Origin of the sequence: Nesterenkonia cremea (assembly GCF_014642675.1) — a bacterium.
GTDB classification, from domain to species: Bacteria; Actinomycetota; Actinomycetes; order Actinomycetales; family Micrococcaceae; genus Nesterenkonia; species Nesterenkonia cremea.
Genome location: NZ_BMIS01000013.1, coordinates 1 through 83,360 on the forward strand (window position 1 = coordinate 1; position 83,360 = coordinate 83,360).

The 83,360-nt window shown below is 64.9% G+C and carries 76 protein-coding genes and 1 pseudogene; 28 read left to right on the top strand and 49 right to left on the bottom strand.

The window, feature by feature from the left end; translation table 11 throughout:
• Positions 1–248 precede the first annotated feature (248 nt).
• The gene (locus tag IEW85_RS11930; RefSeq protein WP_188686021.1) at positions 249–1,211 is read right to left on the bottom strand and encodes a hypothetical protein; all 963 of its coding nucleotides are present in this window, start codon (positions 1,209–1,211) and stop codon (positions 249–251) included.
• Between the two features lie 243 nt (positions 1,212–1,454).
• The gene (locus tag IEW85_RS11935; RefSeq protein WP_308420889.1) at positions 1,455–2,060 is read right to left on the bottom strand and encodes a CGNR zinc finger domain-containing protein; all 606 of its coding nucleotides are present in this window, start codon (positions 2,058–2,060) and stop codon (positions 1,455–1,457) included.
• Positions 2,061–2,201: 141 nt separating this feature from the next.
• Between IEW85_RS11935 and IEW85_RS11940 the strand changes: the two genes are divergently transcribed.
• The 5 genes and pseudogenes from IEW85_RS11940 to IEW85_RS11960 all read left to right on the top strand — a co-directional run bounded on the left by IEW85_RS11940 (position 2,202) and on the right by IEW85_RS11960 (position 6,759).
• Positions 2,202–2,828, top strand: a complete 627-nt coding sequence (locus IEW85_RS11940) for a LysE family translocator (RefSeq protein ID WP_188686025.1) — start codon at positions 2,202–2,204, stop codon at positions 2,826–2,828.
• Positions 2,829–3,228: 400 nt separating this feature from the next.
• Entirely contained in the window at positions 3,229–4,632 is a 1,404-nt protein-coding gene (locus tag IEW85_RS11945) for an IS30 family transposase (protein ID WP_229659001.1), read from the top strand.
• 27 nt (positions 4,633–4,659) lie between these two features.
• A pseudogene (locus IEW85_RS11950) lies at positions 4,660–5,517 on the top strand (IS110 family RNA-guided transposase); the annotation flags it as partial.
• A 61-nt stretch (positions 5,518–5,578) separates the two neighbouring features.
• Entirely contained in the window at positions 5,579–5,794 is a 216-nt protein-coding gene (locus tag IEW85_RS14745; protein WP_373286568.1) for an integrase core domain-containing protein, read from the top strand.
• A 46-nt stretch (positions 5,795–5,840) separates the two neighbouring features.
• Positions 5,841–6,759 (top strand): IS5 family transposase gene (locus IEW85_RS11960; RefSeq protein WP_188686027.1). Its coding sequence is split into 2 segments (ribosomal slippage): positions 5,841–6,191 and positions 6,193–6,759, totalling 918 coding nucleotides; the frame shifts between segments, so codons are not numbered across the junction.
• A 35-nt stretch (positions 6,760–6,794) separates the two neighbouring features.
• Here the strand turns inward: IEW85_RS11960 and IEW85_RS14750 are convergent.
• The 11 genes from IEW85_RS14750 to IEW85_RS12015 all read right to left on the bottom strand — a co-directional run bounded on the left by IEW85_RS14750 (position 6,795) and on the right by IEW85_RS12015 (position 17,576).
• Complete coding sequence (locus IEW85_RS14750; protein ID WP_373286565.1) at positions 6,795–8,042, bottom strand: NAD(P)/FAD-dependent oxidoreductase; 1,248 nt, start codon at positions 8,040–8,042, stop codon at positions 6,795–6,797.
• Positions 8,032–8,226: a ferredoxin gene (locus IEW85_RS11970; RefSeq protein WP_188686031.1), complete on the bottom strand. Its 195-nt coding sequence runs from the start codon at positions 8,224–8,226 to the stop codon at positions 8,032–8,034. The genes IEW85_RS14750 and IEW85_RS11970 overlap by 11 nt, the downstream gene beginning before the upstream one ends.
• An 11-nt stretch (positions 8,227–8,237) precedes the next feature.
• Complete coding sequence (locus IEW85_RS11975; RefSeq protein ID WP_188686033.1) at positions 8,238–9,452, bottom strand: cytochrome P450; 1,215 nt, start codon at positions 9,450–9,452, stop codon at positions 8,238–8,240.
• A 68-nt stretch (positions 9,453–9,520) separates the two neighbouring features.
• Entirely contained in the window at positions 9,521–10,795 is a 1,275-nt protein-coding gene (locus tag IEW85_RS11980) for a diaminobutyrate--2-oxoglutarate transaminase (protein ID WP_188686034.1), read from the bottom strand.
• 27 nt (positions 10,796–10,822) lie between these two features.
• Positions 10,823–11,071, bottom strand: coding sequence for an acyl carrier protein (locus IEW85_RS11985; RefSeq protein WP_188686036.1), 249 nt, complete (start codon positions 11,069–11,071; stop codon positions 10,823–10,825).
• Positions 11,072–11,075: 4 nt separating this feature from the next.
• Entirely contained in the window at positions 11,076–12,515 is a 1,440-nt protein-coding gene (locus IEW85_RS11990) for a class I adenylate-forming enzyme family protein (RefSeq protein ID WP_188686038.1), read from the bottom strand.
• Positions 12,516–12,908: 393 nt separating this feature from the next.
• A complete protein-coding gene (locus IEW85_RS14755; RefSeq protein ID WP_373286566.1) occupies positions 12,909–13,310 on the bottom strand; it encodes a holo-ACP synthase in 402 nt (133 codons plus the stop codon).
• A complete protein-coding gene (locus tag IEW85_RS12000) occupies positions 13,282–14,433 on the bottom strand; it encodes a type III PLP-dependent enzyme domain-containing protein (protein WP_188686045.1) in 1,152 nt (383 codons plus the stop codon). The genes IEW85_RS14755 and IEW85_RS12000 overlap by 29 nt, the downstream gene beginning before the upstream one ends.
• A 32-nt stretch (positions 14,434–14,465) precedes the next feature.
• Positions 14,466–14,951, bottom strand: coding sequence for a diaminobutyrate acetyltransferase (gene ectA, locus IEW85_RS12005; RefSeq protein ID WP_188686046.1), 486 nt, complete (start codon positions 14,949–14,951; stop codon positions 14,466–14,468).
• Between the two features lie 733 nt (positions 14,952–15,684).
• The gene (locus IEW85_RS12010) at positions 15,685–16,575 is read right to left on the bottom strand and encodes an ABC transporter permease (protein WP_188686047.1); all 891 of its coding nucleotides are present in this window, start codon (positions 16,573–16,575) and stop codon (positions 15,685–15,687) included.
• Positions 16,572–17,576, bottom strand: coding sequence for an ATP-binding cassette domain-containing protein (locus tag IEW85_RS12015; protein ID WP_188686056.1), 1,005 nt, complete (start codon positions 17,574–17,576; stop codon positions 16,572–16,574). The genes IEW85_RS12010 and IEW85_RS12015 overlap by 4 nt, the downstream gene beginning before the upstream one ends.
• A 107-nt stretch (positions 17,577–17,683) precedes the next feature.
• Between IEW85_RS12015 and IEW85_RS12020 the strand changes: the two genes are divergently transcribed.
• The gene (locus IEW85_RS12020) at positions 17,684–19,327 is read left to right on the top strand and encodes an amidohydrolase family protein (RefSeq protein WP_188686058.1); all 1,644 of its coding nucleotides are present in this window, start codon (positions 17,684–17,686) and stop codon (positions 19,325–19,327) included.
• Positions 19,328–19,372: 45 nt separating this feature from the next.
• Here the strand turns inward: IEW85_RS12020 and IEW85_RS12025 are convergent, their stop codons facing one another.
• Entirely contained in the window at positions 19,373–20,212 is an 840-nt protein-coding gene (locus IEW85_RS12025; protein WP_188686061.1) for an SDR family NAD(P)-dependent oxidoreductase, read from the bottom strand.
• Between the two features lie 160 nt (positions 20,213–20,372).
• On the opposite strand from IEW85_RS12025, the gene IEW85_RS12030 reads away from it, so the two are divergent.
• Complete coding sequence (locus IEW85_RS12030) at positions 20,373–21,653, top strand: acyl-CoA dehydrogenase family protein (RefSeq protein ID WP_188686063.1); 1,281 nt, start codon at positions 20,373–20,375, stop codon at positions 21,651–21,653.
• 2 nt (positions 21,654–21,655) lie between these two features.
• Here the strand turns inward: IEW85_RS12030 and IEW85_RS12035 are convergent, their stop codons facing one another.
• Both IEW85_RS12035 and dnaG read right to left on the bottom strand, forming a co-directional pair.
• On the bottom strand, positions 21,656–24,352 hold the full coding sequence (locus tag IEW85_RS12035) for a phosphoenolpyruvate carboxylase (protein ID WP_188686065.1): 2,697 nt from the start codon (positions 24,350–24,352) through the stop codon (positions 21,656–21,658).
• A 196-nt stretch (positions 24,353–24,548) separates the two neighbouring features.
• Positions 24,549–26,498, bottom strand: coding sequence for a DNA primase (dnaG, locus tag IEW85_RS12040; RefSeq protein WP_188686067.1), 1,950 nt, complete (start codon positions 26,496–26,498; stop codon positions 24,549–24,551).
• Positions 26,499–26,617: 119 nt separating this feature from the next.
• Between dnaG and IEW85_RS12045 the strand changes: the two genes are divergently transcribed.
• Entirely contained in the window at positions 26,618–27,181 is a 564-nt protein-coding gene (locus IEW85_RS12045) for an aminoacyl-tRNA deacylase (RefSeq protein WP_229659002.1), read from the top strand.
• A 7-nt stretch (positions 27,182–27,188) separates the two neighbouring features.
• Here IEW85_RS12045 and IEW85_RS12050 read toward each other — a convergent pair whose 3' ends face one another.
• The 11 genes from IEW85_RS12050 to IEW85_RS12100 all read right to left on the bottom strand — a co-directional run bounded on the left by IEW85_RS12050 (position 27,189) and on the right by IEW85_RS12100 (position 38,606).
• Positions 27,189–27,803 carry a rhodanese-like domain-containing protein gene (locus IEW85_RS12050; RefSeq protein WP_188686074.1) on the bottom strand — a complete coding sequence of 205 codons (615 nt, stop codon included), beginning with the start codon at positions 27,801–27,803 and terminating at the stop codon, positions 27,189–27,191.
• Between the two features lie 194 nt (positions 27,804–27,997).
• Positions 27,998–29,320 (bottom strand): deoxyguanosinetriphosphate triphosphohydrolase, encoded by a 1,323-nt coding sequence (locus IEW85_RS12055; RefSeq protein ID WP_188686076.1) that lies wholly within the window; start codon positions 29,318–29,320, stop codon positions 27,998–28,000.
• A 49-nt stretch (positions 29,321–29,369) separates the two neighbouring features.
• Positions 29,370–30,521: a tRNA dihydrouridine synthase DusB gene (gene dusB, locus IEW85_RS12060; protein WP_188686183.1), complete on the bottom strand. Its 1,152-nt coding sequence runs from the start codon at positions 30,519–30,521 to the stop codon at positions 29,370–29,372.
• 171 nt (positions 30,522–30,692) lie between these two features.
• The gene (gene eno, locus IEW85_RS12065) at positions 30,693–31,973 is read right to left on the bottom strand and encodes a phosphopyruvate hydratase (RefSeq protein ID WP_188686078.1); all 1,281 of its coding nucleotides are present in this window, start codon (positions 31,971–31,973) and stop codon (positions 30,693–30,695) included.
• 72 nt (positions 31,974–32,045) lie between these two features.
• Positions 32,046–32,474, bottom strand: a complete 429-nt coding sequence (locus IEW85_RS12070) for a MazG nucleotide pyrophosphohydrolase domain-containing protein (RefSeq protein ID WP_188686079.1) — start codon at positions 32,472–32,474, stop codon at positions 32,046–32,048.
• Between the two features lie 15 nt (positions 32,475–32,489).
• Positions 32,490–33,659: an adenosine deaminase gene (locus tag IEW85_RS12075; RefSeq protein WP_188686081.1), complete on the bottom strand. Its 1,170-nt coding sequence runs from the start codon at positions 33,657–33,659 to the stop codon at positions 32,490–32,492.
• A gap of 9 nt (positions 33,660–33,668) precedes the next feature.
• Positions 33,669–34,409: a DedA family protein gene (locus IEW85_RS12080; protein WP_188686083.1), complete on the bottom strand. Its 741-nt coding sequence runs from the start codon at positions 34,407–34,409 to the stop codon at positions 33,669–33,671.
• Between the two features lie 22 nt (positions 34,410–34,431).
• Positions 34,432–35,784: a thymidine phosphorylase gene (locus tag IEW85_RS12085; protein ID WP_188686086.1), complete on the bottom strand. Its 1,353-nt coding sequence runs from the start codon at positions 35,782–35,784 to the stop codon at positions 34,432–34,434.
• Positions 35,785–35,792: 8 nt separating this feature from the next.
• Positions 35,793–36,266, bottom strand: a complete 474-nt coding sequence (locus IEW85_RS12090; protein ID WP_188686089.1) for a cytidine deaminase — start codon at positions 36,264–36,266, stop codon at positions 35,793–35,795.
• A complete protein-coding gene (locus IEW85_RS12095; protein ID WP_188686091.1) occupies positions 36,263–37,507 on the bottom strand; it encodes an amidohydrolase in 1,245 nt (414 codons plus the stop codon). The genes IEW85_RS12090 and IEW85_RS12095 overlap by 4 nt, the downstream gene beginning before the upstream one ends.
• Positions 37,497–38,606 carry a mannose-1-phosphate guanylyltransferase gene (locus IEW85_RS12100; protein WP_229659003.1) on the bottom strand — a complete coding sequence of 370 codons (1,110 nt, stop codon included), beginning with the start codon at positions 38,604–38,606 and terminating at the stop codon, positions 37,497–37,499. Before IEW85_RS12100 ends, IEW85_RS12095 begins: the two co-directional genes overlap by 11 nt.
• 389 nt (positions 38,607–38,995) lie before the next feature.
• On the opposite strand from IEW85_RS12100, the gene sdhC reads away from it, so the two are divergent.
• The 6 genes from sdhC (at position 38,996) to IEW85_RS12130 (ending at position 43,607) form a co-directional block, all read left to right on the top strand.
• Entirely contained in the window at positions 38,996–39,331 is a 336-nt protein-coding gene (gene sdhC / locus IEW85_RS12105; RefSeq protein ID WP_229659009.1) for a succinate dehydrogenase, cytochrome b556 subunit, read from the top strand.
• 7 nt (positions 39,332–39,338) lie between these two features.
• On the top strand, positions 39,339–39,845 hold the full coding sequence (locus tag IEW85_RS12110; RefSeq protein WP_188686097.1) for a succinate dehydrogenase hydrophobic membrane anchor subunit: 507 nt from the start codon (positions 39,339–39,341) through the stop codon (positions 39,843–39,845).
• Between the two features lie 57 nt (positions 39,846–39,902).
• Positions 39,903–41,690 (top strand): succinate dehydrogenase flavoprotein subunit, encoded by a 1,788-nt coding sequence (gene sdhA / locus IEW85_RS12115; protein ID WP_188686099.1) that lies wholly within the window; start codon positions 39,903–39,905, stop codon positions 41,688–41,690.
• Positions 41,690–42,481, top strand: coding sequence for a succinate dehydrogenase iron-sulfur subunit (locus IEW85_RS12120; RefSeq protein WP_188686101.1), 792 nt, complete (start codon positions 41,690–41,692; stop codon positions 42,479–42,481). The genes sdhA and IEW85_RS12120 overlap by 1 nt, the downstream gene beginning before the upstream one ends.
• 101 nt (positions 42,482–42,582) lie before the next feature.
• Entirely contained in the window at positions 42,583–43,443 is an 861-nt protein-coding gene (locus tag IEW85_RS12125; RefSeq protein WP_188686104.1) for a hypothetical protein, read from the top strand.
• A complete protein-coding gene (locus IEW85_RS12130; protein WP_188686106.1) occupies positions 43,419–43,607 on the top strand; it encodes a hypothetical protein in 189 nt (62 codons plus the stop codon). Before IEW85_RS12125 ends, IEW85_RS12130 begins: the two co-directional genes overlap by 25 nt.
• 34 nt (positions 43,608–43,641) lie before the next feature.
• On the opposite strand, the gene IEW85_RS12135 is transcribed toward IEW85_RS12130, so the two are convergent.
• The 5 genes from IEW85_RS12135 to IEW85_RS12155 all read right to left on the bottom strand — a co-directional run bounded on the left by IEW85_RS12135 (position 43,642) and on the right by IEW85_RS12155 (position 47,856).
• Complete coding sequence (locus IEW85_RS12135) at positions 43,642–43,917, bottom strand: Lrp/AsnC family transcriptional regulator (RefSeq protein WP_188686108.1); 276 nt, start codon at positions 43,915–43,917, stop codon at positions 43,642–43,644.
• A gap of 72 nt (positions 43,918–43,989) precedes the next feature.
• Entirely contained in the window at positions 43,990–45,111 is a 1,122-nt protein-coding gene (locus IEW85_RS12140; RefSeq protein ID WP_188686110.1) for a YihY/virulence factor BrkB family protein, read from the bottom strand.
• A gap of 8 nt (positions 45,112–45,119) precedes the next feature.
• Positions 45,120–46,154, bottom strand: coding sequence for a tryptophan--tRNA ligase (gene trpS, locus IEW85_RS12145; RefSeq protein WP_188686112.1), 1,035 nt, complete (start codon positions 46,152–46,154; stop codon positions 45,120–45,122).
• Between the two features lie 194 nt (positions 46,155–46,348).
• Positions 46,349–47,242 carry an exodeoxyribonuclease III gene (locus IEW85_RS12150; RefSeq protein WP_188686114.1) on the bottom strand — a complete coding sequence of 298 codons (894 nt, stop codon included), beginning with the start codon at positions 47,240–47,242 and terminating at the stop codon, positions 46,349–46,351.
• Positions 47,243–47,277: 35 nt separating this feature from the next.
• Positions 47,278–47,856: a phage holin family protein gene (locus IEW85_RS12155; protein WP_188686116.1), complete on the bottom strand. Its 579-nt coding sequence runs from the start codon at positions 47,854–47,856 to the stop codon at positions 47,278–47,280.
• A 110-nt stretch (positions 47,857–47,966) separates the two neighbouring features.
• Here IEW85_RS12155 and IEW85_RS12160 point away from each other — a divergent pair, with 110 nt between their 5' ends.
• Positions 47,967–48,308 carry a hypothetical protein gene (locus IEW85_RS12160; protein ID WP_188686118.1) on the top strand — a complete coding sequence of 114 codons (342 nt, stop codon included), beginning with the start codon at positions 47,967–47,969 and terminating at the stop codon, positions 48,306–48,308.
• A 19-nt stretch (positions 48,309–48,327) separates the two neighbouring features.
• On the opposite strand, the gene IEW85_RS12165 is transcribed toward IEW85_RS12160, so the two are convergent.
• The gene (locus tag IEW85_RS12165; protein WP_188686120.1) at positions 48,328–49,776 is read right to left on the bottom strand and encodes an MFS transporter; all 1,449 of its coding nucleotides are present in this window, start codon (positions 49,774–49,776) and stop codon (positions 48,328–48,330) included.
• A 207-nt stretch (positions 49,777–49,983) separates the two neighbouring features.
• Here IEW85_RS12165 and IEW85_RS12170 point away from each other — a divergent pair, with 207 nt between their 5' ends.
• Positions 49,984–50,985 (top strand): hypothetical protein, encoded by a 1,002-nt coding sequence (locus IEW85_RS12170; RefSeq protein WP_188686121.1) that lies wholly within the window; start codon positions 49,984–49,986, stop codon positions 50,983–50,985.
• Between the two features lie 70 nt (positions 50,986–51,055).
• Here IEW85_RS12170 and IEW85_RS12175 read toward each other — a convergent pair whose 3' ends face one another.
• Both IEW85_RS12175 and IEW85_RS12180 read right to left on the bottom strand, forming a co-directional pair.
• Entirely contained in the window at positions 51,056–52,084 is a 1,029-nt protein-coding gene (locus tag IEW85_RS12175; protein WP_188686123.1) for an LLM class flavin-dependent oxidoreductase, read from the bottom strand.
• 69 nt (positions 52,085–52,153) lie between these two features.
• Positions 52,154–53,104: a PaaX family transcriptional regulator gene (locus IEW85_RS12180; RefSeq protein WP_188686125.1), complete on the bottom strand. Its 951-nt coding sequence runs from the start codon at positions 53,102–53,104 to the stop codon at positions 52,154–52,156.
• A 243-nt stretch (positions 53,105–53,347) separates the two neighbouring features.
• Here IEW85_RS12180 and IEW85_RS12185 point away from each other — a divergent pair, with 243 nt between their 5' ends.
• From IEW85_RS12185 to IEW85_RS12225, 9 genes are all read left to right on the top strand, one after another.
• The gene (locus tag IEW85_RS12185) at positions 53,348–54,517 is read left to right on the top strand and encodes an ABC transporter ATP-binding protein (protein WP_188686127.1); all 1,170 of its coding nucleotides are present in this window, start codon (positions 53,348–53,350) and stop codon (positions 54,515–54,517) included.
• Positions 54,514–56,310, top strand: coding sequence for an ABC transporter permease (locus tag IEW85_RS12190; protein WP_188686130.1), 1,797 nt, complete (start codon positions 54,514–54,516; stop codon positions 56,308–56,310). Before IEW85_RS12185 ends, IEW85_RS12190 begins: the two co-directional genes overlap by 4 nt.
• Positions 56,307–57,335, top strand: coding sequence for an ABC transporter substrate-binding protein (locus tag IEW85_RS12195; RefSeq protein WP_188686131.1), 1,029 nt, complete (start codon positions 56,307–56,309; stop codon positions 57,333–57,335). The genes IEW85_RS12190 and IEW85_RS12195 overlap by 4 nt, the downstream gene beginning before the upstream one ends.
• Complete coding sequence (locus IEW85_RS12200; RefSeq protein WP_188686134.1) at positions 57,335–58,540, top strand: cytochrome P450; 1,206 nt, start codon at positions 57,335–57,337, stop codon at positions 58,538–58,540. The genes IEW85_RS12195 and IEW85_RS12200 overlap by 1 nt, the downstream gene beginning before the upstream one ends.
• 19 nt (positions 58,541–58,559) lie before the next feature.
• Positions 58,560–59,765 carry a cytochrome P450 gene (locus tag IEW85_RS12205; protein WP_188686135.1) on the top strand — a complete coding sequence of 402 codons (1,206 nt, stop codon included), beginning with the start codon at positions 58,560–58,562 and terminating at the stop codon, positions 59,763–59,765.
• Positions 59,766–59,792: 27 nt separating this feature from the next.
• The gene (locus IEW85_RS12210; RefSeq protein WP_188686137.1) at positions 59,793–61,178 is read left to right on the top strand and encodes a serine hydrolase; all 1,386 of its coding nucleotides are present in this window, start codon (positions 59,793–59,795) and stop codon (positions 61,176–61,178) included.
• Between the two features lie 117 nt (positions 61,179–61,295).
• Positions 61,296–62,021 (top strand): ABC transporter ATP-binding protein, encoded by a 726-nt coding sequence (locus tag IEW85_RS12215; RefSeq protein ID WP_188686139.1) that lies wholly within the window; start codon positions 61,296–61,298, stop codon positions 62,019–62,021.
• Positions 62,018–63,328, top strand: a complete 1,311-nt coding sequence (locus IEW85_RS12220) for an ABC transporter permease (RefSeq protein ID WP_188686141.1) — start codon at positions 62,018–62,020, stop codon at positions 63,326–63,328. The genes IEW85_RS12215 and IEW85_RS12220 overlap by 4 nt, the downstream gene beginning before the upstream one ends.
• Before the next feature lie 109 nt (positions 63,329–63,437).
• Complete coding sequence (locus tag IEW85_RS12225) at positions 63,438–64,064, top strand: hypothetical protein (protein WP_188686143.1); 627 nt, start codon at positions 63,438–63,440, stop codon at positions 64,062–64,064.
• An 84-nt stretch (positions 64,065–64,148) separates the two neighbouring features.
• On the opposite strand, the gene IEW85_RS12230 is transcribed toward IEW85_RS12225, so the two are convergent.
• The 13 genes from IEW85_RS12230 to IEW85_RS12290 all read right to left on the bottom strand — a co-directional run bounded on the left by IEW85_RS12230 (position 64,149) and on the right by IEW85_RS12290 (position 79,191).
• Positions 64,149–65,060 carry a bifunctional methylenetetrahydrofolate dehydrogenase/methenyltetrahydrofolate cyclohydrolase gene (locus tag IEW85_RS12230; RefSeq protein ID WP_188686144.1) on the bottom strand — a complete coding sequence of 304 codons (912 nt, stop codon included), beginning with the start codon at positions 65,058–65,060 and terminating at the stop codon, positions 64,149–64,151.
• 3 nt (positions 65,061–65,063) lie between these two features.
• Positions 65,064–66,338: a serine hydroxymethyltransferase gene (gene glyA / locus IEW85_RS12235; RefSeq protein ID WP_373286567.1), complete on the bottom strand. Its 1,275-nt coding sequence runs from the start codon at positions 66,336–66,338 to the stop codon at positions 65,064–65,066.
• Between the two features lie 197 nt (positions 66,339–66,535).
• The gene (locus IEW85_RS12240; RefSeq protein ID WP_188686148.1) at positions 66,536–67,996 is read right to left on the bottom strand and encodes a catalase; all 1,461 of its coding nucleotides are present in this window, start codon (positions 67,994–67,996) and stop codon (positions 66,536–66,538) included.
• Between the two features lie 38 nt (positions 67,997–68,034).
• The gene (locus tag IEW85_RS12245) at positions 68,035–68,466 is read right to left on the bottom strand and encodes a Fur family transcriptional regulator (protein WP_188686150.1); all 432 of its coding nucleotides are present in this window, start codon (positions 68,464–68,466) and stop codon (positions 68,035–68,037) included.
• Between the two features lie 200 nt (positions 68,467–68,666).
• Positions 68,667–69,017 (bottom strand): hypothetical protein, encoded by a 351-nt coding sequence (locus tag IEW85_RS12250; RefSeq protein ID WP_188686152.1) that lies wholly within the window; start codon positions 69,015–69,017, stop codon positions 68,667–68,669.
• Positions 69,018–69,354: 337 nt separating this feature from the next.
• On the bottom strand, positions 69,355–69,603 hold the full coding sequence (locus tag IEW85_RS12255; protein WP_188686154.1) for a hypothetical protein: 249 nt from the start codon (positions 69,601–69,603) through the stop codon (positions 69,355–69,357).
• A gap of 178 nt (positions 69,604–69,781) precedes the next feature.
• On the bottom strand, positions 69,782–72,385 hold the full coding sequence (locus tag IEW85_RS12260; RefSeq protein ID WP_188686156.1) for an MMPL family transporter: 2,604 nt from the start codon (positions 72,383–72,385) through the stop codon (positions 69,782–69,784).
• 35 nt (positions 72,386–72,420) lie between these two features.
• Positions 72,421–73,482 carry a hypothetical protein gene (locus IEW85_RS12265; protein WP_188686159.1) on the bottom strand — a complete coding sequence of 354 codons (1,062 nt, stop codon included), beginning with the start codon at positions 73,480–73,482 and terminating at the stop codon, positions 72,421–72,423.
• A 25-nt stretch (positions 73,483–73,507) separates the two neighbouring features.
• Positions 73,508–74,443, bottom strand: coding sequence for a hypothetical protein (locus IEW85_RS12270; protein ID WP_229659004.1), 936 nt, complete (start codon positions 74,441–74,443; stop codon positions 73,508–73,510).
• A gap of 75 nt (positions 74,444–74,518) precedes the next feature.
• Complete coding sequence (locus tag IEW85_RS12275; protein WP_188686163.1) at positions 74,519–76,210, bottom strand: alpha-amylase family protein; 1,692 nt, start codon at positions 76,208–76,210, stop codon at positions 74,519–74,521.
• Positions 76,210–77,175 (bottom strand): TIGR03885 family FMN-dependent LLM class oxidoreductase, encoded by a 966-nt coding sequence (locus IEW85_RS12280; RefSeq protein ID WP_188686164.1) that lies wholly within the window; start codon positions 77,173–77,175, stop codon positions 76,210–76,212. Before IEW85_RS12280 ends, IEW85_RS12275 begins: the two co-directional genes overlap by 1 nt.
• 115 nt (positions 77,176–77,290) lie before the next feature.
• A complete protein-coding gene (locus tag IEW85_RS12285; RefSeq protein WP_229659005.1) occupies positions 77,291–77,995 on the bottom strand; it encodes a response regulator in 705 nt (234 codons plus the stop codon).
• Positions 77,992–79,191: a sensor histidine kinase gene (locus IEW85_RS12290; RefSeq protein ID WP_188686166.1), complete on the bottom strand. Its 1,200-nt coding sequence runs from the start codon at positions 79,189–79,191 to the stop codon at positions 77,992–77,994. The genes IEW85_RS12285 and IEW85_RS12290 overlap by 4 nt, the downstream gene beginning before the upstream one ends.
• A 110-nt stretch (positions 79,192–79,301) precedes the next feature.
• Here IEW85_RS12290 and IEW85_RS12295 point away from each other — a divergent pair, with 110 nt between their 5' ends.
• Complete coding sequence (locus IEW85_RS12295) at positions 79,302–80,048, top strand: ABC transporter ATP-binding protein (RefSeq protein WP_188686168.1); 747 nt, start codon at positions 79,302–79,304, stop codon at positions 80,046–80,048.
• Positions 80,048–80,833, top strand: coding sequence for an ABC transporter permease (locus IEW85_RS12300; RefSeq protein ID WP_188686170.1), 786 nt, complete (start codon positions 80,048–80,050; stop codon positions 80,831–80,833). The genes IEW85_RS12295 and IEW85_RS12300 overlap by 1 nt, the downstream gene beginning before the upstream one ends.
• 71 nt (positions 80,834–80,904) lie before the next feature.
• Here IEW85_RS12300 and IEW85_RS12305 read toward each other — a convergent pair whose 3' ends face one another.
• A complete protein-coding gene (locus IEW85_RS12305) occupies positions 80,905–81,783 on the bottom strand; it encodes an EamA family transporter (RefSeq protein ID WP_188686171.1) in 879 nt (292 codons plus the stop codon).
• Positions 81,784–81,892: 109 nt separating this feature from the next.
• Here IEW85_RS12305 and IEW85_RS12310 point away from each other — a divergent pair, with 109 nt between their 5' ends.
• Complete coding sequence (locus IEW85_RS12310) at positions 81,893–82,810, top strand: LysR family transcriptional regulator (protein WP_268234681.1); 918 nt, start codon at positions 81,893–81,895, stop codon at positions 82,808–82,810.
• Positions 82,811–83,360 lie beyond the last annotated feature (550 nt).

Sequence of the window (83,360 nt, forward strand, 5' to 3'; positions counted from 1 at the left end):
ACCGGCCGCGGGTTCCGCAACCAGAAGAACTATCAATCACGTATCCTAGGCACCAGCGTCAGGCAGACACGCCGACGCCGCAGGATCCCCCACCAACAAGGGCTCCACGCTCAACGTTGAATAGCCACTTAACGCGGGAAGCACATAACGCTGGGACAGCACTATCACGTCGCCACATAGAATTGAGGCCACTGTAGCTCAAGGCCGATACAGTCTCGAACGACACCAGCCACACATCTAATTCCCACCTACCCCAAGAGGCGTCGGACCGTTTCGCCACCAACACGACGCGTTGTCGTGTCATAAGTGGATTCCATGCGCCGTTGCACGGCTCTCGCTACCTGCTCCGCCCTCAGGCCAAATGTAGAGTCATGACGCAACATGAACGGAATAGCCGTGCCCAGCAAGTACCTCAGGTACGCCTCGTTCTCAGTCCACAAGTCAGCCAAAAACTCCTCAGCAGTACGACGCAAGAGGACTGATCCAGGCAATGAGAAATCGCTCGAAACCCCAACATCACGGTTATACGTAGGGAAAGCCCAACGCTCGACCATGCTCAGGAGCCTGTTTCCCTGAAGCTCATGATGGTAGCGCTGCACGGCCTCCTCATCACCAGTATGCAGAATGTGCCCCATAATCAGGCTTCTATGCGACATCGCCATTCTGCGACCGGGAGATTCCTCAAAAGGAGGGTGAATCCAGTGCCCCGAAGATCGCGCAACATGATGGACAAGAGTGGCATGAGCGATCATGGAATTCTGAGAATTCAGGTTAACTTCCAGAATCCTCGCCATGTTCTCAGCCTTCTCCAATAGAGGAACTGTTTTCGCGAAAATACCGCCCTCGCTTGAAGGGCGCCAAATCACCGCCAACACCTCGTCAGGTCTTCGAGACCAGAACCGAGCCAGATGCTTTGAAGTCTCCTGAAGAGCGCCATTAGCAACGTGATAAGTGGCGGCCAATGCATTCGCCAGCAACTGTTCAGGCACCTGCTCGACAGTGAGCAGCCGATGAAATGACGACAGATCTACAGTTAGACCCACTGACTCTAGGCTTTCGACCAAACTACGGCGCCGCCTACGCAGGGCATTCGATACCACGAAATCTCCCACACCGGGCAATGAGGCGATCAGGCATCGCAAGGTTTTTCCCTTGATTCGATCTGCCCAATCCTCGGCATTCCAGAGTCGACTGACGGTACTCTCTTCCACACCAGCCATAAAGGCAACGTCAGCAGGAGACCACCCAGAGCCTCTAGCCAAGTCCCCCAGGGTCACGACACCACTCGATTCACTCGCAGGGGTCGTGAGAGCAATTCGGTTCACTGCAACCTCCACTCATTTCGTGCTTCCATGCCCAAGAAGAAGCGCAGCCACCGGGAACGAACGTTCGAGGCAACAAGCGCAGGCCACTTGAAACGATCGACTGTCACCAGCAGAGAACATCGCCAACATTCAATTGCGTTGAGCGCGTTTATTAGCCAGGAAACGCGCCTTCTTCTCTCGATTTCCGCAAGTGTTCATATCGCACCAGCGTCGTGTGCGATTGCGGCTCGTATCGAAGAAAGCAGCTTGACATGTCTGAGACGCACATAGGGCTAGACGTCCCCCACGCTCCCCTGACAAAACGGACACTGTGTTCATACAGATAACCGCAAGGGCATCACTAACTGATTCAGTATGGAGCCTCCATCTCATCGTTCCCGCCGAAGTCAACTCAGGGGACGCAGATCCGGATTCACTGCACTGATTGATAAGCAGCAGCTCCTCGAGCGGCAACGCGTCATTGGCCGCAACAGCCGTTGCTACGAGATGTATCGACTCCCTCAGGTCACGCGACACCTCGAGCTCAGTCTCCGAACAGGAGGCAACTTGTAAATCATGAACACGAAACCAGTCTACTAGCCGCTGAGGAGTGGGAACGCGCTCAATCGCGTCGCCATATCGCTCCGACAACGTGGCAGTGAAACTGGTCATCAGAACGTTCCCAAGTCGAAATTCCGGGTACTGCTCAGAGTCCATGGAACCACCGTAGCCGGTTGCCCCCCAGGTGGCAACCATGCTAGACAGGGAACCACCTACAACGGTTCCCGTGCATGGTCACTGACAGGCCGATGCTGGAACGAGCCGGCTCCGCTCATGCCAGTGCGCGGACAGCAGGCGACACCCCGAACCACGCAAACTGATGGGACAGGTGGCACGATGCTTGACTTTACGGTCCTTCCGCAGTTCATTGCGGTAATCATGCTCTTCCTACTCCCTCCGGGGCAGGACATGGCCTACATGGTGGCCGTGGGCTTTCAAGGAGGAAGACTCGCTGCAGTGCGCGCCATCCTAGGAATCGGAACAGGCATGAGCGTGTACGCCACGGGGGTATCCCTAGGGCTGGGCGCGGTCGTGGAATCAAATCCGATGATCCTTGATGCAGTACGCATCTTGGGGGCGGCATACCTGGCATGGCTTGCTCATCAAAGCATCAAGCACGCACGAAGCGCCGTACACGGTCAGACTGTGGAGGCCAGCGGAAACTGGTACCTTAAAGGTACAGTAATCAGCATCACTAACCCTAAGATTATACTTTTCTATCTCGCCGTACTTCCACAATTCCTGGGCAGCGCCTCCAACAGCATGGCCCAAATGTTCATGCTCGGCGCCGTCAATGTCATGTCCGAAGTTCTACTCTATGGAACTCTAGGGCTTCTGGCGGGCTCCCTTCACAGTAAATTCACGAACTCAAGCAAGGCGCCAATCGTCCTCAACATAATTGCCGGATCCGTATATTTGTTGCTCGCAATCATAATCGTCGTAAATCTAATACTGTCTCGTTGAGGCACTCTTCGCCGAGACGTCCTTAAGCGTGATTTGCAGTACCTATATTAGGCGGAGCAGACTATGAGTAGGACTGGGGCGATGCATATTCCGAAGTTCATGGATGATATGGATGATGCGAATCACCGTAGAAGTTGAGGTTGCTTTCGGTGCCCGACTGCGGGGCCCATATCGCGGAGTTTGTCTATACCGCCTTCGTCACGGACGCTTACAGCCGTCGGATCGTCGGATGGGCCACCCACTCGACGATGACCACTGAGGCCCTCTCGCTGGAAGCTCTGGAGCATGCCCTGGCTACCGCCAAGCACCAGGATGATGCCCAGCTGGTGCATCATTCGGGCAGAGGCTCGCAGCCCGGATTCAACTGGTCATCGCAACATCTACTCAGGGAGGTGTTGTTATGGGTCGGCCAAAGGGATATACGACCTTCTATACCGGGCGCCCGGCGTTGCGGTCCCCGGGGCATCCTGGAGTCAGCCACAAGCGGTGGCGGCAACAGCGGTTCTGGGAAGCGATCGCCCGGGGCCATAGTAGCTACGGTGCAGCCGATGATGCGGGCGTGTCTACTGCGGTGGGGTCGCGGTGGTTCCGCGAAGCTGGCGGCATGAGACCATCGACCCTGGCCAGTGAGCCCTCGTCGCATTTCCTATCGTTTAGCGAACGTGAAGAGATCGCTTTGCTCAGGGCCCAAGAGCACGGGGTCCGTGAGATCGCTCGTCGCCTCCAACGCTCAGCTTCAACGATCTCCAGGGAACTCCGCCGTAATGCGGCGACCCGCAGTGGGCAATTCGAGTACCGGGCCTCCACAGCCCAGTGGCATGCCGAACGTAGCGCCAAACGTCCCAAGGCTGCGAAGCTGGTCCAGAATGAATCGCTACGTGATTATGTCCAGCAACGGCTTGCCGGAGAAGTCACCGACGAATATGGACAGCAGCTTGGACCCGAGGTTGACAGTTTCAACGGCCGACGTCACGGACCTCGCAAAGATCGCCGATGGGCTTCCTCCTGGAGTCCGGAGCAGATTTCGCAGCGGCTGATGCTGGACTTCCCTGATGATGAGGAGATGCGCATCTCACACGAAGCCATCTATCAAGCCCTCTATATCCAGGGCCGTGGTGCGCTCAAGCGTGAGCTGATCGCCTGCCTGCGTACCGGACGGGCACTGAGAACTCCTCGTGAGCGTGCTCGGCAACGTGGGAAGAAGTTCGTCACCGAGGATGTGAAGATCTCCCAGCGACCGGCAGAAGCTGCGGATCGTGCTGTTCCTGGCCACTGGGAGGGCGACCTCATCCTCGGCTCCGGCAGTTCTGCAATCGGCACACTGGTCGAACGCAGCACCCGATTCACCATGTTGCTTCACCTGCCCAGGCTGAAGGGCTACGGAGAGAAGTTGAACCAGAAGAACGGTCCGGCGTTCGCCGGCCATGGGGCAGTCGCGGTGAATAGTGCCATTACGGCTCAGATCACTCACCTACCAGAGCACCTGCGGAAGTCCTTGGCGTGGGATCAGGGCGCGGAGATGGCAAAACATGCCGAGCTGAAGCTGGCCATCGGGATGCCGATCTATTTCTGCGATCCCAGCAGCCCCTGGCAGCGGGGCAGCAACGAAAACACCAACGGCCTACTGCGTCAGTACTTCCCTAAAGGCACGGACCTCTCTCGCTATGACTTCAATGCACTCCAGGCAGTAGCCCAGACGCTGAACTCCCGGCCACGAAAAGCACTTAGCTGGAAGACTCCTGCTGAAGTCTTCCAAGAACATCTAGACTCGATCACGATCACAAGCGTTGCGACAACCGATTGAATTCACCGAGTCTCCAAGAATCCCAGTGCGGTTCAGATCGCAGCATCTGATGAGCAGGTCGCCGAGCTGGCGGTACTGACCGGGTTCGATGATGACCTACTGGCCCAGACCACCGCCGCCAGGAACCGGCTGCGCGGGCTGCTGACCCAGATCCACCCCGGCCTGGAACGGGTCATCGGGCCACGGCTGCATCACTACGGGGCCCTGGATGTGCTGAGCAGGTGGCCTACTCCGCAGCGGATCAAAGACGCCGGCCGAGGCCATGTGCGCAACCGCATCACCAAACACAACCCACGGTTGGCTGAGCCACTCACTGAGGAGATCTTCGTCGCCTTGGCCGCACAGACTGTGGTAGTTCCCGGCACCGAGGCGGCAGCAACCATCGTGCCGATCATCGCCGGACAGCTGAAGGACCTGTACTCACAGCGCCAGCAGGTCCTGGCCCAGGTCGATGCCCTGGTGGAGGCCCACCCTCTTCGCCAGGTCCTGACCTCGATGCCCGGAATCGGGGTCAGGACCGCCGCCAGAATCCTCACCGAAGTCGTGGGTAAGGACTTCAAGACCGCAGGCCATCTGGCTTCCTATGCGGGGATCGCGCCGACCACTAGGCGTTCCGGGACCTCGATCAGAGGTGAATTCGCCAACCGCGGCGGCAACAAGAGATTGAAATCATCGTTGTTCAACAGCGCCTTCGCAGCCCTGCACCACCGCCCATCCAGGGCTCACTACGACAAGAAGCGCGCCGAAGGAAAGACCCATAAACAGGCCGTCATCGCCCTAGCCCGCAGACGCCTGGATACCCTCTACGCGATGCTGCGTGATGGGACCTTCTACCAAGACCCAGAGACCATCAGAAGCGGAACCGGCCACACCCTAGCGGCTTGACGAAAACCATAGAGGCACCCCGGCGAGATCCACAGTCGACATTTATAGGAATATCAATGCTCTGGCCGACAGCACCAATGGTCTGTATAAGACCGAGCTGATCTACTCCCAGCCGGCCTGGGTTTTGTTGACGGAGGTGGACTGCGCCACATTGAACTGGGCCCACTGGCGGAACACTGCCAGGCTGCACGAGAACCTCGGGCAACAGCCCACGGCAGAAGTTGAGAACGCCTCCTATGAACAGCGAACCGAGTCCGCACCGAAATCTCGGGACTAGGGCATGTCTGACAAATATGTAGCGCCCGTCCTGCGAGACTGAGCAGATGTCGAGGTTCCAGCTGCTCTCCGATGCCCAGTGGTCGATGATTGCCGACATGCTGCCCCGCCCCACGGGCCGCAAGGGCAGGCCCTTCGCTGATGCGCGGACCATGGTCGAGGCGATCATCTACCGGTATCGGACCGGCATCGCCTGGCGCGATCTGCCCGAGGTCTTCGGTCCCTGGCAGACGGTCTGGACCTGGCACCGGCGCATGGCCGCCGAGGGCACCTGGGATCGGGTGCTGGAGCGGCTGACCGCCGCAGTCGACGAGGCCGGACAGATCGACTGGACGGTCTCGGTGGATTCGACGATCGCTCGTGCCCATCAGCACGCGACCAACGTCAGCCGCCACACAGGGGGCTGGATCGAATTACACGAATCCGCAGACCCAACCCCAGAACCAGCCGGTTCCAGAACCGCCTGATCATGCCCTGGGCCGCTCGCGCGGCGGGCTCTCGACGAAGATCCACCAGCTCGTCGACGGCCGCGGACTGCCGCTGGTGGTGCTGCTGAGTCCCGGTCAGGCCGGCGACTCGCCGATGCTTCTGCCGCTGCTGCAACAGCTGAAGGTCGGCCGCCGCCTCGGGCGGCCGCGGACCCGGCCGGATGGACTCTGCGGGGACAAGGCCTACTCCTCGCGGGCGATCCGTAAGCACCTACGCGCCAGGGGCATCATGGCCCATATCCCCGAGCCCGAGGATCAGAAGGGCCATCGCCTCCGGCGCGGATCAGCTGGCGGCCGGCCACCGAACTTCGACCCGGGCGCCTATCGCGGCCGCAATGTCGTCGAACGCCGCTACTGCCACATCAAGCAGTGGCGCGGGATCGCGACTCGCTATGACAAGCACGCGTTGACCTACCGGGCCGCGGTGGTACTCAACGCGGTGATCGCGTGGACCGCACATTTGTCAGACATGCCCTAGACCCAGGACGGTCCAAGAGCACGATCACGAGCAAGTTACCGGCACTTTTGTTGAAGAGCAGCTGCCTCTTTCTGAAAACGTTGCGTCAGTTCGCCACCAGGGGCGACACACACCACACCCACAAGCTCGCACGACGCGTAGAACCTCATCAGTACGCCACTCTCAAGGTCATCGACGTCGCCAACCGCGACCTCTGATGTGTCCGAAGAAGCAACATTCCCCATAGTCTGCACGCGGAGGCCAAACACCTCAGTCGTAGCCAAGTGAATATGCGATAAACTCTTACGTCTAGCACGGCCCCCCAAGAAATCCACCACCGATGAACCAGCTGCGTCCCCGCTCGTCACGGCGCTCCCCCACAGTTCCGCACGCGAAGTAGCCCTTTTCGCACACGCACAGGAATATCGCGCCACATCGCCTGCTGCGAAAACACCCTCATACGCCCTACAACGGAGATCGCCGTCCACAAGCACACCATCTGACACATCGATCCCGTTGCCACTCAGCCATTCAACGTTGGGCACACTTCCGATCGCTTCCAGCATCAGAGCACGCTCACGAACACCAGAACCGCTCCCGGTCATCGCCGCAGGAGCCACACGGTCAGAGCAACTGTCAACCAGTGATTCCACATCGCGGAAGCTAACGCCGTAAGCGCGCATCCTCTCTCTTATCGACGCAGCAAGACGTTCACCCACGACCCTCCGCAGAGGTGCACCCGATCGACTCTCGACCATACTCACTTCGCAGCCAAAAGCAATCGCCAAGGAGGCCATCTCACACGCGATAAAACCGTTCCCCCGCACCACAACCCTTCGGCCCTTACGGAGCGCGTGATGCAGGGCAGCCGCATCACCGACATCGCGTAAAACCCGGTGCTCGTGCCGCCCACATCGCGTCGCTGCAAAACCACTCTCTCGTGGCCGAACACCAGATGCGATAACCAGGACGTCATACTCGAGACGCTCACCCGAGTCCAAGCACAACTCGCGCCCAGACAAGTGTGCCGAGAGAACACGCCGCCCCAATCGCCACTGTAGGCGTGAGTCTGTCAAATTCGGTACCGACAGTTGCGCCGCCAGGTCAGCTGTCCCCTCGTCGAGGTCCAGTAGGATTCCTTTCGACAAACCCGGACGACTGTATGTAGGATACAGTTCCTCTCCGATAACAACAACCTCAACATTATCGTAGGATCTCAATATTTGACGTGCTGCCCGGTATCCAGAAATTCCACTTCCCACAATGCAAACGCGAGGACAGTCACGGACAAATTCATTCATCATCAACGACGGTTATGGCCTGCATCGGGCACGCATCCATCGCGTCTTCCACGTCGTCCAAAAAATCCCGAGTGAATTCCGAGCGGTAGCTCAACCGGCCCTCTTCGTCGAACCAAAAATGGCCTGGAGCTGAGATGGCGCACTGACCGTGGTTCTGACATTTACTCATATTTACATCGATTCTCATGCATACACTCCTTACTCGACCGAATTCCTGCGCTCAAACGTAATCGGCATATATGAAGCTCCTGTGTTACCCGAGTCAGGCAGCCAATCAGTGTCCGCACCAACACGGACATTCGTAATGCGTCCCGCGAGAGCAGCCAATGCGACACCGATATCCGTACGCGCAACAAAGTGACCTAAACAATGATGGACACCACCTCCGAAGGCAAAGTGCGGAGATCGTTCAGCGTCCAAATCGATATCGCAGGGATTATTAAACTCGGCAGGATCTGTTCCCCCGGTCAAAGTATAAAGATGAACGGTGGTACCCTCCTCGATCCATCGCTCTCTGTGCTGAAACGACTCCGTTGCCTCTCGCGTCACCCATCTACCAATCGGATTCACTCGCAGCGCCTCTTCAACTGCACGTTCCGCGTAATGATACGGATGGCGTGCCAGCTTGTCCCATTGATCAGGCTGTTTCTGAAAGGAGTCGATAGACAGCGACAACTGGTGTCGCGTGGTGTCGATGCCAGCAAAGATTAGGAGAATGACAATATTGACTAGCTCCTGTCTCGACAGAGAACGATCGTCCTCACGATTCGCTCCCAGAAGAGTGCCAAGCAAATCGTCCGTAGGAGCAGCCTCACGTTCCGTGATCAGCCCTTCCGCATAAACAGTCAGTTCATTTACGGCAGCGTCAATGCTAGCAATATGGTCACCAACGTGCACTCCAAGTCCCAGCCCAATAGTCGATGCAAGCTCCTGAATATGATGCCAGTCTGACTCGTCAATACCCAGCATCATGCAGAGAATTCTAGTGGCGTACGGTGACGCGAATTCACTGGCAAAATCAACTTCACCGCGGTGAATCCAACTGCCGATAAGCTCGCGAGCCAGTTCTTCAAATTTCGGCTCCATGGCCCGCACTTTTCGTCGCGAGAACGCAGGATTGACCAAGCGGCGAATCCTATGATGATCGTCTCCTTCTAGAACGAGAAGGTTCTGACTCCACCACTCATGAAATTGGCCGCTTGACACACCATGCTGCCTAGGCCATTTCGCCGACCCCTGGCCCATGTATGGAGAATGCAATAGATGAGTATTGTCCTCATAAGAGAGGACTGCGATACCCCAATCTGTCTCTGCGTACCAGTGAGCGTCACGAGCTTCTCGGACTTCCTTAGAATTCATGCGAAACTCTTCGGATGCGATATCCAGTTTGACGGGTGTTCCCAGTTTACTCATGTGACTTCTCCCTCCATACCAGGTATTCAAGCTTGATGACCTTTTGCGCACAGCTCCATCCTCACGAGCTAGAACGCTGTACTCTCACGGCAAACGCGCAAAATTACGTCCGCGATAGCAGTAACTCCCTTATTTAGGTCTTCGGACTCCATGGTTAGCGCCGGCAGCAATTTCAATACCTGACCACGATCGCCCGCAGTTTCCACGAGGATTCCCGCGGCGAACAGTTCACTTGCCACCCATGCAGTCACGTCTGCGGCGCCAAGGTCGATGCCCAGCAACTGTCCTTTTCCACGAACTTGAAAGCGGTCCGCGATTCCCGAGTCCACGAGAATGTTCGTCACCAAGTCCTCGCGATCCCTCGTTCGCTGGGCAAGAACGTCATCAGACCAGTACTTTCTGAGGCAAGCCGTCGCAGTGACAAAAGCCGCGTTATTACCACGAAACGTTCCGTTGTGCTGACCGTCTTGCAAGTCATAGGCCGGGTCCACCAGTAAGATCGACAGAGGGAGCCCGATGCCACTCAACGATTTCGATAGTGTCACCATGTCGGGGCGCAGATCATAGTGCTCAAATGAGAAAAATCGCCCGGTTCGTCCACATCCGGTCTGGATCTCGTCGACGATCAAAGGTACCCCATAGCGGTGACAAATCAACTCAACACCCTGGGCCCATTCTCGGGAGGCAACGTGCACGCCACCTTCACCTTGCACGAGCTCCATCACCACACAAGCAGGCCGTTCCGACTCTGGGCATTCTAAGAAATGAGCGCGCTCCAACCAGTCGAGCGCCTCCCCTGGCTCCTGAGATGGGCTATCAAAAGGAACTAGGGTGGCATCGGTGAGAGGTACACCTGCAGCCGATCGCTTGGCACCGTTAGATGATAGAGCGAGGCTGCCAAGGCTCACTCCGTGGAAACCTCCAGTGAACGCGAGTGCGCGAGTTCGCCCAGTGGCGAGACGGGCACACTTGAGGGCAGCTTCGATGGCGTTGGTACCTGTAGGGCCAGTAAACATCGCGCGATAACCAGCCAGGTCACGAGGACCCAGCACTAAGTCGTACAACTCTCTAAGAAATTCCAAACGAGCATCTGTCTGCATGTCCAGGGACTGCAAGATTCCGTCCTCAGACAGGTAGTCCACGAGCGCCCTCTGCGCGCAAGGATCGTTGTGCCCGTAGTTGAGTGATCCCGCGCCTGAGAAGAAGTCGAGGTACTCGCGTTCATTCGACCAAATCCGGGAACCACGGGCACGACTGAACACCGCTGGCCACTCTCGGGAGTATGACCGTACTTCCGATTCGTTCAGATGCCCGACATCAACGGGCGCCGATGTAGCTGTCATACTTATCCTCCATCCTCGGGCACTACTTCAGACCCTCACGGGAATCGATCTGTTCAGGAACTCGATGAAGGAACCAACTGTTTGGAAGTCATCGATTTCGAGATCATTTGGATCGACTTCAAGGGCACTGTGATCCTCAATTTCCATGAGCACTTCCAGAGAACTTGTTGAGTCCAGTCCGATGTCGTCAATGAGTCGTGCATCATTTTCGAACGGAAACTCTTCATTTCCTGTGACGGCGACGATCGCGTCCCAGAGCAGCTGACGATTGTTCACTTTTTTACATCCTTTCGAGTTCGTTGATATCGACTTTACCGTTTTCAGTCAAAGGAAGACTGTCCATCCGTTTAATGGTCGCCGGGATAGCGTAAGCGTCCAGTTGTCCCCGCATCGCATCCTTGACCTCGTCAATTGTCGATCGGCCTTCATAAAACAACGCATAGCGACTCGTGTCTGATGGCGGCACGACCGCCGCGCTGTCGACATTCGGAGCGCTGTAGGCCGCAGCCAAAACTTCATCAGCGCTAACTCGATAGCCCTGAACCTTAAACTGTCCATCGGATCGGCCGCGACAGTGCAGATAGCCATCGTCATCAATCCAACCAATGTCACCTGTGCGCAGAAGCACGCGATCACCGAGGGCCACAAAGCGTTCCGCCGTGAGCTCCGGCTGTCGGTGATATCCGTTCATCACGTGGGGACCCTCAATACAGATCTCGCCACTTTCACCGTTGCTGACGACCTCAAGACTCTCTGGAACTCGGATCGTGACAGCAGTTCCCGTTAGAGGACGTCCGACTGCCTCCAGGCGCTCGTAGGACTCTCCCTCGGGCATAATGGCGACACGCTTGCATTCGGTGAGGCCGTACATCACACGTAGGTCCACGGCGCCTCCCCAACTCCGCTCGATCGCCAGCCGAGTCTCCGCGTTCATAGCCGCCCCAGTAGTTGAAATCTGTCGAACACGGTGCGAGCGGAGTCCCCGCTTGATCAAGCGAACCAGCTTTTCCGCGGCGGGCGGAACCATCGGGAGAATCGTTGCGCCAGTCCGCTCGAGCAAGTCAGACAAGCCCATGGAGGACTCCAGCTCAGTGGCAAAGTAGAGCGAAGCGCCATTGCGAGCAGCCAGAAAGACCTGATAGAGCCCAAAGTCGAAAAATATGGGCAGGGCCGTCACTACCACGTCACTCGGTCGGTACTGCAGCGCCTCATCGATCGCCTGAACCGCAAACGTCACGCTCTTCCGAGAACACACCACCGCCTTCGGCATACCCGTGCTCCCCGAGGTATAGATCAGGCAAGCGACGTCTGCCGGGTCGCCAACGGTCGTCCATGGCTCCGACGCACATTCGATTGACTCGAGGCTCGGGCGGACCGCCCGGTTTCCTGGAAGGCCCCGTTCCACTACACGATCTCGCACCAACAGGTCAGATCCTGAATCCTCACACAAATAGTGAAAACGCGCCTCAGGTGTGGACCCACTGATAGGGACGAATGGCTTACGAATACTTAGGCAAGCCAAGACGGCGACTCCCGCACTGATGCTATCGGCCTGGATCATGCACGGACGATCTGGCGTCGCCACCTCCCGCATGCGATCAGCCAGCTCTTGCGCCGCCTCAAATACTTCTCTGTATGTGTGTGACTCCGTTGCATTGCTGAGAAACACCTTGTCAGGATTGGCCTGAGAGGCCACCAACAGCGAATCGTACAGATCCATCACGCACGTCCTCGTACTCTCTGAGCTGCGCCCATGGGAATGACAACTTTTGCGCGTGCCGACGCCACGACTTCACCGACTTGATCCCAAGCGATCGCAGCGGACTCCCGACTCTCATCCGACACGAGGTACCCCTGGCGTCTGGCGACGACATCGTAGGTTCGCGACAGCCGCGTACGATCGACCCGGTGGCAATGAACTGCCAAGAAGTCGCCTGGATGGATCTGCTCTCTGAAGTCGACCCCTTCATAAGCTGCAAGCAGACCCTCATCGCCATCATCTCTGCAAGTCACAAAAGTTATAGCATCGCCAAATAGACGCAGAACGAACGCACCGTCGACCAGGTCGTTTGCATAGTGGACTTCGCGACTGCTCACACGTACCATAAGGACCTTATCCGAATTCATTCGCCTTCCTCTCCAATGCCACAGCAAGAGCAAACCCATCCGAGTGTGATATCGCTATCCAGAAACTGCGTCCTTGATACTCGGCAAACGGTTTGCCTTCAGATGTCCAATGCAACTGGACGTCATTCGGTCGGATACGCTGCCTAAATCCACGACCAATCGACTTCATTACAGCCTCCTTGGCGCAGATCGCTCCAGATATGCTTTCACTCCTATTCGCACGTGTGGATATATAGTCAAGCTCACTGGGACGGAACCAGAAAGACGTAAACCAGCGCCGTTTTACCATTCTGTCCACTCGAGCGACCGATATAATGTCGATTCCCAGCATCACTCCTCCATCACCGTTGTAGTAGAGATCAAACCACCACTTCGGTTGGGTAGTCATGCCCCAGGAACGAGTGAGGTGAGGCGCTCGGCCCGTAAGCCCCAACGTTGTCAAGCACGACCAGATCGCCGCGCTTTGGGACCATAGACCACTGAACGTCCTTAAGCAGTACATCGTCTGGTGTACACAGCGGGCCTGTCACAGTCACTGGTTGATCCCCGGCTTCGAGCTTCGCCGTGCTATCACCATCGAAACGCACGCACCAACTTGGGAAATTTCTCTTCCCTATCCCCCCGACGCCAATCGCGGCCATATTTAGGTTAGTTCCACCGTCGCATACACAAAATCGTGTTCCGTACGAGGTTTTCGTGGTAAGCACTTGAAGTACGAGACGTCCGCACTCCGCAGTAAGATAGCGGCCTGATTCAAACGCCAGTTCGGCTTTGGGGAACCATGCTCTGGCCTGTTTGATGCAGTCAATAATTCCTGTCTTCAGTAGATTGAGATCAAGGTCGCTTTCAACTCCAAAGTAGGGAATGCCAAATCCGCCACCCATATCGAGCATCCGCAGCTCGAGATCAGTCTCCCGTTGAATCTCTCTGGCGTCTTCGAGTATACTCTTTGTATTCTGGACCAGGTCGGAGGCCTCTAGGAATCGTGTACCCAAGTAATAATGCAGGCCCACTACGTCTAATCCTAGCTTCCTCGCCCGGCCAACGAAGTTTCCAACTTGCGCTCTTTCAACTCCGAACTGCTTGGGCTTTCCCCCGCTCATAGTCAGCTTCCCGCCACTCGCCTCGAAGTCTGGGTTCACACGAAGCAGGATCTCGCGCACCGTAGTCTGTTCACTCAGCAGCTGCAGTTCATCCTCACTGTCCACAACGAAGTATTGAATCCCCACCTCGGAAGCGCGACGCAGTTCTTCAACCGTCTTTCCGGGACCAATAAAGATGATGTCAGTTGGGCTATAGCCAGCTTCAAGCGCGCGCTCCAACTCTCCCTTAGAGGCTACCTCGACCCTGCATCCAGCTTTTCTCAGCGTCTCCACCACGTGTTTATTCGGGTTAGCTTTAAGCGAATAGTAGAGTGCCGCTCCGCCAAGCGCGTCCTGCAGAGAAACTGCCTGTGATTGCAGGACTTTCGTGTCGTATATGTAGAGAGGAGTGCCATATTTCCTCACCATGTCCTCAATGTGTCTGGGATCGCGATGTGGGTTCATACAATTGGGCCTAGTCTGATCAACTTTTCATCGTGTTCAAGTTGATGGAAGTCGGCTGCATCGAAGAGGATGCTTTGTTCGCTTTCCACCCCGAGCGATCGGGCCAACAGTCTGAACTGCATCGCAATCGCGCGGTTCTCAGGGTCAATCGTTGCTTCTACGTAGTTCAAGTTCGTAGTCATCTGCACAGAATTGATGAGCTGCTCGAGCAGCTTCAGGCCGAGATTTGTTACACCGTGGTTGAGGGTCGTCGCTGTTTGCCAAAGGAACAGCGTGTCGGGTGCGCCCGGTCGGATATATCCGGTGACAAATCCAGCGAGTTCGTTGTCTACATCCACGACCATGCTCGTAGTTTCAAAGTCGCGAAAGAAGATCGCATAGTAATACCAGCTGTTGTCATCGAGCATATGTGTCTCTGCCACCAGTTGGTGCACTGCTGAAGCGTCGTGCACGCTCGGCGTTCGGTAATGCACTTCGGGCATTTTTGTTCACCTCCTACTTGCTTTTGTTTGCCAGCACATCTTCATGGATCGATTGGCCGACAGGGATTTGGCCTACAGGAGTGACTCTATGTTGCGGTTTTGTATTAGCGCGATACCTCTTTTGTTCAGCGCAAGACTCTTGCATGAGCGCATTCGCGCTTGACACTCGATGTCGATATGGCCAGGATGCGCCTTTCGCCAGAATGCGGTCCGTCCAAAGACTCGCGATCTAACTCCTACTCAATCACCGTCTCGCCTATTCCTCGTCGCATTGTCTACATGGTATACATTGAATTCTCCTTATATTTAGTCCGTCGGGTCCATGTCAGGCTTACTAGCCAACTGTTCGTCACATGGCGTGGCACCCATGACTGCGCTCCGCTCACCCCACTTCAAGAGACCTCTCTGCACCGTCAGCTCCATGTTCTGGCACCTGGTGCCGCAGGCATTCTTTACTGCTTACCTCGGAGGCGGTTATTGTCGTCTTAGATCGCGGTGCCGTACTGAACCGCGCGCGTCAATGTCACACAGGCAGAGCGTCACCCCCTCTCAGAACCGCCGGCAGTTCCGCTACCCCTTCACCATCAAGTTCATCAAGTAACCCCTTCCCCTGCCCCGCAGGACAGGTGATCGGTTTAGCGGACACAGAAGAGGGCGGCTCCTCTGACCTTCTCGGTCAGAGGAGCCGCCCTCTTCTGTGCCTGGGGCACCGCCGGAGCAGCGCCGCAGAACCTCAGCTCTTGCGGTTGTAGAGCACCATGGAGATCGGAGCGAAGATCACCACGAGAGCCACGCAGTAGATCATGACCGTGAAGACGCTGGTGACGTCGTAGACCCCGTCCATCAGCTCGCGGATGGCAGTGACCACCACGGAGACCGGGTTGTGGTCCACCACGTTCTGCAGCCAGTCCGGCATGGTCTCCGTGGGGACGAAGATGTTCGAGGCGAAGGTCAGCGGCATCATGATCGTCATGGACACACCCATCACCGCCTCCTCGGTGGGCAGCAGCAGGGAGATGGTGGTCCACACCCAGGAGAGGCAGAAGCTGAAGATCAGCAGCAGGAGGAATCCTGCGGCCGCTCCGCCCAGCCCGCCCTCGGGGCGGAAGCCCACCAGGAAGCCCACACCCAGGATGATCGCCCCGGCCAGGGCGTAGCGCACCTGGTCTCCCAGCAGCGCGCCCACCAGCTGCGCCGGCCGCCAGGTGGGCAGGGAGCGGAAACGATCGAAGATGCCCTTGGAGATGTCCTTGTTCAGGGTCATCCCGGTGTACATCGTGATCATGATCAGCGTCTGCACGAAGATTCCGGGGATGAAGAACTGGACGTATTCGCTGATGGCCACCCCACCGGTCTGGCCGGTGCCGGAGACCACCGCACCCATCGCTCCGCCGAAGATGTAGGTGAACATCACCGTCATGATGATCGGGAAGATCGTCACGTCGAAGAGCTGGGTGGGGATGTGCTTGATCTTCAGCATCGCCCGCCAGCCGAAGGTGAGCGATGCGCTCACCGGATTGGACGGCGTCGGGCGCTCCTCCTCGCTCAGCAGGACGCCGAGCACCTTCTGGGATTCTGAGGCGGTGGAGCCGAGGCCCGCCTGCTGTGTGGTCTGGGCGCTCATGCGGAGGCCTCCTCGGTCTCGTAGTCGGCAGCCTCGTCCTGGGCCGCCTCATCCTCTGTGGGCTTGCCGGTCAGGGCGAGGAAGACCTCGTCCAGGCTCGGCTGACCCAGGGCAAAGGTCTCGACGCCGATGCCGGCCTCCTCCAGGGCGGCCAGTCCGGCGGAGGCACCTTCGGCGGCACCCAGCCGGGCACTCAGTGCGGCGGTGTCCTTCTCGCGGGTGAACTCGGTGTTCAGCGCAGTGCGCAGAACCTCGGCGGCCTCCTCGCGGTCGGCCGGGTTGATGACGCGCACCTTCAGCGCGCCGGAACCCACCTGGGCCTTGAGCTGGCCCGGTGTGCCCTCGGCGATGACCCGGCCGTGGTCGATCACGGCCAGGCGGTCGGCCAGCTGGTCGGCCTCCTCCAGGTACTGAGTGGTCAGCAGGATGGTGGTGCCGCCGTCCACCAGGGTCCGGATGATGTCCCAGACCTGGTTGCGGGAGCGCGGGTCGATGCCGGTGGTGGGCTCGTCCAGGAACATCAGCTCCGGTGTCACGATCAGCGACCCGGCGATGTCCAGGCGGCGGCGCATACCGCCGGAGAACTTCTTGACCTGGCGGTCGGCCGCCTCGGAGAGCCCGAAGGCCTCCAACAGATCCAGGCCGCGACGCCGGGCCGCCGCCTTGGAGAAGCCGAGCAGCCGGCCCAGCAGGATCAAGTTCTCGATGCCGGTCAGATCCTCATCCAGGGACGCGAACTGGCCGGTCAGCGCGATCTTCTCGCGGATGGTCTTGGGCTCGGCGAAGACGTCGTGGCCCAGCACTCGGGCCTCACCCGCATCCGGGCGCAGCAGGGTGGCGAGCATGCGGATCGCGGTGGTCTTGCCGGCACCGTTGGGGCCCAGCACACCGTAGATCCCGCCGCGCGGGATGGTCAGGTCGACGCCGTCCACCGCGACGTTGTCCCCGAAGGTCTTGACCAAGCCACGCGTCTCGATGGCAGGAGCAGGTGAAGGATTCATGCTGTCAAGGATAATGCGCCTGCAACACTTCTTCGCCCTCGGCTGAACAGAGTTCCCCGTTGAGTCATCTGGCTCTGCGATCTCAGCCCATCCATAGAGTGGCCGCCATGGAACAGAACCCCACCTCACCCGCATCTGAGAACGCCGAAAGCGCCTCTTCTCCGCAGCCTCGCAGCCGAGTCGACCGCCGCTCCTTCCTGCTGGGCGGACTGAGCGCAGCCGGCGTCGCCGCCCTGGGCGTGGGCGGATACGCCGCCGTCCGCAGCCGCAGCGAGGACCCGGCCGCCTACGCCGAGGAGTTCGCCGAAGGCCGGGCGGTGCTCTTCCGCAACGCCACCGTGGTCACCGGGGACGATGATCTGGGAACCCTCTACGAGACCGACGTCCTGGTGGACGACGGAGTCATCCAGGACGTGGGGCATGAGCTGTCCCGTCCTGACGACGCCGCCGTGATCGAGGCCGGCGGTGCGGTGCTGATGGCAGGGATGATCGACACCCACCGGCACATGTGGCAGTCCGTGCTGCGCGGCGTGGGCGGAGATTGGACCATCAGCAACTACTTCCAGTGGATCTACGAGGAGTGGGGCGAGCTGTGGCGCCCCGAGGACGTCTACGCCGGCAACTACCTCTCCATGGTCGAGGCGATCGACTCCGGAGTGACCACCTCTCTGGACTGGTCCCATGGCCTGCGCTCCCCCGATCACGCCGATGCCGCAGTGGACGCCCTGGTGGCCTCCCGCGGACGAGCACGCCTGGCCTACGGGAACATCTTCGACCTTCCGCAGAACTGGGTCCCCGGCGGCGATGTCCAGCGGCTGCTGGATGAACGCTTCCCCGCCGCCTTCGACTCCGTGGACGATCTGGTCACCATGCAGCTGGCCTGGGACGGCGGCGGCGAGGACCCAGAGTTCCCCGAGCGCCCGGCCTGGGAGTTCGCCCAGGAGCACGGTCTGCCGGTCACCCTGCACGCCGGGGTCTGGGGATATCCGCTGGACATCGCCATCCAGAACATCAGCGAGAACGGCTTCCTGCACCCCACCAACACCTACGTCCACGCCGCCTCCCTGCAGACCAGCACCTATGAGCTGATCGCTGAGTCCGGCGGAGACGTCTCCATCTCAGCGGAGTCCGAGCTCAACGCCGGTCAGGGCTACCCGCCCACCGGGCAGGTCCGCGAGCACGGCATTCCGATCTCGCTGTCCATGGACACCTCACTGTGGTGGAGCGGGGACATGTTCGCCGCGATGCGGGCCACGCTCAATGCCGACCGCGGACTGGACCACATGAATGCCCATGAACAGGACAGGACTGTGCTCAACAATGAGCTGCGCACCGCAGATGTGCTTCGCTACGCCACCCAGGGCGGCGCCGATGCCCTGGAGATGGGTTCGGACCTGGGATCCATAACCCCGGGGAAGGTGGCAGACCTGGTCCTGCTCCGGGCAGACACTGCCTCGATGCTCCCGGTGAACGATCCCACCCACCACATCGTCTTCCAAGCCGGCCGGGCCGAGGTGGATTCGGTGATGATCGGTGGGCGCATGATGAAGCATGCCGGACGCCTGATCCCGGCCGCCCTCGGCCTGGAGGAGGACGGCGACGACGATGCCGACGCGGTCCTGGAGCACGCCCGCAGCCTGGCCGAGGACTCACGGGACCACCTGCGGGAGCAGATCGGCGAGGAAGCCTGGGAGGGGGCGGTGAACCCGCCGGAGTATGAGACGGAGGAGGCCGATCACTCCATGGAGTGACTGTCCCGGCCTGGCACACGCTGCGCCTGAGCAGCGCCGATGCGGCTATTTCGGGTCCAACCGAACGGACCCGTCCAGCCGGATGGTCTCCCCGTTGAGCATGGGATTCTCCAGGATCTGCAGCACGGTCCGGGCATAGTCCTCCGGCCTGCCCAGCCGCGCAGGGTGCAGAGTCTTGGCCCGCAGGGAATCCCGGGCGGCCTCCGGCAGACCGTCCATCATGGGGGTCTCGAAGAGCCCCGGGGCGATGGTCATCACCCGGATGCTGTGCCGGGCGAGCTCGCGGGCCGCCGGCAGGGTCAGCGAGGCCACCGCGCCCTTGGAGGCGGAGTAGGAGATCTGGCCGATCTGCCCGTCGAAGGCCGCCACAGAGGCCGTGTTGATCAGCACCCCGCGGTCGCCTCCCTCGCCGCCGAGGGGCTGGTTCTGGGTCATCGCCTCCGCCGCTGCGGTCATCAGGTTCACCGTGCCGCCGGTGTTCACCGCCAGGACCTTCATGAACTGTTCAGCAGGCAGCGCCCCTTCTCTGCCCAGCAGCTTGCCGGGAGTGGCGATGCCGGCGCAGCTGACGGCCGCGCGCAGCGGCGCCTGGGACTGGGCCTGCTCCACCGCACTGCGGAGGACCTGAGGGTCGGTGACGTCGCCGGGGTGGAAGGTGGCCCGCTCCCCCAATGCGGCCACAGCCGCGGCACGGGGGGACTCGGGAACGGCTGCGCCACCGGAACCACCTGTGTCAGCTGAGCCGTCGCTGCCACCGGAGCCGCCGGCGTCGGGAAGGTCCACGACCACCACATGGGCGCCGGCCTCGATCAGGGCGGCCGCCGTGGCATGCCCCAGACCAGAGGCCCCTCCCGTGACGACGGCGCTGGCAGTGCTCAGATCCATAAGCTGCTCCTCCTGATACGTGACTGACCTCACGTCAGACTATAGGGGCTGCGGCCTGCTTGACAGGGCAGTCTCGCGCTCATCCCTGACCCCAAGCTTCTGTGATTCATGTCACTATAGACGCAGAGAACAGATCCGCGGCAGCAGGAGGCAGCCAGATATGACCACGCCGACCACACCGGGGTACTCCGCGACGCCGGGCCCTGCAACTGGGGACCGGGCAGCTGGAGACCGGGCAGCTTCAGACCGCTGGCTCCCAGACCAGGCGATCGCCGATCAGCTGCACAGCAGCGATGAGCACCCGGATCTGCTGGATCTCGCCCGACACCTCGACGAGGGCGAGCGCCGCCGACTGCAGGCCATCGAAGAGGTGGCCCAGCAGCGCATCCGCCCGAAATGCATCGAGCCGTGGAACCGTGAGGAGCTGCCGCGGAAGCTGATCGCCGAGCTGGGTCGGCTCGGCCTGGGTGAGATCTCCGTGGACGGCTCCTCCGCCCTGTTCCAAGGGCTGGCCCATGCCGCCCTGGCCCGTGCGGACCTCTCACTGTCCACACTGATCGGTATCCATAACGAACTGCTGGTGGGGCTGATCGACAGCCTGGGATCGCCGCAGCAGCGCGGGACCTGGCTGCCGGAGCTGCGGTCGCTGAGAACCCTGGGGGCCTTCTGCCTGACCGAGCCGGATCACGGATCCGACATCGCCCGAGGGCTGGCCACCACTGCCACGCTGAAGGCAGGCCGATGGCATATCCGCGGGCAGAAGCGGTGGATCGGGATGGGTGCCGTGGCCGACCTCGCCCTGATCTGGGCGCGGGACACCTCCGATGACCAGATCAAGGGCTTCCTGGTGCCCACCGACGTGCCCGGCTACCGGGCCGAGGGCATCACGCAGAAGACCGGGCTGCGGATCATGCAGAACGCCGAGATCCAGCTGGACCTCCACGTGCCGGAATCCTCGCAGTTGGCCGGTGCCACCAGTTTCTCCGCCGTCCATGCCGCCCTGCGGGACTCCCGTGCCTGGGTGGGCTGGCAGGCCGTGGGGGCGCAGCAGTCGCTCTTCGACATCGCTCGCAGCTATGCCGCCGGGCGCGACCAGTTCGGCCGGCCCATCGGCTCCTTCCAGCTGGTGCAGTCCGCCCTGGCCCAGGTGGCTGGGAACATGGGCGTCTCCACCGCGTTCATGGGCGAGGTGACCCGGCTCCAGGCCGAAGACCGGCTGACCATGCTGCGCGCCAGCCTGGCGAAGTCCACGCTGACCCGTCTGGCCCGAGAATCCGCCGCCGTCGCCCGGGAGATCCTGGGCGGCAACGGGATCCTCAGCAGCCATGAGATCGCCAAAGTGGCCGCAGACATAGAGGCCGTCCACGCCTATGAGGGCAGCTATGGCATCAACCTGCTGATCGCCGGACGTGAGATCACCGGGATCTCAGCCTTCGGCTGAGCTCAGCCGGTGTTCTGCAGGCCGGCGGCAACACCCTTGAGCGAGATGAGCAGGAGGTTGCGTGCGTCGTCGAGGGTCTTCTCCTCGGCCGTGTCACCGGAGCGCAGCGTGCGCAGGGCACGCAGCTGGATCAGTGAGAGCGCATCCACATAGGGGTTGCGCAGCTGGACCGCACGGCCCAGCACACGGTGCTCCTCCAGCAGGCGCTGCTGGTCGGTGATGAGCAGAACCCACTTGGTGGTCACGTCCAGCTCCTCCAGCACCAGAGCCGAGAGATCCTCGCGGTCACCCAGGGCCAGGTAGCGCTCGGCGATGCGCCGGTCGGTCTTGGCCAGGGACATCTCGATGTTATCGATCAGCGCGCGGAACAGCGGCCATTCGGCGTAGGCCGAGCGCAGCAGCTCCACATCATCGATGGACTCCAGCGCGGTGCCCAGGCCGTACCAGCCGGTCAGGTTGATCCGCGCCTGCCCCCAGGCGAAGTTCCACGGAATGGCGCGCAGATCCTCCAGGGACTCCACGGAGAGGCCACGCTTGGCCGGACGGGAGCCGATGACCAGCAGACCCACCTCGTCCTGCGGGGTGACCTGGGCGAACCACGGAGCGAAGCCGTCGGCGCCGACCAGACCGTGGAATCGCTCACGGGAGACCTCGTCCATAGTCTGAGCCAGATCGGCGAAGCGCCGGGCGGCCTCCGCATTGCGCTTCTCTGTGGAGGGGGCCGAGGCCATCAGCGTGGCCGCAACCACCTGCTCGATGTGGCGCAGGGCGATCTCCGGGTTGCCGTAGCGGGCGGAGATGACTTCGCCCTGCTCGGTGACTTTGAAACGCAGGTCCACCGAATGCGGCGGCTGAGCCATGATGGCGCGGTTGGCCGGTCCGCCGCCGCGGCCCAGAGCACCGCCGCGGCCGTGGAACTGGGTCAAGGTGATGTCGTTCTCGATGGCCCAGGCGGCGATCTTCTCCTGCGCCTCATACAGGGCCAAGGTGGCGGCCACCGGGCCGACGTCCTTGGAGGAGTCGGAGTAGCCGAGCATGACCTCCATGCGGCGCCCGGTCTGCTCCAGACGGGCCTGCAGATGCGGGTTCTGCAGGATCTCATCCAGAATGCGCGGGGCGTTCTGCAGATCGTCGTAGGTCTCGAACAGCGGGATCACATCCAGCACCGGGACGTTCTCCGGTCCGCCGAGCGCCTTCTCCGCCAGGGTGTAGACATCGGCCAGGTTCTGCGCGGACTGGGTGAAGGAGACGATATAGCGGCGTGCGGCATCCATGCCGTAGCGCTGCTGGACCGAGGCGATGGCCCGGAAGGTCTCCAGGACCTCCTCCCCCGGCACGGCCATCTTCTTGCCGGAGGCCTCATAGCCCTGCGGGTCCTCCAGCCATTCCAAAGTCTGGCTGTGCACGGCCGAGTGCTGCCGAACCTCGAGCTCCGCCAAGTGGAAGCCGAAGGTCTCCACCTGCCAGATCAGCTCCTGCAGATCGCCGTAGGCAGCACGCTGGGCCCCTCCCTCGGACAGAGAGGTCTGGACGACCTTCAGATCATCGATGAGCTCCTGCGGGACGGAGTAGGCCAGGTCGGCGTCGCGCTGGCGGGTGGCCTCCACACGGCCGGCGATGGCGAGCATCACCTGGCGGTGCGGCTCGCCCGGGGAGTGCTCTGCCGCCGTCGTCGTCAGCTCTTCGGAGAGCTGCTTATAGCGGTTCCACAGCGTGGTCAGCTTCTCGTTCGGCGGGGTGTAACGCTCATCGAGGGTCAGCGAGAGTCCCACGTTGCGGGAGCGGGACTCCAGCTCGGAGAGCACGCGGTCGGCGGCCTGGGCCACGGCCTGACGGGTGATGGAGGCGGTGACGTTGGGGTTGCCGTCGCGGTCGCCGGCGATCCAGGATCCCAGGCGGATGAAGGCCGGAGCCTTGGGCGCGCCCGCGCCGCTGTCCTCGCCCTGCAGCCAGTCATCCATGCGGCGGTAGGCCTGGGTGAAGGTCTTGGAGAAGGAGTTGTCGAAGTGGCCCAGGGCGGTGCGCACCTCATCCAGCGGCGAGGGGCTGGAGACGCGCAGCTGGGCAGTGCGCCACATGTTGTCGATCTCTTCGAGCATCTCCCGGCGGTTCTTGGCCCGAGCACCGGTGCCCATCCGGGGGTCGTCCCGCTCGTCGAGCAGCTCGCCGATGCGCCGGACCGAGGCGGTGATGGCGTTGCGCCGCGCCTCGGTGGGGTGGGCGGTGAGCACCGGCTGGAACCGCAGCTCCTTGAGGCGGCGCTCGGCCTCGCGCTGACCGACCTCCTCAGAGAGGTGGGCGAGCGCCGAGGCGACCGAGTCGGACGGCTTCTGTTCGGTCAGCGGCACCTCGCCGTCGCGGGAGCGCAGCGTGCGCACCCGGTGCTGCTCCTCAGCGAGGTTGGCCAGCAGGAAGTAGCAGGTGAAGGCGCGGGCGACTTCGCGGGCTCGGTAGGCGGAGAAGGAGTCGACCAGCTCCTCCGCTGCGGCCAGCGCGTCGCCGTCGGGATCATCCAGCGCCGAGATGGTCAGCTCGCGCAGCTTCTCCACGTCCTGGAGCAGGCCCTCCGAGCCGTACTCGTTGAGCACCTGGCCCAGCAGCTCGCCGAGGAGCCCGACGTCGTGCCGCATCTCCTCAGGGATCTCGTGCATCGCAGCAGAGCGGGTGTGTGAGCCGGTGACGGCAGCTTCATGGGTCATGCGATTCTCCTCCACAGAACAAGATGCTCATGAGGCCCTCGCGTGACCCCATCGTCACGCCTTGTCGACCTCACAGACTACCAAGGTCCGCGCGGCAGCGAGTGATCCGCGTCATGGAAGACCGCTCTGTGGACACCGGGGCGGGTATTCCGGGCGGCCCTGCGGCCGGTGCGGCGGGCGGTCATGCGGCCGGTGATCACTCGTCTCCGCGCAGCGCCCGACGCCGGCTCTCCAGCTCCATCAGCTCGGCGTTCAGCGCGCGGTGCTCCTCCGGGTTCTCCGCCGGATTCATCCGCTGCAGGCGCCCGATGAGATTGGCCTTCTGATGGGTGATCTTCAGCTCCACCAGCCGGTTGAGGATGGACTGGCAGTAGTTCTCCAAGTCCTCCTCGGTACGGGTGGGCAACGTGGTGACCGCCAGCTCGGAGACCAGCGAACGGATGGGCTCAGGCACCTCGTCCCGGACGTTCTGCACCCAGTTCCGCGGGTCCGAGGCCTGGGCCGCGGCCACCCGGATGCCGTCGTGGATGGCCTGATGCGCCGGGGCGGTGAAGCGGACGGTGAAGATCTCCTCCCACTGCTCAGCGGTCAGCCGCGTGGGGTGCTGGAGGATGACCTCCAGCGCCTGGCGCTCCATCATGACCGCCGGGTCCCGGGTGTCGGGCCGTTGGAACTGCGGCATGGCGGGCATCCCCGGATCGGCCAGATCGCCGGGGGGCCCCTGACCGCCCGGGCCGGGCTGGAAGCCGCCCTGATCATGGGGCGGGGGATCCCCCTGGCGGCTGGGCCGGGAGTCGGGCTCGGAGCCGGGCTGGAGGCCGCGGCGTCGGGCGGATTCCACCGCACGGACGACGTCGTCCATCTCCGCACCCAGCCAGCCGGCCAGCTCCCGGGTGTAGGCCGGGCGCAGAGCTGGGTCCTTGATGCCGCCGACGATGGGAGCGGTGGCGCGCAGCGCCTGGACCCGGCCTTCGATGGTGTTGAGGTCGAAGTCCTTGAGCTTGGCGCGGATGGCGAATTCGAACAGCGGCGTCTTGGAGCCGATCAGCTCCTTGACCGCTTCGTCCCCGCGGTGCTGGCGCACATCGCAGGGGTCCATACCCGCGGGGCCCACCGCGATGAAGGTCTTGGCGAGGAACATATGGTCCTCTTTGAAGGCTTTGAGGGCGGCCTGCTGACCGGCGTCGTCGCCGTCGAAGGTGAAGATCACCTCTCCCCCGCCGCCGTCGTCGGAGAGCAGGCGCCGGGCCACCTTCACGTGCCCCTCGCCGAAGGCGGTGCCGCAGGTGGCCACCGCGGTCTCCACCCCGGCCACATGGCAGGCCATGACGTCGGTGTAGCCCTCCACCACCACCAGCTGGCGCTGCTTAGCGATGTTCCGCTTGGCGTGCTCGATCCCGTAGAGGACCTGGGACTTCTTATAGACCTGGGTCTCCGGGGAATTCAGGTACTTGGGGCCCTTGTCATCCTCGTAGAGGCGCCGGCCGCCGAAGCCCACGGTGTTGCCGGTCATATCTCGGATGGGCCACATGAGCCGGCCGCGGAAGCGGTCGTAGATGCCGCGGCTGCCCTCGGAGAACATGCCGGTCAGCTTGAGCTCGTCGTCGCGGAAGCCCTTGGTGCGCAGGTGCTTGAGCAGGTTGTCCCAGCCCTTGGGCGCGTAGCCGACGTCGAACTTCTCGGCATGCTCGCGGGTGAAGCCGCGGTCCTGGAGGAACTCACGGGCGGTCTGCGCCTCCGGGGAGAGCAGGGCGGAGCGGTAGAACTCATCGGCGATCTTATGGGCATCCAGCATGCGCTGACGCCGCCCGATCTCTTCCTTGTCCGGGCCCTTGCCGCCGTCCTCGTAGCGCAGTTCGATGCCGTACTTTCCGGCCAGGCGTTCCACCGTCTCCTGAAAGCTGGTGTGGTCCATGGCCATCAGAAAGGCGATGACGTCGCCGGACTCCCCGCAGCCGAAGCAGTGATAGGTGCCCACCTGCGGGCGGATGTGGAAGCTGGGGGTGCGCTCGTCGTGGAAGGGGCAGAGCCCCTTCCAGCTGCCGATGCCGGCGCCCTTGAGGGTGACGTACTGCTCGACGACTTCACGCAGATCCGCACGTTCGCGTACGGCGTCGATGTCTTCGCGCTTGATCAGTCCTGCCACAGGACAACTCTAGCCACTCTGGGCAAATCTGCGGTCAGATTCTCCACAGGTCCGCCCATCCGTCGGACCCGGCCGGCGCTCTGGGGAATCCCGGTGACCCCATCCGGGTTGACCCGGACATGGACACGATGGACATCGAGCACACCGGCCCTGCTGACGTCGAGCTCTCCCAGGCGGACCGCGCCTCAGTGCAGCGGCTGACCGCCGACTCCGCCGCCCGCGGGGTGGAGCTGACGCTCGTGGCCCGCGGCGAGGCCCGGTCCTTGGAGGAGGCCGCGGCGAACATCGGGGTCGAGCCCCGGGAGATCGTCAAGACCCTGGTCGCCAAGACCAAGGTCTCCCAGACCGCCCGCGAGCACAGCTATGTGCTGGTCCTCATCCCCGGGGACCGTCAGGTGGACTGGGCCAAGCTGCGGCGGCTGGCCGGGATGAAGAAGATGTCCATGACCTCGCCCGAGGAGGCGGTGGAGGCCACCGGGTATCGGCCCGGCACCATCACGCCCTTCGGCGCGGAGACCGCCGAAGGCATCCGCTGGCGCGTCTATGCGGATGAGTCGATCACCGGGCGCATCGCCATGGGCGCCGGCGCCCACGGGCTGAGCCTCTTCGTAGACTCGGAGGCACTCTTCACCGCCTACGACGTCGTCACCGGCAACATCTCGAAAGACCCGCAGGAGGCCTGAGCGGCCCTCACCGGTCCTGGGGCGGGTCCTCCAGCTGAGCGAGCACGTCCTCGATCCGAACCGGCCCCTCGGGGTCCTGATTCCATGGCATCCGAGCCAGCACCTGGGCCATTCCACAGGTGTTCGAGGCGGCCGAATAGATCAGGCCCGAGGCGATCGCCCCAGAGATCACGCGTGCCTTCGGGCTGAGGAGACGCCCGCCGAGCAGCCCGACGAGCACCAGCGACCCAGCCGCCATGCGCACCTGCCGCTCCATGGCCCACGGGCCCTCGCCCCTCTGGACCGCAGCGTCGCCGACGGCCGCACGGTAGCCGTTCAGCCCGCCGTCGAGCACCCTGGCCTCCGTGAGGCCCGCACCGGCGAGCAGCTCCCGCGCCTGCCGAGATCGTGGGCCGGACTGGCACAGCACCACCACGGGGCGATCTGCGTCGGCGAGCGCGTCCGCGAGCCGCTGAGTCTCACCCCGGACGAGCTCCTCGGGCACGAGGACGGATCCGGTCAGGTGCGCGCCACGGTGCTCCGCGGGCGTACGTACGTCGAGCAGCACCGGCGCCACGGCACCGTTGAGCAGCTCACGGAGCTCGTCGACGCTGATGGTGGTCTCGGGGTTCTGAGCGGTCATCCGGGCCTCCAGCGTGCAGGGGTCATCCGGGCCTCCAGCGTGCAGGGGTCGTCGCGGGTCACGGTGCGGTGCCAGGCCCCTGTCTCGGAACCGGCCCGATCTCGCAGGTTCCAGTCTAGTGGACCTCCCCGGCGAATCCCACCTGGGTTTATCCTCCGCCCGCGGCGCCACCTGAGCCTGCGGGTCGGCGATCCTCAGCCGAAGAGCCGGTTGGTGAACGGCTTGCCCTGCACCAGGGCGTAGTACCACTCCAGAGCGGCTCCGTCGGTCAGGGAGGCGATCTGATCGACGATCACCCGACGGCGGGCAGCGTCGTCGGAGGCGTCCCGCCAGTCCTGCTTGAACATGGGCTCCAAGTAGCGGTCCTCGGTCTCGGAGAGCAGCTGCACCAGCCCCTCGAGGACCTCCCGCTGCCGCAGGTACACCGGCTTCTGCTGGTCCGAGGTCATGATGTAGGCCGCCGCCAGTCCCTTCATCGCGGAGATCTCCATCACGGTGTCCTCCGGAACCATCAGGTCGGCCTCATGACGGACCAGCGAATGGTCCCCATGGGCCTCTCGGGTGGCGGAGTAGATCGCTCCGCAGAACCGACCGATCAGCTCGCTGGTCATGTTCTTCAGCGCGGCCAGGGAGCGGCGCGACCCATCAGACTCCCGCACCCAGCCGTCCATGGCTGAGAGCCTGTCGAAGGCCTCCTCGATGCGGTCCTCGTCGGTCCCCGGCAGATACCACTCGCGGGTCACCTGCACCACGCGCTTGCGCTGCAGCGGCACCTCCAGGAAGCGCAGCTGGAATTGGCCGGAGAAGATGCCGTCCTCCACATCGTGCACGGAATAGGCGATGTCATCGGCGGCGTCCATCACCTGGGCCTCCATCGACTTCCGTCGCCCCTCCACGCCCTGGCGGATCCAGGCGAACACGTCGACGTCGTCCTCATAGGCGCCGAACTTCTGGCTGCGGGTGCCATCGGGCTTCACCGGCGCCTCGTGCTGGCGCCACGGGTACTTCACCGCGGCGTCCAGGGAGGCCCGGGTGAGGTTCAGCCCGGCGGAGCGGCCGTCGGGGTGGAACCGTTTGGTCTCCAGGCGCGTCAGCAGGCGCAGGGTCTGGGCGTTGCCTTCGAACCCTCCGGCCTCGCCCATCAGCTCATTGAGGACGTTCTCTCCGTTGTGGCCGAAGGGCGGGTGCCCGAGGTCATGGGAGAGGCAGGCGGCGTCTACGACGTCGGGATCGCAGCCGAGCATGCGGCCCAGATCCCGCCCTACCTGAGCGACCTCCAAGGAGTGCGTGAGCCGGGTGCGGGCGAAGTCGTCGGCGTCGGGCGAGACCACCTGGGTCTTGGCCCCGAGCCGGCGCAGCGCCGAGGAATGCAGCAGCCGCGCCCGGTCCCGCTCGAAGGAGGACCGGTAGACGGACTTGCCGTGCTCAGGGAGCCAGCGCTCCTCATCGGCCTCGGTGTATCCGGGCTTGAGGGCCGCGTAGTCCCCCTCCAAGCGCTCGACGTCCTCTATGCTCACCGTTCCAGCCTATCGGAGACATGGCGGTGCGCCGCATGAGCAGGCCGATTCAGCCTCCGGAGGTGTCCACCTCGGCGGCTTTGATCATCTCTCGCTGCTCCTCGTTGAGCTCCTGGGACTCCAGCCAGTCCTCCGGCAGGTGGACCTTCTTGGGGGAGCCGGCCCGGCCGCGCGGCCCTTCGGCAGGCTCGCCCGGGTAGCCGATGGACTGGTCCAGCTGGCCCAGCAGGTCCTCCAGCTGGGCCAGGGTCTCCACGGTGACAAGCTGGGAGCGCAGAGCCCCGCCGATCGGATAGCCCTTGAAGTACCAGGCCACATGCTTGCGGATGTCCTGCATGGCCTTGCGCTCGTCGCCGTCGAAGTAGGGGATGAGCATCTGGGCATGGGTCAGCAGGGTCCGGATCACCATGGGAAGATCCGGGCGATGGCGCTCCTGCCGGCCTTCGAAGGCCGCCTGGAGGTCCCCGAAGAGCCAGGGTCGGCCCTGGCAGCCACGGCCGACGACGACGCCGTCGACGCCGGTCTGCTCCACCATGCGCACCGCATCCTCGGCGGACCAGATGTCGCCGTTGCCCAGCACCGGGATGTCCGGCAGAGACTCCCGCAGCGCGGCGATGGCTGACCAGTCGGCCTGGCCTGAGTAGTGCTGCCGGGTGGTACGGCCGTGCAGCGCAACAGCGGCCACCCCGGAGTCGCGGGCGACCTTGCCGGCCTCGATGAAGGTCAGGTGGTCCTCGTCGATGCCTTTGCGCATCTTCACGGTCACCGGGATGTTGTTCTTCGAGGCCTCACGCACAGCGGTGGACACGATGGATTCGAAGAGCCGGATCTTCCAGGGCAGCGCCGATCCCCCGCCCTTGCGGGTGACCTTGGGGACGGGGCAGCCGAAGTTCAGATCGATGTGGTCCGCACGGTCCTCCTCGACCATCATGCGGACGGCATGGCCGGTGGTGACCGGGTCCACGGAGTAGAGCTGCACCGAGCGCGGGACCTCGTCCGGCTCGTGCTTGATGATCCGCAGGCTCTCGGGGCGGCGTTCGACCAGCGCCCGGGCGGTGACCATCTCATTGACGTAGAGACCACCGCCGTACTCGCGGCAGAGGCGGCGGAAGGCAGTGTTGGTGATGCCAGCCATGGGGGCCAGCACCACCGGGGTGTCCACGGTGATGGGGCCCAGCTTCAGGGCTGGAAGCAGAGACATGCCCGGCTCAGCGGACTCAGAAAGCGTAGTGGTCACGCTTCCATTGTCCACCTGAGGCCGGGCACGTTCCAGCTGAGGCCGCTGCTGCGGCGGTTCAGTCGTCGCGCAGGTGTCGGAAAGGGGCCGGTTCGCGGCTCATTCCGACACCTGCGCGACAGTCGAACGGACTGGTCAGGCGCGGAAGCGCGGGAAGGCGCTCGCTCCAGCGTAGGCTGCGGCGTCGCCGAGCTCCTCCTCGATGCGCAGCAGCTGGTTGTACTTCGCCACGCGTTCGGAACGTGCCGGTGCACCGGTCTTGATCTGGCCGGCGTTGGTGGCCACGGCGATGTCTGAGATGGTGGTGTCCTCGGTCTCGCCGGAGCGGTGGGAGATCATCGTGGTGTAACGGCTGCGCTGCGCCAGAGAGATCGCGTCGAAGGTCTCGGTCAGGGAGCCGATCTGGTTGACCTTCACCAGCAGCGAGTTGGCGGTGTCGTTGTCGATGCCCTTGCCCAGACGGTCCGGGTTGGTGACGAACAGGTCGTCGCCGACCAGCTGGACCTTGTCGCCGATGGTCTCGGTGAGGGTCTTCCAGCCGGCCCAGTCGTCCTCGTCCAGCGGGTCCTCGATGGAGACCAGCGGGTAGGCCTCCACGAGCTCCTTGTAGTAGGCGCTCATCTGCTCAGGGGACTTCTTCTCGCCCTCGAAGGTGTAGGCGCCCTCGGAGTAGAACTCGGTGGCGGCGACGTCCAGCGCCAGCGCCACGTCCTTGCCCGGGGTGTAGCCGGCGCGCTTGATGGCCTCGGTGATGAGGTCCAGCGCCTCACGGTTGGAGGTCAGGTTCGGCGCGAAGCCGCCCTCATCGCCCAGGCCGGTGGCCAGGCCCTTCTCCTTCAGCAGGGACTTCAGCGCGTGGTAGACCTCGACGCCGGCGCGCAGCGCCTCGGAGAAGGTGGCCGCACCGATGGGCGCGATCATGAACTCCTGGATGTCCACGTTGGAGTCTGCGTGGGAGCCGCCGTTGAGGATGTTCATCATCGGCACCGGCAGCAGGTGGGCGTTGGGGCCGCCCAGGTACTTGTACAGGGACAGGTCCGAGGCGTCGGCTGCGGCCTTGGCCACGGCCAGGGAGACGCCGAGGATGGCGTTGGCACCCAGGGAGCCCTTGTTCTCGGTGCCGTCGAGGTCCAGCAGGATCTGGTCGATCACGCGCTGCTCAGTGGCGTCCTGGCCCTCCAGGGCGGGGGCGATGACGTCGTTGACGGCGGAGACCGCACCGGTCACGCCCTTGCCCAGGTAGCGGCCCTTATCGCCGTCGCGGCGCTCCACGGCCTCGAAGGCACCCGTGGAGGCGCCGGAGGGCACTGCGGCCTGGCCGAAGCTGCCGTCGTCGAGGAGGACGTCCACCTCCACGGTGGGGTTGCCGCGGGAATCGAGGATCTCGCGGCCGTACACACTGGCGATCAGAGACATTGATGCTCCTTATGTCATGGATAGATGAAGAGTCCCCGTTGACTTAGGCACCAGCCTAGTCGACGGAATGGGTCAGGACCGGCCCTGCTCACCCGCAGCTTCCTCAGACTTCTCCTGCTGTTTGATCCGCTGCCAGGCGGCGTCGATCTCCTCCAGGCTGGCCTGGGTGGGCGAGAGCTCGCCCTCAGAGGTGAAGACGTGCGGGCTGCGGCGGATCAGTTTGGCGGTGATGGCCTCGGCCACCCCGCCGAAGTCGAAGTCTCCGCGCTCGGAGGCGATCTGGGCGTGCAGCACGATCTGCAGCAGCAGATCCCCCAGCTCGCGGCGCAGCGGGTCGCCGAGGACGCCGGCGTCGATCTCCTCGATGACCTCCTGGGACTCCTCCGCCAAGTAGGGGGTCAGCGCCTCATGGGTGAGCTCCGCGGTCCACGGGCAGTGTTCGCGCAACGAGGCGATGACCCACTGCAGCTTGGCGAAGGGATCCTCAGGGGGTGTGGTCATCTCAGGCTTTCGTGCTCAGGCGTTCCAGGCCTCGAGGATCACCCCGGCCAGCGCTTCGCGCTCCTCGTAGCCGAGGAAGGAGGACTCCAGGGCGTTGATCTGGAAGTCGGCCAGCTCGGCCAGACCGTAGTCGAAGGTGACCGCGATCTGGGCCAGCTCATAGGACAAAGTGACGCCGGAGACCAGACGGTTGTCGGTGTTCACCCCGATGTTGAAGCCCAGCTGATAGAGCATGTCGAAGGGGTGGTCGGCCAGTGCCGCTCTGCCGCCCTCGGAGAAGCCGTCGGCGGCACCGGTCTGGAGGTTCGACGTCGGGCTGGCCTCCAGGTGGATCTGCCGGTCGCGGACCCAGCGGGCCACCGGACCGAGCTCCACCTCCACCAGCTCCTCCTCGCCGTCCTCGGCAGTCTTGCTGCGCGAGGACTCACCCACGGTGACGGTGATGTCCTCGGCCACGCGGATGCCGTGGCCCAGGCGCTGGGCGCGGCCGGAGACCAGGGCGTCGCGGACGGATTCGACGCCGTCGGCCTCACCGGCGTGCACTGTGGCCGGCAGCATCTCCTCGGCCAGGCGGGTGAAGGCGCCGGCGAACTTGGACGGCGGGAAGCCTGCCTCGGGGCCGGCGATGTCGAAGCCGAGCACGCCCTTGTCGCGGTGGCGCAGGGCGACCTCGACGACCTCATCGGCGCGGTCGGACTGGCGCATCGCGGAGATCAGCTGACCGACCACGATGATCCCGTCCTGGGCCTCCACGGAGGACATGCCCTCTTCCAGGCCTGTCTGGACGGCCTCCACGGCCTCATCCAGGCTCAGGCCCTCGGCCTGGTGCTGCTCGGGGGCCCAGCGGACCTCGGCGTAGACGATGCCGTCGGCGGCCAGGTCCTCCACGTATTCCTTGGCCACGCGGCGCAGGTTCGCGGCGGTCTGCATGACCGCAGTGGTGTGGGCGAAAGCCTCCAAGTACTTCTCCAGGGAGCCGGAGTTCGCATTGCGGCTGAAGGTCTCGGCCAGCTCATCGGGATCCTGGGTGGGCAGCTCGTGGCCGATCTCAGCGGCGAGCTCCACCAGAGTGGCGGGGCGAAGGGATCCGTCCAGGTGATCGTGGAGGGAGACCTTGGGGAGGTTACGGAGCTGCTCTTCGATCTTTGCGGCAGCGGTACGATCTTCGGCTTCGATAGAAGTCATGCCCCCAGCCTAATCGTTCTCCTCGTCCGTGCGCCGCTTTCTCCTCAGATGGATGGGCGCAGGCAGGTCGATGGCTGCGGTGTCCTGGTAGCCGGCCGGGTCCAGCGGAACGCCCTTGCGGTCCAGCCAGCGGGCAAGCAGGGTGAAGAGCCGCTCGCAGAGCAGACCGATCACCAGGGCCATGGCGATCCCCAGAGCCATGGCGATCAGCGTGCTGTCGAAGATGGCCTCTCCGGCGATCCCCAGGCCGATCAGCCAGGCCGCCCAGACGAAGGAGGCGGCGGCGTCGATCAGCAGGAAGCGGGGCAGCGAGTATCCGGTGGAGCCGGCCACGAAGTTGATGGCCACTCGGGCGCCGGGGATGAACCGGCCCACGAAGATCACCATGACACCGCGCTTATCCAGCTCGTGGCGGGCCCACATGAGCGTCTTGAGCATCGTGGGCCGCCGCATCCACCGGAAGCGGCCCTGACCCTCCAGCATGCCGCGCCCGATGACGGCGCCCAGCCGGTAGGCGGTGAGGTCGCCGAGCACGGCGGCGGTTCCGGCCACCAACACCACCCAGGGCCACCAGGGGGTTCCGGGCTCCCCCTGGACCGAGCCCAGGGTGATGACCAGGGAGTCGGAGGGAAGCGGCGGGAAGAACCCGTTGACCGTGACGAATCCGAACAGCGCCAGCAGCGTCCACCAGCCGGAGGCGACGTCCACCACCAGCTCCTGGAGCGCGTCGGAGTAATCGATCAGCCGCATGGGTCTCCCGCCGCTGGGCGCCTCAGAGGTCCTGAGCGGTGATGCGTCCCTGCAGCAGAGGCGGCAGCTCAGCGGGACCGCCGGAGACGTCCACGTCCACGGAACCCTCCAGAGCCTCCTCGGCCCGGGCGATCCGTTCCTCGTCGTCGGTGAGCAGGGTGAACAGCGGCTGTCCCTCAGCGATCTGGTCACCCGGCTTGGCGTGCATGCGCACACCGGCTCCCGCCTGCACGGCGTCCTCCTTGCGGGCGCGTCCGGCACCCAGGCGCCAGGCGGCCAGTCCCACAGCCATGGCGTCCATGCGGGTCATGGTGCCGGAGGCGCCGGCGGTGATGGTGTGTGAGTGGGCGGCCTGCGGGAACGCTGCCTGCGGATCCCCGCCCTGGGCCGCGATCATCTGGTTCCAGGAGTCCATGGCACGGCCGTTGCGCAGGTTCTCTGCCGGGTCCACACCGGTGATCCCGACGCCGGCGAGCATCTCGCGCGCCAGCTCCACCGTGAGCTCCACGACGTCGGCGGGGCCGCCTCCGGCCAACACCTCCAGGGACTCTTCGACCTCGATGCCGTTGCCGGCGGTCAGACCCAGCGGGGTTTCCATGGAGGTGATCAGCGCTGTGGTGTTGACCCCGGCGTCGGTGCCCAGGGCCACCATGGTGCGAGCGAGCTCCTCGGAGTCCTCGCCGGTCTTCATGAAGGCGCCGGAGCCGGTCTTCACGTCCAGGACCAGGGCGTCGGTGCCCTCGGCGATCTTCTTGGACATGATGGATGAGGCGATCAGCGGGATGGCCTCCACCGTGCCGGTGACGTCGCGCAGGGCGTAGAGCTTCTTATCGGCCGGGGCCAGGCCGGCTCCGGCCGCACAGATCACTGCGGAGATGGAGTCCAGCTGGGCGAGCATCTCCTCGTTCGACAGCGAGGCCCGCCAGCCGGGGATGGCCTCGAGCTTGTCCAGGGTGCCACCGGTATGGCCGAGCCCGCGGCCGGAGAGCTGCGGGACAGGCACGCCGCAGCTGGCCACCAGTGGGGCCAGCGGAAGGGTGATCTTGTCCCCCACGCCGCCGGTGGAGTGCTTATCAGCGGTCAGGCGGCGTTCGCCGTCGGCGGTCTTCAGCGAGCTGAAGTCCATGGTCTCGCCGGAGGCGATCATCGCAGCGGTCCACCGGCTGATCTCCTCACGACTCATCCCACGCAGCAGGATGGCCATGGCCATGGCCGACATCTGCTCATCGGCCACATAGCCGTCGGTGTAGGCGGCGATCATCCAGTCGATCTCGACCTCGCTGAGCCGGCCGCCGTCGCGCTTGGTGCGGATGAGGTCGGTGGCGCTGAAGGCTCCGGGGTCGAAGGCGGTGCCGGAGAGGGAAGACGGGGGCATGGAGGCTCTCACTTCTCGAGGTCGCGGGGGCCGAAGGCTTCGGGCAGGAAGTCGTCCATGCTCATCACGCCCTGGGCGGTGAGGATGAACATGGTCTCGGCACGGAATTCGTTGAGCAGCTGACGGCAGCGGCCGCAGGCGGTGATGTACTCGCCCTCGCCGTTGACGCAGGTGAACGCGACGATCTTACCGCCGCCGCTCATCTGCAGCTGACCCACCATGGTGCACTCTGCGCAGAGCCCGACGCCGTAGGAGGCGTTCTCCACGTTGCAGCCGGAGACCACGCTGCCGTTGTCCAGCAGGGCCGCGGCACCCACCGGGTACTTGGAGTAGGGAACATAGGCCTTGGTCATGGCGATGCGCGCCTGGGTGGTCAGCTCCTCCCAGTCCACATCCTCAGGGATCCGAGGGACCAGGCCGATGGCTCCGGTCAGGCTCAGCCCGGCGGTGTCCGGTCCGGTGGAAGAGGTCTCTTCACTCATGCATCCATCCTAGAACGTAGGGCCACGGCCGCCATCACCTTGACTCCGACGCCGATGGCCCGCTCATCGGGAGCGTAGTCGCCGCGGTGCAGGTCGAAGGAGGGGCCGTCGGGAGTGCGGGTTCCCAGACGGAACATGGATCCGGGGATCTCCTGGGTCATCCAGGCGAAGTCCTCCCCGCCCATGGACTGTTCGGCCAGGGTCAGGCATCCCGAGCCCAGGATCTCCTTGGCCGCACTGTCCACGCGGGTGGTCTCGGTCTCGTCGTTGATGACCGGGGGCACGCCGCGGACGTGTTCGAGCTGGACGTCCGCCCCGTAGGAGTTGGCGGCCTGCTCCACGATGGGCGCCAGCACTCCCCCGGCGTCCTTCCAGGCATCGGCGTCCAGAATCCGCATGGTGCCGGCCAGCGTGCCGGTGGCGGGGATGGCGTTGGCGGCGTTGCCGGCGCGAATGGTGCCCCAGACCAGGGAGACGCCGCTGCGCACGTCGATCCGGCGGGCCAGCACGGCGGGGACGGTGGTGGCCAGGTGTCCCAGGGCACCCACCACGTCTTCGGTCAGATGGGGCCGGGAGGTGTGGCCGCCTCGGCCGCTGACGTCGATCCGCACCAGGTCGGAGGCAGAGGTGATCGCGCCGATGCGGGTGCCGATCGATCCCACGGTGAGCTTGGGGTCGCAGTGCAGCGCGAAGATGCGCGGCAGCGGCTTGAGCAGCCCCTGGGCGACGACCTCTTCGGCGCCGCCGGGCATGGTCTCCTCCGCGGGCTGGAAGATCACCCGGTAGCGGTTCTCCAGTCCGATCTCACGGTGCAGCCGGCTCAGCGTCAGCGCGATGCCCATCATGACCGTGGTGTGGATGTCGTGGCCGCAGGCGTGGGCCACGCCGGGGTTCTGCGAGGCGTAGGGCAGCTCGGTGACCTCGTCCAGGGGCAACGCGTCGATGTCGCCGCGGAAGCCTGCGGCGAACTCGGCGTCCTCCGGGCCGATGTCCACGTAGAGCCCGGTGGTCTCCGGCAGGGTCTGGGGCTCCAGGCCGGCCTCCTGGAGCCAGCCCACCAGGCGGCGGGTGGTGTCCTCCTCCTGGAAGGACAGCTCCGGGTTCTGGTGCAGCTCGCGGCGGACCTCCACCAGGCGCTCGTCCAGCTCCTCCACGACGCCGGCGGCTCGGCTGATCAGCGCCTCCCCCGAGTGCGCCGTCTCAGACCAGGCCGCCTCGGACTCAGTGACATCAGAGGACATCGGAGTCTCCCTTCTCCTTGAGCGCCTCCACCGCCTGCTTCACGGACTGGGCGTGGTCGGTGGTGGTGACCAGCAGGGCGTCGTCGGTGTCCACCACCACGATGTCCTTGATCCCGATCAGCGCAACCACGCGGTCGGTCTCCGAGACCACCACTCCGGACGAAGCGTCGGAATAGACCCGCGAGGAGTCGCCCAGCACCGTCATGTGGTCCTCGTCCTCGGCCGGGTTCAGCCGGGCGATGGCGGCGAAGTCTCCCACGTCGTCCCAGGTGAAGTACCCAGGGATGACGGCCACATCGCCGGCCGCGGCGGCGGGCTCGGCCACGGCATAGTCGATGGCGGTCTTGGGCAGCGTCGGCCAGATCCGCTCCATGACCTCCTCCTGCTGATCAGTGCCCCAGGCGGCGGCGATCTCGGTGAGTCCGGCGTGCAGCTCGGGCTCATTGGCCTTCAGATGCTTCAGCAGCAGGGCCACCGGGGCGACGAACATGCCGGCGTTCCAGAGGTAGGAGCCGCTGTCCACATACTCCTGGGCCTTGGCCTCACCGGGCTTCTCCACGAACTCGGCCACCTCGCGGGCGCTGGGTGCGCCCTCGACGCTCAGCGCCTGACCCTCACGGATATAGCCGAAGCCGGTGGACGGCGTCGTGGGCCTGATGCCGATGGTGACGATCCTGCCGGCGGCCGCGGTGACCGCTGCCTCCTTCACGGCCTCCTGGAAGACGTCCACCGGGGCGATGACCTGGTCGGCGGCGAAGGACCCCATGATGATCGCGGGGTCGCGGCGGTGCAGGATGGCAGCGGCCAGGCCGATGGCGGCCGCCGAGTCCTTGGGCGAGGGCTCAAGCACCAGGTCGGAACCGTCGAGCTCGGGGATCTGCTCCCGGACCGCATCCCGGTGGGACTCCCCGGTCACCACCATCACCCGGCTGCCGGTCAGCGGGGCCAGCCGTTCGAAGGTCCCGCGGATCAGAGTGGTCCCGGCTCCGGTGAGGTCGTGGAGGAACTTGGGCGCATTGGCGCGCGAGAGCGGCCAGAGCCTGGTTCCGACCCCACCGGCGGGGATGACGGTGTAGAAGTTCTGGAGCGCTTGAGTCACTCCACCAGGGTACGGCAGGGCCTGCGGAGCTGACATCGGAGAAGAGCTTTTCCATGTTTCACATTCATTGCGATTTTCTACCGCTTGTAGAAAAACTTCGCCGCTGTGCGTCGTTTCGGCCCTGGACGCACCTTGTGCCTACCATGATCCGCGCAACAACGCGTCCGGGGCAGCAGCGCGGTCCACGTCACAGACGGCGGTGCCTTACCCTGGTATGAGATCGCACTCGCACCGGCGTCACACGCCCGCACCGCCGAACGCGATCGACTACGCACCCAAGACAAGGCGGCGCGGAACGCCATGCGACGATGCAGGGAGGTTTGTACACAGTGACGCAGACAAAGAGCGCCCCGACCGGCCGGGGCACCCTCTACAGAGGCCGCGAAGGAATGTGGTCCTGGGTGGGGCACCGGATCACCGGAGTCGGCATCTTCTTCTTCCTTCTGGTCCACGTACTCGACACTTCACTCGTGCGCGTGTCCCCAGATGCCTACGACGCCGTCATCGGCGCGTATAAGCACCCGATCATGATCGTCGGCGAGATCGGCCTGGTGGGCGCCATCGTCTTCCACGCCTTCAACGGGCTGCGGATCATCCTGGTGGACTTCTGGAAGCAGGGCACCCGCTACCACCGCCAGATGCTCTGGGCCGTGCTGGCCCTGTGGTTCGTGACCATGGCCGCATTCAGCGTCCGCCACCTGATGCTCTTCGTCCAGGGAGGATGACCGAATCATGACGACGACGAACTCTGACTCACTCCTCCCCGCGCAGGGCATCGAGGCTCCCCGCTCCGGCCGCATCGATCCCAAGTACCTGCGGAACAAGAGCTCCAACGGCAGCTTCGAGATGGCCGCATGGGTCTTCATGCGCGTCTCCGGCCTGGCCCTGGTGGTGCTGATCTTCGTCCACCTCTGGGTGAACCTGATGGTCGGCGACGGAATCCACCAGATCGACTTCGGCTTCGTGGCCGGCAAGTGGGCCAACCCCGTCTGGCAGTTCTGGGACCTGACCATGCTGTGGCTGGCCATGCTGCACGGCACCAACGGCATGCGCACGATCATCAACGACTACGCGGAGAAGGACTCCAGCCGTCTGTGGCTGAAGTCCATCCTGTACGTCAGCTCCACGGTGATCATCATCCTGGGCACCATGGTGATCTTCACCTTCGAGCCCTGCCTGGTGAACAACGAGACCGGCGAGCTGTTCGACTCCGTGCCGGCGTTCTGCCACGATCTCTGATCTCGGCGCCGGCACCCCTTCTTCACCGCACTGACTGACAGAAAGAGCCCCAAGTTCATGCAGGTTCATAAGTACGACGTGCTCATCGTCGGCGCCGGCGGCGCAGGTATGCGCGCCGCCATCGAATCCGGCCAGCGTGCGCACACCGCAGTGCTGACCAAGCTCTACCCCACCCGGTCCCACACCGGTGCCGCCCAGGGCGGCATGTGCGCCGCACTGGCCAACGTGGAAGAGGACAACTGGGAGTGGCACACCTTCGACACCGTCAAGGGCGGCGACTACCTCGTCGACCAGGACGCGGCCGAGGTCATGGCGAAGGAAGCCATCGACGCCGTCCTCGACCTGGAGAAGATGGGTCTGCCCTTCAACCGCACTCCTGAGGGCAAGATCGACCAGCGCCGCTTCGGCGGCCACACCCGTGACCACGGCAAGGCCGCAGTCCGCCGTGCCTGCTATGCCGCGGACCGCACCGGTCACATGATCCTGCAGACCCTCTACCAGAACTGCGTCAAGCACAACGTCGAGTTCTTCAACGAGTACTACGTGCTGGACCTGCTGACGGTGGACGAAGAGGTCACCGCCGAGGACGGCACCACCTACACCCAGAAGAAGACCGCAGGTGTGGTCTCCTACGATCTGGCCAACGGTGAGATCCACGTCTTCCAGGCCAAGTCGGTGGTCTTCGCCTCCGGCGGTCTGGGCAAGATCTTCAAGACCACCTCCAACGCGCACACCCTGACCGGCGACGGCATGGCCATCGCCTACCGCCGGGGCATCCCGCTGGAAGACATGGAGTTCGTCCAGTTCCACCCCACCGGTCTGGCCGGCCTGGGCATCCTGCTCTCCGAGGCGGCCCGCGGTGAGGGCGGCATCCTCCGCAACTCGGAGGGTGAGCGCTTCATGGAGCGCTATGCGCCCACCATCAAGGATCTCGCCCCGCGTGACATCGTGGCCCGCTCTATGGCGAACGAGGTCCGTGAGGGCCGCGGCTGCGGTCCGAACAAGGACTACGTGCTGCTGGACCTGACCCACCTGGAGCCCGAGCACATCGATGCCAAGCTCCCGGACATCACCGAGTTCGCCCGCACCTACCTGGGTGTGGAGCCCTACACCGAGCCGGTGCCGGTCTTCCCGACCTGCCACTACGCGATGGGCGGCATCCCGACCAACGTCGAGGCTGAGGTCCTCCAGGACAACGACACTGTGGTCCCGGGCCTCTACGCCGCCGGCGAGGTCGCCTGCGTGTCCGTCCACGGCTCCAACCGCCTGGGCACCAACTCCCTGCTGGACATCAACGTCTTCGGCAAGCGCGCCGGCATCGCCGCCGCCGAGTACGCCAACTCTGCCGAGTTCGTGGAGCTGCCGGAGAACCCGGCCGCCTACACCGAGCAGCTGCTCAACGTGGTCCGCGACGGCCAGGGCGGCGAGCGGGTCGCAACCCTGCGTGCCGAGCTGCAGGAGACCATGGACGCCAACATGCAGGTGTTCCGCTCCGAGCAGACCATCAAGGAGGCGCTGGCCAAGATCGAAGAGCTGCGCCAGCGCTACCAGAACGTGCAGATCCAGGACAAGGGCAAGCGCTTCAACCTCGACCTGCTCGAGGCTGTGGAGCTCGGCTTCCTGCTGGACATGGCCGAGGTCATGACCGTGGCTGCGCTGCACCGTCAGGAGTCCCGCGGCGGTCACTACCGCGAGGACTTCCCGGACCGCGACGACGACAACTTCATGCTGCACTCGATGCTCTTCAACGACCCCGAGGCCGAGACCGAAGGCACCAAGGGCATCCGCTTCGAGACCAAACCGGTCGTCTTCACCCGCTACGAGCCGATGGAGCGTAAGTACTGATGAGCACCCCCACCCAAGAAGTCGCAGAACCTGCCTCCAAGATCGATCTGGCCGAGGCCGGCGGTTCCGGCGGTGAGATCCCCAGCTTCGACATCACACTGAAGGTCCGCCGCTACGATCCCGAGCGCGCCGAGGACGCCTGGTGGGATGAGTGGACTCTCACCATGTACGGCACCGACCGTGTGCTGGACGCCCTGCACAAGGTCAAGTGGGAGATCGACGGATCCCTGACCTTCCGCCGCTCCTGCGCCCACGGCATCTGCGGATCCGATGCGATGCGCATCAACGGCCGCAACCGCCTGGCCTGCAAGGCGCTGCTGAAGGACCTGGACACCTCCAAGACCATCACGGTGGAGGCCATCAAGGGTCTTCCCATCGAGAAGGACCTGATCGTGGACATGGAGCCGTTCTTCCAGTCCTACCGCGAGATCATGCCTTTCCTGGTGAACAACTCCCCCGAGCCGACTGCTGAGCGTCACCAATCCCCGGAGGACCGCGAGCGGTTCGATGACACCACCAAGTGCATCCTGTGTGCTGCCTGCACCAGCTCCTGCCCGGTGTTCTGGACCGACGGCCAGTACTTCGGCCCCGCAGCGATCGTGAACGCACACCGCTTCATCTTCGACTCCCGGGACGACGCCGGCGATATGCGCCTGGAGGTCCTCAACGACCGTGAGGGAGTGTGGCGCTGCCGCACCACCTTCAACTGCTCGGACGCATGCCCCCGCGGCATCGAGGTCACCAAGGCCATCCAGGAGGTCAAGACGGCTATCCTGACCCGCAGCCTCTGAGCGGCTGACCGGCCTCACCGCGCAGGCTGAGGGCCCCTGGGACTGTTCCCAGGGGCCCTCAGCTGTATGTTTCTCAATCACTCGTCCGGCAGAGGGGAACCATGGATCACTTCGACAGTCCCGCCTTCACCCGTGCCGCCGCACATCTGGCAGAGCTCGGCGTCAATTCCACCAGCTGGACCAACATCGTGGTGGCGGCAGAAGCACTGGAGCGGGGCCTGACAGTCCGCCGCTCCCGCACTCAGCCGCGCATGGTGATCGAGCACCGAGGCACGGTGAAGACGTGGGCGGGAGGAAGCACCAGCCACAACGCGGATCTCGCTGAGCGGATCGCCGCACAGAAGGACGTCGCCTCCCGGTTGCTGCGCAACCAACGCATCGGAGCTCCGGAGAACTCCATCTTCGGTCCCGAAGAGACCTCCCGAGCCTGGTCATGGTCCGAGCCTTTCGAACGCACTGTGATCAAACCGGCCAACGGAAAGCAGGGACGCGAAGTCCACGTCGGTCTGGAGACCGAGGAGCAGTTCCGTGAGGCCTTCCGTCGCGTCGGCTCAGTGACCGAACGGGTGTTGGTCGAAGAGTTCCGTCCGGGAGTGGAACACCGCTGCCTGATCGTGGACGGAGTCCTGCAGGCCGCCACTCTGCGACGACCAGGCAGCGTGCTCGGCGACGGCCGCTCAACGGTGGAGCAGCTGGTAGCGGCCAAGAACGCCTCCCGCGGCCGCTATCACCGCAAGCTCCCGCTGGACGAACAGGTCGACGCACATCTGGCACGCGCCCAGCACACCGCAGAGACACTGTGCCGACGGAGGGCGAACGCGTCTTCCTCCACGCGGTCTCGAACATACGGACCGGTGGCGACGCCATCGATGCCACTGATCACGTCAGCGCTGAGGAGCGCGCCGCAATCGAGAAGGCGGCGCGCGCGCTGCCGGGGATGCGCATCGGCGGCCTCGATGTGATCCTCCCCCGCAGGGAGGGCGACCATCAGGAGCCCTCCGTCATCGAGCTCAACGCCAGCCCGGGCATCGCGATGCACCATTTCCCCTGGGAGGGCACGCCCCGCCCGGTGGCAGCGGCGGTGCTGGACTCGTTCTTCCCCGGTACGGCCCCCAGCATCATCTAGCGGCAGCCCTTGGCGGCGCCGCTGGCGGCCTCCCCTACTCGCCCAAGGCGAAGCCTGCTTCCAGATCCTGGGAGGAGTAGGTGCGGAACGCGACCATGGTCTCGGTCTCGTAGATGGTGGCCACTTTGGCGATCTTGGCAGGGATGACCTCGCTGAGGTCCTCAAAGTCCACGGTCTTCACTGTGGCCACCAGGTCCCACTTCCCGGTGACCGAATAGACGGCGTCGACCTCTTCGATATCCGCGATCAGCTGCGCCGATTCGGGAATCTTATGCGGCTCGGTCTTCATCATGACCAATGCTGTGACCATTATGGCTGCTCACCTCTCTGCAGGCTTCCGAAGGGACAGCAGGTGCTGTTCCCTACGAGCCTAGTCGAGAACTCATCTCTGCCGAGTGGGGCCCTTGCGGCGGGCGTGGTCAGAAGCTGCCACGGCGCCCCATGAGGCCGCCACGAGGTAGACCAGGCCGAAGAGATAGAAGTAGAAGAAGGCGCCCAGCACGGCGCCGAAACCGCTGAGCAGCGGGTTCGGGCTGTCGGCGAAGTTGGTGAGCAGCTGAGAGGCGAACAGTCTCAGGACCGAGGACCCGACGCCGGCGATCAGAGCAGCCTGCCACAGGGCGCTCATCGGGATCACCAGCCGGGAGGCCAGGCGCATCAGCAGCACGGCCACCACCATGTCCAGGCCGAAGGAGATGACCAGGGAGGCGAACCACGTCATCCGCGCCACGATTCCCCCGGAGTCCCACTCGAGGAGGTCGAAGATCTCCTCGATGAAGGCGTGGCTGGCGAAGCCCAGAAGCGCCGAGGTCAGGGCCACCACCCCCAGCAGGGCCAGGATGCCGAGGTCCCTCACCTTCACCGCGATGATGTTCTCCGCCATCAGCGGCCGCTCCCAGATGCTGCGCATGCCCGAGCGCAGGCCATGGAGCCAGCTCAACGAGGTGAAGACCGCCAGGAGGACGGCGATGGTCAGCGAGATGCTGAACCCACCCACGTTGAAGAGAGCGTGGACCTCCTCATCGCTGATCAGCCCGTTCTCTCCGAGCAGGCCGGGCAGGGCGTTGTTGACCGCACGGATGATCACATCCTGCAGATCAGGGTTATTCCCGATGACGATTCCCGCCACGGAGAATCCGGCCCAGAGCAGAGCGGCCGCGGAGAAGAACATCATGTAGGCCGCCCCGGCAGCCATGACGGTGCCGTAGCGGAAGAAGAACAGGTTGACCGCCCGGACCGGCCGAGTCCGGTCCGCCCGGGCCAGCGCCCATCCGACCAGCGCCAGCGCCACAGCTGAAGCGCCGGCACGGTCGCGTCTGCGCCGCCCGAACTCCATCCGAGCCTGCAGCTCGGCCTGCATGAGCGTCTCGGCGTGCAGAGGGTTCGTCCTCTGCACGGTCTCCTGCGAATCGTCGATCTTCTCGATCCGCGATTTGGCAGCGTCTACCAGGGCGTTGTGGTGACCGGTCCGCGGCCGCAGCCGACTGGGATTGGTCTGTGGCACTGCTGGGCCTAGGACTCCGCCGGCAGGAAGCCGATCTTGTCGTAGGCCTGAGCCAGCGTCTCAGAGGCCACAGACCGTGCCTTGGCCGCGCCTTTGGCCAGCAGGGCGTCCAGCTCTGCAGGATCACCGAGCAGCTCTTCGGCCCGGTCCCGGACCGGACCCAGCTTGGCCACGACGACGTCGGCCAGGTCGACCTTCAGGTGCCCGTACATCGTGCCCTCGTACTCGGCCACCAGCTCATCGATGGTCTTGCCGCTGAGCACCGAGTAGATGCTCAGCAGGTTGGAGACCCCGGGTTTGGCCTCACGGTCGAAGCGAATCTCACTGCCGTCGTCGGTGACCGCAGACTTGATCTTCTTGGCGATCTTCTTATCGGTGTCCAGGATGTTGAGCAGACCGTTGGGCGACTCTGCAGACTTCGACATCTTGGCCGTCGGGTTCTGCAGATCGTAGATCCGGGCACCCTCGGCCGGGATGTAGGGCGCAGGCACGCGGAAGGTCTCGCCGTAGCGGTGGTTGAACCGTTGGGCGAGGGTGCGGGTCAGCTCCACATGCTGCTTCTGGTCCTCTCCCACCGGGACGCCGTGGGGCTGGTAGAGCAGGATGTCAGCAGCCTGGAGCATCGGGTAGGTGAACAGCCCGACGCCGGCCGCATCGGCTCCCTGCTTGGCCGACTTGTCTTTGAACTGGGTCATCCGGGAGGCCTCGCCCATCCCGGTGCTGCAGATCATCAACCAGGCCAGCTGGGCGTGCTCGGGCACATGGGACTGGACGAACAGCGTGGAGCGCTCCGGGTCGATCCCGCCGGCGATGTACTGAGCGGCAGTGCGACGGACTCGCTCGCGCAGCTCCTCCGGGGGCTGGGCCACGGTGATCGCGTGCATATCCGGGATGAAGAAGAACGTGTCATAGCGCTCCTGCATCTCGACCCAGTTGACGAGCGCGCCGAGGTAGTTGCCCAGGTGGAGGGAATCAGCCGACGGCTGCATCCCGGAGAGTACGCGCTCGGTCACAGTTCGTCTCCTCAGTCTCGTCATAGCCATGGAGCGGGGCGGGGCAGACCTGCACCCGCACGCGGGAGTATCGCTGTCAGACTACCAATCCGCGCGTTCTGAGCGAATTTCGGCTCCACAGTCCTGCGGCTCGCAGAGAGCCCCGCGAGGAATTCACCTCGCGGGGCTCTCCGACGAGAGTCTCAGCCCGGCCTCTGTGCAGGGCCGCGGCGGAGCTCAGCGCATCACGGCAGGCGGTAGTCCACCATCAGCGGCGCGTGATCGGACCAGCGCAGCGAGTAGTCCAGCGCACGGTCGACCTTCGCGTTGGAGGCCAGCTCGGCCAGCATCGGAGTGGCCATCTGGTAATCGATGCGCCATCCGGTGTCATTGTCGAAGGCCTTACCGCGGTAGGACCACCAGGTGTAGGGACCCTCGACCTCACCGGCCATGGAGCGGGCGACGTCCACGTAGCCGGTCTCGCCGAAGTACTGGTCGAAGTAGGCGCGCTCCTCGGGCAGGAAGCCGGAGTTCTTCCTATTGCCCTTCCAATTCTTGATGTCCAGCTCGGTGTGGCCGACGTTGAGGTCGCCCATGACCAGCACGTGGTCGGCGTGCTCGGCCAGCTTGGGCAGGTACTCGAGCATGTACTGCAGGAAGCGCATCTTGTGCTCCTGCTTCTCGGTGCCCACCTCGCCGGAGTGGACGTAGACGCTGACCACGGTCAGCGTGCTGCCGTCACCGAGCTCGTAGTCAGCCTCGATCCAGCGGCCGTCGTCCTCCGGGTGACCCTCGCCGATCCCGGTCCGGGTGGCCACCGGGGCCTGGGTGGAGATGATGGCTACGCCGGCGCGGCCCTTCTGGGCGGCCTCATGCTCATGGATGTGCCAGGTCTTGCCGGTGGGCTCGGCCATGTCCTGGACCAGCTTGGTGAGGGTGGCGCCGTCGGCGCGCACCTCCTGCAGCGCGAGGATGTCGATCTCGCGGGAGGCCAGCCACTCCCCCATCCCCTTGCGGTGGGCGGCGCGGATGCCGTTGACGTTGACGCTCCCGATCCGGGTCAGGCCCTCACCCTTGGGGTCGACGATCCGGTGAGGGAACTCGCCGAAGGGGTTCTCCTCAGTGGTGGCCTCTGTCATGGATGCACTCTCTCCTGAAGTAGTCACGGGTGTGGTCAGCGGACGACGTCGCCCTCGATGGTCTCACCGCCGGCGTCGCCGTCGTCGCCGCTCTTCTTCTCGCTGCGGCCCACCAGGTCGGCCAGCATGTCGCGGCCGTTGGTGGCGGTGATCTCCATCGTGTCCAGTGCGCGCTCGATCATCTCCATATCGGCCTCGGCGCCCTTCTCGAGCTCCTGGGTGATGACCCGCTTCTGGACCTGGACGATCTTGAAGGAGTGGTCCAGCTTCATGTTCCGGGCGTGGGCGTCCTCGTCCACCACGGCTGCGGCGCCGGACTGACCGGCGCGGTGGGCGGCGACGTCGGCGCGGGCCGAGTCGAGGGTCTGCCCGACCTTCTGTGAGGCCCGGCGGACGGTGACCACCAGCACGGCGGCCAGCAGCAGCCAGCCGGCCGAGATGACCACGATGATCCATCCGATGATGTCGTTCTGGTTGGCCGCGAAGATCAGCGCCACCAGCAGCACGGTGATCATCACCGCGAAGGTGATCCCGGAGGTGCGGCGGCCGAAATTCCGCACCGCGTGGTCAGCGCGGGAGGCGCCCGTCGGAGGCAGAGAAGACTGGGAACTCATACCCCAGATTATCCCCGGCCACGCGCTCGGAACGCTAATCGGACTCCCGCCGCGGGCCGGTCAGGCATAGGCTGGTGCGCGGACCAGATCCGTTTCATCAGGAGGACCCCATGACAGAGCTGCCCGAGGGCATCGCAGGAGCCGAACAGGCCCAGCGCACCACCATGATGCGCCGCTACACCACTGACCCGGAGCTGCTCGACGAGTTCGTCCAGTTCCTGCGCAGCGAGGTCTTCCCCGCCCGCGAGGCGCGCGGCTTCACCGTGGAGTCGGTGTGGCTCTCCGCGGAGAAGGACGAGCTGACCTGGTTCGTCAGCCGCCCGGGCAGCCGCGAGGAGTTCGAGCAGGCGGAGAAGGAGTGGGAGGAGTCCGAGGAGCGCGCCCGCATCTTCGCCGGCCGCCCTGCCTTCGTCCTGGGCAAGGACATCCGCCCGGTGACCCGCCTGCGCTGAGGCAGGACCGTACGCCTGCTCAGGCGGCGGCCTCCGCTCTGCGCGCCCTCCGGGCCGCGAAGACGGCGGCCGCCACTGAGCTGACCATGAACACGGCGATTCCCAGTGCGCCGACCACCAGTCCGTCCTGGTGCTCTCCGTGGGCGCTGACGGTGAAGTAGATGCCGGTGATCAGGGCGACGCCCACCGCGGTGCACACACGCTGCGCCGTCTGGGCCACTCCCCCGGCGGCCCCAGCCATGCGCTCGGGCACATCCTGCATGGACAGGGTCTGAGCGCTCGGGATGATCAGCGCCTGGGAGAGCCCGACGACGGCGACGGCTGCGGTCAGCAGCCACAGCGAGCCGTAGTCGGTGCTCATCAGGGCGGCCGCACCGGCAACGGCCAGCATGGCGACCACGGAGAGCACCGTGCCCCACACCAGCAGCTGGGTGCCGCGTTCGGCCACGCGCTTGCCCACTGAGGCGGAGAGCAGCATGACCATCAGGGCGCTGGGCAGGGTCACGAGTCCGGCGATGAGCGCGCCCTCGCCGAGCCCCTGCTGGACGTAGACGGCCACGATGGCCCAGATCGCGGGCATACCGGTGAAGTAGAGGCCCAGCACCAGAGAGTTCAGCGTGTAGCTGGGCACGGTGAACAGCGCCAGGTTCACCATGGGCGCACCGGCATGGCGTTGCCCCAGCCGCTTCTCCCAGAGCACCCACCCCAGCAGCACTGCCGCACCGAGAACACCCAGGGCTGCGCCGAAGAGGCTGCGGAACTGGATGAAGGGCAGCATGATCAGCACGACCGCGGCCGAGAGCAGCAGCACACCCACCGGGTCCAGACGGTGGATGCCGCGCAGCCCGGAGCCGGAGGCGGCCGCCGTGTCCTGCGCCTGCGGGCCGGCGTCGTCGTCCTCCGGGCGCGGAAGCCACAGCATGGCGAAGAGCAGCGCGGCCGCGGTGACCGGAACGTTGATCAGGAAGGTCAGGCGCCAGCCGATCTCCGGGCTGGTGGTGTCGATGATCAGACCGCCCAGCGCCGGTCCTGCCGCAACGGCCAGACCGATCACCGTGGACATCAGGCCATAGGCTCGGCCCCGCTCGGATCCGGTGAAGAGCCGCTGGATCATGCCGATGATCTGCGGGGTCAGGATGCCCGCGCCGATGCCCATCAGGACACGGGCGATGTTCAGCAGCAGCGGATCCGGAGCCAGTGCGGTCAGCAGCGAGGCCAGGCCGAAGAAGATCACCCCGAGCAGGAAGAATCGACGCCGGCCCCAGACGTCGCCGGCGCGGCCTGCGGGCACCAGGGCCACGCCGAAGGCCAGCGCATAGCCGGAGAGCACCCACTGCAGATCCGAGTCGGAGGCTCCGAGGCCGGCCTCGATGGCGGGGAGCGCCACGTTGACGATGCTGATGCTCAGCAGCGCCGCGAAGAGCGGCAGGAACATGGCAGCCATCATCCGGCGGGGGTGGGAGGTCATGCGGCCATGCTATGCCGTGGTCTGCGGGGCATGCTCACACTGCCTCGCCGCGCAGCGCAGTCTCGGCGCGGCGCCACAGTCATCACGATTCGATGAACATTCCTCCCGGCAGGTCCCGCAGGAGCGCTGGCCTCAGGTGCTCTGGATAGGGTGCTCATAGAACTCGCACCCGTTCCGGCGAGCAGATTTCGCGCTAAGGAGAGACCTATGTCCGATCAGGACCAGACCATCGACATGCTGACTACTGAGGGCCCCGCTGCGCGCAGCCTGCTGCGCCCGCGCCTGATGAAGGCGGCCGGCGTCGGCATGGCCGGTCTGCTTGCCCTGAGCGCCTGCGCCTCTGTCGAGGGAGGCGACGACGCCGACGACGACAGCCAGGATCAGACTGAGGCTGCTGGCGAAGAGGCCAGCGAGGAGGAGGCCCCCGAGGAGGTCGAGGCGCCCGCCCTGGAGGAGATCCATGAGGACATCTTCGCCTCCATGCAGAGCGCGGAGAGCGTCACGATGGTGGCTGAGGGCGACGCGATGGGTGCTGACCTCGGCGACTTCGCTGAGGAATTCGGCGACGATGAGGAAGACGTCGACATGCAGCAGATTTCGCTCGCCGTTTCGGGCGCTGTCGACGGCTCAGCCTCCGAAGTTCAGTTCGACATCGCCGGCCAGCAGATGACGTTCCTCCAGAATGACGAGGGAACCTTCATGGACGGCCAGAGCACGGTCTTCTTCCTCGAACAGGGGCTCCCTGACGAGTTCCGCGACGCCATCGACATGGACGGCGTCTATGACGATCTGGAAGACAGCTGGGTCGACATGAGCGACGAGATGAACGAGCCGGACTCTGACTTCGCGATCGATGAGATCCTCTCCAGCATGGAGGAGGACTTCTCAGAGGCCGATGAGGACAGCATCTTCCCCTGGCCCGACGGCGAATTCCCTGAGGGAGAGGCTGAGGAGCGCGAGGGCGAAGACGTGTGGGTCTACTCCGATGAGGGTGAAGGCGAGATGGTCATCACCGCCGACGAAGACGCTCCGCGAATCCTCACCGTGGACGGTGAGGACGAAGACGGCAACCCCATCATGGTGACCTTCCGCGATTGGGATCAGGCTCAATATGAAGAGGGCCAACCTGACGGGGATGTGATCACCGAGTCCGACTTCGAGGACATCCTGATCGAACACGCCGACGAGGAGCTGGTCGAACAGATGTGAGGCAGTCCGCAGGGCGAGGAGCGGGCGGCCCAGGCCGCGGCAGGAGACGATCCCCTGCCACGGCCGCCGTCTACTTCCAGCCCAGCGGCTTGGCCACGTGCTCGATGATGTTCTCCAGCAGCCGGGCGTTGTAGTCCACGCCCAGCTGGTTGGGCACCGTGACCAGCAGGGTGTCCGCCTCCTGGACGGCTGTGTCCGTGGCCAGCTCCTCCACCAGCTCATCAGGCTCGGCGGTGTAGGAGCGGCCGAAGACCGCCCGGGTCTTCTCATCGATCATCCCGAACTGGTCCTGGCTGTCCCGCTGCCCCAGGAAGTAGGCACGGTCCTGGTCCGAGACGATCGGGATGATGGAGCGGCTCACCGAGACGCGCGGGGTGAAGCCGTGGTCGTGGTTGTTCCACTCCTGGCGGAACTTCTGGATCTGCTTGGTCTGCTGGATGTGAAGCGGCTCCCCGGACTCGTCGTCCTTGAGCGTGGAGCTCATCAGGTTCATGCCCTTCTGCGCCGCCCACTCGGCGGTGGCGTCGGAGCCGGCGCCCCACCAGATGCGCTCGCGCAGACCCTGCGAGTAGGGTTCCACCCGCAGCATGCCGGGCGGGTTGGGGAACATCGGCCGCGGGTTCGGCTCGGCGAAGCCCTGACCGGTGAGCACCTGCAGAGCGATCTCGGTGTGCCGGCGCGCCATATCGGCGTCGCGCTCTCCCTCAGCCGGGTGGAAGCCGAAGTATTTATAGCCCTCCACCACCTGTTCCGGCGAGCCCCGGGAGATGCCCAGCTGCAGCCGACCCTCGGAGATCAGATCCGCGGAGGCCGCATCCTCGGCGAAGCGCATGGGCGGCTCGTAGCGCATATCGATCACGCCGGTGCCGATCTCGATGCTGGAGGTCTTCGCGCCCGCTGCGGCCAGCAACGGGTAGGGCGAGCCCAGCTGACGGGCGAAGTGGTGCACTCGGAAGTAGGCGCCGTCGACTCCCAGCTCCTCGGCCGCGACGGCGAGATCGATGCTCTGCAGCAGCGCGTCCTGACCCGATCGCGTACCCGAACGGGGCGAGGGGGTCCAGTGGCCGAAGGACAGGAAGCCGATCTTCTTAGCGCTCATACCGGAGCAAACCCTGCACGGGCTCCAGTCATTCCACGACGCTGGAAGATCCCGACGCCGCCGGAGCGCTCAGTACCGCTGGTAGGCGGGCACACCGCTCACCGTGATGACCTCCGGCACCTGTTCCGGGATGCGGTGGCTTCGGACATCGTCCAGATGCTCTGCCGAATGACGCTCCACCACAGCACGGACGAAGGAGACTGCCAGCGGCTCCAGCTTGGCATAGAGCTTGCGGAAGCATGCGGCCGCTCGCTGCCGAGGCCAGTCTGCCGGCAGGAGATCCAGCGGCAGGCCCGGGTCCATCCGGGGGAACCAACGCCAGACGTTGATCAGCTGGGTGCGCAGCACCAAGGCCTCAGCAGCCGTCACCCGCCCGGAATCCACGGCGGCCAGCGCCTCCTCGACCTGGTCTAGGAATGCCTCATAGCGGCTCCGGATCAGCGGCACCGACCATGCGTCGGTGGGCAGTCCATGAGTGCGGCCCACACCATGGGCCGTCGCTTCGAAGACCGTGGCCGCGTCGATCTCCAACGAGCGCAGCAGCCCAGCGACGCCCTCCCGTGCCGCCTGCGGGGACACCCAGACTCCGTCGTAGAGCGGGGCAAACCCCATCCAGCTCAGGCCCTTGTGCAGCTTGAGCCGGCGGGGGCGCTGGGCCTCCGGCACGGAGAACACCACGGTGGTCCAGATGAACGGATCCGGACCAGGGACGCGCCCGAACCTGGCCATGCTGTTGAACCCCTGCAGCACCCGCCCTCGCGCTCCGTCGGCGAAGGAGTAGAAGGTCCTCCGGCCCTCCCGATGCTGCTCCAGACGTCCGCGCCGACAGATTCGGCTCAGCAGGGTGCGCGTCCCGGAGCCTGGCACACCGAACTCCTCCATGAGCTCGACCAGCGCCCCCGAAGGCGCCCGAGCGCCGAGCTCCACCCAGTACTCCGCCATCAGGGTGACCAACATCTGCCGGGGGCGGGGCCCCTCAGCGACCTCGGTCCGCAGATCCTCCAGGAACTCTCTGGTCACATCGTCCTCTCCGACTTCTCCGCTGTCTCATCTGTCTGCAGTGGCCGTAAGGAACTAAAGTCAGTCATCCTTCGGCGCTGTACCTGGCCACCACAGTAGTCGCAGATCCCTTCTGCGAGCGCGATTCTCCTTCAATGGATGTCAAAAACTTGACGACCGACACCAGAGTGACAATAATCACAGCCACGATGTGATGTAAATCTCATTGATATCCATAGTCTGCTGATCAGTGGTGGAGGACCGATGCAGCACGCAGTCCAGATCGAAGGTCTGACCAAGGAGTTCACCCGGCGCGACGGCACCCGCATCCGCGCCATCGACGACGCCGCGATCACGATCGACCCCGGCGAATTCATCGTCCTGCTGGGCCCCAGCGGCTGCGGGAAGACCACCCTGCTGCGCACCATCGCCGGACTGGAGAACCCGGACAGCGGCCGGATCAGCATCGACGGCCGCGACGTCTTCGCCTCACACAACCGCACTCTGGTCCCGCCCGAGCAGCGCGACCTGAGCATGATGTTCCAGTCCTATGCCCTCTGGCCCCACATGACGGTGCGCAACAACGTGCGCTACCCGCTGGAGACCCGGCGGCGGCCCCGGATCGCGCGGAAGGAGATGGACCGCCGCGCGCTCGAAGCGCTGGAGACTGTGGGCATCGGCGAGCTCAGCGGGCAGTACCCCGGACAGCTCAGCGGCGGCCAGCAGCAGCGCACCGCCCTGGCTCGGGCCCTGGTCAACGGCTCTCCGGTCATCCTCTTCGACGAGCCGCTCTCCAACGTCGACGCCCAAGTGCGCGAGCAGCTCCGAGCAGAGCTCCTGGCCACCCAGCGTCGCCTGGGATTCACCGCCATCTTCGTCACCCACGATCAGAACGAGGCCATGGAGCTGGCCACCCGCATCGCTGTGCTGGACCAGGGCAAGGTCCAACAGGTGGGAACACCGGCCGAGATCTACCGCAACCCGGCCACCGCCTATGTGGCCACCTTCATCGGCACCACCAACGAGATCAGCGGAACCTGGGACCCATCACAATCCGGCTTCAGCACCGACGCCGGGCCGATCCGCAGCAGCTCCCTCACTCCGGAGACGGCGAGCGCCCGTATCCTGTGGCGCCCCGAGGACGGCAAGCTGGAGTCGAGCCGGCCCAGCGGACCGAACACCTTCGAGGTGACCGTCACCAAGACATTGTTCCTGGGGCTCCACACCGAGTACGTGGTCCGCTGGGGCAAGGCCTCCGCTCGGATCTGGAGCTCCGAGCACCACCGCTTCTGCCCCGGCGATCAGGCCTGGCTCTCCGTCTCCCCGGAGGACGTGATGGTCTTCCCCGGTGACGGCGCCCAGCCGACTGAGGCGGAAGCCGCTGAGGATACTCCCCCACAGAGCTCCGCTGTGCTGAGCGAGGCGGCAGGATGACCGCCACACAGACCCCACCACCGACCCGCCCGCCCCGCGGCCCGGTGCCCAAGCCCCGGCTGAGCCGGATGCCCCGCAAGCCGTCATCCTTCGACACTCTGACCCTGGTGCTGGCCTTCACCCTGATCGCCATCGTCTGCCTGCCGCTGCTCCAGGTGGTCATCGGCATGGTGTGGAAGGACGGGGAGTTCACCTTCGAGGCCATCGAACGGACTCTGGCGCTGCCCGACCTCTGGACCCTGATCTGGAACACCTTGGTCCTGGTCATCGCCTCCAGCGTCTGTGCAGTGGTGATCGGCTTCCTGCTGGCCTGGGTCAATCAGCGCACCGACGCCCGCTGGGGCCTGCTCAACGACATCCTCCCCTACCTGCCGTTCCTGCTGCCGCCGGTGGCCGGAGCCGTGGGGTGGATCATGCTGCTCTCACCGACCTCGGGACTGCTCAACGTATGGATCCGGGACGCCCTCTCGCTGTTCGGGGTGGACCTGGCCACCGGCCCCTTCGACATCCACACGTGGTACGGGCTGATCCTGGTCTACACGGTCTATGCCGTGCCCTATACCTACCTGAACATCTCGGCCGCCTTGGAGTCCTTCGACTCGAGCCTGGAGGAAGCCTCCCGGCTCAGCGGCGCGGGCTATCTGCGCACACTGCGCCGGGTGACCCTGCCCGCCCTGGCCCCGTCGGTGGGTGCGGGCTTCCTGCTGAGCACCTGGTTCGGCTTCGGGATGTTCTCCATCGCGGCGATCATCGGAACTCCCGCACAGATCGATGTCATCGCCGTGCGGATCGTGAACCTGCTGACCTTCAGCTATCCGCCGGATGAGGACCTGGCCATCGGACTGAGCGCCATCGTGATGGTCTTCGTGGGGCTCTCCTACTACATCCAGTTCAGGATCCTGCGCTCAGCCCGGTTCGGAAGCATCAGCGGCAAGAGCACCCAGCACAACATCATCCGCCTGGGGCCCTGGCGCCCGGTGGTCCGCGGGCTGGTCCTGATCTATGTGCTCGGCTCCACCGTCCTGCCCATGATCGGACTGTTCCTGGTGGCCCTCAACGGCTATTGGACGCCGAACATCGACTGGGGCGGACTCAGCCTGGATGCCTTCCGCAGCACCCTGATCCATGATCCGAGCGCCCGTGAGGCCCTGTTCAACAGCCTGGGTCTGGGCATCGTCGGCGGCTTCATCGGCATCCTGGCCGCCTCCTTCGTCTCCCTCTACGTCCAACGACGCCGCACCGCTCTGGGCGCCGGCATCGATGCGGCCATCAAGATGCCCGCCTCCATCTCCAACATGGTCATCGCAGTCGGCATCCTCCTGCTGCTCGGCGGGGATCCCTTCAACCTCGGCGGCACCTGGCTGATCCTGCTGATCGGCTACCTGGCCCTCTACCTGCCGCAGGCCTCCATCGCCTCCGACGCCGCAGTGGCGGTGGTGGGCAAAGATCTGGGTGAGGCCTCCACCGTCTCCGGAGCCCGGGACTGGAAGACCTTCCTGCGCATCTATGCCCCACTCATGCTGCCCGGACTCATCGGCGCCTGGGCGCTGCTGTTCATCAGGATCGTCGGCGATCTGACCGCTTCGGCCATCCTCTCCGGCACCGAGAACGTGGTGTTGGGCTTCCGCATCCTCGAAGTCTTCAACGGCGGCTCCTACGCCGAGCTCGCCGCGCTCTCCTCCACCCTCGTCCTGATCACCGGAACAGTGCTGCTGTTCGTGATCATCCTGTCCAAACGTTTCGGAGTGGCCAAGACCCAGTCCGCTCCCCGCACCAGAAAGGCTCGACGATGACCACCAGACAGAAGCTCATCCCCGCTGCGGCCGCTGCGGCCCTGCTCCTCTCCGCCTGCGGCGGAGACTCAGGCGCCGGGGCCGGCCAGGGAACCGGCGACCACAGCCCCGAGGTCGAGGAGCTGATCGCCGAAGCCCAGGAAGGCGACCCTGTGGTCTTCTACAGCATGATCGACGAATCGGCGCTGCGGACCATCACCGAAGAGTTCACCGAGCTCTACGGCGTGGAGGTCCGCCCGGTGCGCCTGGTCACCAGCGATCTGCAGCAGCGCTACTCCACCGAGACCGACGACGGCACCGCAGTCGCCGACATCATCCTGACCACCCACTCCCCCTTCTTCACCGAAGCCCTGGACAGCGGCTGGCTGGCCTCCATGGATGACGTGGAGATCCCCACAGTGGATGAGGAGCTGCCCGAAGAGTACTGGGCCGACGACGGCGAGATCCCGATCGCCTCCCTGGTGCCCACCACTGCTGTGGTCAACACCGATGAGCTCTCCGGAGGCTTGGAGACCTGGGAAGACTACGCGGATCCGCAGCATACCGGCAGCCTGCTGCTGGCCGAACCTGACTCCTCACCCGCCAACGCCGCCTTCTGGAGCCTCATGCGCGAGGAGTACGGCGACGATTTCTTGGAGGCCATCGCGGCCAACGATCCCCGCTGGTCCGACAGCGCAGTCCCGGTCACCCAGGCGGTGGCCGCCGGAGAGAGCGTACTGGGCCATCCGGGAGTCAGCGCTATCATCGACAACCTCACCGCCGAGGGCGCACCGATCGAGGAGGTGGAGCTCACTCCGACCACCGGACCTGAGGCCGGAATCGGGATCTCCGCCGATTCCCCGAACCAGGCCGGTGCGCTGCTGCTCGCCGCCTTCCTGCTCAGCGCCGAGGGGAATGAGCTGCTCAACGATGTCACCTCCGCCATCTCTCCCTATGACGAGGAGGCGGGGGAAGGCTTCACCCGCACCGAAGACATCTCCGATGTCGACAATGACGAGATCCGCGACCTGTTGGGACTGAACTGATGGCTGATCTGACCGATGAACTCGAGGCACGCAGCAGGCACGACTTCGACCCGCAGGCGCCGGAGACCTTCGACAGCGCCCACCGGGAGCTGGGAGAGGTCCGCTCCCGGTGCCCTGTGGCCCGTAGCCAGGAGTTCGGCGGGTTCTGGGCCATGCTGGGCTACCAGGAGCTGGTGGAGGTGATCACCGATATCGATCGGTTCACCACCACCAAGCAGAACGCCGTTCCGGCCTTCTCCTTCACCGGCGTCCGCCCGCCGCTGCACCTGGATCCTCCGGAGCATATGGCCTACCGCCGGGTGATCAACAGATTCTTCACTCCCCCGAAGATGCGCGCCATGGAGCCCAAGGTCCGGCAGTGCTCCACGGAGCTGCTGGAGCCGCTCATCGCTCGGGGCGACGCCGACGTCGCCGTGGAGTATGCGCAGAAGCTGCCGGCTCATGTCTTCGCCGAGTTCTTCAACCTGTCGGTGGAGACCAGCACGGAGATCAAGGCGGTCAGCGGTCGCTACGTGGATGCCATCCAGGTGCTCGACCATGACACGGTGAAGTCGCTGAGCGGTCGCCTCTATGAGATCGCCCAAGACATCATCGATGCCCGAGCAGACGGCAGCTACAGTCCCGAGGAGGACCTCACCGCGGCCCTGCTGGAGGCCGAATACGAAGGCGAACCTCTGCCGGCTCCCATGATCCTGGGCTGTGTGCGCCAGCTGATCGTCACCGGGATGGTGGCGCCCTCGGTGTTCATCGGCAATATGTTCGTCCACCTCTCCCGGGACCCCGAGCTGCAGGAGCTGCTGCGCCGTGAGCCGGAGAGGATCCCGGCCGCCGTGGAGGAGTTCCTGCGGCTCTACAGCCCCTATCGAGGCATGGCGCGCACCGCCCGCGAGGATACCGAGGTGGGCGGACAGCCGATCCGTAAGGACGATCCGATCGCCCTGGTCTACACCGCAGCCAATCGTGACCCCCGTGTCTTCGAGGACCCCGACAACTTCCGGCTGGACCGGCCCAACATCAGCGATCACATCAGCTTCGGACGCGGAACTCACAGCTGCCCAGGTGCCCCGCTGGCCCGCCTGATGATGCGGATCACCTTGGAGGAGGCGCTCTCGCGCTCCGAATTCGCACTGACCGGGAACCCCGGCATGGCCATGTGGGCCGAATGGGGCACGAACTCGGTTCCGTTGGAATTCATCGCCCTGTGAGTCCGAGGAGGAAGCACCGATGACCCGCAGCATCCCCGCGGACTTCTCCCTGCAGGGAGACGACCATCCCGACGCCGTCCACGCTGTCTATGACCGGCTACGGGAACAGTGCCCCGTGGCCTATACCGAGGACATCGGCGGCTATTGGACCTTCACCCGGTATGAGGACATCCGAGAGGCGGCAGGCGACGCCGACACCTTCATCTCCTCGGTCAGGGCTGTGGTCCCCAGCGATCCCCGGGGGATCCGTCGGCCGCCGTTGAACTTCGACGCACCCCGGCACACTCCGTTCCGGCGGGCTCTGACCCGGACCCTCTCGGCCCGCCGGACCCAGGAGCTGGTCGGCCTGCTCTCCCCGGTGGCCGAGGATCTCTTCTCCGAATTCGCACGAGGCGGCGGCGGGGACATCTCGCGCAGCTTCGGGACGATGCTGCCTGCCCGGGCCGCCTGCCTGTGGTTGGGCTTGGAGGAGGAGCGCGGCGCTTGGCTGGCCCAGACCGCCACCGAATGGGTGGATGCCTGGCGGCGGCAGGACGGCGAGGAGGTCACCCGACACAGCGAGAGGATGTACGAGGTGGCCTGGTGGCTGCTGCGGGACCGCCGGGAGAACCCACGTGATCCGCGGCGGGACCCAGCCTCCTCCCTGCTCACCGAGCACGGTGAGGACGGGCCCCTGGCCGATGAGCTGATCGTCGGTGCCCTCCGGCAGTCCCTGGTGGTGGGGATGGTGGCCCCGCCCATCCTGATCGGCTCCATGGCCGCCCACCTGGCGGAGCACCCCGAGCTCGCAGAGATCCTGATGGCGGAGCCTGACCGCAGGGAGGCGGCAGTTGAGGAGTTCATCCGGCTCTTCGCCCCCTACCGAGGCTTCGCCCGGACCGTCAGCTGCCCGGTCAGTCTGCACGGCCGCAGGATCGAACCCGAGGAGCCGGTGACCATGTCCTATGCCGCGGCGAACCGTGACCCACGGGTCTTCCCCGATCCCCACCGCTTTGACCTCGACCGCCCCAATGCCGCCGATCATCTGGGCTTCGGCCGCGGCCGCCACCAATGTGTGGGCATGCATCTGGCCCGCGGGATCATCAGACTCTCCTTGGACGTCATCCTGGACTCCGGGTTCCGACTCCACCTGGTCGAGCAGCCGCGTCCCACACGCATGCCGGAGCTCGGATTCCAAGAGGTTCATCTGCGTCTGGAACCGATCTCTTCTGAGGATCCCACCTGATCCGGCTCATGAGGCAGAATTGCTGGCATGCGTGATTCTGTCCGTACGCTCGGCGTGGCCGGCGTCGCCGTCCTTCTGCTGACCTCGTGTGCGCCCGGTGACCAGGGCCAGCCGCCCGAAGAGCAGCCCACTGTGATGAACGGGGCCGGCCAAACAGAGGAGGACGCAGAGTTCCCTGAATCCGCGTCCGGTCAGGTCGCCGGCGACATTCTGGAGATCCTCAACTCGGGGGAAGACACCGCTGAGCGGGATTGGGAGGACCGGCTCTCCGAATCCTCTGCCGAGCTGCTCTCCGCCGCGGAGCTCGCTGATGTTCTCAACACGCAGATCCGCCCGGCGGGCCCGTGGACCACGGTGGAGCACGAGGATTTCGACGATGCTTCGATCAGCACCTTGCAGTCCCCGCAGGGCCAGGAGCTGGAGATGCATCTCGCTTTGGACGAGGACGGACTGATCGAGACGCTGTTCTTCGCCGAGCCGCGGGAACCTGTGGAACCCGCTGAGGGCTTCGAAGAGGTGGATGAGCGGCTCACCGAGCTCCCTGGAGAGGTCCATGCCGTCGTGGTCGAGGACGGGGAGACCCTCGTGGAGGTCTACGACGGCGAACCCGCGCCCCTGGCCTCCGTGGCCAAGCTCTACGTGGCCCTTGCTCTGGCGGATGCGGTGAAAGCCGGCGAGGTCAGCTGGGACGACACTCTGGAGGTCACCGAGGATCTGCGCAGCCTCCCCTCCGGCACGCTTCAGGATCAGCCCGCCGGCTATGAGACCACTGTCTTCGACGTGGCACAGCGGATGATCCAGATCAGCGACAACACCGGAACCGACATGCTCATCGACCTGCTCGGCCGTGATGCCGTGGAACAGGCCGTGGCGGACTCCGGCCACCACAATCCCGCGCTGATGGACCCCTTCCCCACCACCCGCGAGATGTTCCAGCTGCGGTGGGGCTTCCCAGAGCTCGGGGAGGACTGGAAGGAAGGCGACGCCGAGGCCCGCAGCGAGATCCTCGAGGAGATCGGTGAGGAGGACCTGGAGATCACCGACGACGACGTCGAGGCCGATGACGTGGACTTCGACATCGACTGGTATGCCACCCCGGATGATCTGATCAGCCTCTATGAGCAGCTCTTCGAGGCCATGGAGGAGCATGAGGAGCTCGAGGCGGTCCTGGCCAGCAACCCCGGCCTGACCTTCGGCGAGTTCTCCCCCGAGGACCTCTGGTGGGACACTCTGGCCTTCAAAGGAGGCAGCCTCCCCGGAGTGCTCAACGGCGCCTGGCAGGCCGAGAGCGAAGACGGCACCGTCCGCACCGTCATCCTGCTGACCCAGCACGAGGATGCCGAGGAGCTCGCCGAGCAGGCCGAGGAGATCTTCTCGCTGGCCGAGGACGCCCTCACCCTCGAATCCCCCTGAGGCACCGCCCGAGCGGACACCCTCTCCCCTGGGGTGACCCTGAATCAACCCTGAACTCTCCCGGAATCATCCCTCCGGCCGATGTGCTCAGGCCCCTCCTCCGTAAGAATGAGTGGCATGACATCATCAGCACCTGTTCTTGAGACAGAGAACCTGGTGAAGGTCTACGGCAAGGGAGCGTCACGCTTCGATGCCCTCAAAGGCCTCACCTTCGAAATAGCCCACGGCGAATCCGTCGCCATCGTCGGAAAGTCCGGCTCCGGCAAGTCCACCCTCATGCATCTGCTCGCCCTGCTGGACCAGCCCACCTCCGGTGTTGTTGCTCTGGAGGGCGATCCGATCACCGACCTGAAGCCCAAGCAGATCTCCGCCCTGCGCAACGACACCTTCGGCTTCATCTTCCAGCAGTTCTTCCTCAACCCCAATCAGACGGTTCTGGAGAACGTGACCCTGCCGCTGAAGATCGCAGGTGTCTCCAAGTCCGAGCGCAACCGCCGCGGCATGGAGGTCCTGGAGCAGCTGGAGATGGACTCCAAGGCAAAGAACAAGGCCACCGACCTCTCCGGCGGCCAGAAGCAGCGTGTGTGCATCGCCCGGGCCCTGATCAACAAGCCCTCGGCGCTCTTCGCCGATGAGCCCACCGGCAACTTGGACTCCAACACCTCCGAGATCGTCGAGGACATCCTCTTCGGCCTGCACCGCGACCACGGCATCACCCTGGTGGTCGTCACCCACGACGAGGACCTCGCCGCACGCTGCCAGCGCCGCCTGATCATGCAGGACGGCGAGATCGTCCGTGAGGAGCACGGTGTCCAGTCGACCGACCAGGGGGTCACCGCATGAAATCCTTGGATGTCACACGCACTGCACTGGGCAACACCCTGCGGTCGAAGATGAGGACCTTCCTCACCGTCATCGCCATCGTCATCGGTGCCTTCACCCTGGCGGTCACCTCCGGTCTGGCGGCCGGCGTGAACCAGACCATCGAGGACATGGTCGAGGGTTACGGCGGTCAGGACGAGCTCTATGTCATGACTGCCGACACCATGGGCCAGGGCGAGGACACCGGCCCCGGTCCCCAAGAGTATGACCCCGACGAGGCCGCCTCCCAGTCGGAGTTCGGCCAGTCCATGCTCAGCGATGACGACATCGAGACCATCGAGGGTCTCGACCACGTCACCCAGGTGGACCCGATCTTCTTCGTCTCCCCGGACTACCTGGAGACCCCCGACGGCGAGCAGTACATGCTCAACGACCTGGGCACCCCCGCCGATGCCCAGGCCATGGAGCTGGTGGCCGGCGAGACCCCGGAGCGCGAGGCCATGGAGATCACCGTCCCCGAGTCCTGGCTGGCCGTCTTCGACGAGTCCACCGACGACGCCGAGCAGGCGGATCCGCAGACCGCCATCGGAGAGACCATCGAGGTGGGCATCTCCGATATGGCCTATGAACAGCACACCGTCGAGGCCGAGATCGTGGGTGTCTCCGCCCCGAACCTGGCCGGCATCGGCGGGGATCCCATGCCCTCGCATGCGGTCAACGATGAGCTCTACGAGATCCAGAGCTCGGGCCTCGACGTGGACCAGCCCGACACCTACGTCCAGGCCGCGGCCACCATCGAGGACTTCTCCGCCAACGAGGACTCGGTGAAAGAGGCCCTCCAGGAGGAGGGGCTGGTCGGCATGAGCGTGGAAGACCTCATGGGCATGGTCCAGACCGTCATCGACGCCATCGCCTGGGTCCTCTACGGCTTCGCCTTCATCGCCCTGCTGGCGGCATCCTTCGGCATCGTCAACACGCTGCTGATGTCCGTCCAGGAGCGCACCCGAGAGATCGGCCTGATGAAGGCGCTGGGCATGTCCAGCGGCCGCGTCTTCGGCCTGTTCTCCATGGAGGCGGTGATGATCGGCCTGCTCGGCTCGATCATCGGCGTCGGAGGCGGTGTCCTCACCGGCGTGGTGGCCAACGCTCTGCTGACCGGAAGCGGCGGCCCACTGGGCGAGATCGGTGGGCTCTCCCTCTATGCGGTCAGCCCCACGGCCATCCTGAGCATCACCGCGCTCATCATGGCCATCGCGTTCCTGGCCGGCACCCTTCCTGCCGCCCGAGCCGCGAAGAAGGATCCCATCGAGGCGCTGCGCCACGAGTGATCCGCACACTCCCTGTGCCGCCGAAGGGTCTGCCCCTTCGGCGGCTCAGGCACGTACTATGCAGAGACTAGGACCTGTCACCTCGTCCCAGGAGAAACGGAGAGAGATCATGACGAACTCGCCCTACGGAGCACCGGACCCCAACAACCCCGGACAGCAGCCGCCCAACTGGGGAGCCCAGGCGCCCCAGGCCGGCGGCTCCAAGTTCGGAACCAACCCCTATGACCCGGCCACGGCAGGGGCCACGATGCCCAAGCCGGCCAAGCAGGCCCTGCTGGAGAAGCTGACGCTGATCTCCATGGCCCTGTCCCTGGTCTCCACTCTGGCTTACAGCGCCGTCATGGCCGGCGATGACTTTGCCGACTTCATGCGAGACAGCTACGCCGAGGCGGGCCTGCCCGCCGAGGACGTCGAGTCCATGGTCGACATGATGAGTGGAGCAGCCATCGGTGGTGCCGTCTTCGGTGTGGTCATCACGGTGGGCCTCTACCTGCTGGTCTACTTCCCGCTGACCAAGGGCAAGTCCTGGGCCCGCGTACTGGGCCTGGTGTTCGCGTTCATAGGCGTGGCCGGCGCGCTTCTGTCGTTGGTCTCCAGCGGCGCATTCATGTTCGGCAGCGCCGTCGGAATCCTCGGCGCCGTCGCCTACCTGGCCTACGCCGTGGTCACCGTGTACTGGATCGTCACTGCCTTCAACCAGGATGTGCGCAACTACCTGGAACAGCAGAGCGCCTGACCCTCACACGCTTCAGACAGTTCCGCCCCGGGAGGTAATCCTCCCGGGGCGGAACTGTATCCAAAGCCTTCAGACCGCTGGCGCTCAGACCCCTGCTGCCAGGGCCCGCGCCTGCTGTTCAGCAGACTGGACCACGTTGGCCAGCAGCTCCACGCGGGTCATCGGACCCACTCCCCCGGGGTTCGGGGAGTACCAGGAGGCCACATCCTCGATGCCGGGGGCGACGTCGCCGTGGATCGTCGCCTTGCCGGTCTCCGGGTCCACCTCACGGGTCACACCCACATCCAGCACCACGGCTCCGGGCTTGAGGTCCTTGGGATCCACCACATGCTTCACGCCGGCGGCGGCCACCACCACATCGGCTTGGGCCAGATGCCCGGCGGTGTCCTTGGTCCCGGTGTGGCACAGGGTCACCGTGGCGTTTATCTGCTTGCGGGTCAGCAGCAGACCGATCGGCCGACCGATGGTCACGCCGCGTCCCACCACGACCACATGCTTACCGTTGAGGTCCAGACCGTAGTGGTCCAGCAGGTCGATGCAGCCCTTGGGCGTGCACGGCAGCGGCGTGGTGATCTCACCGTTGACGGTGGCCACCAGCCGGCCCAGGTTCATCGGGTGCAGGCCGTCTGCATCCTTCTCCGGTGCGATCGCCTCCAGCACCGTGTTGGTGTCCAGATGCTTGGGCAGGGGCAGCTGCACGATGTAGCCGGTGCAGGCGTCGTCGTGGTTGAGCTTCTCCAGCTCCGCCAGCAGGTCCTCCTGGGAGATGTCCTCCGGAAGCTCCACCTGGATGGAGTTGATCCCGACTTCGGCGCAGTCCCGGTGCTTGCCTGTCACATAGGTCTGGCTGGCCGGGTCAGCACCCACCAGCACTGTGCCCAGCCCAGGAGTGATGCCCTGCTCCTTCAGCGCCGCCACTCGGATGGCCAGCTCCTGCTTCAGGGCGGCTGCGGTGGCCTTGCCGTCCAGCTTCTGCGCTGTCGCCTCAGTGCTCAAGTCTCACCACTCCTCGAGGCCGTCGTAGAGCGGGAAGTCGGCGGCCAGGGTGGCCACCCGGGACTTCAGCGACTCAAGGTCCGCCTGCGGCTTGAGCGCCTCCGCGATGATGTCTGCGACCTCGCGGAACTCGGTCTCGCCGAATCCGCGCGAGGCCAGCGCCGGAGTGCCGATGCGCAGACCGGAGGTCACCATCGGCGGGCGCGGGTCATTCGGCACAGCATTACGGTTGACCGTGATGCCGACCTCGTGCAGCCGATCCTCGGCCTGTTTGCCGTCCAGCTCGGAGTTCCGCAGGTCCACCAGGACCAGGTGAACATCGGTGCCCCCGCTGAGCACCGAGACGCCGTGTTCGGTGACGTCCTCGGAGAGCAGACGCTCGGCCAGCAGCTGGGCACCCTGGACGGTACGCTGCTGCTTCTCGCGGAAGTCCTCCGAGCCGGCGATCCTGAAGGCGATGGCCTTGGCGGCGATGGCGTGCATCAGAGGGCCGCCCTGCTGCCCGGGGAACACCGCCGAGTTGATCTTCTTGGCGTGCTCGGCCTTGGTCAGGATCATGCCCGAGCGCGGGCCGGCCAGGGTCTTGTGCACGGTGGTGGTCACGACGTCGGCGTGGGGCACCGGGTTAGGATGCAGTCCCGCGGCCACCAGGCCGGCGAAGTGAGCCATGTCCACCCAGAGGACGGCGCCGACCTCATCGGCGATCTCGCGGAACTTCGCGAAGTCCAGCTGCCGCGGGTAGGCGGACCAGCCGGCCACGATCATGTCCGGCCTCTCCGCCAGAGCCTGCTCGCGGACCTTCTCCATGTCGATCAGACCGGTCTGCGGGTCCACCTCATAGGCGGCGATCTCGTGGAACTTGCCGGAGTGGTTGAGCTTCATGCCGTGGGTCAGGTGACCGCCGTGGTCCAGGGAGAGGCCCATGAGCTTATCGCCGGGCTTGAGGAAGGCACTCATCACGGCCACATTGGCCTGGGCACCGGCATGGGGCTGGACGTTGGCGTGTTCAGCCCCGAAGAGCTCCTTGGCACGCTCGATGGCCAGGTTCTCGGCCACATCCACGAACTCGCATCCGCCGTAGTAGCGGCGTCCGGGATAGCCCTCGGCGTATTTGTTGGTCAGCACAGACCCCTGAGCCTCGAGCACCGCACGGGGCACGAAGTTCTCGGAGGCGATCATCTCCAGAGTTCCGCGCTGGCGGCCCAGCTCATCAGCGATCGCCTGGGCGATCTCCGGGTCGACGTCGGACAGGGGCTGGGTGTTGATGTCTTTGCTCAAAGAGATTCTCCTAAGACCGCGAGGACGTGCCTCGACCAGTGTAATACCGTCCAGGTCGCCGCCGCCCACGTGTCCTGAACAGCGAAAAGACCCCTCCGCGCGGAGCCTGTCGGCTGCCCTGCGAAGGGGTCCTCTCATCTCAGATCGCCGCAGCCGACGATCTGGCGACCTCAGCGGGCCGGTTCACCGCAGGAGGTTCAGCCCTTGACCTTGGCCTCGATGCGGGCGCCGATCTCGGCGTCGACGTTCTTCCAGTACTGGAAGGCGTTGGAGAGCACCGGCTCCTGGACGCCCTCGAGGGCGCCTGAGACGGTCTCCACCAGACGGTCGCGCTGAGCGTCGTCGAAGACCTCGCGGACCAGAATCCCGGCCTGACCGAAGTCGTCGTCGCCCTCACGCAGAGTGTAGGCGGAGCGGACGAGCTCGCCGTCGGCCTCCCAGCCGTTGTCCACCGGGCCCTGCTCGTCGGACCAGGTTGCGCCCTCCACCGTGTTCGGGGCGTAGACCGGGCGGTCGCCGGTGTGGTCGTACCACATGTTGCCCTCAAAGTTATAGGTGTGGACCGGGTTCTTCGGGCGGTTGACCGGCAGCTGCTGGAAGTTGGTGCCGATGCGGTAGCGCTGAGCGTCCGCGTAGGCGAAGTTGCGGCCCAGCAGCATCTTGTCCGGGGAGTTGCCGGTGCCCGGAACCATGTTCCCCGGGGAGAAGGCAGCCTGCTCGATCTGAGCGAAGAAGTTCTCCGGGTTCTTGTTCAGGGTCAGCTTGCCCACGGGGATGCGCGGGTAGTCGGCCTTCGGCCAGGTCTTGGTGAGGTCGAAGGGGTTGATCTTGTAGGTCTTCGCGTCCTCGTAGGGCATGACCTGCACGTAGAGGGTCCAGGTCGGGTGCTCGCCGCGCTTGATGGCGTCGAAGAGGTCGCGACGGTGGTGCTCGGCGTCGGCACCGGCCAGGCGCTCTGCCTCTTCACCGGACATGGTGTCGAAGCCGTTCTCGTTGATGAAGTGGTACTTCACCCAGAAGCGCTCGCCCTCGGCGTTGACCCAGGCGTAGGTGTGGGAGCCGTAGCCGTTCATGCGGCGCCAGGAGGCCGGCAGGCCGCGGTCGCCCATGAGGTAGGTGACCTGGTGGGCAGACTCGGGGTTCTGGGTCCAGAAGTCCCACTGCATGTGCGGGTCGCGCAGGCCGGAGTCCGGCAGACGCTTCTGGGAGCGGATGAAGTGCGGGAACTTCATGGGGTCACGGACGAAGAACACCGGGGTGTTATTGCCCACGATGTCGAAGTTGCCCTCTTCGGTGTAGAACTTCAGCGCGAAACCGCGCACATCGCGCCAGGTGTCCGGGGATCCGAGCTCTCCGGCGACAGTGGAGAAGCGCAGCAGGGTCTCAGTGGTCCTGCCGGGCTGGAAGACGTCTGCCTTGGTGTACTGGGAGACGTCGTGGGTCACCTCGAAGGTGCCGAATGCACCGGCGCCCTTGGCATGCGGCCGGCGCTCCGGAACATTCATCCGGTTGAAGTGAGCCAGTGTCTCGACGAGGTGATGGTCATGCAGGACGATGGGGCCGTCATCCCCCACGGACAGGGAGAAGCGGTCGCTGACGGCTGGGATGCCTGCCTGGGTGGTGGAACCAGTCGCATTCGGTGTGTTGGGTGCGCTCAAGGCTGACTCTCTCTCTTCTACTTCGGGGACAGCCGGTCTCAGGCTTCGGCCTTCACCCTGCACCCATCACAGACACCGCGGAAGACGACGTCGGCGACATCGACCTTCATCCCCAGGCCTGACGGTGCCTCGAGACAGGGGGCCTCGCCGTGGACGCAGTCGACATCCTCGATGCGTCCACAGACCGAACAGATCGCGTGGTGGTGATTGTCATGGGTGCGGGTCTCGTAGCGGGCCGGAGACCCCGGAGGGTCGAACCGGCGCACGAGCTCCTTGGCGGTGAGGTCGTGCAGCACGGTGTACACGGACTGGACCGTGATCTCCGGGAGCTGCTCGGTGACGGCCGTGTGGACCGCCTCAGCCGGCTGGTGCGGATGAGCTGCGACGGCGTCCAGGACCGCAAGCCGCTGGCGGGTCACGCGGAGCCCGCGATCACGCAGCTGTGCCGGCCAGTCCGTCGTCTCAGTCATGACACCTAGTCTGCCCCAAATATGAGTAATTCACAATTACACCGCACCAGCGCCCTGAGATGGGGCGATCATGAGCCCGGGCACTCCGCCGGCGCCCCCGCGCAGACAGAGAGAAGCCCCTCCCAGGGGAGCCGGAGCTCCGTACCGGAAGGGGCTTCTCGAGGATCTGCGACACTCAGGCCGCGAGGATCAGCTCAGCCTCAGAGGCCAGCCTCGTCATCCTCTTCGTCGTCGCCGTTGAGGTCGTCGCCCATCTCATCCTCGTCATCGGCGGGGTCCTCGCCCATGTCCTCATCCTCATCGGCGGGGTCCTCGCCCATCGGATCATCCTCATCAGCAGGATCCTCACCCATCGGATCCTCCTGCTGGGCCGGATCCTCCTCGGCGGGATCCTGCTGGGCGGGATCCTGCTGGGCCGGCTCGTCGACGGTGCCGTTCTCCTCGGGAGCGTCTTCCTCAGTGTCGCAGGCGGTGACGCCGAAGAGCGCCAGAGAGCCGACGCCGACTGCGGCAGCGAGGGAACGAAGCTTGTTTGCATCGGTGGTTGCCATGAAAGTGCACCTCCGTATTCTGCATCGCTTGGATGCTGCGCGGACTCTCCGCGTTTCTTGCCAGGCCATCCTTACCGGATGACTTGGACCCATACTGACCAGATCGGAAGCGCTGAGAAAAGGTCAGAGCGGGAGTTTCGCCACACTCAGAGAATCCTCTTACGGGCTTTGGAGGAACTGCCCACCGGAGACAGCTTTCCTGGACACTCTCTGAACGTTTCCACACATCACTGAAGCACCCGCTGAAGCACACTGTCATCACAGGTCAGACACACTGCGGCCCCGCCCGGAACACATCCGAGCGGGGCCGCAGAGCAGACGTGACAGGAAGTGAGGATCAGAGACCCTCGTCCTCCTCTTCGTCAGCGGGGTCATCCTCGAGCGGATCCTCCTCATCGGCCGGATCGTCCGCCGGATCCTCTTCATCCGCGGGGTCCTCTGCCGGGTCTTCGCCGTTCTCGACGCCGTCGTCTTCAGTGTCATCGGCGCCGCCGTCTTCACATGCGGTCACGCCGAACAGTGCCAGCGAGCCGATGCCCAGAACGGCAGCGAGGGAACGAAGCTTGTTGTCATCGGTGGTAGCCATGCGGTTCAGTACCTCCGTGGGGTGTGCATCCTGTGATGCTGCGCGGACTTTCCGCTCCAGATCCGCCCAACTTCAGTTCCTCTGGGCGACCTGAGACCATCATCACCATATTCATGAGCTGGAGAGAAGCTTTGAAGATGCTTCTGCTTGAAACTCATAGTCGGCATGGAGCCTATATTCAGCCAGCGTCAACTTCCGCCACTTTTCTGGGCGAACCCTGAACGTCCCCCTCAGATCTCTCCTCCCGCGGGGATCCCAGCTGCGCCTGCTCCTCCAGCCGACGGCCCTCCACGTCCACATCGGGGATCAGCCGGTCCAACCAGGGCGGAAGCCACCAGGCCTTCTCCCCCAGCAGGTAGGTGGCTGCGGGGATGAGCGTGGCACGGACCAGGAGGGCCTCCACCAGCACGCCGAAGGCCAGGCCGAAGCCGATGGGCCGGATGATGGTCAGATCCGCGAAGACGAATCCGGCGAAGACCGAGACCATGATGATCCCGCAGGCCAGCACCACCGGCCCGCCCTGGCGCAGACCACGCAGGATGGCCTGCCGGGCGCCGCTGCCGCGCGCATGGGCTTCACGCACCCCGGACATGATGAAGAGCTGATAGTCGATGGCCAGGCCGAAGAGCACGCCGCAGATCAGGATGGGCAGGAAGGCCAGGATGGGACCGGGCTCGTTGACCCCGAAGACCTCGCTGAGCCAGCCCCACTGGTAGATGGCCGTGACCGCGCCCAGGCTGGCCGCCAGAGAGAGCACATAGCCCACTGCGGCCAGCACCGGAGCGGCCACGGAGCGGAAGATGGCCATGAGCAGCACCAGACAGAGCACCACCACGATGCCCACATACAGCGGGATGGCGTCCTGCAGCCGTTCGGCGATCTCGATGTTCGCCACCGTCTGCCCGGTGAAGCCCAGGGAGCTCAGCCCGTGGTCCTGCTCCAGAGCCTGCTGGGCGCCGAAGAGGGAGGTCACGAGATCAGAGGTCTCCTCATCGTTGGGACCGGTCTCCGGGACGATCTGCAGCAGCCGCAGATCGCCGGCGTCGTTGGCCTCTGCCGGGACGGCGCGGGCCACGCCCTCCATGGCCGCGAACTCCTCGGCCAGGTCCAGCCCGGCCTCCTCCTGCTCGGTCTCGCTGAGCCCCTCGGGCAGCTCGGCCACAGCCAGCACCGGGCCGTTCTCCCCCGCCCCGAAGGCATCGCGCACGGTGTCATAGGTGGCATAGGCGGTGGAGTCCTGAGGTTCGGAGCCGCCGTCGGGAAGCCCCAGCCGCAGATCCGCAGCGGGCAGCGCCACGGTGACCAGCAGGATCAGCGGCAGCAGGATGGCCGCCCATGGATGCCGGGTGATGACCCGCCCCCAGCCGCGGTCCATGAGCCGGTCCTGGGCGTGGGCCGAGAGGCGCTCATAGCGGACCGGGGTGTTCTGCTCCGGCGTCAGCGCTGTGGCGCCGAAATCGTCGTCGGAAGGCCCTCCGACGGCGGCCGGGCGCAGCCGCTTGGGCAGGATGCGATGACCCAGCAGGCCCAGCACGGCAGGCCCCAGCAGCAGCACTGCGGCGACCACCACCACGATGGTGGCCGAGGCGGCCAAGCCCATCACGGTCAGGAACGGGATGCCGGTCACCACCAGGGCGGCCAGGGCGATCACATTGGTCACACCGGCGAAGAAGATGGCTGAGCCGGCGGTGCCGGTGGCCAGCCCGATGGACTCCCGGACCCCCATGCCGCGGGCCAGCTGACCGCGATGCCGGTAGATCAGCAGCAGGGTGTAGTCGATGCCCAGGCTCAGGCCGAGCATCAGGGCCAGGATCGGGTCCGTATCCGTCAGCTCCACCACGGAGGACAGAGCGAAGACCCCGGCCACCCCGACGCCGACACCGATCAGCGCCAGCGCCACCGGCAGTCCGGCGGCCACGACAGTCCCCAGAGTGATCAACAGAACCAGGGCGGCCACGGCCAGACCGATGATCTCGCTGGTGCCCACGATGGAGGTGACGTCCTGGACCAGCTCCAGGGCGAAGTCAGCCTCCACTCCGTCCGGGAGGTTCGCCTCCACGGCGGAGATGATGGCCTCCTGCTGCTCCGGGCCCAGGTCATACGCCTCTTCGGAGAGCTGCAGGGTCAGCAGCGCAGCGCCCGACTGCGGGCTGACGGTGTTCATATCCTCTGTCAGCTCCACCTGGCGTTCGGCGCGCTCCAGGTCTCCCTGGGACTCGTCCAGCTCCTGCTGGCTCTGGTCCAGCTCCTCCTGAGCGGTGGAGAGTTCGGCCTCGGTCTCCACGACCACAGGGTCCTGCTCCCCCAGCTGGGCGATGAGCAGCTCGAGCTCCTCATAGCCCTCGTCGAGCTCCTCCTGGCCTTCGTCGATCTCCTGCTGGCCCTCTTCCAGGTCCTGGACGCCCTCCTCCAGGTCCTCTCGGGACTGCTCCATCTCCTCCTGCTGGGAGAAGGGGTCCGGAGCCTCCAGCACGACGTCGACCTCTTCGACCTCCTCAGTCAGCGAGGCGACGCCCGAGCGCTGCTCTGCGGTGAAGTCCTTGCCGTCCTGAGTGGAGAGCAGCACGACCGCTGAGCCGCCCTGGAAGGTCTCGATCTCATCCCCGAGGTCCTCCAGGACGGTCTCGTAGTCGGCGTCGGGGATGCTGTAGGAGGCTGTGGTCCCCTCGCTGAAGGCCACTGCGGCACCGGCCGCCGCGAAGAGTGCGGCCAGCCACAGGGCCAGGACAGTCTTGGCCCGACGGGCACAGAGCTGTCCCAAGCGAGAGAGCCACTTGGACACGCGAGCCTCCTTCAGTCAGGGCAGAGCGGAGCCGCTCAGAGCTCCTCGACGATCTCCATGGCCTCTTCAGCGCTGTAGACGTCGTCGGAGTCCGGCTCCTCCGGCTCCTCAGACTCGTTCCACTCGCTGAACTCGATGCTGGACTCGATGCCGTCGTAGTCCACATCCACGTGGAGCAGCAGCGGCTGCTCCTCATCGGCGAGCACGATGATCTCGACCTCATCGGTCTCGTAGATCCAGGCGTCCTCGCCCTCGTGGGTGCCCTCGGAGGCCTCAGCGTCCAAGTCCGCCAGCTCGTCCTCGCCGAGCAGCAGGTCCAGGTTGTCGCGGATCTCCTCGAGGTACTGCTCCGCCGTGTGGTTCAGCGTGGTCTGGAAGTCGCTGTGGTCCACCCAGTTCAACTCGAAGGCATCATCGATGTCATCCGGATCCGGGACCTCCACATCCTCCGGAGCGCCGACCAGCAGGTCGGTGATGAAGCCTTCGGTGCTCTGGTAGACGGTGTCGCCGAAGGTCAGGTACTCGCCCTGGAACTCCATGCCGTCGACGTCGCCGAGGGTGAACTCCATAGCGGATCCCTCGCCGGTCATCTCACCGGAGTAGAACAGCTCGATCTCGCCGTCGTCCTCGGCGGAATCCTCGATGTCGTCCTCATCCTGCAGCGGGTCGTCATCATCGTCATCATCGTCATCGTCGAGCTGCGGGGACACGGCGCTCAGCGTCTCGGTGTCGTCATCGTCGTCATCGTCGTCGTCATCGATGTCGTCGATGTCCTCCAGCTCCTCGGAGCCTCCGACCATCTGGTCCTGGGCGATCCGCAGACTCACCGACTCCTGGTCCAGCGAGGCCTCCCAGACATCGTCCTCGATGTCCTCCAGCGCAGGGGCCTCGACGAGCTCATCGTCCTCATCGTCCTGGTCGGCATCCTGGCCGGCGGCGTCGGTGTCATCCTCGGCTTCGTCCTGATCGACGTCGTCCTGCTCCTCCTCCGGGGCCTCCTGGTCATCGACCCCCACGCAGGCGGTCATCGTCAGCATCCCCACGGAGACCAGTCCGGTGGCCTGGGAGAACCTGCGGTTCAGGGTGCGCTTCTTCATCGTTCCTCCTCGCTCGGGATGTCCCTCACTGCTCGCCTGAGGCGTCCTCATCAAGGTTATCGAGGTCTTCGAGATCATCGGTGGGCCAGCCCTGCTCCTCTGCCACGGCTTCGAAGATCTCATCCAGAGTGATGATGTTCTCCGGAGTCTCGGGCTGCTCTGCGGCATCCCACTGGGAGAATGAGTAGCTGCTCTCCTCATCCTCCCAGGCCAGGAGGTAGGGCTCACCCTCTGCGGAGACGACGTACTCGCGGCTGTCGTCACCCTCTGCGGTGTAGACGAAGACCTCCTGGCCCTCGCGCTCCGCGACCTCGCCGGTCAGGCCGTCGAGGTCCTCCTCAGCCAGCTCGGACTGCCATTCGGCGAAGATGTCCTCCGCCGAGTAGGCGCCTGCCTCGCCCTCAGCCGAGAACTCCACCCACTGATCCTCCATGACACGGTTGAGGAAGTCCTCATCCACGGCCTCGGCGACCTCGTCGTCCAGCTCGGCCAGCAACAGCGTGCCGAAGTCCTCGCCGCGAAAGTATTCGGTGCCCTCCACTGTGCGCTGGGTGAAGGCGTTGCCCTCACCGGCGCTGTAGCTCATCTCGGCATCGCTGCCGTCCAGAGAGCCGGAGATGCGGATATCGCCGACGGCGTCCTCATCGATGCCCTCGAAGAGCTCGTCCAGATCGGCCTCTGCAGCCTGGACCTCACCTTCGATGGTGACGGAGTCGGCGGCCAGCATCGCCTCCCACATCTCCTCCTGGATCTCACCGAAGGTGGGGGCCTCCTCCGGCACCTCCTCGGCACCGGCCTCAGCCTCCGTGCCCTCAGCGGGCTCCTCAGTGGAGGGGGCGGAGTCTCCGCCGGAGGCGTCGAAGGGGTTGTCGCAGGCGGTCAGGGCCAGCAGCGCGACGGCGGCCAGGCCGACCGGCTTGAGCAGGGCAGTCCGGTGCCCAGCAGTGTTGGCGTTCATCATTCCCCCAGTGTTGCAGAGGTTGCCGGGGAATCTCCGCACCATCGGCACCGCCTGCGCAAGTCAGGCGGAGGGGGCTCAGACCAGACGGGGATCCCCCGCCCTGCGAATCCGCAGCCAGCGGTAGCCGTAGCCCCCCATCTGCACCTCGGCGGTGTGGTCGCTGTCCAGGACGCAGGAGGCCTCATCGAGGAGATCGACCAGTTCGGCGCCCACCTCCTCGTCCTGCAGCTCGAAGCTCACCGTGACCGGCTCGGAGCGCAGGTTGTGCAGCAGCACCATGGAGCGATCCTCCCAGGTGACCCGGTGGGCCATCACCTGCTCATGCTCCTGCTCCACGACCTCAAAGGCGCCCCACCCGATCTCCGGGGACTCGCGGTAGCGCTTGGCCAGGCGGATGACATGGTGCAGCAGGGAGTCCTGGTCACGGCGGGCCTCGGCCGCGTTGATGTGCTCCGGAGCGTAGGAGCCCTCGGCCACGGCGCGGGCCAGCTGGGAGGGCTTGGCGGTGGAGAAGCCGCCGTTCTTGGCATCCGCCCACTGCATGGGGGTCCGGACGGCCTCGCGTCCCGGGACGTCCAGGTTCTCCCCCATCCCGATCTCCTCGCCGTAGAAGAGCACCGGGGTCCCGGGCAGGGCGAAGAGCAGCGAATAGGCCATCCTGAGCCGGCGCGGATCCCCGCCGAACATCCCGGGGAGACGACGCCGGATGCCGCGCCCGGCGAAGCGGTGCTCCTCCTCCGGGGCGAAGGCGTCCAGCACCTCCTCGCGCTCCTGCTCGGTGAGCAGGTCCAGGGTCAGCTCGTCATGGTTGCGCAGGAAGTTGGCGTACTGGGTCTCCAGGCTCAGGTTCTGCGGCCGGGAGGCCAGCGCATCGGCCAGCGGCGCCGCCTGCTGGCGAGCCAACCCCAGGAAGAGCCGCTGGTTGGTGAAGAAGTCGAACTGCATGGTCAGCTGATCTCCGTCCTCACCGCCGAAGAAGGTCATCTGCTCCTCATGCGGCAGGTTCACCTCCCCAAGCATGATGGCCGAGCCGTGCCCGGAGGACCGGCGCTGCAGGAAGGCCCGCAGGGCGCGCAGATAGTCATGGGGCTCGTCCAGGTCATGCTCATCCCGGCCCTCGAAGGTGGTCTGGTTGATGGCGAAGGGCACCGCATCCACGCGGAATCCGTCCACACCCACCTGCAGCCAGAAGCCCATGATCTTGGCGATCTCATCGCGCACCGCGGGATTGGCTGTGTTCAGGTCCGGCTGGGTGTGCAGGAAGTGGTGCAGGTACCACTCCCCGGTCTTCTCGTCATAGGTCCAGATCCCGTCCTCCGAGTCCGGGAACATGGTCTGATCCGAGGTGTCTCCGGGGTCCTCGGAGCGCCACACGTAGTAGTCGCGGTAGGGGTTCTGAGCGGAGGTCCGCGACTTCCGGAACCAGGGGTGCTGATCGCTGGTGTGGTTGATGACCAGGTCCACGATCACCCGGATGCCGCGGTCATGGGCCAGACGCACCAGCTCCACGAAGTCGCCGTGGTTCCCGTAGCGGCTGTCCACACCGTAGAAGTCGGAGATGTCATAGCCGTTGTCCCGCCGCGGCGAGGGGTAGAAGGGCATCAGCCAGATGCAGTTCACCCCGATCTCGGCCAAGTAGTCGATCCGCTGGGTGAGTCCGTGGAGGTCGCCGATGCCGTCGCCGTCGGAGTCCAGATAGGTCTCCAGATCGATGCAGTAGACCACCGCGTTCTTATACCAGAGGTCTGCGGTCTCGGTGATGCGCATCAGCTCAGCTCCTTCGTCACGGCAGGCAGGATGGTCTCGGCCGCCGTCTCCAGCCAGGGCGCCTGGTCCTGGCCCACGTGGTGGAGGTAGACGGCGTCGAAGTCTGCGGCGGCCTGGGCGATCCATCCGATGTGCTGCTGGGGCGACTCGGAGGTCCACACCGCCTCCAGCACGCTGGAGATCCCCACCTCATCGGCGGCGGCGTCGAAATGCTCCGGAGTGGGCAGGTCCTGGTCCAGCGGCGGGCCGAAGACGTTGCTGCGCCACTGATCATAGGCGATCTCCTCGGCCCGGCTGCGGCTGGGTGCCCAGCTCAGATGGATCTGCAGCATCACCGGGCCGGTGCCGCCGGCCTCACGATAGGCGCGGCGGACCTCATGGTGCTGACCACCCGGCTGGTTCAGGGTGATGATGCCGTCGGCCCAGGCGGCGGCCCGGCGCCCAGAGTCCGGGGTGATGCAGGTGCCGTAGGTGGGGATGGGCTCGGTCGGCCGATCATAGAGGTAGGCGGTGTCCACCTCCACCAGACCCGAGTGGCTGACCGTCTCCCCGCGGTGCAGCCGGCGGATGATGTCTGCGGACTCCTCCAACCGGCGTCGGCGGGTGTCCAGATCCGGCCAGCGGTCACCGGTGATGTGTTCGTTCATCGCCTGGCCCGCGCCCAGCGCCACCCAGTAGCGGCCGGGGAACATCTCCCCCAGCGTGGCCGTGGCCTGGGCGATCACCGCCGGGTGATAGCGCTGGCCCGGGGCGTTGACCGAGCCGATTCTGAACTCGGTGGAGGCCAGGGCCGCGCCCAACCAGGACAGCGAGAAGCCCGAATGTCCCTGGCGCCGAGACCAAGGCATGAAGTGGTCGGAGCACATGGCGGCGTCGAATCCCGCCTGCTCCGCCTGCACCACGTCCTTGAGCAGCTGCGAGGGCGCGATCTGCTCATGGGAGGCGTGGAAGCCGATAGTCGTCATCAGTCAGTCACCCTCATCCATCCTTCGGTCATGCACTCACAGGCACCAGCCTACTGAGAGAAACCTGGGAGGAAGCTGGATATAACTCCGTCTGGGAGAGCTCAGCTCAGCGGGCTCAGCCCAGGATGCCCTCCCGGATCGCGCGCAGCACGGCATTGGTGCGGTCCCGGGCGCCGAGCTTGGTGAGGATCGAGGAGAGGTGGTTCTTCACCGTGCCCTCGGCCAGATGCGCCAGGGAGGCGATCTGCCGGTTGGAATACCCTTCGGCCACCAGGCGCAGCACTTCGATCTCCCGCTGGGTGAGCTGCTCCACCACTCTCCCCTGGGCGCCGGTGGGCTCGGAGGAGCTCTTGATGGCCCGCAGGAGCCGATCGGTGATGGAGGGCGCGATGAGTGTTCCTCCCTCGGCCAGAGTCTGCACGGCCCGGGAAAGCTGCTCCACAGTGACGTCCTTGAGCAGATAGCCCCGCGCTCCGGCGCGCAGCGCCTCCAGGACCAACGTGTCATCGTCGAAGGTGGTCAGCACCAGCACGGGGATGGCCTCCAGCGGCGGTCCGGCCTCCTGGAGCTGACGCAGCAGCCAGATCCCGTCGTACTGGGGCATCCGCAGATCCAGCAGCACGACGTCGGGCGCGGGCTTCTCCGCGCGCAGAACGGTGAGCCCCTCCGCACCGTCGGAGGACTCGTCCACCACGGTGATGCCGCCCAGCTCCAGCAGCGTGCGGATCCCCTGGCGGACCAGGGTCTGGTCATCGACGACGAGCACGCGCGGGGCGGAGGCGGGCATCTCTGCTGGTCCGGCACCTGCCGGTTCCGTCATGGCAGCCTCACCTCCACGGTGAAGGCGGGACGGGTGAGCACACCCAGCTCCCCGCCCAGAAGCCGGACCCGCTCCTGGAGCCCGGAGAGGCCGTTGCCGAAGGTGATGCTCTTGGGCGGATAGCCGTCATCAGTGCCGCGCAGCACGGTCTCGCCCTCCTCCTGGAACAGCTCCAGGGAGAGCTCCTGAGCCTCGGCGTGACGGACCGCATTGGTGATCATCTCCTGGGCCGCGCGCAGCAGGGCCTCCTGCCGCTGCTCGTCCAGCTCCGGCAGATCCCCGGCCACCTCCACGTGGATCTCCAGGGAAGGCACTGCGGCGGCCAGGCGGCGCAGATGATCCTCCAGATCTCCAGGGCTGCGGCGGCGCAGCTCACCCACTGTGCCGCGGACCTCGCCCAGGAGGTCCTTGGCCACCTGCTGAGCCCGCTCCACATGGGCCCGGCCCTGGGAGCTCTCCTCCACCCGGTGTGCGGCGGCCTCCAGCTCCAGGTTCAGCACAGTGAGCTGGTGACCGACCGCGTCGTGGAGCTCCCGGGAGATGCGCAGGCGCTCAGCGGTCTTGGCCGAATCCTCCAGCAGCACACCCGCCGTCTCCAGATCCAGGTTCTTCTCCTCCAGCTCGGCGCGCAGCAGCGATTCCCGGTAGAGGGCATAGGTGCTGAACATGGAGGCCAGATGGATCACCGCGTAGAAGGCGGTGACCGTCAGATACTCGGCCGGCTCCACTCCGTGGAACATCAGGTGAAGCATGACCACGGCACAGTTGAGCCCGATGACGCCCAGCACCGCCCGGATAGGCAGCAGGTAGCTGCCGGCCGCGGCGACCACCACCAGGATCACCACGATCATCCCCTGGTTGGGCAGACTCAGCAGCAGCGCCCAGGAGCAGAGCACCGAGACCGCGTAGAGCAGGTGCCGCGTCCACCGGCCGAAGTGTTCGGCGACGGCGAGGATCAGCCCACCGAGGCATCCCACCAGCAGCAGCACCCAGAGCCAGGGCGGGACATAGGGGTCTGCGGCGAAGAGCATGAGGAGCCCGACGCCCAGGCACAGCACCAGGATTGCGATCCCGGAGAGCTCCAGGCCCCGACGGTGGTCGCGGTGAGCCGCCGCGGGGCCCTCGGCCGAGGCGGCAGACTCTGAGGCGATCTCGGGGCTGACCTCAGCGGTGCGCTGGGCAGGGCGGGGTTCCATAGCTTCAGCGTACTGAACGGCTCTGCACAGGCACCGGTGCCGAAAGTCATGGCCGCAGCGATGACCTCCGGCACAGGCGCACCCGCCCGCGGCCGGAGGAGCCTGGAGGCATGACACAGCAGACCGCGCCTCTGGCCATCGATGCTCAGCATCTGGTCAAGCGATACAGACAGAAGACAGCGGTGGATGGGATCAGCCTGCAGGTGCGCGCCGGCGAGACCTTCGGGATCCTGGGCACCAACGGGGCCGGCAAGACCACCACAGTGGAGATGATCGCCGGACTGCGGCGGCCCTCGGAGGGAACCGTGCGCATCCTGGGGCTTGATCCCTTCACCGACCGGGCGCAGGTCCGCCAGATCCTGGGCGTACAGCTGCAGGAGGCCTACCTGCACGGCTCGCTGAGCTGCTGGGAGCTGGTGGAGCTCTACCGGAGCTTCTATCCCGACCCGCTGGATGCCCAGACCGCGCTGGCCATGGTGGAGCTGACGGAGAAGGCCAAGACACGGTTCGACGACCTCTCCGGCGGTCAGATGCAGCGGCTGTCCATCGCTCTGGCCCTGATCGGCCGCCCCGAGGTGGTGATCCTCGATGAGCTGACCACCGGCCTGGACCCCAAGGCTCGGCGTCGGGTGTGGTCCACGATCGAGTCCCTGACCGAGCAGACCGTGATCCTGGTCAGCCACGCCATGGATGAGGTGGAGCGCCTCTGCGGCCGTGTGGCGCTGATCGACCAGGGCCGGGTCATCGCTCAGGGAAGCCCCGAGCATCTGAAGGAGCAGGCCGCTGCGGTCACTCTGGAGGACGCCTTCGTGGCTCTGACCGGCAAGGACATCCACGATGACGAGGAGGACGACTGATGAGTGAGACCGCTGATATCCGACGACCGGCATGGCGCCCCGGCGCCGCCGCCTGGCTGCGGCTGATCCAGGCCGAGGCGAAGATGGTGATCCGTGACTATGCGGGGCTCATCGTCCCTCTGGGCCTGCCCCTGCTGATCCTGGTCATGCAGGGGATCTCCATCGAGGAGAGAGGGCAGGAGATCGCCGAGGGCGTCACCGTCTTCTCCTACTACGCCCTGCCGGTGGTGATCTCCATGGTGGTTGCCACGATCGCGGTGATCAATATGCCCAGCTTCCTGGCCACCTACCGCAAGACCAAGCTGCTGCGACGCCTGGCGGTCACCCCGGCCTCACCCGCCATGGTGCTGGTGGCTCAGATGGTGGTCAGCTTCATCCAGGTGGTCCTGGGCATCGGCCTGGCCTTCGCCGTGGCGCTGATCTTCTTCGACGCCGCTCTCCCGCTGGCCCCGCTGACAGCCGCCGGCGTGCTGCTGGCCTGCTGCGCGGCCATGTACGGACTGGGCATGATCGTCGCCTCCATCGCCCCGACGCCGAACTCGTCGGTGGCCATCGGGCTGATCGCCTTCTTCGGCATCGCTGCGCTGGGCGGGATGTTCGGTCCGGCCGACAACCTGCCGGAGGTCCTGCAGACGGTAGGATCCTGGCTGCCCTTCGGTGCCTCGGTGGAGGCCTTCCAGTCAGCCTGGCTGGGCGAGGCGGTGGAGTTCCAAAACTGGGTGGTGCTCGGCGGCTCTGCCGTGATGGGGGCCGGCGTCGCGGGTGCGCTGTTCCGTTGGGAGTGAGGATCCGGTTGAAGAGATCAGCAGCATGTGAGGTTCAGTGCCACTGCCGGAAACAAGACCATGGCTGCTTCTCAGCTCGCCAGACTGACAACTGGAACAACGACGGCGGCGATGGCCAGTCCCGCGGATTGGAATCGGCTGAGGCGTTCCTTGAGCACAAGAAGGGCTAGGAGTACTGGTATCGCGGGGTAGAGAGCGATGGCGATCATCACCGGACCCAGCAGAGCGTGCCGAGTGGCATAGAGATAGAAGGCCATAGCCAAGGCTGCGACCAGCCCGACTGTGGCAGCTTGAAGCGTTGTCTTCCTCAGCCGCAGCGGGGCTGCGCGGAACCACGCGAGAGCGAGCAGCGGCACGAGGCTGACCAGCTGTCCCGTCAGCAAGGGCTCCACCGGTACGGCGGAAGTGATCCGACTGAGCGCGAACAACTGAGTGGCATACCCCGCTCCGGCGATAACCCCGTAGACGGCCGCAAAAACGTTCTGACGCGCCTGCAGGTCGGGCTGGCCAAGGAGCGTTCCGTGCCTATTGGGTCTGCTGAGCAGCCATATCGCCGGCAGCAGCATCACTCCAGCAGCTGCGGTATGCAGCTGCAGGGGCTCGCCCAGCAGGGTGGTCGAAAGGATGAAAGGTACTGCGACTGAGACGATGCTGGTGACTGGAACAGCGATGGAGATGTTGTGTCTGCGCATCCCTTCATAGAGCGCCGCGACTCCGATTCCTGAGCCGATGCCTGAGAGCACAGCCCATCCGAAGTCCTGATCACCCATCGGTTCCAGGTCCCCCTGAGTCCAGAAGATGCTGAGCGCCCAGGCCAGGAAGAATAGGGCTCCACCGGCTTGCGAATAGACAGCCACACTCATCGCTGGGATCCGCCGGGCCAGCACTCCGTTGAAGAAATGAGAGGTGCCGAACATGACGGCAGCCAGCACGCCCAGGAACTCGCCCATGGCACCTTCCTCTCTTCCTCACTTCAGGTAACGGGCCTGTCCATCGTCACCAGGGCTAAGCGTTGACGTCTAGTTCCCCTTAAGCACAGCAACCATGTACTTTGAGTGCATGTTGGATCGCAGGTTGGAACTCCTACGGATGGTCGCACATGTCGGCACGGTCACTGCGGCCGCCAATGCGCTGTATCGCAGTCCTTCCGGAGTCTCGCGGCAGATCCAAGAGCTTGCCAACGAACTCGGTGTGGAACTGCTTAAGCCTGAAGGGCGCAGAGTGAAACTCACACCAGAGGGCCGTGCCCTGGTGAACTATGCCGATGCCGCTCACCAGAGGTGGGAGGAGACCCGATCGACGCTCCGTGTCTCGGATGAACTGGCAGGACAGGTGACCGTCGTCGCTCATCCATCAGCTGTCACGACGCTTTTTGCCCCGACGATCGACAAACTGGCGACGCGGCACCCGGGTTTGAAACTGAAGATCATCGAGGATCAGCCACCCAAAAATTTCCATCGATTGATCACCACAGAGGCAGACATCTGCCTTGCTGTTGTGGAGGAGGGTGTACCAAACCGAAGCGACCCCCGCTTCGCCCAAGTCGAGTTGACCAGGGAACCCATTGACGCCCTGCTTCCCTCGTCACATGAACTCGCCTCCGAGGGTGTGCTCAACCTGAGGAACCTTGCTGATGAGCAGTGGATCATCCCTGCACAGGGACAGGCCGGGCACGATGAGGTACTCACTGCCTGCCGGTCAGCAGGCTTCACCCCGTCCGTAGTGCATTACGCCCGCGAGTGGTCCACCGTGGCAGCTCTGGTCCAGACGACAGGAGCAGTCAGCCTCACCTCACGCTTTGCCCCCACACAGAGCTCCGAAGCAATCGCAGTGCCATTGGGTGGTGATCCCGTACCGTCCCGCCAGCTGATCCTGACTACCCGAGCAGGGGCAGAGCAGGGTGCCCCCATCACCGCTGTTGCAGACGCACTCTCCTCACAGGTGAAGAACGTGACGCGGGAAGAGCGAGACCATTGATCTCTGATCAATGTTGAAGTTGCTATCTGTCCGACAGGCCTGCCGAATCGAGCGTGCTTAGCGTCCAAGTATGACCGTTACGACGCAGCTGAGGCCGGCACTCCCATCCGTGAACGATGGGTCCTCAATGTGGAGACTGATAGAGCAGACCCAGGGATCGACCTGAACTCCCCTTATCACTACCGCCTGTGGTGCCGGGACTTCGCTGACACCACTCGCGTGATCCGCAGCCCTGAAGGTGCCGTGGTCGCATTCACCACCGCTTATGTGCGCCCCGATGAACCCACAACACTCATGGTCTGGCAGCAAGTCGCCTCAGCCTCTCACCGAAGCCGGAATCTCGGACACGCTAGGGTCCGCGACATCACACAGAGCCACTTGGCAGAACATCGCACCACTCATGTTGAAGCCACCGTGACCGCACTGGCATGACCCCCTGATTTCGGTCCACGAGTTATGAGAGTCGCACTAGCGCCCGGTGCTCCGGGCAGGAAAACTGGTGTGACCATGACAAGCAAGAGAAGACGCCATACCCCGGAACAGATCATCC

Coding starts and splice junctions, on each gene's coding strand:
- IEW85_RS11935 (WP_308420889.1), bottom strand. CDS start 2,060: ATGGTTGCCACCTGGGGGGCAACCGGCTACGGTGGTTCCATGGACTCT.
- IEW85_RS11940 (WP_188686025.1), top strand. CDS start 2,202: ATGCTTGACTTTACGGTCCTTCCGCAGTTCATTGCGGTAATCATGCTC.
- IEW85_RS11945 (WP_229659001.1), top strand. CDS start 3,229: ATGGGTCGGCCAAAGGGATATACGACCTTCTATACCGGGCGCCCGGCG.
- IEW85_RS14750 (WP_373286565.1), bottom strand. CDS start 8,042: ATGATGAATGAATTTGTCCGTGACTGTCCTCGCGTTTGCATTGTGGGA.
- IEW85_RS11970 (WP_188686031.1), bottom strand. CDS start 8,226: ATGAGAATCGATGTAAATATGAGTAAATGTCAGAACCACGGTCAGTGC.
- IEW85_RS11975 (WP_188686033.1), bottom strand. CDS start 9,452: ATGAGTAAACTGGGAACACCCGTCAAACTGGATATCGCATCCGAAGAG.
- IEW85_RS11980 (WP_188686034.1), bottom strand. CDS start 10,795: ATGACAGCTACATCGGCGCCCGTTGATGTCGGGCATCTGAACGAATCG.
- IEW85_RS11990 (WP_188686038.1), bottom strand. CDS start 12,515: ATGGATCTGTACGATTCGCTGTTGGTGGCCTCTCAGGCCAATCCTGAC.
- IEW85_RS14755 (WP_373286566.1), bottom strand. CDS start 13,310: ATGACTACCCAACCGAAGTGGTGGTTTGATCTCTACTACAACGGTGAT.
- IEW85_RS12000 (WP_188686045.1), bottom strand. CDS start 14,433: ATGGTGAGGAAATATGGCACTCCTCTCTACATATACGACACGAAAGTC.
- ectA (WP_188686046.1), bottom strand. CDS start 14,951: ATGCCCGAAGTGCATTACCGAACGCCGAGCGTGCACGACGCTTCAGCA.
- IEW85_RS12010 (WP_188686047.1), bottom strand. CDS start 16,575: ATGAGCGCCCAGACCACACAGCAGGCGGGCCTCGGCTCCACCGCCTCA.
- IEW85_RS12015 (WP_188686056.1), bottom strand. CDS start 17,576: ATGAATCCTTCACCTGCTCCTGCCATCGAGACGCGTGGCTTGGTCAAG.
- IEW85_RS12020 (WP_188686058.1), top strand. CDS start 17,684: ATGGAACAGAACCCCACCTCACCCGCATCTGAGAACGCCGAAAGCGCC.
- IEW85_RS12025 (WP_188686061.1), bottom strand. CDS start 20,212: ATGGATCTGAGCACTGCCAGCGCCGTCGTCACGGGAGGGGCCTCTGGT.
- IEW85_RS12030 (WP_188686063.1), top strand. CDS start 20,373: ATGACCACGCCGACCACACCGGGGTACTCCGCGACGCCGGGCCCTGCA.
- IEW85_RS12035 (WP_188686065.1), bottom strand. CDS start 24,352: ATGACCCATGAAGCTGCCGTCACCGGCTCACACACCCGCTCTGCTGCG.
- IEW85_RS12045 (WP_229659002.1), top strand. CDS start 26,618: ATGGACACGATGGACATCGAGCACACCGGCCCTGCTGACGTCGAGCTC.
- IEW85_RS12050 (WP_188686074.1), bottom strand. CDS start 27,803: ATGACCGCTCAGAACCCCGAGACCACCATCAGCGTCGACGAGCTCCGT.
- dusB (WP_188686183.1), bottom strand. CDS start 30,521: ATGTCTCTGCTTCCAGCCCTGAAGCTGGGCCCCATCACCGTGGACACC.
- eno (WP_188686078.1), bottom strand. CDS start 31,973: ATGTCTCTGATCGCCAGTGTGTACGGCCGCGAGATCCTCGATTCCCGC.
- IEW85_RS12070 (WP_188686079.1), bottom strand. CDS start 32,474: ATGACCACACCCCCTGAGGATCCCTTCGCCAAGCTGCAGTGGGTCATC.
- IEW85_RS12075 (WP_188686081.1), bottom strand. CDS start 33,659: ATGACTTCTATCGAAGCCGAAGATCGTACCGCTGCCGCAAAGATCGAA.
- IEW85_RS12080 (WP_188686083.1), bottom strand. CDS start 34,409: ATGCGGCTGATCGATTACTCCGACGCGCTCCAGGAGCTGGTGGTGGAC.
- IEW85_RS12085 (WP_188686086.1), bottom strand. CDS start 35,784: ATGCCCCCGTCTTCCCTCTCCGGCACCGCCTTCGACCCCGGAGCCTTC.
- IEW85_RS12090 (WP_188686089.1), bottom strand. CDS start 36,266: ATGAGTGAAGAGACCTCTTCCACCGGACCGGACACCGCCGGGCTGAGC.
- IEW85_RS12095 (WP_188686091.1), bottom strand. CDS start 37,507: ATGTCCTCTGATGTCACTGAGTCCGAGGCGGCCTGGTCTGAGACGGCG.
- sdhC (WP_229659009.1), top strand. CDS start 38,996: ATGTGGTCCTGGGTGGGGCACCGGATCACCGGAGTCGGCATCTTCTTC.
- IEW85_RS12110 (WP_188686097.1), top strand. CDS start 39,339: ATGACGACGACGAACTCTGACTCACTCCTCCCCGCGCAGGGCATCGAG.
- sdhA (WP_188686099.1), top strand. CDS start 39,903: ATGCAGGTTCATAAGTACGACGTGCTCATCGTCGGCGCCGGCGGCGCA.
- IEW85_RS12120 (WP_188686101.1), top strand. CDS start 41,690: ATGAGCACCCCCACCCAAGAAGTCGCAGAACCTGCCTCCAAGATCGAT.
- IEW85_RS12125 (WP_188686104.1), top strand. CDS start 42,583: ATGGATCACTTCGACAGTCCCGCCTTCACCCGTGCCGCCGCACATCTG.
- IEW85_RS12130 (WP_188686106.1), top strand. CDS start 43,419: ATGCGCATCGGCGGCCTCGATGTGATCCTCCCCCGCAGGGAGGGCGAC.
- IEW85_RS12135 (WP_188686108.1), bottom strand. CDS start 43,917: ATGGTCACAGCATTGGTCATGATGAAGACCGAGCCGCATAAGATTCCC.
- trpS (WP_188686112.1), bottom strand. CDS start 46,154: ATGGCTATGACGAGACTGAGGAGACGAACTGTGACCGAGCGCGTACTC.
- IEW85_RS12150 (WP_188686114.1), bottom strand. CDS start 47,242: ATGACAGAGGCCACCACTGAGGAGAACCCCTTCGGCGAGTTCCCTCAC.
- IEW85_RS12155 (WP_188686116.1), bottom strand. CDS start 47,856: ATGAGTTCCCAGTCTTCTCTGCCTCCGACGGGCGCCTCCCGCGCTGAC.
- IEW85_RS12160 (WP_188686118.1), top strand. CDS start 47,967: ATGACAGAGCTGCCCGAGGGCATCGCAGGAGCCGAACAGGCCCAGCGC.
- IEW85_RS12165 (WP_188686120.1), bottom strand. CDS start 49,776: ATGACCTCCCACCCCCGCCGGATGATGGCTGCCATGTTCCTGCCGCTC.
- IEW85_RS12170 (WP_188686121.1), top strand. CDS start 49,984: ATGTCCGATCAGGACCAGACCATCGACATGCTGACTACTGAGGGCCCC.
- IEW85_RS12175 (WP_188686123.1), bottom strand. CDS start 52,084: ATGAGCGCTAAGAAGATCGGCTTCCTGTCCTTCGGCCACTGGACCCCC.
- IEW85_RS12185 (WP_188686127.1), top strand. CDS start 53,348: ATGCAGCACGCAGTCCAGATCGAAGGTCTGACCAAGGAGTTCACCCGG.
- IEW85_RS12190 (WP_188686130.1), top strand. CDS start 54,514: ATGACCGCCACACAGACCCCACCACCGACCCGCCCGCCCCGCGGCCCG.
- IEW85_RS12195 (WP_188686131.1), top strand. CDS start 56,307: ATGACCACCAGACAGAAGCTCATCCCCGCTGCGGCCGCTGCGGCCCTG.
- IEW85_RS12200 (WP_188686134.1), top strand. CDS start 57,335: ATGGCTGATCTGACCGATGAACTCGAGGCACGCAGCAGGCACGACTTC.
- IEW85_RS12205 (WP_188686135.1), top strand. CDS start 58,560: ATGACCCGCAGCATCCCCGCGGACTTCTCCCTGCAGGGAGACGACCAT.
- IEW85_RS12210 (WP_188686137.1), top strand. CDS start 59,793: ATGCGTGATTCTGTCCGTACGCTCGGCGTGGCCGGCGTCGCCGTCCTT.
- IEW85_RS12215 (WP_188686139.1), top strand. CDS start 61,296: ATGACATCATCAGCACCTGTTCTTGAGACAGAGAACCTGGTGAAGGTC.
- IEW85_RS12220 (WP_188686141.1), top strand. CDS start 62,018: ATGAAATCCTTGGATGTCACACGCACTGCACTGGGCAACACCCTGCGG.
- IEW85_RS12225 (WP_188686143.1), top strand. CDS start 63,438: ATGACGAACTCGCCCTACGGAGCACCGGACCCCAACAACCCCGGACAG.
- IEW85_RS12245 (WP_188686150.1), bottom strand. CDS start 68,466: ATGACTGAGACGACGGACTGGCCGGCACAGCTGCGTGATCGCGGGCTC.
- IEW85_RS12250 (WP_188686152.1), bottom strand. CDS start 69,017: ATGGCAACCACCGATGCAAACAAGCTTCGTTCCCTCGCTGCCGCAGTC.
- IEW85_RS12255 (WP_188686154.1), bottom strand. CDS start 69,603: ATGGCTACCACCGATGACAACAAGCTTCGTTCCCTCGCTGCCGTTCTG.
- IEW85_RS12265 (WP_188686159.1), bottom strand. CDS start 73,482: ATGAAGAAGCGCACCCTGAACCGCAGGTTCTCCCAGGCCACCGGACTG.
- IEW85_RS12270 (WP_229659004.1), bottom strand. CDS start 74,443: ATGATGAACGCCAACACTGCTGGGCACCGGACTGCCCTGCTCAAGCCG.
- IEW85_RS12275 (WP_188686163.1), bottom strand. CDS start 76,210: ATGCGCATCACCGAGACCGCAGACCTCTGGTATAAGAACGCGGTGGTC.
- IEW85_RS12280 (WP_188686164.1), bottom strand. CDS start 77,175: ATGACGACTATCGGCTTCCACGCCTCCCATGAGCAGATCGCGCCCTCG.
- IEW85_RS12285 (WP_229659005.1), bottom strand. CDS start 77,995: ATGACGGAACCGGCAGGTGCCGGACCAGCAGAGATGCCCGCCTCCGCC.
- IEW85_RS12290 (WP_188686166.1), bottom strand. CDS start 79,191: ATGGAACCCCGCCCTGCCCAGCGCACCGCTGAGGTCAGCCCCGAGATC.
- IEW85_RS12295 (WP_188686168.1), top strand. CDS start 79,302: ATGACACAGCAGACCGCGCCTCTGGCCATCGATGCTCAGCATCTGGTC.
- IEW85_RS12300 (WP_188686170.1), top strand. CDS start 80,048: ATGAGTGAGACCGCTGATATCCGACGACCGGCATGGCGCCCCGGCGCC.
- IEW85_RS12305 (WP_188686171.1), bottom strand. CDS start 81,783: ATGGGCGAGTTCCTGGGCGTGCTGGCTGCCGTCATGTTCGGCACCTCT.
- IEW85_RS12310 (WP_268234681.1), top strand. CDS start 81,893: ATGTTGGATCGCAGGTTGGAACTCCTACGGATGGTCGCACATGTCGGC.